The 112678-nt window shown below is 73.0% G+C and carries 103 protein-coding genes, 3 tRNA genes, 1 pseudogene and 1 riboswitch (2 of these 108 only partly in view); of the genes and pseudogenes, 39 read left to right on the top strand and 68 right to left on the bottom strand.

All coding sequences use genetic code 11. The annotated features are described in order from the left end of the window. Positions 1–137: the 5' end (the start) of an alpha/beta fold hydrolase gene (locus ACWCYY_RS25230; protein WP_449797320.1), read on the bottom strand. 784 nt of this gene lie to the left of the window's left edge; the window shows 137 of its 921 coding nt (coding positions 1–137); its start codon is at positions 135–137; its stop codon lies off the left edge, out of view. 2 nt (positions 138–139) lie between these two features. Then, positions 140–949, bottom strand: coding sequence for a DUF998 domain-containing protein (locus tag ACWCYY_RS25225; protein WP_449797319.1), 810 nt, complete (start codon positions 947–949; stop codon positions 140–142). An 80-nt stretch (positions 950–1029) separates the two neighbouring features. Between ACWCYY_RS25225 and ACWCYY_RS25220 the strand changes: the two genes are divergently transcribed. From ACWCYY_RS25220 to ACWCYY_RS25205, 4 genes are all read left to right on the top strand, one after another. Beyond that, positions 1030–1103 (top strand) — tRNA-Lys (locus ACWCYY_RS25220). A gap of 218 nt (positions 1104–1321) precedes the next feature. Continuing rightward, complete coding sequence (locus ACWCYY_RS25215; protein WP_449797318.1) at positions 1322–3649, top strand: transglycosylase domain-containing protein; 2328 nt, start codon at positions 1322–1324, stop codon at positions 3647–3649. A 222-nt stretch (positions 3650–3871) separates the two neighbouring features. After that, positions 3872–4861: an EamA family transporter gene (locus ACWCYY_RS25210; RefSeq protein ID WP_449797333.1), complete on the top strand. Its 990-nt coding sequence runs from the start codon at positions 3872–3874 to the stop codon at positions 4859–4861. A 161-nt stretch (positions 4862–5022) separates the two neighbouring features. Next, on the top strand, positions 5023–5670 hold the full coding sequence (locus tag ACWCYY_RS25205) for a DNA alkylation repair protein (protein ID WP_449797332.1): 648 nt from the start codon (positions 5023–5025) through the stop codon (positions 5668–5670). 112 nt (positions 5671–5782) lie between these two features. Here the strand turns inward: ACWCYY_RS25205 and lepB are convergent, their stop codons facing one another. Next, positions 5783–6499 (bottom strand): signal peptidase I, encoded by a 717-nt coding sequence (gene lepB, locus ACWCYY_RS25200; RefSeq protein ID WP_345287831.1) that lies wholly within the window; start codon positions 6497–6499, stop codon positions 5783–5785. A gap of 317 nt (positions 6500–6816) precedes the next feature. Continuing rightward, the gene (locus tag ACWCYY_RS25195) at positions 6817–7221 is read right to left on the bottom strand and encodes a chorismate mutase (RefSeq protein WP_345287829.1); all 405 of its coding nucleotides are present in this window, start codon (positions 7219–7221) and stop codon (positions 6817–6819) included. Positions 7222–7434: 213 nt separating this feature from the next. Between ACWCYY_RS25195 and ACWCYY_RS25190 the strand changes: the two genes are divergently transcribed. Together ACWCYY_RS25190 and ACWCYY_RS25185 are read left to right on the top strand one after the other, a co-directional pair. After that, complete coding sequence (locus ACWCYY_RS25190) at positions 7435–7860, top strand: OsmC family protein (protein ID WP_449797317.1); 426 nt, start codon at positions 7435–7437, stop codon at positions 7858–7860. Positions 7861–8306: 446 nt separating this feature from the next. Continuing rightward, positions 8307–10316, top strand: coding sequence for a putative bifunctional diguanylate cyclase/phosphodiesterase (locus ACWCYY_RS25185; protein WP_449797316.1), 2010 nt, complete (start codon positions 8307–8309; stop codon positions 10314–10316). A 117-nt stretch (positions 10317–10433) separates the two neighbouring features. Here the strand turns inward: ACWCYY_RS25185 and ACWCYY_RS25180 are convergent, their stop codons facing one another. Next, positions 10434–11549 carry an LLM class flavin-dependent oxidoreductase gene (locus ACWCYY_RS25180; RefSeq protein ID WP_449797315.1) on the bottom strand — a complete coding sequence of 372 codons (1116 nt, stop codon included), beginning with the start codon at positions 11547–11549 and terminating at the stop codon, positions 10434–10436. 650 nt (positions 11550–12199) lie between these two features. Here ACWCYY_RS25180 and ACWCYY_RS25175 point away from each other — a divergent pair. Further along, a complete protein-coding gene (locus ACWCYY_RS25175) occupies positions 12200–12799 on the top strand; it encodes a DedA family protein (RefSeq protein WP_345287822.1) in 600 nt (199 codons plus the stop codon). 263 nt (positions 12800–13062) lie between these two features. Further along, a complete protein-coding gene (locus ACWCYY_RS25170) occupies positions 13063–14337 on the top strand; it encodes a polysaccharide deacetylase family protein (protein WP_345287820.1) in 1275 nt (424 codons plus the stop codon). Positions 14338–14447: 110 nt separating this feature from the next. On the opposite strand, the gene ACWCYY_RS25165 is transcribed toward ACWCYY_RS25170, so the two are convergent. The 6 genes from ACWCYY_RS25165 to ACWCYY_RS25140 form a co-directional block, all read right to left on the bottom strand. Beyond that, positions 14448–15488 (bottom strand): alpha/beta fold hydrolase, encoded by a 1041-nt coding sequence (locus ACWCYY_RS25165; protein WP_449797314.1) that lies wholly within the window; start codon positions 15486–15488, stop codon positions 14448–14450. Next, on the bottom strand, positions 15485–16639 hold the full coding sequence (locus ACWCYY_RS25160) for a branched-chain amino acid ABC transporter permease (RefSeq protein ID WP_380149642.1): 1155 nt from the start codon (positions 16637–16639) through the stop codon (positions 15485–15487). Before ACWCYY_RS25160 ends, ACWCYY_RS25165 begins: the two co-directional genes overlap by 4 nt. A gap of 74 nt (positions 16640–16713) precedes the next feature. Beyond that, entirely contained in the window at positions 16714–17595 is an 882-nt protein-coding gene (locus ACWCYY_RS25155) for a branched-chain amino acid ABC transporter permease (protein ID WP_345287816.1), read from the bottom strand. Further along, positions 17595–18410, bottom strand: coding sequence for an ABC transporter ATP-binding protein (locus ACWCYY_RS25150; protein WP_449797313.1), 816 nt, complete (start codon positions 18408–18410; stop codon positions 17595–17597). The genes ACWCYY_RS25155 and ACWCYY_RS25150 overlap by 1 nt, the downstream gene beginning before the upstream one ends. A gap of 161 nt (positions 18411–18571) precedes the next feature. Continuing rightward, complete coding sequence (locus ACWCYY_RS25145) at positions 18572–19348, bottom strand: ABC transporter ATP-binding protein (RefSeq protein ID WP_345287839.1); 777 nt, start codon at positions 19346–19348, stop codon at positions 18572–18574. A 101-nt stretch (positions 19349–19449) separates the two neighbouring features. Further along, positions 19450–20763 carry a substrate-binding domain-containing protein gene (locus tag ACWCYY_RS25140; protein ID WP_449797312.1) on the bottom strand — a complete coding sequence of 438 codons (1314 nt, stop codon included), beginning with the start codon at positions 20761–20763 and terminating at the stop codon, positions 19450–19452. Between the two features lie 384 nt (positions 20764–21147). Here ACWCYY_RS25140 and ACWCYY_RS25135 point away from each other — a divergent pair, with 384 nt between their 5' ends. Then, positions 21148–21918, top strand: coding sequence for a CoA transferase subunit A (locus tag ACWCYY_RS25135; RefSeq protein WP_380149616.1), 771 nt, complete (start codon positions 21148–21150; stop codon positions 21916–21918). Between the two features lie 3 nt (positions 21919–21921). Then, positions 21922–22677 carry a 3-oxoacid CoA-transferase subunit B gene (locus ACWCYY_RS25130; RefSeq protein WP_449797311.1) on the top strand — a complete coding sequence of 252 codons (756 nt, stop codon included), beginning with the start codon at positions 21922–21924 and terminating at the stop codon, positions 22675–22677. A 23-nt stretch (positions 22678–22700) separates the two neighbouring features. Here ACWCYY_RS25130 and ACWCYY_RS25125 read toward each other — a convergent pair whose 3' ends face one another. Next, positions 22701–23582 (bottom strand): glycoside hydrolase family 6 protein, encoded by an 882-nt coding sequence (locus ACWCYY_RS25125; protein WP_449797310.1) that lies wholly within the window; start codon positions 23580–23582, stop codon positions 22701–22703. 467 nt (positions 23583–24049) lie between these two features. After that, positions 24050–24763, bottom strand: a complete 714-nt coding sequence (locus ACWCYY_RS25120; RefSeq protein ID WP_345287808.1) for a uracil-DNA glycosylase — start codon at positions 24761–24763, stop codon at positions 24050–24052. 336 nt (positions 24764–25099) lie between these two features. Between ACWCYY_RS25120 and ACWCYY_RS25115 the strand changes: the two genes are divergently transcribed. The 5 genes from ACWCYY_RS25115 (at position 25100) to ACWCYY_RS25095 (ending at position 29725) form a co-directional block, all read left to right on the top strand. Next, entirely contained in the window at positions 25100–25879 is a 780-nt protein-coding gene (locus ACWCYY_RS25115) for an HAD-IIA family hydrolase (protein WP_380149618.1), read from the top strand. Positions 25880–26274: 395 nt separating this feature from the next. Continuing rightward, entirely contained in the window at positions 26275–27222 is a 948-nt protein-coding gene (locus ACWCYY_RS25110; RefSeq protein ID WP_345287806.1) for a lytic polysaccharide monooxygenase auxiliary activity family 9 protein, read from the top strand. Positions 27223–27376: 154 nt separating this feature from the next. Further along, entirely contained in the window at positions 27377–28459 is a 1083-nt protein-coding gene (locus tag ACWCYY_RS25105; RefSeq protein ID WP_449797309.1) for a Gfo/Idh/MocA family protein, read from the top strand. Between the two features lie 82 nt (positions 28460–28541). Next, positions 28542–28835, top strand: a complete 294-nt coding sequence (locus tag ACWCYY_RS25100; protein WP_380149620.1) for a DUF6412 domain-containing protein — start codon at positions 28542–28544, stop codon at positions 28833–28835. Positions 28836–28990: 155 nt separating this feature from the next. Further along, positions 28991–29725, top strand: a complete 735-nt coding sequence (locus tag ACWCYY_RS25095) for a YidC/Oxa1 family membrane protein insertase (RefSeq protein WP_449797308.1) — start codon at positions 28991–28993, stop codon at positions 29723–29725. A 4-nt stretch (positions 29726–29729) separates the two neighbouring features. Here ACWCYY_RS25095 and ACWCYY_RS25090 read toward each other — a convergent pair whose 3' ends face one another. The 9 genes from ACWCYY_RS25090 to ACWCYY_RS25050 all read right to left on the bottom strand — a co-directional run bounded on the left by ACWCYY_RS25090 (position 29730) and on the right by ACWCYY_RS25050 (position 39778). Beyond that, the gene (locus ACWCYY_RS25090; protein WP_449797307.1) at positions 29730–30779 is read right to left on the bottom strand and encodes an adenosine deaminase; all 1050 of its coding nucleotides are present in this window, start codon (positions 30777–30779) and stop codon (positions 29730–29732) included. Between the two features lie 76 nt (positions 30780–30855). Next, a complete protein-coding gene (locus ACWCYY_RS25085) occupies positions 30856–32145 on the bottom strand; it encodes a DUF445 domain-containing protein (RefSeq protein WP_345290449.1) in 1290 nt (429 codons plus the stop codon). 83 nt (positions 32146–32228) lie between these two features. After that, positions 32229–33593, bottom strand: a complete 1365-nt coding sequence (locus ACWCYY_RS25080; protein ID WP_449797306.1) for a nucleotide sugar dehydrogenase — start codon at positions 33591–33593, stop codon at positions 32229–32231. Positions 33594–33610: 17 nt separating this feature from the next. Then, positions 33611–34735: a glycosyltransferase family 2 protein gene (locus tag ACWCYY_RS25075; RefSeq protein WP_449797305.1), complete on the bottom strand. Its 1125-nt coding sequence runs from the start codon at positions 34733–34735 to the stop codon at positions 33611–33613. A gap of 21 nt (positions 34736–34756) precedes the next feature. Next, positions 34757–35755 (bottom strand): Gfo/Idh/MocA family protein, encoded by a 999-nt coding sequence (locus tag ACWCYY_RS25070; RefSeq protein ID WP_345290446.1) that lies wholly within the window; start codon positions 35753–35755, stop codon positions 34757–34759. A 49-nt stretch (positions 35756–35804) separates the two neighbouring features. Further along, positions 35805–36989: a DegT/DnrJ/EryC1/StrS family aminotransferase gene (locus ACWCYY_RS25065; protein WP_449797304.1), complete on the bottom strand. Its 1185-nt coding sequence runs from the start codon at positions 36987–36989 to the stop codon at positions 35805–35807. A gap of 114 nt (positions 36990–37103) precedes the next feature. Then, positions 37104–38063, bottom strand: coding sequence for an ABC transporter ATP-binding protein (locus ACWCYY_RS25060; RefSeq protein ID WP_345290444.1), 960 nt, complete (start codon positions 38061–38063; stop codon positions 37104–37106). 28 nt (positions 38064–38091) lie between these two features. Next, positions 38092–38856 carry an ABC transporter permease gene (locus tag ACWCYY_RS25055; protein WP_380149643.1) on the bottom strand — a complete coding sequence of 255 codons (765 nt, stop codon included), beginning with the start codon at positions 38854–38856 and terminating at the stop codon, positions 38092–38094. Between the two features lie 73 nt (positions 38857–38929). Continuing rightward, the gene (locus ACWCYY_RS25050) at positions 38930–39778 is read right to left on the bottom strand and encodes an ABC transporter permease (RefSeq protein WP_345290442.1); all 849 of its coding nucleotides are present in this window, start codon (positions 39776–39778) and stop codon (positions 38930–38932) included. A gap of 336 nt (positions 39779–40114) precedes the next feature. On the opposite strand from ACWCYY_RS25050, the gene ACWCYY_RS25045 reads away from it, so the two are divergent. Then, the gene (locus ACWCYY_RS25045; protein WP_449797303.1) at positions 40115–42538 is read left to right on the top strand and encodes a transglycosylase domain-containing protein; all 2424 of its coding nucleotides are present in this window, start codon (positions 40115–40117) and stop codon (positions 42536–42538) included. Here ACWCYY_RS25045 and ACWCYY_RS25040 read toward each other — a convergent pair. Together ACWCYY_RS25040 and ACWCYY_RS25035 are read right to left on the bottom strand one after the other, a co-directional pair. Continuing rightward, complete coding sequence (locus ACWCYY_RS25040) at positions 42529–42831, bottom strand: GroES family chaperonin (RefSeq protein WP_345290461.1); 303 nt, start codon at positions 42829–42831, stop codon at positions 42529–42531. The two genes, ACWCYY_RS25045 and ACWCYY_RS25040, sit on opposite strands and share 10 nt — an antisense overlap. A gap of 176 nt (positions 42832–43007) precedes the next feature. Beyond that, on the bottom strand, positions 43008–43355 hold the full coding sequence (locus ACWCYY_RS25035) for a DUF3618 domain-containing protein (protein ID WP_345290440.1): 348 nt from the start codon (positions 43353–43355) through the stop codon (positions 43008–43010). A gap of 144 nt (positions 43356–43499) precedes the next feature. Between ACWCYY_RS25035 and bcp the strand changes: the two genes are divergently transcribed. Next, positions 43500–43976 (top strand): thioredoxin-dependent thiol peroxidase, encoded by a 477-nt coding sequence (gene bcp / locus ACWCYY_RS25030; RefSeq protein WP_345290439.1) that lies wholly within the window; start codon positions 43500–43502, stop codon positions 43974–43976. Between the two features lie 88 nt (positions 43977–44064). Here bcp and ACWCYY_RS25025 read toward each other — a convergent pair whose 3' ends face one another. After that, positions 44065–46434, bottom strand: coding sequence for a chitinase C-terminal domain-containing protein (locus ACWCYY_RS25025; RefSeq protein WP_449797331.1), 2370 nt, complete (start codon positions 46432–46434; stop codon positions 44065–44067). A gap of 498 nt (positions 46435–46932) precedes the next feature. Here ACWCYY_RS25025 and ACWCYY_RS25020 point away from each other — a divergent pair. After that, positions 46933–47015 (top strand) — tRNA-Leu (locus tag ACWCYY_RS25020). Positions 47016–47102: 87 nt separating this feature from the next. On the opposite strand, the gene rdgB is transcribed toward ACWCYY_RS25020, so the two are convergent. The 4 genes from rdgB to ACWCYY_RS25000 all read right to left on the bottom strand — a co-directional run bounded on the left by rdgB (position 47103) and on the right by ACWCYY_RS25000 (position 49332). Continuing rightward, positions 47103–47711: an RdgB/HAM1 family non-canonical purine NTP pyrophosphatase gene (gene rdgB / locus ACWCYY_RS25015; RefSeq protein ID WP_345290438.1), complete on the bottom strand. Its 609-nt coding sequence runs from the start codon at positions 47709–47711 to the stop codon at positions 47103–47105. A 60-nt stretch (positions 47712–47771) separates the two neighbouring features. Beyond that, the gene (locus ACWCYY_RS25010) at positions 47772–48158 is read right to left on the bottom strand and encodes a hypothetical protein (RefSeq protein ID WP_345290437.1); all 387 of its coding nucleotides are present in this window, start codon (positions 48156–48158) and stop codon (positions 47772–47774) included. A gap of 94 nt (positions 48159–48252) precedes the next feature. Next, positions 48253–48987, bottom strand: coding sequence for a ribonuclease PH (rph, locus tag ACWCYY_RS25005; RefSeq protein ID WP_345290436.1), 735 nt, complete (start codon positions 48985–48987; stop codon positions 48253–48255). A 111-nt stretch (positions 48988–49098) separates the two neighbouring features. After that, the gene (locus ACWCYY_RS25000) at positions 49099–49332 is read right to left on the bottom strand and encodes a PTS glucose/sucrose transporter subunit IIB (protein ID WP_345290435.1); all 234 of its coding nucleotides are present in this window, start codon (positions 49330–49332) and stop codon (positions 49099–49101) included. A gap of 343 nt (positions 49333–49675) precedes the next feature. On the opposite strand from ACWCYY_RS25000, the gene ACWCYY_RS24995 reads away from it, so the two are divergent. The 5 genes from ACWCYY_RS24995 (at position 49676) to ACWCYY_RS24975 (ending at position 56424) form a co-directional block, all read left to right on the top strand. After that, the gene (locus ACWCYY_RS24995; protein WP_380149621.1) at positions 49676–50965 is read left to right on the top strand and encodes a PTS transporter subunit EIIC; all 1290 of its coding nucleotides are present in this window, start codon (positions 49676–49678) and stop codon (positions 50963–50965) included. Between the two features lie 242 nt (positions 50966–51207). Continuing rightward, positions 51208–52446, top strand: a complete 1239-nt coding sequence (locus ACWCYY_RS24990) for a PTS transporter subunit EIIC (RefSeq protein WP_380149622.1) — start codon at positions 51208–51210, stop codon at positions 52444–52446. Between the two features lie 288 nt (positions 52447–52734). Next, on the top strand, positions 52735–53985 hold the full coding sequence (locus ACWCYY_RS24985; protein ID WP_345290434.1) for a PTS transporter subunit EIIC: 1251 nt from the start codon (positions 52735–52737) through the stop codon (positions 53983–53985). 238 nt (positions 53986–54223) lie between these two features. Continuing rightward, complete coding sequence (locus ACWCYY_RS24980; protein ID WP_449797302.1) at positions 54224–55153, top strand: LLM class flavin-dependent oxidoreductase; 930 nt, start codon at positions 54224–54226, stop codon at positions 55151–55153. Further along, positions 55150–56424: an LLM class flavin-dependent oxidoreductase gene (locus tag ACWCYY_RS24975; protein ID WP_449797301.1), complete on the top strand. Its 1275-nt coding sequence runs from the start codon at positions 55150–55152 to the stop codon at positions 56422–56424. The genes ACWCYY_RS24980 and ACWCYY_RS24975 overlap by 4 nt, the downstream gene beginning before the upstream one ends. Positions 56425–56447: 23 nt before the next feature. Here ACWCYY_RS24975 and ACWCYY_RS24970 read toward each other — a convergent pair whose 3' ends face one another. Both ACWCYY_RS24970 and ACWCYY_RS24965 read right to left on the bottom strand, forming a co-directional pair. Continuing rightward, a complete protein-coding gene (locus tag ACWCYY_RS24970; RefSeq protein ID WP_345290431.1) occupies positions 56448–57194 on the bottom strand; it encodes an MBL fold metallo-hydrolase in 747 nt (248 codons plus the stop codon). 168 nt (positions 57195–57362) lie between these two features. Continuing rightward, positions 57363–57557 carry a helix-turn-helix transcriptional regulator gene (locus tag ACWCYY_RS24965; protein ID WP_345290430.1) on the bottom strand — a complete coding sequence of 65 codons (195 nt, stop codon included), beginning with the start codon at positions 57555–57557 and terminating at the stop codon, positions 57363–57365. A 169-nt stretch (positions 57558–57726) separates the two neighbouring features. Here ACWCYY_RS24965 and ACWCYY_RS24960 point away from each other — a divergent pair, with 169 nt between their 5' ends. Next, on the top strand, positions 57727–58164 hold the full coding sequence (locus tag ACWCYY_RS24960) for a type II toxin-antitoxin system PemK/MazF family toxin (RefSeq protein ID WP_345290429.1): 438 nt from the start codon (positions 57727–57729) through the stop codon (positions 58162–58164). A gap of 63 nt (positions 58165–58227) precedes the next feature. Here the strand turns inward: ACWCYY_RS24960 and ACWCYY_RS24955 are convergent, their stop codons facing one another. From ACWCYY_RS24955 to clpS, 7 genes are all read right to left on the bottom strand, one after another. Continuing rightward, positions 58228–59196, bottom strand: coding sequence for a PLP-dependent cysteine synthase family protein (locus ACWCYY_RS24955; protein WP_345290428.1), 969 nt, complete (start codon positions 59194–59196; stop codon positions 58228–58230). Positions 59197–59364: 168 nt separating this feature from the next. Further along, positions 59365–59637: a MoaD/ThiS family protein gene (locus ACWCYY_RS24950; protein WP_345290427.1), complete on the bottom strand. Its 273-nt coding sequence runs from the start codon at positions 59635–59637 to the stop codon at positions 59365–59367. Between the two features lie 92 nt (positions 59638–59729). After that, the gene (locus ACWCYY_RS24945; protein WP_345290426.1) at positions 59730–59846 is read right to left on the bottom strand and encodes a putative leader peptide; all 117 of its coding nucleotides are present in this window, start codon (positions 59844–59846) and stop codon (positions 59730–59732) included. A gap of 136 nt (positions 59847–59982) precedes the next feature. Next, positions 59983–60408: a M67 family metallopeptidase gene (locus ACWCYY_RS24940; protein WP_345290425.1), complete on the bottom strand. Its 426-nt coding sequence runs from the start codon at positions 60406–60408 to the stop codon at positions 59983–59985. 44 nt (positions 60409–60452) lie between these two features. Further along, complete coding sequence (locus ACWCYY_RS24935; protein WP_345290424.1) at positions 60453–61895, bottom strand: amino acid permease; 1443 nt, start codon at positions 61893–61895, stop codon at positions 60453–60455. Between the two features lie 183 nt (positions 61896–62078). After that, positions 62079–62654, bottom strand: coding sequence for a DUF2017 domain-containing protein (locus ACWCYY_RS24930; protein ID WP_345290423.1), 576 nt, complete (start codon positions 62652–62654; stop codon positions 62079–62081). A gap of 62 nt (positions 62655–62716) precedes the next feature. Beyond that, a complete protein-coding gene (gene clpS / locus ACWCYY_RS24925; RefSeq protein ID WP_345290422.1) occupies positions 62717–63010 on the bottom strand; it encodes an ATP-dependent Clp protease adapter ClpS in 294 nt (97 codons plus the stop codon). Between the two features lie 129 nt (positions 63011–63139). Between clpS and ACWCYY_RS24920 the strand changes: the two genes are divergently transcribed. Together ACWCYY_RS24920 and ACWCYY_RS24915 are read left to right on the top strand one after the other, a co-directional pair. Continuing rightward, a complete protein-coding gene (locus ACWCYY_RS24920) occupies positions 63140–64456 on the top strand; it encodes a nicotinate phosphoribosyltransferase (RefSeq protein WP_345290421.1) in 1317 nt (438 codons plus the stop codon). 101 nt (positions 64457–64557) lie between these two features. Beyond that, positions 64558–65148: an isochorismatase family protein gene (locus ACWCYY_RS24915; protein ID WP_449797300.1), complete on the top strand. Its 591-nt coding sequence runs from the start codon at positions 64558–64560 to the stop codon at positions 65146–65148. A 181-nt stretch (positions 65149–65329) separates the two neighbouring features. Here the strand turns inward: ACWCYY_RS24915 and ACWCYY_RS24910 are convergent, their stop codons facing one another. Beyond that, a complete protein-coding gene (locus ACWCYY_RS24910; RefSeq protein ID WP_449797299.1) occupies positions 65330–66355 on the bottom strand; it encodes a hypothetical protein in 1026 nt (341 codons plus the stop codon). A gap of 318 nt (positions 66356–66673) precedes the next feature. Here ACWCYY_RS24910 and ACWCYY_RS24905 point away from each other — a divergent pair, with 318 nt between their 5' ends. The 3 genes from ACWCYY_RS24905 to ACWCYY_RS24895 all read left to right on the top strand — a co-directional run bounded on the left by ACWCYY_RS24905 (position 66674) and on the right by ACWCYY_RS24895 (position 69429). Further along, the gene (locus tag ACWCYY_RS24905) at positions 66674–67105 is read left to right on the top strand and encodes a hypothetical protein (RefSeq protein WP_345290418.1); all 432 of its coding nucleotides are present in this window, start codon (positions 66674–66676) and stop codon (positions 67103–67105) included. Between the two features lie 570 nt (positions 67106–67675). Then, positions 67676–68083 carry a hypothetical protein gene (locus tag ACWCYY_RS24900; protein ID WP_345290417.1) on the top strand — a complete coding sequence of 136 codons (408 nt, stop codon included), beginning with the start codon at positions 67676–67678 and terminating at the stop codon, positions 68081–68083. Between the two features lie 227 nt (positions 68084–68310). Beyond that, positions 68311–69429 (top strand): DUF2332 domain-containing protein, encoded by a 1119-nt coding sequence (locus tag ACWCYY_RS24895; RefSeq protein ID WP_449797298.1) that lies wholly within the window; start codon positions 68311–68313, stop codon positions 69427–69429. A 63-nt stretch (positions 69430–69492) separates the two neighbouring features. Here ACWCYY_RS24895 and ACWCYY_RS24890 read toward each other — a convergent pair whose 3' ends face one another. Then, entirely contained in the window at positions 69493–70032 is a 540-nt protein-coding gene (locus ACWCYY_RS24890; RefSeq protein WP_380149623.1) for a DinB family protein, read from the bottom strand. 98 nt (positions 70033–70130) lie between these two features. After that, on the bottom strand, positions 70131–70622 hold the full coding sequence (locus ACWCYY_RS24885) for a GNAT family N-acetyltransferase (RefSeq protein WP_345290414.1): 492 nt from the start codon (positions 70620–70622) through the stop codon (positions 70131–70133). A gap of 120 nt (positions 70623–70742) precedes the next feature. On the opposite strand from ACWCYY_RS24885, the gene ACWCYY_RS24880 reads away from it, so the two are divergent. Further along, complete coding sequence (locus ACWCYY_RS24880; RefSeq protein ID WP_345290413.1) at positions 70743–71324, top strand: GNAT family N-acetyltransferase; 582 nt, start codon at positions 70743–70745, stop codon at positions 71322–71324. Here the strand turns inward: ACWCYY_RS24880 and ACWCYY_RS24875 are convergent. From ACWCYY_RS24875 to ACWCYY_RS24855, 5 genes are all read right to left on the bottom strand, one after another. Further along, positions 71315–71554 (bottom strand): hypothetical protein, encoded by a 240-nt coding sequence (locus ACWCYY_RS24875; RefSeq protein ID WP_449797297.1) that lies wholly within the window; start codon positions 71552–71554, stop codon positions 71315–71317. The genes ACWCYY_RS24880 and ACWCYY_RS24875 overlap by 10 nt on opposite strands. A gap of 102 nt (positions 71555–71656) precedes the next feature. Next, positions 71657–73042 (bottom strand): S8 family serine peptidase, encoded by a 1386-nt coding sequence (locus tag ACWCYY_RS24870; RefSeq protein WP_449797296.1) that lies wholly within the window; start codon positions 73040–73042, stop codon positions 71657–71659. A 43-nt stretch (positions 73043–73085) separates the two neighbouring features. Further along, on the bottom strand, positions 73086–74462 hold the full coding sequence (locus ACWCYY_RS24865) for a PPE domain-containing protein (RefSeq protein ID WP_449797295.1): 1377 nt from the start codon (positions 74460–74462) through the stop codon (positions 73086–73088). A 52-nt stretch (positions 74463–74514) separates the two neighbouring features. Beyond that, entirely contained in the window at positions 74515–74982 is a 468-nt protein-coding gene (locus ACWCYY_RS24860; protein ID WP_449797294.1) for a hypothetical protein, read from the bottom strand. A gap of 168 nt (positions 74983–75150) precedes the next feature. Next, positions 75151–75870 carry an endonuclease V gene (locus ACWCYY_RS24855; RefSeq protein ID WP_449797293.1) on the bottom strand — a complete coding sequence of 240 codons (720 nt, stop codon included), beginning with the start codon at positions 75868–75870 and terminating at the stop codon, positions 75151–75153. Between the two features lie 184 nt (positions 75871–76054). Here ACWCYY_RS24855 and ACWCYY_RS24850 point away from each other — a divergent pair, with 184 nt between their 5' ends. Further along, positions 76055–76300, top strand: coding sequence for a hypothetical protein (locus tag ACWCYY_RS24850; protein WP_345290407.1), 246 nt, complete (start codon positions 76055–76057; stop codon positions 76298–76300). A gap of 105 nt (positions 76301–76405) precedes the next feature. Here the strand turns inward: ACWCYY_RS24850 and ACWCYY_RS24845 are convergent, their stop codons facing one another. Together ACWCYY_RS24845 and ACWCYY_RS24840 are read right to left on the bottom strand one after the other, a co-directional pair. Then, positions 76406–77140 carry an RDD family protein gene (locus ACWCYY_RS24845; RefSeq protein WP_449797292.1) on the bottom strand — a complete coding sequence of 245 codons (735 nt, stop codon included), beginning with the start codon at positions 77138–77140 and terminating at the stop codon, positions 76406–76408. A gap of 76 nt (positions 77141–77216) precedes the next feature. After that, positions 77217–78602, bottom strand: a complete 1386-nt coding sequence (locus ACWCYY_RS24840) for an RDD family protein (RefSeq protein ID WP_449797291.1) — start codon at positions 78600–78602, stop codon at positions 77217–77219. Positions 78603–78829: 227 nt separating this feature from the next. Here ACWCYY_RS24840 and ACWCYY_RS24835 point away from each other — a divergent pair, with 227 nt between their 5' ends. Further along, the gene (locus tag ACWCYY_RS24835; RefSeq protein ID WP_345290404.1) at positions 78830–79246 is read left to right on the top strand and encodes an SsgA family sporulation/cell division regulator; all 417 of its coding nucleotides are present in this window, start codon (positions 78830–78832) and stop codon (positions 79244–79246) included. A 223-nt stretch (positions 79247–79469) separates the two neighbouring features. Here the strand turns inward: ACWCYY_RS24835 and ACWCYY_RS24830 are convergent, their stop codons facing one another. The 3 genes from ACWCYY_RS24830 to ACWCYY_RS24820 all read right to left on the bottom strand — a co-directional run bounded on the left by ACWCYY_RS24830 (position 79470) and on the right by ACWCYY_RS24820 (position 83499). Beyond that, positions 79470–80840: a glycosyltransferase 87 family protein gene (locus ACWCYY_RS24830; RefSeq protein ID WP_449797290.1), complete on the bottom strand. Its 1371-nt coding sequence runs from the start codon at positions 80838–80840 to the stop codon at positions 79470–79472. A 199-nt stretch (positions 80841–81039) separates the two neighbouring features. Beyond that, positions 81040–82587 (bottom strand): cellulose binding domain-containing protein, encoded by a 1548-nt coding sequence (locus tag ACWCYY_RS24825; RefSeq protein ID WP_449797289.1) that lies wholly within the window; start codon positions 82585–82587, stop codon positions 81040–81042. Positions 82588–82944: 357 nt separating this feature from the next. Beyond that, on the bottom strand, positions 82945–83499 hold the full coding sequence (locus ACWCYY_RS24820) for a hypothetical protein (RefSeq protein WP_345290401.1): 555 nt from the start codon (positions 83497–83499) through the stop codon (positions 82945–82947). 168 nt (positions 83500–83667) lie between these two features. Between ACWCYY_RS24820 and ACWCYY_RS24815 the strand changes: the two genes are divergently transcribed. Both ACWCYY_RS24815 and ACWCYY_RS24810 read left to right on the top strand, forming a co-directional pair. After that, complete coding sequence (locus ACWCYY_RS24815; protein WP_345290400.1) at positions 83668–84381, top strand: response regulator transcription factor; 714 nt, start codon at positions 83668–83670, stop codon at positions 84379–84381. Positions 84382–84416: 35 nt separating this feature from the next. Next, a complete protein-coding gene (locus ACWCYY_RS24810; RefSeq protein ID WP_449797330.1) occupies positions 84417–85793 on the top strand; it encodes an ATP-binding protein in 1377 nt (458 codons plus the stop codon). A 180-nt stretch (positions 85794–85973) separates the two neighbouring features. Here ACWCYY_RS24810 and ACWCYY_RS24805 read toward each other — a convergent pair whose 3' ends face one another. Continuing rightward, entirely contained in the window at positions 85974–86507 is a 534-nt protein-coding gene (locus tag ACWCYY_RS24805; RefSeq protein ID WP_449797288.1) for a VOC family protein, read from the bottom strand. 226 nt (positions 86508–86733) lie between these two features. Between ACWCYY_RS24805 and ACWCYY_RS24800 the strand changes: the two genes are divergently transcribed. Next, positions 86734–87288, top strand: coding sequence for an Lrp/AsnC family transcriptional regulator (locus ACWCYY_RS24800; RefSeq protein WP_449797287.1), 555 nt, complete (start codon positions 86734–86736; stop codon positions 87286–87288). Then, positions 87266–88144, top strand: a complete 879-nt coding sequence (locus tag ACWCYY_RS24795) for a helix-turn-helix domain-containing protein (protein WP_449797286.1) — start codon at positions 87266–87268, stop codon at positions 88142–88144. The genes ACWCYY_RS24800 and ACWCYY_RS24795 overlap by 23 nt, the downstream gene beginning before the upstream one ends. Positions 88145–88214: 70 nt before the next feature. Here ACWCYY_RS24795 and ACWCYY_RS24790 read toward each other — a convergent pair whose 3' ends face one another. The 3 genes from ACWCYY_RS24790 to ACWCYY_RS24780 all read right to left on the bottom strand — a co-directional run bounded on the left by ACWCYY_RS24790 (position 88215) and on the right by ACWCYY_RS24780 (position 92035). Continuing rightward, the gene (locus tag ACWCYY_RS24790) at positions 88215–88994 is read right to left on the bottom strand and encodes a S16 family serine protease (protein WP_345290457.1); all 780 of its coding nucleotides are present in this window, start codon (positions 88992–88994) and stop codon (positions 88215–88217) included. A gap of 190 nt (positions 88995–89184) precedes the next feature. Beyond that, the gene (locus ACWCYY_RS24785; RefSeq protein ID WP_345290396.1) at positions 89185–89835 is read right to left on the bottom strand and encodes an IclR family transcriptional regulator; all 651 of its coding nucleotides are present in this window, start codon (positions 89833–89835) and stop codon (positions 89185–89187) included. A gap of 379 nt (positions 89836–90214) precedes the next feature. After that, positions 90215–92035: a DEAD/DEAH box helicase gene (locus ACWCYY_RS24780; RefSeq protein ID WP_345290456.1), complete on the bottom strand. Its 1821-nt coding sequence runs from the start codon at positions 92033–92035 to the stop codon at positions 90215–90217. 342 nt (positions 92036–92377) lie between these two features. Here ACWCYY_RS24780 and ACWCYY_RS24775 point away from each other — a divergent pair, with 342 nt between their 5' ends. Further along, positions 92378–92803 (top strand): SsgA family sporulation/cell division regulator, encoded by a 426-nt coding sequence (locus tag ACWCYY_RS24775; protein ID WP_449797285.1) that lies wholly within the window; start codon positions 92378–92380, stop codon positions 92801–92803. Positions 92804–92815: 12 nt separating this feature from the next. Here ACWCYY_RS24775 and ACWCYY_RS24770 read toward each other — a convergent pair whose 3' ends face one another. From ACWCYY_RS24770 to ACWCYY_RS24755, 4 genes are all read right to left on the bottom strand, one after another. Beyond that, complete coding sequence (locus tag ACWCYY_RS24770; protein WP_449797284.1) at positions 92816–95344, bottom strand: bifunctional lysylphosphatidylglycerol flippase/synthetase MprF; 2529 nt, start codon at positions 95342–95344, stop codon at positions 92816–92818. Further along, positions 95341–96651, bottom strand: coding sequence for an alpha/beta hydrolase (locus tag ACWCYY_RS24765; protein WP_449797283.1), 1311 nt, complete (start codon positions 96649–96651; stop codon positions 95341–95343). The genes ACWCYY_RS24770 and ACWCYY_RS24765 overlap by 4 nt, the downstream gene beginning before the upstream one ends. Positions 96652–96706: 55 nt before the next feature. Next, positions 96707–97348 carry a class F sortase gene (locus ACWCYY_RS24760; protein WP_345290392.1) on the bottom strand — a complete coding sequence of 214 codons (642 nt, stop codon included), beginning with the start codon at positions 97346–97348 and terminating at the stop codon, positions 96707–96709. A 311-nt stretch (positions 97349–97659) separates the two neighbouring features. Next, on the bottom strand, positions 97660–100152 hold the full coding sequence (locus ACWCYY_RS24755; RefSeq protein ID WP_449797282.1) for a phosphatidylglycerol lysyltransferase domain-containing protein: 2493 nt from the start codon (positions 100150–100152) through the stop codon (positions 97660–97662). 256 nt (positions 100153–100408) lie between these two features. On the opposite strand from ACWCYY_RS24755, the gene ACWCYY_RS24750 reads away from it, so the two are divergent. Then, positions 100409–101653: a polysaccharide deacetylase family protein gene (locus ACWCYY_RS24750; RefSeq protein WP_345290390.1), complete on the top strand. Its 1245-nt coding sequence runs from the start codon at positions 100409–100411 to the stop codon at positions 101651–101653. Here the strand turns inward: ACWCYY_RS24750 and ACWCYY_RS24745 are convergent. Continuing rightward, the gene (locus ACWCYY_RS24745) at positions 101650–103149 is read right to left on the bottom strand and encodes an MFS transporter (RefSeq protein ID WP_449797281.1); all 1500 of its coding nucleotides are present in this window, start codon (positions 103147–103149) and stop codon (positions 101650–101652) included. The genes ACWCYY_RS24750 and ACWCYY_RS24745 overlap by 4 nt on opposite strands. A 101-nt stretch (positions 103150–103250) precedes the next feature. Next, entirely contained in the window at positions 103251–103565 is a 315-nt protein-coding gene (locus tag ACWCYY_RS24740; protein ID WP_345290388.1) for a DMT family transporter, read from the bottom strand. A 35-nt stretch (positions 103566–103600) separates the two neighbouring features. Beyond that, a riboswitch (guanidine-III (ykkC-III) riboswitch) is annotated at positions 103601–103662 on the bottom strand. Between the two features lie 270 nt (positions 103663–103932). On the opposite strand from ACWCYY_RS24740, the gene ACWCYY_RS24735 reads away from it, so the two are divergent. Then, positions 103933–104004 (top strand) — tRNA-Cys (locus ACWCYY_RS24735). A gap of 176 nt (positions 104005–104180) precedes the next feature. Here the strand turns inward: ACWCYY_RS24735 and ACWCYY_RS24730 are convergent. The 7 genes and pseudogenes from ACWCYY_RS24730 to ACWCYY_RS24700 form a co-directional block, all read right to left on the bottom strand. Further along, complete coding sequence (locus ACWCYY_RS24730; protein WP_449797280.1) at positions 104181–105662, bottom strand: PPE domain-containing protein; 1482 nt, start codon at positions 105660–105662, stop codon at positions 104181–104183. Between the two features lies 1 nt (position 105663). Then, positions 105664–105990, bottom strand: a complete 327-nt coding sequence (locus ACWCYY_RS24725; protein WP_449797279.1) for a hypothetical protein — start codon at positions 105988–105990, stop codon at positions 105664–105666. Positions 105991–106129: 139 nt separating this feature from the next. Continuing rightward, a complete protein-coding gene (gene mycP, locus ACWCYY_RS24720; RefSeq protein WP_449797278.1) occupies positions 106130–107464 on the bottom strand; it encodes a type VII secretion-associated serine protease mycosin in 1335 nt (444 codons plus the stop codon). A 182-nt stretch (positions 107465–107646) separates the two neighbouring features. Continuing rightward, positions 107647–108246, bottom strand: coding sequence for a DUF3558 family protein (locus ACWCYY_RS24715; RefSeq protein WP_449797277.1), 600 nt, complete (start codon positions 108244–108246; stop codon positions 107647–107649). Between the two features lie 117 nt (positions 108247–108363). Continuing rightward, positions 108364–110691, bottom strand: coding sequence for a xanthine dehydrogenase family protein molybdopterin-binding subunit (locus ACWCYY_RS24710; RefSeq protein ID WP_449797276.1), 2328 nt, complete (start codon positions 110689–110691; stop codon positions 108364–108366). A 685-nt stretch (positions 110692–111376) separates the two neighbouring features. Continuing rightward, positions 111377–111845 (bottom strand): annotated as a pseudogene (locus ACWCYY_RS24705) ((2Fe-2S)-binding protein); the annotation flags it as partial. Between the two features lie 116 nt (positions 111846–111961). Beyond that, positions 111962–112678, bottom strand: partial view of an FAD binding domain-containing protein gene (locus ACWCYY_RS24700; protein WP_449797329.1) — the 3' portion only. Its footprint extends 144 nt past the window's final position; 717 of the gene's 861 nt are visible here — the last part of the coding sequence; its start codon lies off the right edge, out of view; its stop codon occupies positions 111962–111964.

Here is a 112678-nt window from a genome sequence, read left to right as displayed (position 1 = left end):
AGGCCTCCGCTCAGCACCGCCAACGGCCCACTCCCGGAGACCCGGACGTGCACGGCCCGGCCGTCCACCCGGACGAACCGCGCCTCCCCCTCTTGCCGCTCTCGCTCCCGCTCCCTCTCCCGCCCCTGACCGGTCACGGCTACCGCCCCTCCACCTTCTTCTCCTCGACCTTCTCCGCCGTCTCCACGTTCTCCACCGACTCCACTCTCTCCGGCGTCTCCGTCTCCTTCTCCAGGCGCGGGTCGGCCCGGCCGGGCGAGCGACCGGGCGAGCGGCCGACGCTCACCGCGAGCACCGCCAGCCAGACCGCGATCAGCAGGATCTGCGAACGCTGGCCCGCCCCCGGGGTCCAGGTGCCGCGGCCGGCCTCGAAGGCCGCGATCGCGGTCAGGCTCCAGGTGGTGGCGAGCAGCTCGGCCACCACCAGCCACGGCCCGTACCGGGCCAGCGGCCGCCACCAGCCGTACCGGCGGGCCGCCACGGTGAGCAGCACCACCGCACCGATGGCCCCGACCATCGCCAGGCTGCTGCTGATCGCGTGCGCGGTGTGGGTGGCCGGCACCAGACCGGCGGTCTCGCGGGCCGCGCACTCGGGGTCGGCGGTCGGGGTGCAGCTCAGCGGGAGCCGCGAGTCCACCGCCGTGGCCAGGCCGAACAGGGCCAGCGCCGCCCAACCGGCCACCGACCAGGGCCGCCGCTCCAGGCACCGCAGCGCCGTCCCGGCCCCGGCCAGCACGGCGAGCCCGGCGACCAGGTCGGTGGCGCGGAAGAGGCCGCCCAGCGGCTGGTCCTCGGCGGCGAGCTCGCTGACGTAGGTCTGCACGGGATCGAGCCCGGTGCTCAGGACCACCTCCAGCACCCAGGCGGTGTAGGCGAGGGCGCTGAACAGGAGGAGGCCTCGGACCACACGGACGGCGCGGTCGGAGCGGGCGGCTGCGCTGCTGGACATCTGGTCAGCCTAGGGCCGGGCCCCGGCGAAACCGATTCGGTGGTTCCGGGTCGACCGTGTAATGTTCTCTTCGTCAGCAGGCGCCGCTAGCTCAGTTGGTTAGAGCAGCTGACTCTTAATCAGCGGGTCCGGGGTTCGAGTCCCTGGCGGCGCACAGACAGCCGGAAGGCCCTTCATCTTCGGATGGAGGGCCTTCCGGCGTTTCCGGGTTCACCCCTCCGCGTGACCAAGTGGCCTATATCACCTGATCGTTGAGCAACCAACACAGATAAGCCCGTTCTCATCAAAATCGGGACAAAGGTCCCTAACGGGAGCCCCGTGCCCCGGGGCAGGCTGGCACGGTTCTCCGTCCGCCCAGGAAAGGCCCTTCCGTTGCCCCGCCCCGCCCCGAACGGCCGTCCGCGCCCGCAGCAGACCGGCAAGCGACGGCCCCGCCGGACCGGGTGGCGCCGGCTCGTCCCCACCTGGCGCTTCACGCTCTTCACCACCCTCGGCCTCGGCGTGCTCGGCGTCGGCCTGTTCGCGCTCGGCCTGGCCCTGGTCCAGGTGCCCGACGCGCACGCCCAGGCGACCCGTCAGAGCAACACCTGGCTCTACTCGGACGGCTCCCTGCTGACCCGGACCGGCGAGACCAACCGGCAGAGCGTCCCGCTGGACAGGATCTCCGAGGCCGCCCGCAACGCGGCGATGGCCGCCGAGGACCGGAGCTTCTACCACGAGGGCGCGGTCAACCCGAAGGGCATGCTCCGGGCCGCGGTGAACACCGTGACCGGCGGCTCCACCCAGGGCGGCTCGACCATCACCCAGCAGTACGTCAAGAACGCCTACCTGAACCAGAAGCAGACCGTCTCGCGGAAGGTGAAGGAGCTCTTCATAGCGGTCAAGGTGGACGCCACCGAGACCAAGGACGACGTGCTCGCCGCCTACCTGAACACCTCGTACTACGGCCGGGGCGCCTACGGCATCCAGGCCGCCGCCCAGGCGTACTTCGGCGTCGACGCCTCCGAGCTGAACGCCGCCCAGGGCGCCTACCTGGCCGCCCTGCTGAACGCCCCGAGCGCCTACGACGTGGCCACCGCCACCGAGAACGGCAAGAAGCGGGCCACCGACCGGTGGAACTACGTGCTGGACGCGATGGTCCAGGAGAAGTGGCTCTCCGCCGAGGACCGGGCCGCGACCGCCTTCCCCGAGGTCCAGACCCCCAAGAGCGCCCCCGGTCTCTCCGGCCAGGCCGGCTACCTGGTGAACGCCGCCACCGAGTACCTCACCTCCCACAACGTGGTCACCGACGCCCAGTTGGCCCAGGGCGGCTACACGATCAAACTGAGCATCGACCCGAAGAAGCAGCAGGCGCTCCAGGACTCCGTCCAGCAGCAGCTGACCGACAGGCTCAAGCCGGACTCCCGCAAGGTCGACGCCGCAGCCCAGGCCGGGGCCGTCTCGGTCGACCCGAAGACCGGTGCCGTGGTCGCCCTCTACGGCGGCACCGACGCCACCAAGCACTGGGTGGACAACGCCACCCGGCAGGACTACCAGGCGGGTTCGACCTTCAAGGCCATCGCGCTCGCCGCCGCGCTGGAGAACCGCGCGTCCACCCAGTCCGGACGGACCATCACCCCCGGCACGGTCTACGACGGCACCAGCCGGCGCCCGGTGGTCGGCGGCAAGGGCGCCCCGTACGCGGCGCCGAACGAGGGCGACCGCAGCTACGGCCAGATCACCCTCCAGCAGGCCACCGACTGGTCGGTCAACTCCGCCTTCACCCAACTCGCCCAGGACACCGGCCTGGAGAAGGTCCGCGAGACGGCCGTGGCACTCGGCCTCCCGGCCGACACCCCCGACCTCGCCGCCGTCCCGTCGATCCCGCTCGGCACCTCGACGCCCAGCGTGATGGACATGGCCGGGGTCTACGCCGCCCTGGACAACGGCGGTCGGCAGATCTCCCCCTGGCTGGTGCAGTCCCTCGACCACGGGGGCGAGGGGATCGGCCTGCCCGAGCACAAGACCAACCAGGCCGTCAGCGAGCGGACCGCCCAGCAGGTCACCTCGATGCTCCGGGGCGTGGTGAGCGACCCGGGCGGCACCGGGTACCGGGCCAAGGAGCTCGGCCGACCGGCTGCGGGCAAGACCGGGACCACCGACGACCACCGTTCGATCTGGTTCGCCGGGTACACCCCCGAACTGGTCACCGTGGTCGGCATGTTCGGACAGGACCCGACCACCGGCAAGCAGGTCTCGCTGAGCGGCACCGGTGGCGTGGCCGGCGCGGCGGGCGGCGGGTTCCCGGCGCAGATCTGGACCTCCTACATGAAGTCGGCGCTGGCCGGTCAGCCCGTCTCCTCCTTCTCCGACTCCGCCGTGGACGACTCCTCCTCCTACGGCTCGGGCGCCGGGACGGCGTCCCCGACCCCGTCGGCCACCCCGGACGGCACCGGCTCGACGCCGTCCGACACCCGGTCGACTCCGTCCACCCCGTCCAGCCCGTCCTCCTCGGCCACCTCCCGGCGGCCCGACCCGACGCCGACCCAGGACCCCACCTCCTCCTCCCCGACACCCACCCCGAAGCCCACACCCACCCCCACGCCGAAGCCGACGCCCACCCCGACGCCGAAGCCGACGCCCACCCCCAAGCCCACGCTGAGCGACGGGGCGGTGGAGGAGGCCGGTGCGGGCACCCGCTCCGGGACCGGGCAGGGGTAACCCCTCCCCGGGGGCTCCTCCCTGGGGGCTCCTTCTTGAGTGGGTCGTCCCGGGCTGGGACTTACCCGGGAAGCCCCTCCCCGCGCTGAGCAGGGATTCCACTCGGCGGACGGTCCTGCCGGCCACGATCGGCGGCAGGACCGTCCGGCGTGGACAGCCCTTACCGAAGTGGTGCCCGACTGACAGAATGCGTCGGTGCACAGCTCATCGCCCCAGCCCTCCATCCCTCAGGCTCCCCTCCGCCGGCCCCGGCGCGCTTCGGCCCGGTCTCTCGGGCTCTCCCTCGCCCTCGTCTCCGCCGTCGCCTTCGGCGGCTCCGGCACGGCGGCCAAGCCGCTGATCGAGGCCGGGCTCTCACCGCTGCACGTGGTCTGGCTCCGGGTCACCGGTGCCGCCGTCGTGCTGCTCCCGCTCGCGTACCGGCACCGCGACGCCTTCCGCCGCCGCCCGAAGCTGCTGATCGGCTTCGGGCTGCTCGCGGTGGCCGGTGTGCAGGCCTGCTACTTCGCCTCGATATCCCGGATACCCGTCGGCGTGGCGCTGCTGATCGAGTACCTGGGGCCGCTGCTGCTGCTCGGCTACGTGAAGTTCGTCCAGCGCAAGCCGGTCTCCCGCGCCGCGACCATCGGCGCCGGGGTCGCCGTGACCGGCCTGGCCTGCGTGGTCGAGTTCTGGCACGGCCTGGCCTTCGACACCCTCGGCGTGCTCTTCGGGCTCGGCGCGGCCTGCTGCCAGGTGGGCTACTTCGTCCTGGCCGACGCCGCCAAGCAGGGCAAGGAGCAGGTGGACCCGATGGCGGTGAGCGCGTTCGGCCTGCTGGTCGGCGCCGTCGCGCTGACCGTCTTCACCCGGCCCTGGACGGCGGACTGGAGCCTGCTCGGCGGAGACGTCACCATGAACGGCCACGTGCTGCCGGCCCTCCTCCCGGCCGCCTGGATGGTGCTGGTGGCCACCGTGCTCGCGTACCTCACCGGTGTGGTCTCCGTGCAGTACCTCTCCCCGCCGGTGGCAGGGGTGGTGGCCAACCTGGAGGCGGTGGTGGCCACCGTCACCGCCTGGTTCCTGCTGGGCGAGACGCTCGGCCCGGCACAGCTGGCCGGCGGCCTGCTGGTGCTGGCCGGCGCCTTCGCGGCACAGACCAGCCGCCCCGCCGAAGCGGCCGTGCCGGAGCCCGCCCCGGTGGAACGGCGCCGTAGGCTGACGTCGCGGTGACCCGGCCTGACGGCCCGTGACAGGAGACTCGGATGACCGGAACGGCGGATGGCAGGGCGGCGGCCGACGGGGCGGCTCCGGTCGGGCCGACTGAGCTCGCGGCAGCTGAGCTCGGGGCAGCTGAGGTCGGGGCAGACCTCGACGGGGCGGTGGCCCGGGTCATGGCGGAGCTGGCCGACCTCGAGGATCCGAAGGCACGTCAGGTCAACGAGCGCCACGGTGACGACCACGGCGTGAACCTGGGCAAGCTGCGTGCCATCGCCAAGCGGCTGAAGACGCAGCAGGAACTCGCCGTCCGGCTGTGGGCCACGGGCGACGGCGCCGCCCGGCTGCTGGCGCTGCTGATCTGCCGTCCGAAGGCCTTCGGACGGGAGCAGCTCGACCTGATGCTGCGTGAGGCACGGACGCCGAAGGTCCAGGACTGGCTGATCGGCAACGTGGTGAAGAAGAGCCCGTACGCCGAGGAGCTGCGGGTGTCCTGGTCGGCCGACCCGGACCCGGTCGTCGCCTCCGCCGGATGGGAGCTGACCGCCGACCGGGTCGCGCGGAGTCCCGAGGGCCTCGACCTGGCCGGTCTGCTCGACGTCATCGAGGCCCGGATGAAGGACGCGCCGGACCGCCTGCAATGGGCGATGAACCACTGCCTGGCCCGGATCGGGATCGAGCATCCCGAGCACCGCGAGCGCGCGGTCGGGATCGGCGAGCGCCTGGAGGTGCTCAAGGACTACCCGACCTCCCCCGGCTGCACCTCTCCGTTCGCCCCGGTCTGGATCGCCGAGATGGTGCGGCGGCAGTCCGACCAGGGCTGACGCGCCGTCGGCCCGCCGCGCACCCACCGGGCGCACCCGCCGGCACCTGCCGGCCCCCGCTGGCACCTGCTGGCACCTGCTGGCAGGCGCCCCTGCCCGTTTTTGGCGGCCGTTACCTGCCCGCCCAGCCGAACCAGTCCACGTGGCCGAGCGGCCAGACCACGGCCGTGGCCGGACCGACCACGTTGCCGACCGGCACCGCGCCGCCGTCCGGGCCTCCCTGGTGGTAGCGGGAGTCCGCGGAGTCGCTGCGGTGGTCGCCCTCGACCCAGACGTAGCCCTTCGGGACCGTGATCGGACCGAAGTTCATCCCGGCGCAGGAGTCGTCCCCGGGATAGAGGTACGGCTCGGAGACCCGCTTGCCGTTGACGGTGAGGGTGGTGCCGTTGCAGGCGACGGTCTCGCCGCCGGTCGCGATCACCCGCTTGACCAGGTAGTTGTCGTCCTTCGGCGGCAGCAGACCGACGAAGCTCAGCACGCCGCCTACCGCGCCGGAGAAGGTGCCACCGCTCGCCACCGGCTTGGGCAGCCAGCCGCCCGGGTCCTTGAAGACCACCGGCTCGCCCGCCTTCGGCTCCCAGCCCAGGAGCGGGGCCAGCTTGTTGACCGCCACCCGGTCACCGACCCGCAGGGTGTTCTCCATCGAACCGGAAGGGATCGAGAACACCTGGAACAGGCAGGTCTTGATGCCCAGGGCGATGACCAGCCCGAGCACGATCATCGCCGGGAACTCCGCCCACCACGGCAGCCGCCGTCGGCCGCGGAACCGGCCGGGCCGGTCGGACTTCTCCGACTGCTCGGGGTCGCCCGGTGGGATGGAGTCGGTCACCGGGCCGGGCGCCATTGCCGGGCCGGGTTGAGGAATCGTCACTGATCAGGCCGCCTGCGGAGGGAGAGCGAAAGTGATGCGGGCAGGCGACGGGTGCTGACTGCTGGCCATCGTCGGTCTGCCTTTCCGGAGGGTCCGGGGAGAACAGCACGCTAACGCCGCACCTGAACTGTCGCGAAATCAGACATTTAGCCGCCGTTGACGGCAAATCCTCCCAGGACTCCCCTACGGAGACGGGCCGAGGGCGGGCACGGTTCCGTACCGGCGGCCGGGCCGACCGCCCGTCCTGGGCAACTCCCGGACGGCGTCCGGGCCGGTCAGCGGGCCTGCGGCTCCCCGGCGATGGCCTCGTGGTGGCGGATCACCTCGGCGATGATGAAGTTCAGGAACTTCTCGGCGAAGACCGGGTCGAGGTGGGCGCTCTCGGCGAGTTCGCGCAGCCGGGTGATCTGGGCCCGCTCCCGGGCCGGGTCGGCGGGGGGCAGCCGGTGCTCGGCCTTCAGCTTGCCGACCCGCTGGGTGGCCTTGAAGCGCTCGGCCAGCATGTGGACAACTGCGGCGTCGATGTTGTCGATGCTCTCGCGCAGGGCGACCAGCTCGGCGCGGACCGCCTCGGAGACCTCACCGTTGCCGTCCGCCGCCGCGCCGGTGGCGGCCGTGGAACCGGCGGCAGCCGCGGAACCTGCGGGAACTGCGGCGGAGTTCAGGGGAAGGTCCGTCATCGGGGTTGCTCTCCGGGGTCGGCTGGCTGGGCCTTGCAATCTAACAGGGAGAGCGCCGCCGGGGCCCGGCCGTTCGACCGGACGTCCGGCATCCGGACACACCCGGGCCGGGTCCGCCGCTTTGCCGGACCGGCGCCCGGGCGCGCCGTAGGCTGGGCGCGCACCGACCGGAACTGACGGACCACCAGTCCCACAGCACATGGAGGACCTGACATGGCAACCACCCGCACCGCGCGCACCGCCTGGGAAGGCAACCTGGTCGACGGCAAGGGCGAGACCACCTTCGCCTCCTCCGGCATCGGCACCTACCCCGTCTCCTGGCCGTCCCGCGCGGAGGAGGCGAACGGCAAGACCAGCCCCGAGGAACTCATCGCCGCCGCCCACTCCGCCTGCTTCTCGATGGCCCTCTCGCACGGCCTGACCGGCGCCGGCACCCCGCCCACCAAGCTCGACACCCAGGCGGACGTCACCTTCCAGCCGGGCACCGGCATCACCGGCATCCACCTGACCGTGGTCGGCGAGGTGCCCGGGCTCGACGAGGCCGGCTTCGTGAAGGCCGCCGAGGACGCCAAGGCCAACTGCCCGGTGAGCCAGGCCCTGACCGGCACCACCATCACCCTGACCGCGAGCGTCGTCTGAGCGCGGGCGTCGTCTGAGCGCGGGCGTCGTCTGAGCGCGGGCGTCGTCTGAGCGCGGGATCGCCTGGCACGACGGGGTCGCCTCAACGCGGGATCCGTGCTGCCCCGTGACGGGTCCCGCCCTGGGCCCCGGTCCCGTTCGGGGCTTCCAGCCGTCCGACCTCCGCCTGCCGCTTCGCACACCGACCACCTGCCGGGTCGTCAACTGGTAGCGCGCTACGGCGCACGCGCCCCCGGAGTGCACCTCACGGTGCGTTCCGGGGGCGCCGTCGTCCACCAGCTCTCTCGTCCCGAAACCCCGGCGAATCACCCTCGCGGCGGTCGTCATCGCAACTTCGCGCGTCCTATGATCACGGCAGTGCCGCGCTCCCGGCCCGATGCTCTCCACCCAGCGTCGACCGAGGCGCCGGCCGTGCGATCAGCGTCAGCAGCGGACGGGAGCATGCCGTGCCGGGTCGGAACGAGGGGGCCGACCGCCGTTGTCCGGTCTGCTCCACGCCCCTGAGCCGTGAGGGCCGGCACCCCGGCGCACTGCTCGACGCCCTCCAGGCCAGCGAGTCCCGTTTCAGGGCCGCCTTCGCCGACGCCGGGATCGGGATGGCCCTGGTCGGCCCGGACGACCTGATCATCGAGGCCAACCCGGCCTTCGCCGCCATGATCGGGTACGAGGCGCCCGAGCTGGTGGACACGCACATCCACCAGATCATCGACCCCGAGGACACCCCGCGCCGTCTCTACCTGGAGCTGGTCCGGGGCGAGCGCGACCGGCTCCGGGTGGAGAAGCAGCTCAAGCACCGCGACGGCCGGGTGGTCTGGAGCAACGTCACCATCTCGCTGATCCGCAACGGCTCCGGCGAACCGCTGTACACCCTGGCCATGGTCGAGGACGTCACCGAGCAGCGGCTCCTCGGCGACCAGCTCGCCTACCAAGCCCTGCACGACCCGCTGACCAGGCTGCCGAACCGGGCCCTGTTCTTCGAGCGGCTGAACGCGGCCTTCGACTCGGCGGCAGCCGCCGTCGCACCCGCTGCCGTGACCGGGGCAGTGCCCGTGACCGGCGCCGTGCCCGTGACCAGCGCCGTGTCAGTGACGAGCGCCGTGTCCGGGGCCGGGGTCGGCGCTGCGGGAGCGGCCGTGGCGGCGGAGGTCGCTGGAGCGGCCGTGGCGGCAGGGCCTGCGGGAGCTGTCGGCGGCGGGCCGGGGCGGCGGGTCGGCCTCTGCTACGTCGACCTGGACGGCTTCGCCGCGATCAACGAGACGCTCGGCCACCACATCGGGGACGAGCTCCTGGTTGCGGTGGCCGCCCGGCTGGAACGCGGCTTCGCCCGGGGCGAGGGGCGGCTGGTGGCCCGGCTCGGCGGCGACGAGTTCGCCGTCCTGGTCTGCGACAGCGCAGGGAGCGAGCAGCTCACCGCACTCGCAGCGGACCTGATCAAGACGCTGGAGGAGCCCTTCGACGTGGCGGGCCAGCAGTTGGCGGTGACCGCGAGCGTCGGCGTGGTGGAGCGTCAGGTCCGCGAGACCACCCCGACCGACCTGCTGAAGGACGCCGACGCGACGCTGTACTGGTCGAAGTCGGACGGCCGGGCCCGCTGGACGCTCTACGACCCGGCCCGGGGCGCCTACCAACTGAGCCGGCAGCGGCTAGCCACCGCGCTGCGGCCGGCGCTGGAGCGGGGCGAGTTCGCCGTCGAGTACCAGCCGCTGGTCGGGCTGGCCGACGGGACGGTGCACGGCGCCGAGGCCTTGGTCCGCTGGCGCCACCCCCGGTACGGCACCATCTCCCCGGACCGCTTCATCCCGCTGGCCGAGGAGTCCGGCGCGATCGTGCCGCTCGGGAAGTGGGTGCTGGAGGAGTCGTGCCGCCAGGCCAAGCGCTGGCTCACCGAGTTCCCCGACACCGAGACCTTCGTCAGCGTCAATCTGGCGGCCCGTCAGATCTGGGACTCGGACGTGGTGGCCGACGTCGCCAAGGCGCTGGAGACCACCGGCCTGCCGGCCCGCCTGCTCCAGCTGGAGATCACCGAGAGCGCGGTGCTGGGCCCCGGCGGCCGCCCGGTCCAGGCCCTCCAGGCACTCGCCGACATGGGCGTGCGGATCGCGATCGACGACTTCGGCACCGGCTACTCCAACCTCGCCTACCTCTCCCGACTGCCGGTGCACGTCCTCAAGCTGGACGGCAGCTTCATCGCGGGCTTCCGTGAGCCGGGCCCGGGCGGCCGCCCGGACAACCGCTCCCGCCGCACCGACGCGGACGAGCAGATCGTCGGGGCGATGGTGCAGCTGGCCCACGCCCTCGGCCTCACCGTGACCGCCGAGGGCATCGAGAACGCCTCCCAGGCCGAGCGCCTACGCATCACCGGGTGCGACACCGCCCAGGGCTGGTACTTCGCCCGCCCCGGCGAGGCCGAGCGGGTCGCCGCCATACTGCGCGAGGACCGTGCCCGCACCGCCTGACGCCGAGCCTGCCCGTGCCCGCACCTGCCCGCCCGGACCACCGGGTGGACCTCGACGAACCCCCTTGCCAGCGGTCCATCCGACCTGAGCATCCGTCAGCCGGCCAACGGTCAGCCGTCAGCCGGTGAGCCCGTACGCCTCGGCGATGAGCCGGTAGGAGTTGAGCCGGTTCTCGTGGCCGTGGATGTGGGAGGTCACCATCAGCTCGTCGGCACCGGTCCGCTTGCGCAGTTGTTCCAGACCGTCGGCGACCTCGCCCGGCCCGCCGACGACCAGGTTGGCGAGCCAGCCGTCCAGGAAGTCCTCCTCGGCCGCGGAGTAGGGGTACGCCTCGGCCTCCTCCGGGGAGGGGATCAGGCCGGGGGTTCCCTTGCGGAGCCGGAGCATGGCCAGCCCGGAGGAGCGGGCCAGCCGCAGGGCCTGGCCGGGCTCCTCCGCCGCCACCGCGTTGACCCCGATCAGCGCGTAGGGCTCGTCGAGCACCGACGACGGACGGAAGGAGCTGCGGTAGAGGTCGAGCGCGGGCACCGTGTTGGCCGCGCTGAAGTGGTGGGCGAAGGCGAACGGGAGGCCGAGGCGGCCGGCCAGTTGGGCGCTGAATCCGGAGGAACCGAGCAGCCAGACCGGCGGGCGGGCGTCGCCGCGCGGGACGGCGGTGAGCCTGGCGTAGGGGTGGCCGGTGGGGAAGTCGCCGTCCAGGAAGTGCGTCAACTCGGAGAGCTGGTGCGGGAAGTCGTCCGGGCCCTCCTCGGTGCCGCGCCGCAGCGCCCTGGCGGTGGCCATGTCGGTGCCCGGGGCCCGACCGAGGCCGAGGTCGATCCGGCCCGGGTGGAGCGCCTCCAGCATGCCGAACTGCTCGGCGACGGAGAGCGGGGCGTGGTTCGGCAGCATCACCCCTCCGGAGCCGAGGCGGAGGGTGGTGGTGTGCGCCCCGAGGTGGGCGAGCAGGACGGCGGGGGTGGAGCTGGCGACTCCGGGCATTCCGTGGTGCTCGGCCACCCAGAAGCGGTGGTAGCCCAGCCGCTCCGCCTGCTGGGCCAGCGCGGTGGTGGTGGCGAGGGCCTGGCCCGGGGAGTATCCGCTGCCGATGGTGGCCAGGTCGAGGACGGAGAGCGGGGCCGGGGCACTGCCCCGCGCGATCCCGCGGACGGGATCGGCGGCGGTGTCGACAACGGGCCCGGTGGCCGTTGCGCTGTCCGACGGGTCGGTCCGCTGCTCGTCCTCGAAGGTCATGCCGGTCTCCTCGTGCTGACGTCCTGGTGCTCCTGGCACCGCCGTGGTTCGGGCTCAGACAACCGGCCTCGAGCTCAGTCTGTTCCCTCTCGCGGTTCGATGTGACGGACCGGGCGGAACGTGCCTGGTGAGCCCACGGACTGCGGCGGGCGAGCTGACACAGTCCAGCTGCTCCGTGCGCCGACGAACCGGTGCGGGAAAGGCCTTCCGCGATCGCCCGCGAGCCGCTGATCCGGCGGGGACCGTTCCGCCTTGGCGGCTTGCCGCCACCGCCGGAAGTCGCCAGGCGCAGGACTCGCGCCGCACCGGGCGAATGCGGCAGGCTACCGATCAGTGACGGAGGGGAATCACCCACCGCACCCCACCTGCAAGGTCGGCGGACTGGACCAGTCCCGCTGGACCCCCGCGAGCCCCTGGAGCGGCACCCCGCCTCAGGGGCTTGCGCCATTCCGGGCGCGCCCCACCCACTGGCACAACGTCAGGTCGGCCGCAGCCCCGTCCGGGCCGGAACGCACCTCGCGGCGACTCCGGGGGCGACCCTGTGGCACGTGACACAAGGGGGTGCTTCAGGACATGAAACGTCTACCCGCTAGCGTTGACTCCGTAGCCACCTGGACGCCCCTCCAGGCGACTGGACAGGGAGCTTCGCCTTGGATGCCGCAGCGGTAGTAGGACCGGTATGGATCTGCGCACTCGCGCTCTTCGCCGTACTCGGTGACGCCTTCCTCCCCTTCATCCCCAGCGGCACGCTGGTGATCCTCGCGGTGCTCAACACCTCGGAGATGGACGGTGCCCCGCTGTTGCTGGCGGCCGGTGTGGCCATCGCCTCCTTCCTCGGCGACCTGGTGCTGCTCAATCTGGCCCGTCGCGGATCGCCCGCCGTGCAGCGCCGTCTCGACCACCGGCCCGAACTGGCCGCCAGCGTCGCGCGGCTGCAGCAGTACCTGACCGGTCAGACCGGCCGGACCGCGGCGCTCCTGGTGATCGTCGCCCGCTTCGTCCCCGCCGGGCGGACCATCCTCGACCTGGCGGTGGGTCACTCCGCCGACTCCAGTCGCCGGTTCCTGCGCCTCTCCGCACTGGCGGCCCTGGTCTGGGCCAGCTACATCGTCAGCCTGGGCTGGCTGAACAGCCACTGGTTCAACACCGACTGGCTGAGCCTGGCGGTCTCCTGCTTCGCGGCCACCGCGATAAGCACCACCGTCGCCCGCCTCGTCCGCCGCCGCCGGCGCGAGCTCGCACTCACCTGACCCGGCCGCGCGGCCCCCGCCAGACGCGTCAACGCACCGAGCCCGTCCGCACCGACCCTTTTGGCGCGGCACCGATCTGACGCTCTGTCCCAAGACTGCAACAAAGCTCCCGCCCCGGAGCCCGACGCCCCTTGTACTGCGTGATGAGCAGCACAAGGGGCGTTGCAATACCCACCCCACCTCGTGACATGCTGGCGCAGATATATCCATCAATATCCGATTTTTCCTGTCGGACGGTCGGATGCACTACGGCTGGGGAGACCATGGGCAGCATCTCGCGCAGGACCGTGCTCAGTGCCACCGCCGCAACCGCCGCGCTCGGCGCGGTGGCAGCTTGCGGCAGCAGCGGCGGGAGCAGCTCGGGCGGCACCGGTGGGAGCGGCAGTGCGAGCCCGGACGGCGGCTCCTCGAGCGGCACTTCGGCCAAGCCCACCGTCAAGGGCACCCCGATCGGGGACGGTTCCAACGTGGACACGGGCGCCCAGCCCAACCAGCCGAAGCCGGAGAAGCTCAAGCCCGGTGAGCAGCCTCCGCAGTTCGTGGTCTTCTCCTGGGACGGCGCGGGCGGCACCGAGGACGGCCAGTTCCCGCGCTTCCTGAAGCTGGCCGAGCAGTACAAGGCCACCATGACCTTCTTCCTCTCCGGGATCTACGCCCTCCCGAAGGAGAAGGCGAACCTCTACCACCCGCCGAAGCACTCCGTCGGTGCCTCCGACATCCCCTTCCTCTCCGACGGCGCGGTGAAGAGCACCCTCAAGCTCATCAGCCAGGCGTGGACCGCCGGCCACGAGATCGGCACCCACTTCAACGGGCACTTCTGCTCCACCCGCTCGGACGGCAACGGTGTCAACAAGTGGACCCCCGAGGACTGGCAGAGCGAGATCGACCAGGCGATCTCCTTCGTGACCCAGTGGCGCACCAACACCGGCTTCACGGACGTCGATCCGCTCCCCTTCGACTACCGGAAGGAGCTGATCGGGGCCCGGACCCCGTGCTTGGAGGGGCAGAAGGCGCTGCTGCCCACCGCGGTCAAGATGGGCTGGAAGTACGACGCCAGTTCACCGGGCGGGCTGCAGATCTGGCCGCAGAAGGTGCAGGACGGCAAGATCTGGGACTTCCCGCTGCAGTCCGTCCCCTTCCCCGGGCACGGGTTCCAGGTGCTCTCGATGGACTACAACATCCTCGCCAACCAGTCCGGCGGCAGCACCAAGGGCGACCCCTCGAAGTACGGCGAGTGGCGGACCCAGGCCAGGGACGCCTACCTGGCCGGGTTCGACCGGGCCTACAACGGCAATCGGGCACCGCTCTTCATCGGGAACCACTTCGAGCAGTGGAACGGGGGCATCTACATGGACGCGGTGGAGGAGACCATGAAGACGATCGCGGGCAAGCCCGGCGTCCGACTGGTGTCGTTCCGTCAGTTGGTCGACTGGCTGGAGGTGCAGGACCAGTCCACGCTGCGGAAGCTGCGCACCCTGGGGGTCGGCAAGGCGCCCGACGGCGGCTGGGGGGCCTTCCTCGGGACCCCCTCGTCCTGACCGGCCGGGCCGGCCGCTGGTCCTGTCCGGCTGGTCCCGAGCGACGCGTGCCCTGGCCGGTGCGGTACCGACGTCGTCCGCGACGGCGCCGGTACCGCACCGACGCACCGTCAGCCCGCTACCAGGCTGCGGACGATCCGGGCGGCACCGTCCGGGCCGCCGATGATCGTGTAGTGGTTGGTGTCCGGGACGGCCGTCGCGGTGACCCGCTCACGGTCCAAGCCCGCGTGCTCGATCCGGGCTGCGTCGTACAGGCCCTGCGGCTCGTTCATCAGGCCGCGCTCCGCCCAGAGCAGTTCGGCCCGGCAGGTCAGCCGGTGGATCGCGGTGGCCGCGTCCTTGTCCAGCAGGACCTCCCGCCCGTCCTGGTGGACGGCCTCCGGTACACAGGAGGAGCGCAGTTCGGGCTCCTCGCCGACCAGGTCGCGCTGGGTGTACTCGTCCAGCGCCGCACGCCACTCCCCGGCGAAGGCGGGGTGCCGCTGCCAGAACGCCCGGTACGCGTCCCGGCTCTCGAAGGTCATGTCCAGCCGCGCCAGAGCCGGACCGAGTACGGCGGCCAGGGCGTCGTCCTCGCTCACCCCGGGCGGCAGCGGGAAGCTGACCGCCCCGTCCACCAGCACCAGGGAGTCCACCAGTTCGGGGTGGCGGACCGCGGCCAGGGCGCTGGCCCAGGCGCCCATCGAGTGGCCCACCAACCGCACCCGGCCGAGCCCGAGGACGCCGGCCAGCACGGCCAGGTCGTCGGCGTGCCTGGCCAGGCCGTACGGCCCGGCGACCGTGCGGCTGCCGGCCCGGCCCCGCAGATCGGGTGCCACCAGGGTGGCCCGGCCCGCGAGTTGGCGTGCCACCTCGCTCCAGGCGAGGGCGTTGGCCGTGATTCCGTGCACCGCCAGCACGGTCGGAGCGTCGGGTCCTGCGGCCGGGTCGGTGGCCGGCCAGCGGAGGAGCGTCAGTTCACCGCCCGGCACGGGGACGGTCAGCTCCTCGGGTGCGAGGTCCGCCGACTCTCGCCGCCCCGCGAGGTCCTGGTGGAGGGCCGGCTCGTCTGCGGCCGCACCGGTCCGGCCGAGGCCCCGGGCGGGCCCGTCCGGGCCGTCGGAGCCTGCCTGGACGGCCGGTCGGGCGCGGTCGGTGGGATCGGAGCTCATGCGGGGTCACCTTCCGGGGAGCGGGCCGGGGTGGTGGCCCCGACCTCGATGGAGCCCGCACGGGGAGTGTCCCGCCGGGAGGTCCCGGCGCGGGCGGTGCGGATCCGGGCGGGCAGCCTGGCGAGGCCGCCGGGCAGCAGGTAGACCACGGCGACGAACAGGGCACCGAGCAGGAAGAGCGGTTGCGAGAGCGGCACCCGGAGCACCGCCGGAAGGTCGGCGATGGCGGAGGAGTTGGCCAGGTCGCCGAGACGGTGCCCCGCCCAGGTGTAGAGGACGCCACCGAGCAGCGGGCCCCATCGGCTGCCGGATCCGCCGAGCACCACCATGACCAGCAGGGCGAGCGTGGCGTCGGAGCTGGCGGCCTGCGGGGTGGCCCCTCCGGTGAGCAGCAGGTAGACCACTCCGCCCAGCCCCGCCAGGCCGCCGGCGATGACGAAGGCGACCAGCTTGAAGCCGTAGGGTCGCAGGCCGAGCACCTCGACCCGGCGTTCGTTCTCCTTGATGCCCTCCCAGACCCGTCCGGTCGGGGAGTTGACGGTCCAGTGCACCACCGCGAGCGTGAGCACCAGGTACCCGAGGGCTATCCAGTAGAGGTTGGCGGTGTTCTCGATCCCGACCAGGGCGTCAGGGAGGAGCTCGACCGGGGCGGCCCGGCCCTCCTCTCCTCCGGTGACCCCGCCGGGGTTGCGCTGGACCAGGATCGAGCCGGCCTGGGCGAACGCGAGGGTCACCATCGAGAAGCCGATGCCGGTCACCCGGAGGCTGACCGAGCCGAGCAGCAGCGCCAGGCTGACGCTGCACCCGACACCGAACAGCGCGGCGGCGGCGAAGGGGAGTTGGAGCTCCAGCATGCCGAGGTCGGTCCCGTACAGACCGGCGGCGAAGTAGAGGGCGTGGCCGAAGGAGAGCAGACCGGTGCGGCCGAGCAGGAGGTCGTAGCCGGTGGCCAGGGCCCCGTAGACCAGGCACAGGGCTATCAGTTGAAGACTTCCGGGGCTGCCGAGCGGGCCGTCGAGGAGCCCCGGAACGGGAAGCACACTGTATGGGGCGACAAGGAACAGGATCAGCGGAGCGATCGGCCACCAGCGTAGGGCGCGTCTCCCCGGAGCTGTCGAGGCCTTGCGGATTGATTCACCTGTTCGAGGGATGGTGCGATCCGCGGCACCGGGAGCAGACTTGGCGTCAGCGGTACCACTGGTGCTCGTGGTTGAGGTGTTCGTGCTCACGCGAGCCTCCCGGTGAGTCCGCGCGGCCGGACGAGGAGCAGGACGGCCAGTAGGACGACGACCGAGAGGTCGCCGAGTCCGGCGGCACCGAGCCCGGCGGACGCAGCGTAGTTGGCGAACTGCTGGACGAGACCGACCGCGACGGAGGCCAGTGCCGCTCCGGTGACGGAGCCCATGCCGCCCATCACCACCACGACGAAGGCGAAGACGAGCAGGCTGGTCCCCTGGCCGGGGTGGACGGAGCCGAAGTAGAGGCCGCTGAGCGCGCCGCCCAGGGCGGCGGCCGCTCCTCCGATGGCGAAGACCAGGGTGAACGCCCTGCGGACGTCGATTCCGAGGGCCGTGACCATCGCACGGTCCTCCACCCCGGCTCGGACCACCAGCCCGTACCTGGTGCGGCCGAGGAAGAGGCGCAGTGCCACCAGGACCAGGACGGCCGCCGCGAGCAGGACGAAGCGATTGACCGGGACGATCGCACCGAACAGCCCCACCGTGCCCGAGAGCGCGGCGGGTTGGGGGAAGGGCCGGGCGTCTGCACCCCAGATGCCCATCAGCAGTGCGGGCACCGCAAGGCCCACGCCGACAGTGGCCAGGATCTGGTCCCGCGGCCGGCTGTAGAGAGGACGGATCAACAGCAGCTCCAGCAGCACGGCCGCGACCGTGCCGACCACCGTGCCGAAGACCACCGCCAACCAGAAGCTCATCCCGCCCTCGGTGCCGGCCCACCAGGTGGCGTACGCACCGACCGAGAGCAGCGCCCCGTGGGCGAAGTTGAGCACGTCCATCAGCCCGAAGATCAGTGAGAGACCGGAGGCCACCAGGAAGTACAGCGCACCCAGCCCCAGGCCGGTGCAGGTGAGGAGGACGACGGTGTCCATCAGGGAGCCACCTCCGTGGTGACAGGAGCAGGAGCGGGGGCCGCCGCCGAGGCCGGCGGCGGGGCCACCTCGGAGGATGACCGACCGGGCGTCGGGGAGGGAGCCGACGGCGCGGGCGCCGAGGAGGGAGCGGTCCGGGCGGGTGTCGGGCGGCCGACTCCGAGCAGTCGTCGGGCGGCCTCCTCGTCGGCCAACAGCTCGGCGGTGGAGCCCTGGTGGGCGGTGCGTCCGTCGGCCAGCACCGCACAGGTGCCGGCCAGGCGGCGGACCAGGGCGAGGTTCTGTTCGACCAGCAGGACGGGCACGGTCGCGGCGGCCCGCTCCAGCACCTCCGCCACCTCAGCCACGATCTTCGGCGCCAGGCCCTTGGTGGGCTCGTCGGCGATGATCAACCGGTTGCCGTTCAGCAGGGTCCGCCCGATCGCCACCATCTGCTGCTGGCCGCCGGACAACGTCCCGGCCAACTGCCCGGCCCGTCGCTTCAGTTCAGGAAAGAGCTCGTGGACCAGGTCGTACGCCGGGGCACCGTCCCGCTCGGCCAGCCGAAGGTTCTCGGCGACGGTCAGCCCCGCGAAGACGCCCCGGTCCTCGGGCGCGTAGCCGATTCCCTGACGGACCACCAGATGGGTCGGCAGCCTGACGAGTTCGGTCCCGGCGAACAGCAGGCTCCCGGCCCGGGGCACCAGCCCCATGACCGCCTTGACTGTAGTGGTCTTCCCGGCACCGTTGCGCCCGAGCAGTGCGGTGACGCCGGTGGGTGCCACATCGAAGTCCACCCCGTGCAGGATGTGAAGACCGTCGATCACCACGCGCAAGTCCCGGACTGTCAGCAGCGGCTCGACAGTGGCAACTCCCTCGGACGGAGAGACCGGGGAGGAGGACGAGAAGGGGTGGCGCACAGAGGAAGGAACGGAAGAAGGACCGGAAGAAGGAGCGGCGGAAGGAGCACCCGTGGCGGCGGGGCCGTGGGAGTCGGTCACAGCCCCTCCCCCAGGTAGGCCTGCTGCACGGTGGCGTCGGCCATCACCGCCGCAGGCGTGTCGAGTGCGAGCAGCGTGCCGTGGTGCATCACGGCCAGCCGGTCGGCCAGGCCGAGCAGGACGTCCATGTGGTGCTCCACCATCAGTACGGTGCGGCCGAGGTCCCGGTGCACCGAGCGGATCAGCGCGGTCAGGGCAGGAACCTCCTCCGCGCTGACGCCGGCCATCGGCTCGTCCAGCAGGATTAGCCGAGGGTCGGAGACCAGCAGCACCGCCAGTTCGAGCTTGCGCTTCTCGCCGTGCGAGAGGGCTCCGGCCAAGGCGTCGGCGCGGTGGGCGAGTTCGGTCCGTTCGAGGGTCTCGGCGACTTGGGTGGCGTACCGCCCGGCCCGCCGCCAGATCCGGTACGAGGCCCCCGGCCCGGCCGCCGCCTGGGCCGCGAGCCGGACATGGTCCGCCACTGTCATCCCGGTCCACAACGAGGAGGTCTGGAAGGTCCGGCCGAGGCCCCGACGGGCCCTGCCGTGCACCGACTCGGTGGTGATGTCCGCACCGTCGAGCTCGATCGAGCCGTGGGTCGCCGGGTAGATGCCGGAGATCAGGTTGAAGAGGGAGGTCTTGCCGGCTCCGTTCGGTCCGATGAAGGCGATGAACTCGCCCTCCCGCACGTCGAACGAGACGTCCTCGACGATCGGCACCCCGCGCACCGACCAGCCGACGCCGCGCAGTCGCAGCACCTTCCCCGGCAGCTCCAGCTGGTCCTCGCCCAACAGGTTCCCGTCCGGACGCTCGCCGTCCGACTGTCCCGTGCCCGGTCCTCCCGCCGTGCTCACCGCCTCGGCGGCGGTCACGGCCACGCGTTCCGCCACCGGGATCAGCCCGCGATCTTGGCGGCCGGAGGCGCCACCTGGTCGGCTCCGACGGACTTCTCCACCGAGGGCTTGGCGGAGGCACCGACGCCGGTCAGCTTCACCTGGAACATCGGCTGGAGCAGCGCGTGGTCCTCGGCCCGGACGGTCAGCCGGCCCTTCACTCCGTCGAAGCTCCACCCCTCCAACGCCTTCACCAGCGCGTCGGTGTCATCAGCCGAGCCCTTGTTGGCCTCGATCGCGTGCACCACCATCTGGGCCGCCGTGAAGCCGTCGGGGGTGAAGATGTCGGGCTTGGCACCGGCCTTGGTGACGGCGGCGCTCATCGCCTTCTCGACCTCGGTGCCGGCCGCACCGTCGAAGTAGTGGTTCAGGAAGGAGATCTTCTCGGCCGCCGGGCCGAAGAGCGGGTAGGAGGCCGCCAGGTCGAGTCCGGTGACCACCTTGGTCGAGGTGAAGACGTCCTGCTGGTTGAGGGAGGTCCAGAGTGCGGCGGCGGTCTCTCCCGCCCAGGCCACGAACAGCAGGTCGGGCTTGGTCGACTTGGCCTGGGTCGCGAAGGGGGTGAGGTCGGTGGCACTCGGCGGGGCGAGCACCGCCTCCACGCCGGCGCCCTGCTCCCCGAGCACCGCCTTCACCGCCGCCACGTTGGCCTGGCCGAAGGCGTTGTCCTGGGCCAGCACCGCGACCTTCTTGCCCTTGGCGTCACCGATGAAGGAGGCCGCGGTCCGGATGTCCTGGTACGACTGACGACCGGAACGGAAGGTGTACTTGTTCAGCCCGGTGACCTTGTCGGCGGCGGCCGGGCCGCTGATGAAGAGCACCTTGTTCTGCGCAGCGATCGGCCCGACCTGGAGCGCGACGCCCGACGCGGTCGAGCCGGCCAGGATCTTGTGACCCTTGCCGATCAGGTCCTTGGCCGCCGAGACCGCCTTGGCCGGGTCGCCCGCGTCGTCCTGCTCGGCCAGCTCGACCGGGTGCCCGTCCACCGCGCCCGTGCCCTTGGTCGCGTAGTCCAGACCGGCCTTGAAGCCCTCCAGGTACTGCTTGCCGTAGGCCGCCAGCGGCCCGGTCTTGGAGTACACCAGGCCGACCTTGACCGGGCTCTTGGCCGCCCCGGCCCCGCCGTCGGCCGAGGTGGTCCCGGCCGTCCCGGCCTTGGCGCAGCCCACGGCACACGTCACGAGCAACCCGCAGGCCGCGACGAGGGCCAGCCCCCGCCGCCGCGTCCGGCCGCCGTCCCCCACGGAGGCGGCCGGGCTACCCGCCTGACGATCCGTCCGGACTGCGGCTCTGGTGCTGAGGGTGGTCTTGCGCATGGTGTCCGACTCCTGACGGCTGGGGCTACGGCGGTGGGGGTGGGGCTGTGGACCCGAGGGCTGCGGCTGTGCGGCTCGGGGTGCGACCGACCGTCCCGAAGCGCCCGCGAGGGGCGGCTGTCGGTGCGACAACGGTGGTGGTGGATTCCGGAACCGTAGGTGCGCCACCTGCCCGGCGACATGTGACGGGACGACGCAGCAGCCCCTGGGATTGTGTGACGGCCCGCCATATCGCACCCCTCGGGCGCGGACGCGCCTCGGCGGATGTGCCGCACACCCATGGCGTCCACCCGTCCCATGGCCCCGGCCGCCATGGAAAGCCGCGCGGCCGCGCAGTGAAGGTGGGAGCGCAGCAGGCTCCCAACCCCTCATGAGGTGACTACCTTGGACAAGGTTCTGGACTCCCCGGCCCTCGCGGTCGAGGACATCCCCGACGGCGCCGCCCTGGCCGTCGGAGGCTTCGGCCTCTGCGGCATCCCCAGCACCCTGATCGGCGCGCTGGCCGAGGCCGGCACGACGGGGCTCCGGGTGGTCTCCAACAACTGCGGCGTGGACGACTGGGGCCTCGGCCTCCTGCTGCGCGCCGGTCGGATCGCACGGATGACCTCCTCCTACGTCGGGGAGAACAAGGAGTTCGCCCGCCAGTACCTCGCCGGAGAGTTGGAGGTGGAGCTCACGCCGCAGGGCACCCTGGCCGAACGTCTGCGGGCCGGTGGAGCGGGCATCCCCGCCTTCTTCACCCCGGCCGGGATCGGCACCCAGGTCGAGGAGGGCGGGCTGCCCTGGCGGTACGCCCCCGACGGGGGCGTGGCCGTGGCCTCACCGCCCAAGGAGACGAGGGAGTTCGGCGGCCGCCGTTACCTGCTGGAGGAAGCCATCACCACCGACTTCGCGCTGGTCCGCGCCGAGGTCGCGGACCGCCACGGCAACTGCGTCTTCCACGCCACCGCGCGCAACTTCAACCCGCTCTGCGCGGGCGCCGGCCGGATCACCCTGGTCGAGGCCGACCGGATCGTCGAGCCCGGTGCCATCCCGCCGGACGCCGTCCACCTGCCGGGCATCTACGTCGACCGGGTGGTCGCCGCGGACCCGGACGACCGCCGGATCGAGCGCCGCACCGTCCGTACCGTCCGCACCGACTTCCAGGGGCACTGAACCATGACCACCACCGACCCGCTGGCCACCACCGACGCACGGACCGCCGCCACAGACGCCCGGCCCGACACCGGCACAGGGGCCGACACCATCACGCCGACCGGGACCGCCTCACCGACCACGACCGGCGGCAGCGCCGACCCCCGTCACTTGTTGGCCGCCCGCGCCGCGCGGGAGTTGAGCGACGGTCAGTACGTGAACCTGGGCATCGGACTCCCCACCCTGATCCCCGATCACCTCCCGCCCGGCGTGCACGTGGTGCTGCACTCCGAGAACGGCATCCTCGGCGTCGGCCCGTACCCGGTCGCCGGCGAAGAGCACCCCGACGTGATCAACGCCGGCAAGGAGACCGTCACCGTCGCCGACGGTGCCGCCTACTTCGAGTCCGCCGTCTCCTTCGGCATGATCCGAGCGGGCCGGATCGACGTCTCGGTGCTCGGCGCGATGCAGGTCTCGGCCTCGGGCGACCTGGCCAACTGGATGATCCCCGGCAAGATGGTCAAGGGCATGGGCGGCGCGATGGACCTGGTGCACGGCGCCCGCCGAGTCGTCGTCGTGATGGAGCACACGGCCAAGGACGGCTCACCGAAGATCGTCGACGAGCTGTCACTTCCCGCCACCGGACGGCGAGTCGTGCACCGCATCGTCACCGACCTGGCCGTCATCGACGTCACCCCGGAGGGCCTGCGGCTGGTCGAGGTCGCCCCCGGCCACACCTTCGAGGAGGTCCAGGCCGCGACCGGCCCCCGTCTGCTCTGACTTCCAGGAGCGGGCCACGCGTGTCAGGCCGCCCTGGCCAGTCCCAGTGCGTAGGAGATCCAGAACTCCCCCGCCGCGGGCTCGCCCCGGCCGCAGTCGCCGTCGGACTCTCCCGGGATCTTCACCCAGAGCAGTGCGTCCAGCCCCTCCCGGCCGGTCCGGGTGGTGGGTTCCTGCCCGAGGGCCCGCCCCTGCGGGTTGCACCAACTCCCGCCACCGGGCGAGCCCTTGCCGTTCCGGCTGGTGTCGATCACGAAGCGCTTGCCGCCGAGCGCCGCCGACACCTCCCGCCCGTAGGCGTAACTCTCCTCAGTGGAGTAGAAGTTGGAGACGTTGAGGGCGAAGCCGTCCGCCGCACCGATGCCCGCGCGCTCCAGCGCGCGGGCCAGGGCGGACCGGTCCTGCACCCAACCCGCGTTACCGGCGTCGAGGTAGACCCGTACCTTCGGATGCTTCTTCAACTCGGCCACCGCGTAAGCCAGCAGGCCGAAGCGCTCGGCGTCCACCCCGGCGCAGCCGTCCACCGCGTGGGCGACCGCGTCCGGCTCCAACACCACCCAGGCCGGCCGGTCGGCCAGCCCGGCGGCGACCCGGTCGATCCACGCCCGGTACGCCGCACCGTCGGCGGCCCCACCCGCCGAGTACAGGCCGCAGTCCCGGTTCGGGATGCCGTAGGCGACCAGCAGCGGCAGCCGCCCCTCCAGCGCAGCGCGCCGGCTCTGCACCTCGGCCAGCTGCCCGGCGTCGGCACCGGTGAGCCAGAGCGCCGCCGAGCTCCGGGCGATCCGGCTCAGCGCTGCCGCTTCGGCCCCCGACGCCTTCCCGGCCGCGCGCTGGGCGGAGCCGAACGGAGAGACGTAGAACCCCCCGGCGGCGATCGCGTCCCCCGTCGGGGCCGGCGTCACGCCCCCCGAATCGGCGGCGGAGATGCTCGGAATCGTCGGATCACCACTCGGGCCACCACCCGAACCACTCGCAGTACTCAGAGCACTCAGAGCACTCGGAGCACTCGGACCGCCCGAACCACCCGGCCCATCCGGAGCGCCCGAGGGCCGGGCCGTCACCGCCGCCCCCGAAGCCGTGGTCCCACCGTTCCCTGACGGTCCGGCAGCTCCGCAGCCCGTCAGGACCAGCAAGGCCCCCGCCACCCCGAACCAGCGCCGCAGCACCCGCCCCGCCTCCCTGCCCCGCCTCGCCCCACCCAGCCCGAACCCGTGATCGGTTCCGCCCGCCAGCCTCGCACAGCAGGGCCGCACCGACCACGGGCGTCCGTCTGGGGAGACCCAGCGCTCAGGTCCCGAGGCCGGGCCCCGAGACCGGGCCCTGAGGCCCGGACCAGGAGTCAGACCAGGCGTCAGGCCAGGAGCCGGACTCAGGCCTCCAGGTCCGCGAGCTTCGGCAGCTGCCAGTCGATCGGCTCGCCGCCGAACTCGACCAGGGCCTCGTTGATCTGCGAGAAGGGCCGGCTGCCGTGGAACAGCTTCGCCGACAGCGGCGACGGGTGGGCGCCCTGCACCACCACGTGGCGGGTGGTGTCGATCAGCGGCAGCTTCTTCTTGGCGTAGTTGCCCCAGAGCACGAAGACGCAGGGCTCCTCGCGGGCGCTGACCGCCGAGATCACCGCGTCGGTGAACTTCTCCCAGCCCTTGCCCTTGTGGGAGTTGGCCTCGTGCGCACGCACGGTGAGCACCGCGTTGAGCAGCAGGACGCCCTGCTCGGCCCACTTCATCAGGTAGCCGTGGTCCGGCGCGGGGACGCCGAGGTCGGCGTCCAGCTCCTTGTAGATGTTCCGCAGCGACGGCGGGATCTTGATCCCGGGCTGCACCGAGAAGCTCATCCCGTGCGCCTGGTTGTCGTCGTGGTACGGGTCCTGCCCGAGCACCAGCACCCGGACCTTGTCGTACGGGGTCGCCGCCAGCGCCGCGAACTCCTGCCCGCTGGGCGGGAAGACCTGGTGCTCGGCCCGCTGCTCCGCCACGAAGTCCGTCAGCTGGGCGAAGTACGGCTTCGCCAACTCCCCGGCCAGCGCCGCCCGCCAGGACTCCGGCACCTCGAACGCGGCCACGGTCTCCACCAACTCCGTCACGACCCACTGCCTTTCACGACAAACCCGTCTCCAACACCCCGAACGCTACACACCCCCGCCGACACCCCCGAACCGATCGTCGGGCCGTTCACCGAACCGTGAACCGGACCGTTCGCCGAACCGGGGACCGGTCCACTCGCCGGCTCGACCGCCTGGCCCCTCCCGGCCCGCAGCCGCCCGCCCCCACCCCGTCCTCCGCGACCGCTCCCCACCTGCCCCTACGGCCCCGGGCCGACTAGGCTTGCCGGCGTTGGGGCAGTCAGTACCGCCCGGCCGGCCACAGGCGTCCGGTCCGTGCGCTTCCGGACCATCGCAAGACCTTAGGGAGACACCTACGTGGCAGAACGCAAGGCCATCGAGACCTGGCTCACCGACATGGACGGAGTCCTCATCCACGAGGGCGTGCCGATCCCCGGGGCGGACGCCTTCATCAAGCGGCTGCGGGAGTCCGGGAAGCCGTTCCTGGTCCTGACGAACAACTCGATCTACACCCAGCGGGACCTGCACGCCCGGCTGGCCCGGATGGGCCTCGACGTTCCCGCCGAGCACATCTGGACCTCGGCGCTGGCCACCGCCAAGTTCCTGGACGACCAGCGTCCGAACGGCACCGCCTACGTCATCGGCGAGGCCGGCCTGACGACGGCGATGCACGACGTGGGCTACGTCCTCACCGACACCGACCCCGACTTCGTGGTCCTCGGCGAGACCCGGACCTACTCCTTCGAGGCCATGACCAAGGCCGTCCGCCTGATCAACGACGGCGCCCGGTTCATCGCCACCAACCCGGACGAGACCGGTCCCTCCGCCGAGGGCGCCCTCCCCGCCACGGGTGCGGTCGCGGCCCTCATCACCAAGGCCACCGGCGTCGAGCCGTACTTCGTCGGCAAGCCCAACCCGCTGATGATGCGGGCCGGCCTGAACGCGATCGGCGCCCACTCCGAGAACAGCGCGATGATCGGCGACCGGATGGACACCGACATCGTCTCGGGCATGGAGGCCGGCATGTCGACCTTCCTGGTCCTCACCGGCCTGACCCAGGCCCACGAGGTGGAGCGCTTCCCGTACCGCCCGACCCGGGTGGCCGACTCGATCGCCGACCTGGTCGACCTGATCTGAGCCCCACCGGGGGTCCCGCCCACCCGGGCCGGACCCCCGGTCCAGGCCCCGGTCCAGGCCACCGGTTCAGACCCCGGCATCGGCCGCCCCGGGCCACCGGCTTCAGCCGGTCCAGACCTCTGGCACCATCCGGTCCAGACCTTCGACCTCGACCGGTCCAGACCACTCACCCGGCGCCGATCCCGCCCACCGGACGGCCCGCTCCGCCCTCGGAGCACGTCCTGATGCCGACCTCAAGGGAGCCTTAAGGGCTTCCTAATAATCTGAAGGCCCGTCAACTCCCGGACGCCCCATGGCTACGGTCTCCACAGCGACCCCACATCGCCGACCGCGGCGGCCCCACACCGCCGCACCCGGTGACCCCCACCGCTGATTGCTGAACGGAGCACCCACCCATGTCATTCCGCCGCACCGCAGCCGTGTTCACCCTGGCCGGCACCGCGCTCGCGTCCACCGTACTCGGCACCGGCGCCGCCTCCGCGCACGGGTCCCTGCAGAACCCGCTCAGCCGGGTCTACGGCTGCTACCTGGAGGGCCCGGAGCAGCCCAAGTCGGCCGCCTGCAAGGCCGCCATCGCGTTCGGCGGCACCCAGGCCATGTACGACTGGAACGGCGTGCGGATCGGCGACGCGGCCGGCCGCCACCGCCAGCTGATCCCGGACGGCCGTCTGTGCAGCGCCGGCGCCAACGAGTTCGTCGGCCTCGACCTCCCCCGCAACGACTGGCCGGCCACCAACCTCACCGCCGGTGCCAAGACCAACTTCAAGTTCCGCGCCACCGCGCCGCACCGCGGCACCTTCCAGCTCTTCATGACCAACAGCACCTACAACCCCAACGTGGCGCTGAGCTGGTCGAACCTGGACACCACCCCGTTCGCGAGCATCACCGACCCCCAGGTGGTGGACGGCTACTACACCTTCCCGGTGACCATCCCGACCGGGAAGACGGGCCGTCAGATGGTCTACGCGATCTGGCAGCGCTCGGACAGCCCGGAGGCCTTCTACACCTGCTCGGACGTCACCTTCGACGGCACCGGCAAGGCCCCCGCCGCCGCCCCGGCGGTCGCCCCGGCCGCGGACGCCGCCGCCCACCACGACCACAACGCCGTCCCGGCTGCGGCCCCCGCCGCCGGAGCCCCGGCCGCCGCCCCCGCCGGTGCCCCGGCCGAGGCCCCCGTGATCGCCAACAACACCGGCACCGCGCCCCGGACCCAGCTGGCCGAGACCGGCACCGACCGCTCCACCGGCCTGATGACCGCCGTCGGCACCTCCTTCCTGCTGGCCGGCGGCACCGTCGCCTTCCTGCACCGCCGCCGTCGCGCCACCGTCGAGTCGAGCCGCTGAGCCCGGACGGCCCAGGCCCGGACGACCCAGGCCCGGACGACCTACGCCCGGACGACCTACGCCCGGACGGCCCAGGTGCCGGGTGGCCCCGCCGCATCGCGGCGCGGCCGCCCGGCGCCGCTGCCCCGCACCGCCGCCGTGGTTGGGTAGGGGGATGAGCAGCACTCCCCCTACCCCCTTCCGCGTCGGCCTGATCGGCTACGGCCTGGCCGGCTCCGCCTTCCACGCCCCGCTGATCGCCACCACCCCGGGTCTGCGGCTGGACGCGGTGGTCACCGCCAACCCCGACCGCCGTGCCCAGCTGGTGCAGCAGCACCCGGGCGCCCGCCCCCTCGACACCCCCGAGCAACTCCTCGCCGAGGCCGCCGACGGGCGGATCGACCTGGTCGTGATCGCCTCCCCGAACCGCACCCACGTGCCGCTGGCCCGGGCCGCGATCGCCGCCGGCGTGCCCACCGTGGTGGACAAGCCGCTGGCCGCCACCGCCGCCGAGGCGGCCGAGCTCTGCGCGCTCGCCGAACGGCGCGGCGTGCTGCTCTCGGTCTTCCAGAACCGCCGCTGGGACGGCGACTTCCTGACCGCCCGTCACCTCGTGGAGTCCGGCGCGCTCGGCCGGGTGCACCGCTTCGAGTCCCGCTTCGAGCGCTTCCGCCCCAAGCCCAAGCCGGGCTGGCGTGAACTGGCCGACCCGGCCGAGGTCGGCGGCACCCTGTACGACCTGGGGAGCCACCTGGTGGACCAGGCGCTCACCCTGTTCGGCCCGGTGGACACGGTCTACGCCGAGGTCGAGACCCTCCGGGACGGCGCCGTGGTGGACGACGACGCCTTCCTCGCCCTGAGCCACGCCTCCGGCGTCCGCTCCCACCTGTGGACCAGCGCACTCAGCCCGCTCGGCGGCCCGCGCCTGCGGGTGCTCGGCGACTCGGCCGGCTACGTCAAGTACGGCATGGACCCGCAGGAGGCCGAGCTGCGCACCGGCCACCGGCCCGCTCCCGGCACCCCCTGGGGGACCGAGAGCCCGGCCGCCTACGGCGTGCTCGGCACCGACGAGTCCTCCCTCCCCGCGCCGACCGCCCCCGGCGACTACCCGGCCTACTACGCGGGCATCGCCGCCGCCCTCGCCGACGGCACCCCGCCGCCGGTCGACCCCAGGGACGCCGTCGCCACCCTCACCGTCCTGGAGGCGGCCCGCACCTCCTCCGCCACCGGCACCACCGTCCGCCTCGACGGGAAGTGACGGGCCCCCTGCCCCGCGCCCGACGACGCCCGTAGGATGATCTGACCGAACGCGCGCCAACCAGCCCGAGGGGGTCCGGCCGATGACACTGCTCGCCGTACTGCTCGGCCTGGTGCGCCTGCTGACGGGCGATCAGCTGATGTCCTCCGGCGGCCTCGGCGCCGTCGCGGCGGCCGCCACCCTGGTCCTGCTGGCCGGGGTGGCCGCCACCGCGCTGGCCACCGCCCGTCTCCTCGGGGCACGGGCCCCGAGCGCGGTCCGCGACCGCGCCCTGCGCCGACGCGCCTACCGCTCGGCCTTCCTGCCCCAGCGTGATCCGGACGCCCGCGGCCGTCGCCGCCCCAGGGCACCGGGCGCGGCCCCGACGGCCGCCTGAGCACGCGTCACCCGGCAGTCCCGCACCCCCGGAACCCCAGCTCACCGGCCGTCCTCCGCCGACCTCTCACCCCCGCGCGCGCCCGTGTGCCCGCGTGCCCAAGCACGCCACGCACCGCCGCGCGCCCCCAGAGACCCCGGAGGGCTCACCCCGCCATGTCCGTCTTCACCCTGCTCGACCCCGCCGTCGGCCTGGCCCACGACGCCGTCGCGGCGCTCGCCGCGCACCTGCCGACCGCCCTCGCCGTCGTCCTGTTCACCGCCGCCGTCCGACTGCTGCTCCACCCGCTGGCCCGCGCCGCCGCCAGGGGCGAACGGGTCCGGGCCCGACTGGCGCCCCGGCTGGCCGAGTTGGGCCGCACGCACAAGGAGCGGCCGGAGAGGCTGCGCGAGGCGACCGCGGAGCTGTACCGGACGGAGGGAGCGTCGCCGTTCGCCGGCTGCCTGCCGATGCTTGCCCAGCTCCCCTTCTTCACCGTGATGTACCGGCTCTTCACCACGCCGAACGACCTGCTCGGCGCGACGCTGTTCGGCGTCCCGCTCGGCCTGCACCCGAGCTCCGCCCACTCCGGGCCCGAACTCGCCCTCTTCGCCGCCGTGTTCGCCGCCCTCGCGGCCCTCGGCTGGCTGGGCTTCCGCCGCGCCCGCCGGACCATGGCCGCCCAGCCGACCCCGCCCGCACCGGGCACCGGGATCGCGCCGTACCTCTCCTACGGCACCGCACTGTTCGCCCTGGTGCTCCCGCTCGCCGGGGCGCTCTACCTGCTCACCACCACCACCTGGACCCTCGCCGAACGCGCCTGGCTGCACCGCGGCACCGACCCCACGGCGGAGGCCGGTGCCACGGTGGCGCGGACGGTGGCGCGGAAGAGGGGGAAGGCCGTGTCCTGAGGCCTCAGCCCCGGTCCCACCCGGCGAGGTAGCGGTCGATCTCACCGATCAGCCGGGCCTTGCCGGGTGCGTCCAGGAAGCTCGCCTCGACCGCGTTGCGGGCCAGCCCGGCCACGCCCGTCTCGTCCAGGCCGAGCAGCCGGGCGGCGACCTGGTACTCGGTGTTCAGGTCGGTGCCGAACATCGGCGGGTCGTCGCTGTTGACCGTCACCAGCAGCCCGGCGTCCACCATCTGACGGATCGGGTGGTCCTCCATCCGATCCACCGCCCGGGTGGCGATGTTGGACGTCGGGCAGACCTCCAGCGGGATGCGGTGCTCGCCGAGGAAGTCCAGCAGGGCCGGGTCCTTGACCGCCTGGGTGCCGTGGCCGATCCGCTCGGCGCCCAGCACCCGGATCGCGTCCCAGACCGTCTCCGGCCCGGTGGTCTCGCCCGCGTGCGGGACGCTGCGCAGGCCGGCCGCCCGGGCCCGGTCGAAGTAGGGCTTGAACTGCGGCCGCGGCACGCCGATCTCCGGGCCGCCGAGGCCGAAGCTGACCAGGCCCTCGGGGGCCAGGTCGACGGCCAGCCGGGCGGTCTCCTCGGCGGCGGCCAGACCGGCCTCGCCGGGGATGTCGAAGCACCAGCGGAGCACCACGCCGAGGTCCTTCTCGGCGGACTTACGGGCGTCCTCGATGGCCTCCATGAAGGCCACGTCCGGGATGCCCCGGCTGACCGAGGAGTAGGGGGTGACGGTCAGCTCGGCGTAGCGGATGTTCTGCCGGGCCATGTCCTCGGCCACGCCGTAGGTGAGGGCGCGGACGTCCTCGGCGTCGCGGATCAGGTCGACCACGCTCAGGTAGACCTCGATGAAGTGCGCGAAGTCGGTGAAGGTGAAGTACTCGGCCAGGGCGGCCGGGTCCAGCGGCACCTTGGTCCGGCCCTCGTGACGGGCCGCCAGCTCGGCCACCACCCGGGGCGAGGCGGAGCCGACGTGGTGGACGTGCAGCTCGGCCTTGGGCATCCCCGCGATGAACGCCCCGATGTCCCGCTTGCCCTCAGCGCTCTCGACCACTGCGTTCTCCTCACCTCGTGCACCGTTGCAGTCGCTGCATGCTAACTCCGCCGTGCCCGATGCGTCGGACACGCCGTCAGCCCCCGAGCGCCACCGCCACGGTGTGGATGAGCAACCCGGCCAGCGCGCCGACCACGGTGCCGTTGATCCGGATGAACTGGAGGTCCCGGCCGACGTTGGCCTCGATCTTCCGGGAGGCGTCGTCGGCGTCCCAGCCGGCCACGGTGTCGGAGATCAGCGCGGTGATCTCGGCCCGGTAGGTCTGCACGACGTACCCGGCGGCGTCCTGCAGCCAGCCGTCCGCCTTGGCCTGGAGCCGCCGGTCGGTGGCCAGCCGGCTCCCGAACGCGCGCAGGCCGTCGCGGATGCGGCGCCGCAGCTCGCTCTGCTCGTCCTCGGCGGCGGTCAGCACCAGGGTGCGGACGGCCGCCCAGGAGGAGGCGATCAGGTCCTGCACCTCCGGGCGGGCGAGCAGCTCGTCCTTGGCCCGCTCCACCCGGGCGATGGTGGCCGGGTCCTGCTGGAGCTCGACGGCGAAGTCGGCGAGGAAGTCGTCGACCGCGCCCCGGGCCGGATGGTGCGGGTCGTCCCGGATGTCGGTGACGAAGCGCATCAGCTCCTTGTAGACCCGCTCGCCGACCTGGTGGTCGATGAACTTCGGGGTCCAGCCCGGGGTCTTCTGGGTGATCCGCCCCACCACGTCCTGGTGGTGCCGCGTCAGCCAGTCGTGCACCCGGACGGCGACCAGGTCCACCACCCCGTGGTGACCACCGTCGGCGGCCACCTTGCCGAGCAGCCGGCCGGCCGGTTCGGCCACCGAGGTGGCGGCCGCCCGGCGGGTGACCGCCTCGGCCACCACGGCCTGCACGTCGTCGTCGTTGAGCACCGCGAGCACCCCGCGCAGCGCGGCGGCGGCCTCGCTGGTGACCCGCTCGGCGCTGCCCGGCGCGGCCAGCCACTCGCCGAGCCTCCGGGCGATGCCCATCCGGCCGAGCCGCTCGCGGACCACCGGCGCGGAGAGGAAGTTGTCTCCGACGAAGTCGCCGAGCGACTTGCCGAAGGCGTCCTTCTTGGTCGGGATGATCGCGGTGTGCGGGATCGGCAGCCCGAACGGGCGCCGGAACAGCGCGGTGACGGCGAACCAGTCCGCCAGCGCACCCACCATCCCGGCCTCGGCGGCGGCCGCCACGTACCCGGCCCAGGCGCCCGCCCCGGCGGCGTCGGCCCAGGTGGCCAGGCCGAAGACCACCGTGGCCACCCCGAGCAGCCCGGTGGCGAACAGCTTCATCCGCCGGACGCCCCGGCGCTTCTCCTCGTCGGCGGCGGTGAACCGGACCCCGGTCCCGGCCGTCTGATCGGCACTCACCCCGCCAGTCTGCCCCGGACTCCGGCCGGAGACGGCCGGGGCGCGGTGGAGTTCAGGGGCAGTTCCGGGTCACCCCGAGGAGTTCAGCACGACGGGCCGGCCCCGCCGCCGAGCACGATCCGGTGCACTCCGGCCCAGCGCGCCGGATCGGTGACCCGCCGCCCGTCCAGCAGCACCCGCACCCCGGGCAGCTGCTCGGCCCCCAGCGTCCGGTACTCGGCGTGGTCGGTCTGCACGATCGCCGCGCTCACCGGCTCGCCCCGGTGCGGCGGCAGCCCGAGCGCGGTCAGCTCCTCGGCCCCGTACAGCGGGTCGGCGACGTACGGCCGGGCCCCGGCCGCCCAGAGGGCGTCCACCAGCGGGAAGACGCCGGAGCAGGCGGTCTCCTTCACCCCGCCCCGGTAGGCCGCGCCGAGCACCAGCACCGGACGGTCCGTCAGGTCGAGCACGGCGGCCAGCCGGTCCACCGCGTGGCCTGGCATGGCGAGGTTGGCCTCCCGGGCGGCGCGGACCACGGTCGCGGAGGGGTCGCCCCAGAGGTAGAGCCGGGGGTAGACCGGGATGCAGTGGCCGCCGACCGCCACGCCGGGACGGTGCAGGTGGCTGTAGGGCTGGGAGTTGCAGGCCTCGGCCACCTCGGCGAAGTCCACCCCGATCCGGTCGGCGTAGCGGGCGAACTGGTTGGCCAGCCCGATGTTGACGTCCCGGTAGGTGGTCTCGGCCAGCTTGGCGAACTCGGCCGCCTCGGCGGACGCCAGCGCCCACACGCCGTTCGGCCGGGGCAGCTCGGGCCGGTGGTCGAAGTCCAGCACCGCGGTGTAGAACTCCACGCCCTGCCGGGTGGAGCGCTCGTCGATGCCGCCGACCAGCTTGGGGTAGCGGCGCAGATCGGCGAAGACGCTGCCCGAGGAGACCCGTTCGGGGCTGAACACCAGCCCGAAGTCCGCTCCGGGGCGCAGCCCGGAGCGGGCCGCCAGCCGCTCGGCCACCCGGCCCCGGACGGTGCCCACCGGGAGGGTGGTCTCGTACGAGACCAACGCCCCGCGCCGCAGCCCGGCCGCCACGGCGTCGGTGGCCGCGTCCAGCAGGGCGAAGTCCGGGCTGTGGTCGGGAGCGGTGAGCAGCGGCACCGCGACCACCACCACCGAGGCCCCGGCCACGGCGGCCGCCGTGTCGCCCCCGGCGGTCAGCCGGCCCTCCGCGACGGCCCGCTTCAGCCGGTCCGCCAGCTCGGGCTCGCCGGGGAACGGGGGCTCGCCGTCGTTCACCTGACGGACCACCAGCGGCGCGACGTCCGCCCCGAGCACCCGCCACCCGCTCCCGGCGCACTGCACCGCGAGCGGCAGCCCGATCTTGCCCAGCCCGACCACGCAGACCGTACGGTCCACCGCCGCACCCGTCACCGCACCCACCGCCGCGTCCGCCACCGCCGCCGACGTGCCGTCCATCTCCGCCACCACTCCCGTCAGCCCCCGCTCACCTTGGTGGTGAACCGCCGCCACCCGGCCCGGCGCCGCAACTCCCGCCGGGCCCGCTCCGGCACCACGTCCCGCCAGAGCTGCCGCGGCACCGCCAGCCGCTCCCCCGGCCCCCCGCCGGCCCCGGCCTCGTCCTCGACCAGCCCGCGCACCGCCCGCCAGCGGCCCTCGGCCGCCAGCTCCAGCCGCAGCCGCTCGGCGGTCCCCAGCTCGGGGAGCACCGAGCAGTGCTCCCGCACCAGTCGCCCGACGCCATCCACCAGCCGCCGCTGCTCGCCCGGCGCCAGGTCGAGCAGGCTGGCCCGGAGCAGCTGCGGCACGTCCCAGCCGAAGTGACGGAGGTTCAGCGCCCGGCGCTCGGGGCTGCCCGGTGCGGTGAACTGCTCGACCACGGCGGTGATCGCCTCCAGGCCGCGCAGCCGGTTGAGCAGGCCGGAGCGGACGGTGACGTTGCCGCGGTCGGCCCGGAGCACCGCGTGGTAGCAGTCGTAGTCGGCCAGCACCGAGACCGGGCCCTCGGCCCGCAGCAGGGCCTGCAGGGTGAAGGGCTGGTCGGAGTAGACCGGCAGGTCCTCCCGGCGGCGGACGCCGTGCCGCACCAGCGGCTCCCGGCGGAACAGCTTGGTGTCGGAGAGCGCCCAGGCCAGCGCCGAGTCGGCGAAGGTGACCGACGGCTCGGTCCGGTCGAAGACGCCCTGCGGGACGTGCCGTCCGCCCTCACCCACCATCCGGCCGAGCACCACGTCCGAGCCGTACCGGTCGGCCATCGCGACCATCAGCTCCAGCGCGCGCGGGCCGAGCCAGTCGTCCGCGCCCAGGTAGAACACGTACCGGCCGCGGGCCAGGTCGGTGGCGCGGTTGCTGGGGGCGGCGGGGCCGCCCGAGTTGGGCTGGTGGACCACCCGGAACAGGCCGGGGTGCGCGGCGGCGAAGCGGTCCAGCTCGGCCCCGCTGCCGTCGGTGGAACCGTCGTCCACGGCGACCACCTCCAGGCGTCCGGGGCCCAGGGTCTGCCGCACCAGGGAGCTCAGACAGACCGTCAGGTACGGCATGGTGTCGTAGACCGCGACCACCACGGTGACGTCGGGCACCCGCCCCTCACCGGCACTCATCCGGCCACCTCCAACCGGCGCTCATCCGGCCACCTCCAGGGGTACGGGCCGCCCGGCGGCGGCCAGGACGGACTCGGCGACCGTGACGGTGCGCAGGCCCTCGGCCAGCGGGACGATGGTGGCCGGGCGCCCGGCCACCGCCTCCCGGAACTGCTCGTGCTCGCTGAGCAGCGGCTCCCGCTTGGGGAAGGCGTACCGGACCACGTCGCCCTCGGTCACCCCGCGGAAGGCCCGGACCAGCTCCCACTCGGTGGCCACCGCGCCGTTGGCGTGCAGGGTGAGGTCACCGGTCAGGGTGTCGGCGACCAGGCAGCCGCGCTCCCCGGTGACCGCGACCTGGCGCTCCTTCTGCGGGCTGAGCCAGTTCACCAGGTGGCTGACCATGGTGCCGTCGGCGAGGGTGCCCACCACCGCGACCATGTCCTCGTGCGGACGGCCGCTCTTGCGCACCGTCCTGGCCGCCACCGAGGCGTAGGCCTGGCCGGTGATCCAGCCGGTCAGGTCGATGTCGTGGGTGGCCAGGTCCTGCACCACCCCGACGTCGGCGATCCGCTGCGGGAAGGGGCCCTGACGGCGGGTCGACACCTGGTAGACCTCGCCCAGCTCGCCCGCCGCGAGCCGGGTGCGCAGCTGCTGGAGCGCCGGGTTGTACCGCTCCACCTGGCCCACCCCGGCGACCAGCCCGTCGAAGGCGGCCACCAGGCGGCCGGCCGCCCGGGAGTCCGGGGCCAGCGGCTTCTCGATCAGCGCGGGCACGCCCGCCTCCGCGAGCCGGAGTCCGACGGCCTCGTGCTCGGCGGTGGGGCAGGCCACCACCGCGTAGTCGATGCCGAGGGCGAGCAGCCGTTCGAGCTTGCGCAGCACCGGCACCCCGCACGGGCCCGCTCCCCCCAACGGGTCCACCACACCGGCCAGTTCGACACCGGGGAGACCGCCGAGCACCCGGGCGTGGTTGCGCCCCATCGCCCCGAAGCCGATCAGCCCGGCCCGCAGCGGGGCACCGCTGCGCTGCCGCCCCACGGAACGGGTCCGCTGCTCGGCCCTGACCAGTCCGGGCCGGCTCCCGCTCTCAGGCGACCGCACTCGACACCGCCCCGTCCCCACGACGTACGGCCGGGTCGGCCCGGTCGACCGGTCCGACCGCGCCCAGGGCGCCGCGGACCGCCTCCGCCACCCGCGCCACCTCCCGCTCCGTCAGCGAGGGGTGCACCGGGAGCGAGAGCACCTCGGCCGCCGCCAGGTCCGTCTCCGGCAGCTCCCACCGGCCCCGGAAGGGCGGCAGCCGGTGGATCGGCACCGGGTAGTACACCTCGCTGCCCACCCCCGCCGCCGCCAACTCGCCGCGCAGCCGGTCCCGTCGGGCGCCGAGGACGCGCACGGTGTACTGGTGGTAGACGTGTCGGGCCCCGGCCGCCACCGCCGGGGTGACCAGCCCGGCCGCGCCGAGGCCGGCCAACTCGCGGTCCAGCAGGGCCGCATGGGCGCGTCGCCGCTCGTTGGCGGCCGGCAGCCGCCGCAGCTGGACCCGGCCGACGGCCGCGGAGACGTCCGTCATCCGCAGGTTGGCCCCGACGATCTCGTTCCGGTAGCGCTGCTCCATGCCCTGGTTGCGCAGCAGCCGCAGCTTCCGGGCCACCGCCGGGTCGGCCACCGTCACCATGCCGCCCTCCAGGGCGTGCATGTTCTTGGTCGGGTAGAAGCTGAAGCAGCCGGCCGCCCCGAAGGCGCCGGCCGCGGTGGCGCCCAGGGCTGCGCCGTGCGCCTGGCAGGCGTCCTCCACCACGGCCAGTCCGTGCCGCTCCGCCAGCCTCCCCAGCCCGCCCATGGCGGCGGGGTGCCCGTACAGATGGACGGGGAGCAGCGCTGCCGTACGGGGGCCGACGGCGGCGGCCGCGGCGGCCGGGTCCAGGCCGAAGCTCCCGGGCTCGATGTCGGCGAAGACCGGCTCGGCCCCGGCCAGCCGGACGGCGTTGGCGGTGGCGGCGAAGGAGAACGAGGGCACCACCACCTCGTCGCCCGGCCCGATGCCGAGGGCCAGCAGGGCCAGGTGGAGGGCGGAGGTGCCCGAGTTGACGGCCACGCACTCCCGGCCGTCCACCAGCTCGGCGAACTCCCGCTCGAAGGCCGCGACTTCGGGCCCCTGGACCACCGAGCCGGAGCGCAGCACGCGCACCGCCGCCGCGATCTCCTCGTCCCCGATCACCGGCCGCGCCACCGGCACCGGCCCCTCCGTGCTGCCGGTCTGCCCCGCCATCCCCGCCCAACTCCTCGTGCCCGTGCGGTACTCCGGGATGTCAACGAGCAGCGACACCCCGGAGTCACGGAATCCACCCTCACGAGTGAACGCACCGCACACCTGATCACCGGGTCAGCCGATCGCCACCTCGGCGTACATCCGCGCGATCACGTCCTCGATGGCCGGCTCGCGCACCGAGAGGTCGACCAGCGGGTACCGCTCCGCGACCGCCGCCACCAGCGGGGCGGCGCTCTGCTCGGCCGGGAAGGCCAGCCACTGCCGCGGCCCCTCGACCTTCACCACCCGGGCTCCGGGCACCGCGATCTCCGGCCCCTCCTCGGCCAGGTCGACCACCAGGGTGCGCTCGCTCTCCGCCGCCGCGTGCAGCCCGTCCAGGCCGCCGTCGTAGACCACCCGCCCGTGGTCGATCACCATCACCCGGCCGCACAGCTGCTCGATGTCGGTCAGGTCGTGGGTGGTGAGCAGGACCGTGGTGCCCCGGTCCCGGTTGACCTCGCGCAGGAACTCCCGGACCCGGGCCTTGCTCACCACGTCCAGCCCGATGGTGGGCTCGTCCAGGTAGAGCACCTGCGGGTCGTGCAGCAGGGCCGCCGCCAGGTCGCCTCGCATCCGCTGGCCGAGCGAGAGCTGGCGCACCGGGGTGTCCAACAGGCTTCCCAGGTCCAGCAGTTCGACGCAGCGACCGAGGTTCTCCCGGTACCGGGCGTCGGGGATGCGGTAGATCCGCCGGGCCAGCTCGTAGGAGTCGCGCAGCGGCAGGTCCCACCAGAGGGTGGTGCGCTGGCCGAACACCACCCCGATCCGGCGGGCCAGCTGCACCCGCTCCCGGGCGGGCTCGACCCCGGCCACCCGCAGCCGGCCGGCCGTGGGCACCAGGATGCCGGTGAGCATCTTGATGGTGGTGGACTTCCCGGCGCCGTTCGGCCCGATGTAGCCGACGCACTCGCCGGCCTCCACCCGGAAGCTCAGCCCGTCCACCGCGCGGACCGTCCGCTTCTCCCGGCGGAACCGGCCGGCCTTCGCCCGCACGGTGAACTCCCGGCTGACGTCGTCGAGTTCGATCAGAGACATGTGTCCGTACCTCCGTACGCGAGAGTGGTCAGTTGCCGGTGCCGCGGTAGGCCCGCAGCCCGGCCCGCCAGGCCAGCCCGGCGGCCAGCACGCAGAGCAGGGCGGCCACCGGCGAGGCGAAGCGGAAGGCCTCGGGCAGGCCGAGCGGGTCCGGCTTGCCCAGGACGTGCAGCGCGGGCAGCCAGTTGACGAAGGCCAGCGGCAGGCCGAAGACGGTGCCCGCCACCACCTCCTTGGCGAAGACGGTCGGCGGGTACTGCAGCAGGGTGCCGCCGCCGTAGGTGAAGGCGTTCTGGAACTCGCCGGCCTCGCCCCACCAGAACTGCACGGTGGCGAAGCCGATGAAGACGGTGCAGAAGATGACGCTGCCGCAGACGAGCATCACCGCGAGCAGCAGTACCTTGTCCGCCGTCCACCGCACGTCCAGCCGCCCGATCGCCCAGCCCAGCACCGCGGCGGCCTGGATCGGACGGCCGACCCGGCGCAGGGTGAAGCGCTCGGCGCAGAGCTGGGCCAGCACGGCGGCGGGCCTGATCAGCATGGTGTCCAGGGTGCCGGTGCGGATCCGGTCGCCGAGCGCGTCCACGCAGCCGACCAGCAGGTTGGCCGTGCCCAGGGCGAAGCCGGAGGTGCCGTACAGGAAGGCGAGTTCGGCCAGCGACCAGCCGCCGAGCTGCTCGGTGTGCTGGAACATCAGCAGGATCACCACGAAGTCCAGCGCGGTGATCACGGTGCTGGCCACCAGCATCATGGTGAAGGAGGCCCGGTAGGCCATGCTGGCCCGGTTCCACATGGCGGCCACCAGCCACCAGGAGCGCAGCGCCCAGGCGGCCTTGGCGGCGAAGCCCTGGCGGGGGAGCAGGAGTTCAGCCACCCTGGACCACCACCTTGCGGGTGGCCAGCAGCTGGACACCCCTGCCGAGGGCCAGCAGGCCGACGGCCCAGGCGAGCTGGAAGGCCAGGCCGGTGAACAGGGCGGCGCCGGTGCGCCGTTCCAGGATGACGTCGGTGGGGATCTGCACCATGCCGGACCAGGGCAGCACGGTCGCCAGGGTGCCCAGCCAGCCGGGGTAGACCACCACCGGGAGCAGCGCGCCGGAGAAGAACATCGCGACCACCACCATCACCGAGCGGATGCCCTCCGAGTCGTGCAGCCAGAAGCCGGTGAGCGCGACCAGGAAGCGCAGCCCGAAGCTGACCACCACCGCGAGCAGCACCGAGAGCAGGAAGGCGGCCCAGACCAGCGGGCTGACGGGGAGGGCGAAGCCGAAGGCCAGCGCGCCGATCGCGGTGGGCGCCAGGCCCCGGCCGAGCAGCTGGAAACCGGCCCGGCCGAGGTCGGTCGCCAGCCACCAGCCCATGAAGTCCACCGGCCGGTAGAGGTCGACCGCGATGTCGCCGGTGCGGAAGCGCTGCTGGACGTCGTCCTGGAAGCCGCCGCCCCAGACCGCGACGGTCATCAGCAGCGACTGGCTGACCCAGATGTAGGCGACGGCCCGGTCGGCGTCGTAGCCGCCGAGCCCGGGGCGGGCCTGCCAGAGGGCCAGGAAGGTGTAGGCGAGGACGAAGCCGAAGACGGTGTTGGTGAAGACCCCGGCCAGGGTGGCCGCCCGGTAGGTCGAGTAGCGGCGGAACGCCCCGGCCGCCACCCCGAGGTAGAGCCGGGCGGTGCCCGACCGATCCGGAGGGCGGAGCCGCTGTGCGAGCAGCATCATGTGTCTCCTTGTCGACTTTTCCGTCCGCACGAGGGCGCGCGGAGGCATGGCGAAGTGCGCGGCAGGAACGCACCCGGGGGCAGACCGGAGCGGCTCCGACCGACTGGCCCCCGGGGGTGCCGGGAGTCGCGGGCGGAGCTGGCGGTCTGTGCTGGGACCTGCTGCGCTATGGGGTTGTCACCTTTCAACGTACCGCCGACGCCCGCACCGCGCAGCCGATTTACCGCCGGACCGCCACGCCGCCCACCGCTCCACCCGTCGCTCCGCTCGCCCCGCCCCTTCCCGCCCGCCCCGTCAAACCACCTGATTCAGCGTCAAATCGCCCATACTTCCCCCATGGACCAGCAGCCGGAGCGCCGAGACGCCGACGGACCGGCCCCCGACAGCCTGGAGTCGGAGGACCGGGCCGAGGGCTCCCGGCGTGACCGCCGTCGCGCCCGGCGCACGGCCCGCAGGACGCGCCGCCGGGCCCTGCCCTGGTGGCGTCGGCTGGTGCCCACCTGGCGGATGGTGGTCGCCACCCTGCTCACCCTGCTGCTGCTCGGCCTGGCCGGCTTCGTGACGCTCTACCTGATCGTCCCCGTCCCGGACCCGAACACCCGGGCGGTGGCCCAGAGCAACGTCTACTTCTACGCCGACGGCACCACCGAACTGGCCCGCACCGGCTCGGTGAACCGCCAGGACGTGCCGATCCGTCAGATCCCGCTGGACACCCAGCACGCGGTGGTCTCCGCCGAGGACCGCAGCTTCTACCGGAACAAGGGCGTCGACCTGCGCGGGATGGCGCGGGCGGCGTGGAACACCGCCACCGGCAAGGGCACCCAGGGCGGCTCCACCATCACCCAGCAGTACGTCAAGAACTACTACCTGACCCAGGACCAGACCCTCTCCCGCAAGGTCAGGGAGCTCTTCATCGCGCTCAAGGTCGACCAGCGGCAGAGCAAGGACGAGATCCTCCAGGGCTACCTCAACACCAGCTACTTCGGCCGCAACGCCTACGGCATCCAGACCGCCGCCAAGGCCTACTACGGGGTGGACGTCTCCCGGCTGAGCGTCGGTCAGGGCGCCTACCTGGCCGCCCTGTTGCAGGCCCCCAGCGCCTACGACGTGAAGACCGCCACCCCGGTCAACCGCGACCGCGCCCTGGCCCGGTGGAACTACGTGCTGGACGGCATGGTCTCGCTCGGCTTCCTGGACGCCGCCGCCCGGGCCGCCACCGCCTTCCCCGAACCGCTGGACCCGCAGCCGGTCACCGGCCTCGGTGGCCAGGCCGGGTACCTGGTGGAGATCGCCGACTCCTACCTCACCGGCAACGACGTGCTGGACGCCGCCACCCTCAAGGCCGGCGGCTGGCGGATCACCACCACCTTCGACAAGGCCCGGCAGGACGCCTTCGTCCAGGCGGTGAAGGACGAGCTGACCAGCGAGCTGGACCCGGCCGCGCGCCCCGGCACCGACACCGACGTCCGGGTCGCCGGGGCCTCGGTGGAGCCGGCCACCGGGAAGCTGGTGGCCGCGTACGGCGGGCCGGACTACGCCAAACAGCAGTACAACGACGCGCTCCGGCAGGACAACCAGGTCGGCTCCACCTTCAAGCCCTTCGACCTGGCGGCCGGGCTGGAGGGCGGCCGCACCCAGGACGGGCGGCCGATCACCACCCAGGCCCTCTACGACGGCTCCACCCGCCGACCGGTGGTCGGCGGCCCGACCGCCTACGCCCCGCCCAACGAGGACGACGTCGACTACGGCTCGATCACCCTGCGGTACGCCATGGTGAAGTCGGTGAACTCGGTCTACGCCCAGGAGGGCGTGGACGCCGGGCTGGCGAAGGTCCGGGACACCGCCGTCCGGCTCGGACTGCCCGCGGCCACCCCCGGCATGGACCCGGCCAACTCCTCGATGACGCTGGGCACCGCCACCCCGAGCGCGGTGGACCTGGCCGCCGCCTACGCCGCGCTCGCCAACCACGGCCAGGCGTACGCCCCGTGGGCGGTGCTGAAGCTGGAGCGCTCCAGCGGCTACACCGACCTGCCCGAACTCCCCGCCCACACCGCACGGGAGGCGGTCGGCCGGGGCACCGCCGACGCCGTCACCGACGTGCTCCAGGACGTCGTCGCCCCCGGCGGCACCGGCGCCCGGGCCCTCGGGCTGCGCCGCCCGGCGGCCGGCAAGACCGGCACCACCGACAGCAACCGGTCCGCCTGGTTCGCCGGGTACACGCCCGAACTGGCCACCGTGGTCGGCCTGTTCAGGGAGAACCCGGACACCCACGCCAAGGAGTCGCTGGCCGGCACGGCCGGCTACAGCCGGATCAACGGCGGGGCCTTCCCCACCCAGATCTGGACCGCCTACATGACCGGGGCGCTGCGCGGCTCCCCCGTGCGGCAGTTCGACCTCCAGCCCAGCCGGGGCAACGCGCAGCCGTCCGAACCGGCCTCGCCGACGGCCTCCGCGACGGCCTCGGCCACCGCCCCGCCCACCATCTCGCCGACGGCCTCCACGACGGCCCCGAGCCGGACCCCGGTGGCCCCGCTCTCCCCCTCGTCCCCAATCTCGCCGCTCTCGCCGCTCTCCCCGTCCCGGCGCCCGGACCGCTCCCCCACCGGCACGCCGTCCGGCAGCGGCTCCGCCACGGCGACCGGCCCGGCAGCGCCGCCCAGCCGGCTCCCCGCGCAGGGCACCAGCCGGGCACCGGGCCCGGCGGACCAGGAGGCCGCCGCGGCCCGCGCTCCCGAGTCCCCGTCAGGCCCTCAGAGGTAGAGCCCGGTCGAGCCCTCCGCGTCACCGAAACGGACGGCCGCCACCGCGTGCAGGTCGCGCTCGCGCAGCAGCACGTAGGTGGCGCCGCCCACCTCCACCTCCAGCTTGTCCTCCGGGTCGTACAGCACCCGGTCGCCCGGCTCCACCGAGCGCACGCTCTGGCCGACCGCGGCCGCCTCCGCCCAGGTGCAGCGCTTGGACAGCTCGGCGGTGGCCGGGATGAGGATGCCGCCGGTGGAGCGGCGCTCCCCCTCGCTGCCCTCGGTCTTCACCAGCACCCGGTCGTGCAGCATCTTGATCGGCAGCTTCTCGCCCAGACGCTCGTGCCTGGTCTGTTCCCGCTGCTCGTTCAGCTCTTCGTTCACGCCCCCGACGGTACCCGGACACCCGCGCCGGCGTGACGCCGGACCGGCACACGGAGACGGGGCCGGGCCCGATCGGCCCGACCCCGTCCGCCTGCTCCGCGTACTCAGTCGCGTCCGCGACCCCGCCGCCGCACCGCGGCGACCAGCAGCACCACGCCGACGCCGACCAGCGCCGCCGGGACGATCCGGTCCGGGCGCGGCTGTCCCTTCTCGTCGGTGAACCGCGCCTTGAGCTGCTCCACCGCACCACTGGCGGCCACGTACGCCCGGCCGGCCTTCTCCTCGACCGCGCCCGCCACCTTGGCCTTGGTCTGGGCGGCGATGGTGCTCGGGTGCACCCGGACCGCCAGCTCGTCCAGGGTCGCCGCGAGCTGGGTGCGGGTGCGCGCGATGTCCGCCTCGATCTGTGCGGTGGACCGCCCCGCGTTCTGCTGTGCTCCGGCCTTGCCCACTCGGGCCACCCCTTCTCACTCGGTCTTGCGCTACGTCAGGTGTCAGTCTGTCAGCTCCCCGCCCGGGCCGCGCAGTGCCACCCACCAACGGAGGTAGGTTGGCCGAGGCACGACCCACGAGCGAGCACGAGGAGAAGCCCCACCATGAGCGAGCGCCTTCAGGCCGGCGACACCGCCCCCGCCTTCACCCTGCCGGACGCCGACGGCAACCAGGTCTCCCTCGCCGACCACCTCGGCCGCAAGGTGATCGTCTACTTCTACCCGGCCGCCCTCACCCCCGGCTGCACCAAGCAGGCCTGCGACTTCACCGACAACCTGGAGGTCTTCGCCGGCTCCGGCTACGACGTGATCGGCATCTCCCCGGACAAGCCGGCCAAGCTCGGCAAGTTCCGCGAGGCCGAGAACCTCAAGGTCACCCTGCTCGCCGACGAGGACCACGCCGTCCTGGAGGCCTACGCCGCCTACGGCGAGAAGGTCAACTACGGCCGCACCTACCAGGGCGTCATCCGGTCCACCGTGATCGTCGACGAGGAGGGCAAGGTCGAGCGCGCCCTCTACAACGTCAAGGCCACCGGCCACGTCGCCAAGCTGCTGCGCGACCTGAAGATCGAGACCGCCTGACCGTCCGTCAGGAACGCGAAGGAGCGGTGGCGGTGCACCCCCCGACCGGGTGCACCGCCACCGCCGTCTGTTACCTCAGCGCCTCAGTTCAGCAGGGGCCGAGGTCGGTCCACACGCCCCACTGACCGGTGGTCGAGGGGTCCTCGTTGGTCGTCCACCACTTGTTCTGGTAGTTGCGACCCTTCCAGGACACCTTGGTGGTGGTGGCGTACACGGCGCCGGCGCTCCAGCTCGGCGCGGTGCAGGTGCCGCCGGTCTGGCTGGCCGAGGGGCTGGCCGAGGCCGACGGGGAGGCCGAGGCGCTCGGGCTGGCCGAGGCCGACGGCGAGGCCGACGCGCTCGGGGAGGCCGAGGCGGACGGCGAGGCCGAGGTGCTCGGCGAGGGCGAGGTGGTCGCGCCGCCGCTGCCGCGGGTCAGGTCCACGGCCAGGCCGTAGAGGGTGCCGCCGACGTTCACGGTCCAGTTGCCGGGGGTCGAGACCGGCAGGTAGTAGGTGAAGTCCATGGTGAGCGAGGCACCCGGGGCCAGCGACTGCCAGGACGGCAGCTTGACCGAGGCCCGGTTGTAGATGCCCTTCAGGCCGCCGACGTTGTTGCCGGTGTGGTCCTGACGGATCGTGGTGAGGCCGAAGCCCGAGGAGTCCTTGGCGTTGCCCGGGGCCGAGCTCGAGTAGTCGAACTGGAACTCGGTACCGCCCGGCAGGGTCACCGTGGAGTTGTTGGTGATCTGCAGCTTCGGGCTGATCGGGTAGTTCGAGTCGCCCAGCGCGAAGTTGTTGAACTGGATGTCGATCGGCAGGGTCTGCTTCGGCAGCGCGATGGTGGAGCGGGTCGCGCCGTAGCCGGAGGCGGCCTTGAACTTGTCGTACATCAGCGAGGTCAGGGTCGAGCCCGGGACGTACTGGTTCTTCGCGGCGTCCCACTTGTAGTCGCCCGCGAGCTCCCAGATCATCGCGCCGCCGATGCCGTTGTTCACGACGTAGTCGGCCTTGGCGCCGACCGACTGCTCGTCCTCGGTGGAGAGGAAGACCTTCTTCTGCGCGTTCCACAGCCACGGCGCGACCAGGGTCGAGTCGTAGTTGCGGGTGTAGGTGCCCTGGAGCGCGGTGTCGGTCAGGCCGTACTTGGAGAGGTAGTCGGGCAGGATGCCCTTCTCCAGGTTCTTGGCGTGCCACATCGGGTTGGAGCCCGCCGGGGACTCGACCCCGTTGGTGTCCTTGTCGTTCCAGAGGTTGTCGATGCCGACCGCGCCGTCACCACAGGTGGTCAGGCCGGAGCCCGCCGGGCAGGTGTTGGTCGAGGCGGTGCCCCAGAGGCCGTTGGTGCCGCCGGTGACGTTCTTGAAGCCGCGGGTGTAGTACGGGAGGCCGACGTTGATCCGGCCGGCCGTCATCGCACCGCGGAAGTAGTGGTACGCCCAGTCGGTGTTGAGGTAGCCGATGCCGCCGTACTGCGAGGTGCCGTACACGTTGGCGGCGGCCAGCTCGGCGTCCTTGCCGTCGTCGAACAGCGAGGCGTTCGGGCCGACGTACTTGTTCCAGGCGCCGTGCAGGTCGTACGACATGATGTTGACGTAGTCCAGGTACTTCGCCATCTGGTACGTCTCCATGCCGCGGAGCAGGTACCCGGAGGACGGAGCGGCGACGGTCAGCATGTAGTGCTTGCCGTCGGCGGCGCCGGCCCGGTCCAGCTTCTCGCGCATGGTCTTCAGCAGGGCGTCGAAGGCCTTGACCAGCGAGCCGCGCTTGGCGTTCGCGGTGGTCCAGTCGAGCGGGTTGCCCGCGTCCTTCATCGAGGTGGCGTACTCGTAGTCGATGTCGACGCCGTTGAAGCCGTACTTCTTGATGAAGTCGACCGAGGAGTCCGCGAAGGTGTTGATGCCGGCCTGGTTGACCGAGCCGTCCGCGTTGACCGTGGTCGAGTAGAAGCCGCCCGAGTTGACGCGCTTGCCGTCGGCACCGAAGTAGCCGCCGGTCTCGGCCCAACCACCCACCGAGATCAGGGTCTTGACGTTCGGGTACTGCTTCTTGTACTTGGTCAGCAGGTTGAAGTGACCCTTGTACGGAAGCGTCGGGTCCATCTCCGCGCCGGCCACGCCGGGGAAGGTGATGCCGGTCGCCTCGTTGGTCGGGGTGTCGTCACCGACCGAGAGCTTGTTGCTGCCGTCGATGTGGCCGAAGGCGTAGTTGATGTGGGTGACCTTGTCCCACGGGACGTTGTTCACCAGGTAGGCGGGCGTGCCGTCCTTGCCGGTGCGCCAGCCGGTGAAGTAGCCGATGATGCGGCGCTGGTGGTCCGCGCCCATCTTCTCGCGGCCCTCGGTGTCGTAGACGCTGCAGTACGGGACGTCCACGCCGGGCGTGGTGTACATCCCGTCGGGGCGACAGGACTGGTTGTCGACGGCGGCGGCGGCCTGCGAGGGCGCGGTGCCGAGCGTGGCGACGAGCAGACCGGCCATGGCGGCGGCGGCAGAGGTGGCGAAGGCCACGCGCTTGCCGGACGTCCGACGGCCCGCAGCGGTGGGACGCTGCTCCGTCGTGGATCGGATCAACACTCGTTCCTCCAGGGGGAGAGTGCCGGCGCGCGCTGTGGGAACGCACGCTGTGGGGGAATTGCCGAGAAGCTATGTGGTCTGAACCACACAGGTCAATAGGTCTGTACCAATCGACGAAGAACCGAGACCTGAACCGTCAGGTGATCCTCATCACCCGTTCATCTTCCGTATGCGCGCGGCCCCTTGGCCCCAGTGGTGCTTCGCATCCGGTGGCGTTCCGGGCCCGCCGCGCCACCGCTGCGGCATCGAGACGATCACGGTGACCCGGCCGGGCCCCGGGGTGCCGCCGTGGCCGGATCCGGCAGCGCCGACGGGCCGCCCCGGCGCACGCCCGGCGGGTACCGGCCGTAAGGCGGGTGCCGGGCGGCCGACCGGCCAAGTAGCATGGCGACGAAGCACCCTGCGGCCTTGGCGGAACGGCAGACGCGCTGGCTTTAGGTGCCCGTGAGGGAGACCTCGTGAGGGTTCGAATCCCTCAGGCCGCACAACGGGGAAGGCCCCCGCCTCCGAACCACTCGGAGGCGGGGGCCTTCTCACGTCGCGTCAGAGGGCGGCGCGGGCCTGACGGCGCTTCAGCCGAGCAGCTCCCGGACCACCGGCGCGAGCCCGCGGAAGGCCTGGCCCCGGTGGCTGATGGCGTTCTTCTCGTCCGGGGTGAGCTCGGCGCAGGTCCGGGTCTCGCCCAGCGGCTGGAGCACCGGGTCGTAGCCGAAGCCGCCGCTGCCGGCCGGCTCGGTGCGCAGCGTGCCGAGCAGCCGGCCCTCCACCACCCGCTCGGTGCCGTCCGGCAGGGCCAGCGCCGCCGCGCAGGCGAAGTGCGCGCCGCGGTGCGGCTCGGCGATGTCGGAGAGCTGGGCCAGCAGCAGGTCGAGGTTGGCCCGGTCGTCGCCGTGCTTCCCGGCCCAGCGGGCCGAGAAGATCCCGGGCGCGCCGTTCAGCACGTCCACGCAGAGCCCGGAGTCGTCGGCGACGGCGGGCAGGCCGGTGGCGCGCGCCAGCGCGTGCGCCTTCAGCAGGGCGTTCTCCGCGAAGGTCACGCCGGTCTCCCGGACGTCCGGGACCTCCGGGTAGGCGTCGGCCCCGACCAGCTCCACGTCGAGGCCGGCCGCACCGAGGATGTCGCGCAGCTCGGTCACCTTGTGCCGGTTCCGGGTGGCGAGGACGAGTCGTCGGGTAGTCATGCGGCCAGCCTAGGGTCTGGGAGGGACCCCGGGGCCCGCCGACCCGTCCTCGACGGAGCGTCAGCCGGTGCAGACCTTGGTGAGGTTGGCGGCGGCGTCGCCGAGCGGCTTGAGGTCGGGGACCTGCTTGCCGTTCGCCGCCTGCTGGAGCTTCTCGACCTGGGTCTGGAGGTCGGTGACCGCCTTGGCCACGTCGGTGTCGCTGGAGTTGCGGCCCAGCTGGTCCAGGTCGGTCTTGAGCTTCTGCAGCGCCTGGCCGGCCGCCTGCGGGTCGTTCTGGGCGTTCCCGAAGGCGCTGCTCACGTTGGCGATGTCGGTGCTGACGGTCACCGCGGTGTTGCCGCAGTCCAGCGCCTTCTGCGCGGCCGAGCAGCCCACCGCGAGCGGCAGCAGCAGGGCGAGCGCGGCGACGGACAGGACGGTGGAGCGGTGGGTGCTGAACGGCATCGGGTCCTCCGGTCGGGTGGGCGGGCACCGGGGAGGACGAGTGACGGCCCTCCCCGGTTCCCGGACCGGTCCGCTCCGCGGGTCCGACGCACGGTCAGGCCTGGAGCGACTCCAGCGCCTTCTTCTGGACCTCGTCCAGCTCGGCGCAGCCCAGGGTGCCCAGGTCGAGCAGCTGGTCCAGCAGCGCGCGGTCGAAGGGCGCGCCCTCGGCGGTGCCCTGGACCTCGACGAAGCGGCCGTCGGAGGTGCAGACGATGTTCATGTCGGTCTCGGCCCGGACGTCCTCCTCGTAGCGGAGGTCGAGCATCGGGACGCCGTCGATGATGCCGACGCTGACGGCGCTGACGCCGCCGGTGATCGGCTGGCCCTTGGCGCGCAGCAGCTTCTTCTCGCGGGCCCAGGAGACGGCGTCCACCAGGGCGACGTAGGCCCCGGTGATGGCGGCGGTGCGGGTGCCGCCGTCGGCCTGGAGCACGTCGCAGTCGAGCACGATGGTGTTCTCGGCCAGCGCGCGGTGGTCGATCACGGCGCGCAGCGAACGGCCGATCAGCCGGCTGATCTCGTGGGTGCGGCCGCCGATCTTGCCGCGGACCGACTCGCGGTCGCCGCGGGTGTTGGTGGCCCGGGGCAGCATGGCGTACTCGGCGGTGACCCAGCCCTCGCCGCTGCCCTTGCGCCAGCGCGGCACGCCCTCGGTGACGCTGGCGGTGCAGAGCACCTTGGTGTCCCCGTAGGAGACCAGGACGGAGCCTTCGGCGTGCTTGCTCCATCCGCGTTCGATGGTGACCGGGCGGAGCTGATCGGGCGTGCGGCCGTCGATGCGAGACATGGTCCCGAGCCTATCCGCTGCGGGCGCCCCACCCGGAAACGCTGAGGCCCGTCGACCCCCTGACGGGGTGACGGGCCGGAGCGGTGATCGGAGACCTGAGGGGGTCTCAGCTCACATCATGTCCTCGATGTCGGCGGCGATCGGGTCGGCGTCGGTGCCGATGACGACCTGGATCGCGGTGCCCATCTTGACGACGCCGTGGGCGCCGGCTGCCTTCAGCGCGGCCTCGTCGACCAGGGAGGAGTCCTTGACCTCGGTGCGGAGGCGGGTGATGCAGCCCTCGACCTCTTCGATGTTGTCGATCCCGCCGAGACCGGCGACGATCTTCTCAGCCTTGCTGGCCATGTCCTTCTCCCTCTGTCTCGGCCCCCGGCGGCTGTGCCCGGAGCCGTACCGCTCGGTGCTGGTGGCAGTGGCCGGAAAGTGACGCGGGCTCAGATGCCGCGCCCATGACGGCACCCGGACAGCATCGCCCGATTCCGACCGACTTGTCACGTTAGTCCACTTTTGGCCGAGCACGACGCGCGCGCCGCCGATGATCACCCGAGGATGACGATCAGTGGGAACTCGGACCCGTCGGACCCGCAGTGCCAGAAGTGGTCTACACCAATATTAGGTGCACTTCGGACAACGCGCCGACGCCCTCCGGTGTTCCTGCCCGGACCGGTTCGGCACTCGGAGGACGATGATGAGTTCGGCAGGCGCGGCAGTTCCGCAGAGACAGTGGTGGCACGGCCTGTACGGCGGCCTCCAGAAGATGGGCCGCAGCCTCCAGCTCCCGGTGGCCGTGCTCCCCGCCGCCGGCCTGCTCAACCGGATCGGCCAGCCCGACGTGTTCGGCGCCGACGGCCTCGGCTGGGACAACGTGGCCAAGGTCTTCGCGTCCGCCGGCGGCGCGCTGCTCAGCTCCACCCTCGGCCTGCCGCTGCTGTTCTGCATCGGCGTGGCGATCGGCATGGCGAAGAAGGCCGACGGTTCCACCGCGCTGGCCGCGGTGGTCGGCTTCCTGGTCTACTTCAACGTCCTCGCTGCCTTCCCCGAGGACTGCACCGGCGCGGCCAAGCTGGTCGGCAACCAGTGCGTGGACTACGCCGCCCAGAAGTCGTCCAACGCGGTCTACCAGAACCCCGGCGTGCTGGGCGGCATCGCGATCGGGCTGATGTCGGCCTGGCTCTGGGTCCGCTACCACCGGGTCAAGCTGGTCGACTGGCTCGGCTTCTTCAACGGCCGCCGCCTGGTCCCGATGATCACCGCCGTGATGGGCCTGGCCTTCGCCTGCCTCTGCCTCTGGGTCTGGCCGCCGATCGGCGACGCGCTCAACTCCTTCTCCGAGTGGCTCTCCGACCTGGACGCGGTGGGCTCCGGCATCTTCGGCCTCGCCAACCGCGCCCTGCTGCTGATCGGCATGCACCAGCTGCTGAACACCTTCCTCTGGTTCCAGTTCGGCTCCTTCACCAAGCCGGACGGCACCGTGGTGAACGGCGACATCAACCGCTTCCTGGCGGGCGACCCGACGGCCGGTCAGTTCACCTCCGGCTTCTTCCCGATCATGATGTTCGCCCTCCCGGCAGCCGCCCTGGCCATCGCGCACTGCGCCAAGCCGCACCGCCGCAAGGAGATCACCGGCCTGATGCTCTCGGTCGGCCTGACCTCCTTCGTCACCGGCGTCACCGAGCCGCTGGAGTACTCCTTCGCCTACATCGCCCCGGCGCTGTACGCGCTGCACGCGATCCTCACCGGCGTCTCGATGGCGGTCACCTGGGGCCTCGGCGTGCACGACGGCTTCTCCTTCTCGGCCGGCCTGATCGACTACGTCATCAACTGGAGCCTGGCCACCAAGCCCTGGATGATCATCCCGATCGGGCTCTGCTTCGCGGTGGTCTACTACGTGGTCTTCCGCTTCGTCATCATCAAGTTCGACCTCAAGACCCCCGGGCGCGAGGACGAGGACGAGGTCGAGGACGTCACCAAGGCCTGACCCTCCGTCAATCCGCCCGAAAGGCCCTCGGACCCACCGGTCCGGGGGCCTTTCGGCATGCCGGAGAAGGGACCAAGTGCCCTGGCGGAATTCACGCCGGAATTGGCAAAACCAGAAGTGTCGCAGTTATTTCCTCCGGACTTAAACGGCGTGTTAGAAAAGTTTTCGCACCCCACTGGTGTAGACCAATTGGCCGATCACCGATCGGTGCGCAACGCCGCCCACCGCCCGAAGGACAGCCCATGAGCACGACCGCCGCCGCACCGGCGAAGAGGCCCGGAGCCGGCCTCCTGCAAGGTCTCCAGAAGATCGGACGCAGCCTCCAGCTCCCGGTCGCCGTACTGCCGGCCGCCGGCATCCTGCTCCGCCTCGGCCAGGACGACGTCTTCGGCAAGGACGGCCTCGGCTGGGGCAAGGTGGCCACGGTCTTCGCGACCGCGGGCGACGCCGTCTTCGCCAACCTGCCGCTGCTGTTCTGCGTCGGCGTGGCGATCGGCTACGCCAAGAAGGCGGACGGCTCCACCGCTCTCGCCGCCCTGGTCGGCTACCTGGTGTTCCACAACGTCCTGACGGCCTTTCCGATGGCCGGCACCGTCACCGAGGCACTGCCCAAGGGATCACCACAGAACCCCGGGGTGTTCGGCGGCATCGTGATCGGCCTGCTGAGCGCGATCCTGTGGCAGAAGTACCACCGCACCAAGCTGGTCGACTGGCTCGGCTTCTTCAACGGCCGCCGCCTGGTCCCGATCATCATGGCCTTCGTCGGCACCCTGGTCGGCGTGGTGGTCGGACTGGCCTGGGGCCCGATCGGCACCGGCCTGACCAACGCGAGCGACTGGCTGGTCGGCCTCGGCTCGGCGGGCGCCGGAATCTACGGCGTGGCCAACCGGATGCTGATCCCGATCGGCATGCACCAGTTCCTCAACACCTTCTTCCAGCAGCAGGTGGGCAGCTTCACCGACGCCTCCGGCCACACCTGGGTCGGCGACATCCCGCGCTTCTTCCACGGTGACCCGACGGCGGGTCAGTTCATGTCCGGCTTCTTCCCGATCATGATGTTCGGCCTCCCGGCCGCCGCCATCGCCATCGCGCACTGCGCCCGTCCGGAACGCCGCAAGGCCGTGATGGGGATGATGGTCTCGGTCGCGCTGACCAGCTTCATCACCGGCGTCACCGAGCCGATCGAGTTCTCCTTCATGTTCATCGCCCCGGTGCTGTACGTGATCCACGCACTGCTCACCGGCCTCTCGATGGCACTCACCTGGGCGCTCGGGGTGCACGACGGCTTCAGCTTCTCGGCCGGCCTGATCGACTACGCGCTGAACTGGAACCTCGCCACCAAGCCCTGGATGATCATCCCGATCGGACTCTGCTTCGCGGCGCTCTACTACGGACTCTTCCGCTTCGCGATCACCAAGTTCAACCTCACCACCCCGGGCCGCGAGCCCGAGGACGAAATCGAGGACATCACCAAGGACTGACACCCCCTCAGCCCGCGGCCCGCTCCCGGTGGAACCCCCACCCGGAGCGGGCCTTTTTGTTGCGCAACTCGCCAAAATCGCGATTACGGCGGGTAACCATGATCACCAATCCAAAAGAAGGTTTCGATTTCATAGCGCTTCCCACCTGCGCGGCACCCGGGGGTACCGAGGCTCCTCCGCCCGTGCTAGAAAACTGGTCTACACCACTAGTGGTGTAGACCAGTTCGCGGTTCGGCCCCCGATGCACCGCCCCCGACCGACCCGCCCTGACGTTGAGGAACCACCCCCATGACCACGACAGCAACGGCGCCGTCCCCGGCCAAGAAGGCCGGGCAGAGCCTGCTCCAGGGCCTGCAGAAGATCGGCCGCAGCCTCCAGCTCCCGATCGCCGTCCTCCCGGCCGCGGGTCTGCTGCTCCGCCTCGGCCAGGACGACGTGTTCGGCAAGGACGGCCTCGGCTGGGGCAAGGTCGCCGCCGTCTTCCTGACCGCCGGTGACGCCGTCTTCGCCAACCTGCCGCTGCTCTTCGCGGTGGGCATCGCGATCGGCTTCGCGAAGAAGGCCGACGGCTCCACCGCGCTCGCCGCGCTGGTCGGCTTCCTGGTCTACAAGAACGTGCTCACCGCGTTCCCGATCACCGAGGGCCACATCGCCGACGGCAAGTGGGTCGCCCCCACCTACCAGAACCCGGGCGTGCTCGGCGGCATCGTGATCGGCCTGCTGAGCGCGATCCTGTGGCAGAAGTACCACCGCACCAAGCTGGTCGACTGGCTCGGCTTCTTCAACGGCCGCCGCCTGGTCCCGATCATCATGGCCTTCGTCGGCACCGCCGTCGGCGTGTTCTTCGCGCTCTGCTGGGGCCCGATCGGCGACGCGATCGCCAGCCTGAACGACACCCTGATCGGTGCGGGCGCGCTCGGCGCCGGCGCCTTCGGTCTGATCAACCGCGGTCTGCTGCCGGTCGGCATGCACCAGTTCGTCAACTCGTACGCCTGGTTCCAGACCGGTGACTACACCAAGGCCGACGGCACCGTCGTGCACGGTGACATCACCCGCTTCTTCGCCGGCGACCCGACGGCCGGTCAGTTCACCTCCGGCTTCTTCCCCATCATGATGTTCGCGCTGCCCGCCGCCGCGCTGGCCATCGCGCACGCCGCCAAGCCCGAGCGCCGCGCCGCCGTGATGGGCATGATGATGTCGCTCGCGCTGACCTCCTTCGTCACCGGTGTGACCGAGCCGATCGAGTTCGCCTTCGTCTTCATCGCCCCCGCGCTGTACGTGATCCACGCCGTGCTGACCGCCGTCTCGATGGCCGTCACCTGGGCGCTCGGCGTGAAGGTCGGCTTCACCTTCTCCGCCGGTCTGATCGACTTCGGCCTGGCCTACTCCAAGGCCAGCTCGCCGCTGCTGATCATCCCGATCGGCCTGGTCTTCGCGGCCCTCTACTACGTCCTGTTCCGCTGGGCGATCGTGAAGTTCGACCTCAAGACCCCCGGTCGCGAGGACGACGCCGAGATCGAGGACATCACCAAGGCCTGATCCGGCCCCCGCTCCACCCCACCGACCCCGACCGGCAACTGCCGGTCGGGGTCGGTGCGTTGTGGACGGAGGTTGACGGGCCGCCAGGACCGCTGGTCCACTGGGGGCATGCGCGCCTCGTGCTTCCTGGTGACCCGCGACCACATCGACTTCGGTCGCGTGTGGTCGGCGGCGTGTCGTCGCTGCGGTTGATCCCAGCCCAGACACGACACCACCTCCGGAAGGCCGAGGCCCCGCCGTGCCCCACTCCCTGCTGCTCTCCTCCGGTCTGGACGGCCCCGGGCCGCTGACCGCCGCGCACTACACCGAACTCGCCCTGCTCGCCGAGCGCGGCGGGCTGGACTTCGTCACCCTGGACGACTCGCTCGCCCCCGGCTCCAACCTGCTGGACGCCCTCGCGGTGTTCGCCCGGGTCGCCCCCGCCACCTCGCGGATCGGGCTCGTCCCGACCGTCACCACCACCCACACCGAGCCCTTCCACACCTCGCTCGCGGTGAACACCCTGGACTGGGTGAGCGAGGGCCGGGCCGGCTGGCTGGTCGACGTCTCGGCCACCGAGGAGGAGGCCAGGGCCTTCGGCCGCCGGGCGGTGCTGCCCGTCGAGGAGCTCTGGCAGGAGGCCGCCGACGCCGTCGAGGTGGCCGCCCGGCTCTGGGACAGCTGGGAGGACGACGCGGAGATCCGCGACCTGGCCACCGGCCGCTTCGTCGACCGGGAGAAGCTGCACTACGCGGACTTCGAGGGCCGGTGGTTCTCGGTCAAGGGCCCCTCGATCACCCCGCGCCCGCCGCAGGGCCGCCCGGTGGTGGCGGTCCGGCTCGACCACCAGGAGACCGGCGCCCGACGGGAGTTGGCGCTCCACCAGGCCGACCTGGTGCTGCTGGACGCGCCCTCCCCGCAGACCGCCGCCACCGCCCGGGCCGCGCTGCGCACCGCCGCCGGGCGCGACCTGCTGGTGCTGGCCCGGGTCTCCCCCGGCGTCCGCCCGGCCGACTGGGCCGGCGCGGTGGACGGCCTCCACCTGGTGCCGCGTCATCTGCCCGCCGACCTGCGGGAGTTCATCGACGCCACGGCGGCCGGCAGCGGCCGCGGCGGGACCCTGCGGGACCGGCTCGGCCTGGCCCGTCCGGTCTCCCGTTACGCCGCCACCGCGGGGGTGGCCCGATGAGTGCGCGCCAGAAGAAGCAGGTGCACCTCGCCGCGCACTTCCCCGGCGTCAACAACACCACCGTCTGGGCCGATCCGGCCTCCCGGAGCCAGATCGAGTTCAGCTCCTTCCGTGAGCTGGCCCGCACCGCCGAGCGCGGCCTGTTCGACTTCTTCTTCCTCGCCGAGGGCCTGCGGCTGCGCGAGGTGAACGGCCGCATCCACGACCTGGACGTGCTCGGCCGCCCCGAGTCGATCACCGTGCTGAACGCGCTGGCCGCCGTCACCACCCACCTCGGTCTGGCCGCCACGGTCAGCGCCACCTTCAACGAGCCGTACGAACTCGCCCGCCGGCTGGCCTCCCTGGACTTCCTCTCGGACGGCCGGGCGGCCTGGAACGTGGTCACCTCCAACGACGCCTTCACCGGCGCGAACTTCCGCCGGGGCGGCTACCTGGACCACTCCGACCGGTACCGCCGGGCCGAGGAGTTCGTCCAGCTGGCCTCGGAGTTCTGGGCCTCGGACGGCAGGGTGGTGCTCCACTCCGGGCCGCAGTTCACCGTCGAGGGCGCAGGGCCGCTGCCGCCCTCGCCGCAGGGACGGCCGGTGATCATCCAGGCCGGGGACTCGGACGAGGGGCGGGAGTTCGCCGCCGCCCACGCCGACGTGGTGTTCAGCCGGCACTCCACCCCGGAGGCCGGCCGGGCCTTCCACGCCGACGTGAAGCGGCGGCTGGCGGCGTACGGGAGGCGGCCGGAGCAGCTGAAGATCATGCCGGGGGTGACCTTCGTGCTCGGCTCCACCGAGGCGGAGGCCGCCGAGCGCTCGGCGCTGATCCGCCGTCAGCAGGTCGGCCCGCGCACCGCGCTGGCCCACCTGGAGCAGATCTGGGGCCTCGACCTCTCCGACCACGATCCGGACGGCCCGCTCCCGGCCGCCGACCCGGTGGTCGGCTCCGCCCTGGTCCAGGGCCGCACCCGGCTCGGCGACCCCCTCGAACTCGCGGCCCGTTACCGGAAGCTGGCCACCGAGAAGGGGCTCAGCTCGCGCGAGGTGGTGATCGAGCTGAGCGGCCGCCACTCCTTCGTCGGCACGCCCGAGTCGGTGGCCGCCGCCCTGGACGAGCACGTCCAGCGCGACGCGGCGGACGGCTTCATCCTGATCCCGCACCTGACGCCGGGCGGGCTGGACGACTTCGTCGAGCACGTGGTGCCGCTGCTCCAGCGGCGCGGCGTGCACCGCACCGAGTATCCGGTGGGGACGCTGCGGGAGCGGCTGACCGGCAGCCCCTGACCCCCGCCGGGCGCCCGGCGCCGTCAGAGCTGGTAGACGGCGCCGGGGCGGGCCACCTCGACCGGTCCGGCGAAGGCGGCCTGGGCGTCCCGGCGGTTGACCTCGGGGTCGGTCCACGGCGGGATGTGGGTGAGCACCAGCCGGCCGACCCCGGCGGCGGCCGCGTGCTGCCCGGCCTCGCGGCCGTTCAGGTGGACCGCCGCGAAGGTCTCCTTGCCGTCCGTGTAGGCCGCCTCGCAGAGGAACAGCTCGGTGCCCCGGGCGAGTTCGACCAGCTCCGGGCACTCGCCGGTGTCCCCGGAGTAGACCAGGCTGCGGCCCTCGTGCTCGATCCGGAAGGCGAAGGCCTCCACCGGGTGGTTCACCCGGGCCACCGTGATCCGCAGCGGGCCGAGCTCGAAGCTGCCCTCGGCGAGCGTGTGGAAGTCGAACACCTCGGTCATGCCCGGCTGTTCGGGCATGTCGTAGGCGCGCGCCAGCCGCTCGGCGGTGCCGGTCGGGCCGTACACCGGCACCGGGTCCGGGCAGCCCTCCATGCGGTAGTTGCGGGCCACCCAGTAGGCGCAGAGGTCGATGCAGTGATCGGCGTGCAGGTGGCTGAGCAGGATGGCGTCGATCTCGTAGAGCCCGGCGTACTTCTGCAGCGCGCCGAGCGCGCCGTTGCCGAGGTCCAGCAGGACCCGGTAGCCGTCGGCCTCGACCAGGTAACTGGAGCAGGGGGACTCGGCCGAGGGGAAGCTCCCCGAGCACCCCACCACGGTCAGTTTCATGCCGAGCCCCTCCACCCCGTCTGGTCATGGTCCGAGCCCCGGACGCCCACCGACTGGCGGTGGCCGGGCTGCCTGACGAGAGTAAGGGCCGGACGTCACTTTGCCCCCGTCCCCGTGCCGTGCTGTGGCTGATGTCACCAGAACGGGCCGCCGACGGCGGACGGGGCGTCACCGGTTCCCCGGGCGGTTGCGGGCCCAGGCCCGGATGGTCTCCGCGAACCAGCGCGGGTGGCCGCTGCCGTCCACCACGTCCGGGTCGGGCAGCAGGCCGTGGCGGCGGTAGTTGCGGACCGTGTCGGGCTGGACGTTGATGTGCCGGGCGATCTCCGAGTAGGACCACAACTCGCGGCTGCAAAAGGACATCTGGGCCACCTTCAGGTGCGGCTGATCTTCCGTGGTCAGCTTTTCCGGCCCAACGAGGATCTTTAGTGCGGAACGGACTCCGTGGCCGTTCCGTGACGAATCGGCAGCGCCGAACGGATAAATCCCCGACTGTCACGACGCTCCGGGCCCTCCGGGGTACGGTCTCCGGATGGACAAGGTGCTGATCACACTGCTGGTGGTGGCCGCGCTCGCGGTCGTGCTGTGGCTGCTGCGCAGGCGCGCCACCCCGGCGCCCGCACCCCGCCGCACGCCCTCCGGCCCGGTCCGCACCACCGGCCGCCCGGCACCGCAGGAGATCTGGTGGGCCGAGGTCCCGTTCGAGGACGGGCCCGGGGCCAAGGACCGCCCCTGCCTGGTGCTCGGCGTGAACCGCCGCACCGCCACGGTCGTGAAGATCACCAGCAAGCACCACGCCGGCCGCCCCGGTGTGCTCCCGCTGCCGCCCGGCTCGGTCGGCGACCGCCAGGGCCGGGCCAGCTGGCTGGAGACCGACGAGCTCCGCGAGGTGCCGGTGGCCGCCTTCCGCCGCAGGGTCGGCAAGGTCGACGGACAGACCTGGTCCCGGGTGCAGCGCGCCCTGCGCTAGAACCGCGGAAGGCGCACTCCCCCGCTGGGGAGTGCGCCTTCCGGCGGTGCGTCCGACCGGGCGTCAGGCCCAGAGCTGGCCCTGCAGGGCCTCGACCGCGGCCTCGGTGGTCTCGGCGGTGTAGATGCCGGTGGAGAGGTACTTCCAGCCGCCGTCGGCGACCACGAACACCACGTCCGCCCGCTCGCCGGCCTGGGCGGCCTTGCGGCCGACGCCGATCGCGGCGTGCAGGATGGCGCCGGTGGAGACGCCGGCGAAGATGCCCTCCTGCTGGAGCAGCTCCCGGGTGCGGCGCACCGCGTCCTCGGAGGTCACCGAGTACCGGGTGGTGAGCACCTCGGCGTCGTACAGCTCCGGGACGAAGCCCTCGTCCAGGTTGCGCAGCCCGTAGACCAGGTCGTCGTAGCGCGGCTCGGCCGCCACCACCTGGACGCCGGGGACCTTCTCGCGCAGGTACCGGCCGACGCCCATCAGGGTGCCGGTGGTGCCCAGGCCCGCCACGAAGTGGGTGACGGTCGGCAGGTCGGCGAGGATCTCCGGGCCGGTGCCGGCGTAGTGCGCACCGGCGTTGTCCGGGTTGCCGTACTGGTAGAGCATCACCCAGTCGGGGTGCTCGGCGGCGATCTCCTTGGCGATCCGGACGGCGGTGTTGGAGCCGCCGGCCGCCGGGGAGGCGATGATCTCCGCGCCCCACATCCGGAGCAGCTCGCGGCGCTCCTCGCTGGTGTTCTCCGGCATCACGCAGACCATCCGGTAGCCCTTGAGCTTGGCCGCCATGGCGAGCGAGATGCCGGTGTTGCCGCTGGTGGGCTCCAGGATGGTGCAGCCGGGGGTGAGCAGCCCCGCGGCCTCGGCCCGCTCGATCATGTGCAGGGCCGGCCGGTCCTTGATCGATCCGGTCGGGTTGCGGTCCTCCAGCTTGGCCCAGAGGGTCACCTGCCCCTCCCCGTTGCCGGGCACGGCGGCGGAGATGCGGGGCAGGCGGACCAACGGGGTGTTGCCGACGGCTTCGAGCGGGCTGTCGTACTTCATCAGATCCGGGGCCTCCGGCGATCGGGGGGTGGAGCAAGGAGCGGGGCTGGGGTGCGTGCCTCGGCGGTGCCGACGAGGGAGTCCATGCGGAGCATCGGCGACCGAGGAGAAGCCGGCGAGGTGCGTGCCCCGGGCCCGCGACGCCGCCCCCCGATCGCCGGAGGCCCCTCAGCCACCGGCCACGGCGGGGAGGATGGTGACGCTGTCGCCGTCGTTCAGGCCGGTCTCGATGCCGTCCAGGAAGCGGACGTCCTCGTCGTTCAGGTAGACGTTCACGAAGCGGCGCAGCTCGCCGTTGTCCAGCAGGCGGGCGGCGATGCCCGGGTGGCGGACGTCCAGGTCGGCGAAGAGCTCGCCGAGGCTGGCACCGGCACCCTCGACGGACTTGGCGCCGTCGGTGTAGGTGCGGAGGATGGTCGGGATGCGGACCTCGATGGCCATGACTGCGCTCCTGTGGAGGTGGGTTCGGGGTGGGCCGCAGGGGCGCGGCAGGGCGGTGCGATCCCCGTACGGGGCAAGGCGGTTGGCCGGGCTCAGCGAGCGGCGGCGGGGCCGGGACAGATCGCGCTGGCGAGCCGGCACAGGTCGACGTGCAGGCGCGCGACAAGGCGGGTGCCCTGGGCCTGGTTGCTCACATCGACGGAACGCATGGGCTCATCGTATAGATTCCCCGCCCCGCTCCGACATCCACGTCTCGCCATCCGGATGAATGTGTGTCACATCCCGGGACGCGCCGAGGGCCCGCCGCTCCACCGGGGGGTGGTGCGGCGGGCCCTTCGGCCCTGCTCAGTAGGCCTCGACGAGCTCCACGGGCTCCTCGGTGATGACCCCGTCGACGATCCGGAAGGAACGGAACTGGAACGGGTCGCCCGGCTCGGTGCCCTCGGCGGTGGAGACCAGCACGTAGTGGGCGTTCGGCTCGGAGGCGTAGCTCACGTCGGTGCGGGAGGGGTAGGCCTCGGTGGCGGTGTGGGAGTGGTAGACCACCACCGGCTCCTCGTCCCGGTCGTCCATCTCCCGGTAGAGCTTGAGCAGGTCGCCGGAGTCGAACTCGTAGAAGGTGGGCGAGCGGGCGGCGTTGAGCATCGGGACGAACCGCTCCGGGCGGTCGGTGCCGGCCGGGCCGGCGACCACGCCGCACGCCTCGTCCGGGTGGTCCGCGCGGGAGTGGGCGACGATCGCGTCGTGCAGCTCTCGGGTGATGGTCAGCATCCGGTCAGGATAGCCACGGCCCCCGCCCGCGCCCGCCGTCCGTCTCAGTCGCCGGACCTCGCGTGGACGTGGTCGTGGTCGTGCCCGGTGGTGGCCCCGGGGTTGCGCCGCTTGAGGGCCTGGTAGCCGAGGACCAGCAGGAGGGCCCAGACCGGGAAGACGTAGAGCGAGATGCGGCTGTCCTCGTCGATCGCGATGAGCACCACGACCAGCACCAGGAAGGCCAGCGAGGCCCAGCTGGCGATCACCCCGCCGGGCGCCTTGAAGGTGGGCGGCGGCAGGTGGCCGGCCTTCCAGGCGGCGCGGTAGCGGATCTGGCAGATCAGGATCATCGCCCAGGTCCAGAGGCCGCAGACGGTGGCGACGGAGGTGATGTACTCGAAGGCCTTGGCCGGGGCCAGGTAGTTGAGCACCACGCCGAGGCCCATCAGCAGGCAGGAGACGGTGATCGCCAGCGCCGGGGTCTTGCGGGCGTTGAGGTCGGTGAGCTTCCCGGGGGCCTGGCCGCGCAGCGCCAGGTCGCGCAGCATCCGGCCGGTGGAGTACATCCCGGAGTTGCAGGAGGAGAGCGCGGCGGTGAGCACCACGAAGTTCACGATGCCGGCCGCGGCGGGGATGCCCATCTTCTCGAAGGCGGCCACGAACGGGCTGACCCCGGGGGCGAATTCGCGCCACGGCACCACGGCCAGGATGACCACCAGGGCGCCGACGTAGAACAGCGCGATCCGCCACGGCAGGGTGTTGATCGCGCGCGGCAGGGTCTTCGCCGGGTCCTCGCTCTCGCCGGCCGTGACGCCGACCAGCTCGACGCCGAGGTAGGCGAACATGACGATCTGCAGGGTCATCACCGTCGAGCCGATGCCCTTGGGGAAGAAGCCGCCGTCCGACCAGAGGTTGGAGATGGCCGCGGTGTCGCCGGCGTCGCTGAAGCCGAGGGTGAGCACCCCGATGCCGATCAGGATCATGCCGATGATCGCGGTCACCTTGATCATCGAGAACCAGAACTCGATCTCGCCGAAGAGCTTCACCGAGATCAGGTTGGCGCCGTAGAGGATGACCAGGAAGACCAGGGCGGAGATCCACTGGGGGATGGACGGCGCCCAGAACTTCACGTAGACGGCGGCGGCGGTGGTCTCGGCCATGCCGGTGACCACCCAGAACAGCCAGTACGTCCAGCCGGTCACGTAGCCCGCGAACGGGCCGAGGAACTCACGGGCGTACTCGGCGAAACTGCCGGAGACCGGACGGTACGTCAGCAGCTCCCCCAGCGCCCGCATGATCGCGAAGATCACCAGGCCGGCCACCGCGTAGCTGAGGATCAGGCTCGGCCCGGCCTTGGAGATGGCGGTGCCCGCGCCCAGGAACAGCCCGGTGCCGATCGCCCCGCCGATCGCGATCATCTGGATCTGACGGCTGCCCAGACCCCGCTCGTAGCCCTCCTCGTCGGGGACCGGATCCGTCACCTCGTCGTACTGCTGCTGGGCCATGGGCCACCGTCCTTGCTCGTGGGGAGTGGCAGTCGTACCACGGCACGCCCGGATACCGGTGCGTATCTGAGCGATATTTGAGCATGGAGCGTCCCTGTTCGGTGGGATCTGCCCGGAATGCCGGGAGCCCCGTCCCAACACCTGGGACGGGGCTCCGGCGCGGCGCGTCGGGCAGGTCGACCGCTAGCCCGCCATCGCCTCCAGCAGCGACTCCTGGAGCATGCCGAACCAGAGGTAGGCCATCACCAGCGGCTTGCGCGGGTCCTCGTCGTCCAGCTCGTAGAGGCCCTCGTCGTCGTCCTCGCTGACCTCCAGCCGGGTGCCGAGGGTGAGCCGCAGGTCGTTGAGGCCGCCGAGCCAGTGCCGGCACTCCTCGGCATCGGCCTTGAGCACGCCGCCGACGCCGCCCAGGCCGTCCAGCGAGCGGATCACCGCGAGCGCGTCGTCCCGCTTGCGGGCCCGCAGGTCCAGCTCGGTGTAGCGGCGGAACTCCCCGGCGGCGGCCACCTCCTCCGGGCCCGACGGGCCGTCAGGACCGCCATAGGCGTCGGGGAAGAGCCGGGCCAGCGCCGGGTCGGCGGGCGGGCTGGAGGGGCCCTCGGCGAACAGTGCGGCCAGCGGGTCGTCGCTCTCCCCGCCCGGGCCGGGGCCGATCAGCTCCAGCATCTGCACCTCGAAGGAGCGCAGGATGGACGCCTCGACCTCCTCCAGCGCGATCGCCGCACCGCCGTCACCGGCACTCTCGAACAGCCCAGCCATGATTCCTCGTCAGCCCGTCTACGTCGTGGGGTGGTTGATGGTCCGTCGGGCCCTCGGCCCGCTCAGTCGTGCTGGAGGGTGGCCCACAGGCCGTAGCCGTGCATCGCCTGGCAGTCCCGCTCCATCTCCTCGCGGGTGCCGCTGGAGACCACCGCCCGGCCCTTCTGGTGCACCTCCATCATCAGCGTCCTGGCCTTCTCCTTCGGGTAGCCGAAGTAGGCCTGGAACACGTACTGGACGTAACTCATCAGGTTGACCGGGTCGTTGTGGACGATGGTGACCCAGGGGGTGTCCGGCTCCAGTGCCGGAATGCCTTCGACCTCCGGGCGCTCGATCTCCACGGGCGCGACACTCACGGCTGACACTCCTCGTCGGGGCTCGGTTCTCCACTGCTCATGCTTCCATCCGGGGGACCCGCGAGCGAATCCGGTCCCACTCGAACGAGAAATCGTCAAAGTGACGCTAAGTCCGCTAGCATCGTTCCCATGGACGCCACCACCGCGCGCCACTCCACGGCGCTGCTCACCGACCGGTACGAACTGACCATGCTGCAGGCAGCCCTGCGCAGCGGCGCCGCCCACCGGCGCTCGGTCTTCGAGGTGTTCACCCGCCGGCTCCCCGACGGCCGCCGCTACGGCGTGCTGGCCGGGGTCGGCCGGGTGTTGGACGCGGTCGAGGACTTCCGCTTCACCACCCCGCAGCTGGACTGGCTCTCGGACCAGGGCGTGGTGGACGAGCGGACCCTGCGCTTCCTCGCCGACTACCGCTTCACCGGCGACATCCACGGCTACCCCGAGGGCGAGGTCTACTTCCCCGGCTCCCCCGTGATGACCGTCGAGGGCAGCTTCGCCGAGGCGGTGATCCTGGAGACCCTGATCCTGTCGATCCTCAACTTCGACTCGGCCGTGGCCGCCGCCGCCTCCCGGATGACCAGCGCCGCGGGCGACCGCCCCTGCATCGAGATGGGCGCCCGCCGGGCCCACGAGCGGGCCGCCGTGGCCGCCGCCCGGGCCGCCTACGTCGCCGGGTTCAAGGCCACCTCCGACCTGGAGGCCGGCTTCACCTACGGCATCCCGACCACCGGCACCGCCGCGCACGCCTTCACCCTGCTGCACGACAGCGAGCGGGACGCCTTCACCGCGCAGATCGACTCGATGGGCCGGGGCACCACCCTGCTGGTCGACACCTACGACCTCAAGGAGGCGGTCCGCACCGCCGTGGAGGTCGCCGGTCCCGAGCTCGGCGCCGTCCGGATCGACTCCGGCGACCTCACCCTGCTGGCCCACCGGGTCCGCCGCCAACTGGACGAGCTCGGCGCCACCGCCACCCGGATCATCGTCACCTCCGACCTGGACGAGTACGCGATCGCCGCGCTGGCCGCCGCCCCGGTGGACGGCTACGGGGTCGGCACCAGCCTGGTCACCGGCAGTGGCCACCCGACCTGCGCGATGGTCTACAAGCTGGTCGCCAGGGCGGCCGGCCCCGAGGGCCCGCTGGTCTCGGTGGCCAAGCGCTCGGCCGGCGCCAAGTCCAGTGTCGGCGGCCGGAAGTGGGCCGCCCGGCGGCCCGACGCGGAGGGCGTCGCGGAGGCCGAGGTGACCGGCACCGGGGCCGTCCCGGACGCGCTGGAGCCGCATCTGCTCCAGGTCCCGCTCGTCAAGGCCGGCGAGGTGGTCGGCCGCGAGCCGCTGGCCGCCGCGCGCGAACGCCACGTACGGGCGCGGGCCGGCCTGCCGCTCTCCGCCACCCAGCTCTCGCGCGGCGAGCCGGTGCTGCCCACCGAGCTGCTGCTCGGCCGCTGAGCCGGCGGCCGTTCCCCTTTCGCCTACGCGCGTCACTCCCTACAGTGGCGAACGTCCGGGCCCACCACACCGCCCCCGTCGGGGGAGAAGGAAGCAACGCCATGCAGCGGGCACTGATCGTCGTGGACGTGCAGAACGACTTCTGCGAGGGCGGCAGCCTGGCCGTCGCCGGCGGCGCCGAGGTGGCCGCCGCGATCACCGACCTGATCGCCGGTTCCACCCCCGGCTACGCGCACATCTGCGCCACCCGGGACCACCACATCGACCCGGGCGCGCACTTCTCCGCCGAGCCGGACTACCGGGACTCCTGGCCGGTGCACTGCCTGGCCGGCACGGAGGGCGTGGGCTTCCACCCCAACCTGTCGCCGGTGGTGCTCTCCGGCGCGATCGAGGCGGTCTTCGACAAGGGCGCGTACTCGGCCGCCTACAGCGGCTTCGAGGGCGCGGACGAGAACGGCGCGGGGCTGGCCGAGTGGCTGCGCGAGCGCGGGGTGACGGAGGTGGACGTGGTCGGGATCGCCACCGACCACTGCGTCCGGGCGACCGCCCTGGACGCGCACCGGGCGGGCTTCACCACCCGGGTACTGCTCGATCTGACGGCCGGGGTCTCGGGCCCCACCACCGAGGCCGCACTGGCCGAACTCACCGCTGCGGGCGTGGAGTTGACCGGAGCACCGATCGTCCGTTCCTGACGTCCGGCGCGGCGCGGGGCGGCAGCCCCGGAGCGGGGCCGGAGGGTCGAGGAGCGGCGGGTGCGGCGCGACTGGTGCGGCTGGTGCGGCGGAGGTGGTGCGCCTGGCGGGCCCGCCTCCGCAGGCCGGTCACCACGGTTCGGTCGTCGCAGGGCGCCGCAGGGGGCGCCACACGTCCCGTTCAGGTGACCACCAGCTCGACCACGTCCTCGCCACCGGCCAGGAAGGCCTCGCGCAACTCGCCGCCCACCACGTCGGGTTCGGCCTCCAGGCGGTCGGTGGAGACGTAGACCACCCGGACCCCGAGGTACTCCATCCGATGCTGCCCGCCCCGGACCCAGGCCGCCTCGCCCTCGCTGACGCAGCGCAGCTCCGAGTCCACCTCCACCGCGACCGCCGCTCCCGGCCAGTACAGGTCCGGCACGGCCACGAAGGTGCCGCCCTTCATCCGGAGCTCGGGCCCGGCCGACGGCACCGGCAGCAGCCACTCGTCCACCAGCTCGTTCAGCCGCTCCAGCGCCGACTCCCGCCCGGCGGCCAGGAGTTCGTCCACCGCGGCCCGCACCCGGGGCTCGGTGAGCAGCCCGGCCTCGGCCAGCTCGGCCAGCAAGTCCCGCACCGTGCAACCGGTCTCGCCGCGGGAGACGGACTCGCGCAGCACCGCCCGCAGCTGCGCCGGGTGCACCTCCCCCGTGTCGAACGCGGCCGAGTCGGTCCACTCCCGCAGCGTGTCGGCGACCGCCCGGGCGACCGGGGCGCAGGCCAGGCCGTGCACCGAGCGGGCCTCCAACTCCCTCTCCGTACGCCGGATCCGGACCTCACCCGCGTCCTTGAGGCGACGCTGACGGGGCACCAGCACCTCCACCCCGGTGACGGCGGGCAGCCGGGGCGCGGAGGCGAAGCCGTACAGCGCCAGCGCGGCCGCACCGGTGATCACAGCACCCTCGCGGCGGCCCTCCTCGCGGCCGTCCTGGGCGGCGTACAGCAGTGCGGCCCACATCCGCTGCTCCGGGGTCGGCTCGCCGCCCTGGAGCAGGTAGACCTTGGGCAGCAGCCGCTGCCAGGGGCCGCCCCGGCGGCAGCGCTCGCTGACCAGCCGGGTGGGCACGCCGCGGGACCGGAGCTGGTTCGCGGTGATCACGTTCTGCTGGCGGCGGGCCAGCTCCTCGAGGGAGGGCGAGGGCGAAGGAATCTGGTAGCTGCTCATGCCGCCTACCCTCCCCAAGACCCCCCGCTCCGCATCCACGACCTGACGCACCGTTACCCAACCGTCGCGAAACCGGGACTAGCCCGCACTAAAGTCCCCATACCCTCACCCATTCGGCCCAAAGGACGTTCATCGGACTGCCGGTATCGACCGCAGTTGGCCTGTACCATCCGCATTTCGCACACCGTTTCGGCCATCGGCGCGACGCCCCGGCACCCGCCGCGACCTGCGGTGCCTGACCGAGAGTGACGAGCGCCATACGCATCCCCGCCGCTCGGGGGTCACACCGCCCGCGCAGGATTGCCTAACATCACACTCATGCCACGTGACGAAACCGCCTCCCTGCGCGCTGCCCAGCTGCGCCTAGGCCGACTGCCCGGCTACGTCCGACAGCCGGACCTGGCCCGCCGCAGCGGCGAGGAGGGCCACTTGTACAAGAAGGGGTGGGAGGTCCGCTTCACCGCGCGGACCGAGGAGGAGATAGCGGAGATCCGCGACCTGGTGGTCGCGGCCGGCTTCGCCCCTGCGCGACCGTTCTTCAAGGGCAACCAGCTGATCCAGCCGGTGTACGGCATCGCCGCCGTGCACGCCTACCTGGCCGCACGGGAGGCGCTCGAAGCAGCCGGCGTCCCCGAGCAGCAGAACCGCCGCGCCGCCGCTCCCTCCGCCGCAGCCGCCGCAGCAACGGCCGCCACAGCCGCTGCCAAGCGGGCCCGCCGCAAACCCGACGAACCCAACCGCACCTGCTGAACCCCTCCCTCGGGGTCCGGCCCCCGCCCGGATCGGCACCGCACCCCGACCGGCCCCGGGCCCGGGCCCTCACGGCTGCCGCCCGTGCGGCCGGACCGGCGCCGCCGAGCAGCGCGACCGGTCCGGGGCGCGCTGCCACCGGCACGCGCGCGCCCACCACGCACGTCGGCACCACCTCCGGGCCCCCGCACTGCTCCACGTGCCCTCATGCGGCCCCGCACCGGCACCCGCAGCGCCCCGCTCCGAGCCCCCGAGACCGCCGCGCGGCCCCCTCTGCGGCCCCCTGCGGCCCCTGTGCGGCCCCTGCGCCCCTCGTACGGCCCAGTGCGACCGGCCTACGGCCGAGGTCCCCGGCGCGGCGGCGCCGGCGCCCCTGCCGGCCGGCCCGCCGGCGCACCGATCGCCGCCCGCACCAAGGGAACTGACACCCCGTCACACAACGGCTCAATCGCATCCCTCGCACGGGTATCTGATGGGACTTGTCACACAGAGCAGTCATCCGAGGCCCTAGAGTGAAGGACGGCCACCCCGTCGCCGAACCCGTCGTCGCACCCGGATCGAGAGGCTGATGTGACCAACCGTCATGACCCGGTCTCCTCGGTGGAGTTCGCCGCCTTCCGGGAGCTGCACCATCCGCGGTACCTGAGCTACGCCCGGGTCTGGTTCCGGGACGCCGCGCAGGCCGCCGCAGTGGTCGAGGAGGCCTTCGGCGCCCTCGCCGCCGCCTGGCCCGAACTGCTCGGCAGCCCCAACCCGACCGCCGACGCCTGGCGCATCCTGCGCGCCACCGTGGCCGAACGCGGCGACGAGGCCCGGGTGCCACCGCAGCGGCCGACCGCGACGCCGGACGAGGATCTCGCCATCCTCCACTACGTGGTCGGCCTGGCCACCCCGGAGATCGCCGACGTGGTCGGCGCCGACCACGCCAACGTGGCCAGCCAGCTCCGCCACGCCCTGCGCGCGGCCGCCGACTGGTGACCGGGCCCGCGCGGCACCGGGGGCGCGTGCGGCACGGAACTCGGCACGGTGTGCGGTGCGTGCGGTGAAGTGCGTGCGGTGGGGTGCGTGCGGTGGGGTGCGTGCGGCTCGGTGATCACGATCACCCCGGCGGGTCCTTCTCAGGCCGGGCTTCGCGGGCGAATGATGTGGAGGGCCGCCCGACTGACGGGTGGTCAGCCCCACCGCAGAGCTCCAGGGAGGCGCCAGTGTCCCTCGCCCGAACCGCCGCGATGTTCGACCGGCAGGCCGACGCCTGCGACGAACTCGGCTCGCCGCTGTACGCCTTCCTGATCCGCCGGGCCGCGCGGGACCTGCTGGAGAACGGCCCGTGCGCGGCTGCGGTCAGCGGTCACGAGGACGCCCCCGGACCCGACGCCATCGCACTCCGACTGATGGGCGGGGTGCACGCCCTGGTGCTCAGCGGACGGGCCCCCGCCCTCGCCGCCCACTACCCGAGCGCCGGCGGAAGCTGTCCGTCCCCCGTCCCGGAAGCCGTCTGGGAGGACTTCCGGGCCACCGTGGCGGACCACCCCGACTGGCTGAAGGACTGGCTGACCAGGCCCCCGCAGACCAACGAGACCGGCCGGGCCAACCTGCTGATCGCCGGCGTCCTGCACGCCCTCGACGGCGCCGACCTGCCGGTCCGGCTGTTCGAACTCGGTTCCAGCGCCGGGCTCAACCTGCTCGCCGACCACTTCCGCTGCGCCTGGTCCACTCCTTCCGGTCCCGAGGCCGGAGCGACTGCCGCTTCCGCGACCGGAGCCTTCGGCCCCGCCGACTCCCCCGTCCTGCTGGCCGACGCCTGGCGGGGCACCCCGCCGTCCCCGCTCGGCGCGGCGGCGGAACTCCCGCCGCTGCGCTTCGCCGAACGGCGCGGCTGCGACCTCGACCCCATCGACCCGCGTTCCCCCGAGGGCGCCCTCGCGCTGCGCTCCTACGTCTGGGCCGACCAGCCCGAGCGGGCCGCCCGGCTCACCGGAGCCCTCCAGCTGGCGGAACGGCTGCCCACCACCGTCGAGCCCGTGGGTGCGGCCGAGTTCCTCCGCGGGGTCTCGCTCGCGGAGGGCGCCCTCACCGTCGTCTGGCACTCGGTGATGCGCCAGTACGTCCCGGCCGCCGAATGGGCGCTGGTGGAGGCCGAGTTGGACCGCCTGGCGGCCGAGTCCACCCCTGCGGCCCCGTTCGCCCACGTCTCCTTCGAGCCGCGCCGCACCCCGGACTGGCGCGAGCACCGCTTCCTGCTCACCGTCCGCACCGGGCCGGCCGCCGAGTCCGTGCTCGCCGAGGCGGTCCCGCACGGCCTTCCGGCCTGGCCCCTCGCCTGACGGGCCGGTTCGGCTGCGGGGTTGCGGGGCTGCGACCGGCGGACCGGCTGAGCGGCGGACCGGTCAGATCGTGGGGCGTCCCTCGGTGACGTCGTACAGGTGGTGCACCGGGTCGTGGATCAGGTACCGGGCGAAGGAGGCCACCGTGAAACGGGCACCGTCGCTGCGACGCCCCGGCCGCTGCCACTGCCCGCCCTCGACCCGGTCGAAGGCGGCGGCCAACTCCTCGGCCGCCTCGGCGAGTTCGGCTGAGACCCGGGCCGGGTCCTGCTCGCCGTAGCGCTCGGCGACGGCGGTCTCGTCCTGGTCCCAGTTGGCGAACAGCGGGTCCTGCTCGTCCAGCATCAGCCCCAGCCGGACACGGAACAGCCGGAACACGTCCCGCACGTGGCAGGCGTACTCCAGGTCCGACCAGACCTCCGGTACGGGACGGCTCCGCAGCGCCGCCTCCGGCCGCTCCGCGAGCAGCGCCACCCAGGCGGCGGCGTTGGCCCGGACCAGGTCGGCGACCCGCTCGGCGTCCACCTCCGGGGTGTCGAAGCCGCAGTCGGGGCAGGCGCGTTCCAGGACCCAGGTCCAGTCCTTGGTGTCAGGCGTGATCATGGCTCCAGCATGGCGCGGACCGCCCGGGCCCGGCCAGTGGCCACGACGCCAGCACCCGCCAAGATCCTGCCAACGCCGCCAACGGCCCCCAACGCCGGTCAGACGAGCGGACGGTACATCACCAGCAGGTCCACATAACCGAGCTCGGCGTGCCGGAAGCCCTCCGGGACGGTGCCGATCACCGCGAAGCCGAGCGACTTCCACAGCTCCACCGCCCGGGTGTTGGTGGCCACCACGGCGTTGTACTGCATCGCCCGGTACCCGTCCGCCCCGGCCTGCTCGATCACGTGCTCCGCCAGCGCCCGTCCGACGCCCTTGCCGGCATGCTCCGGGGCGACCATGAAACCGGCATTGGCGATGTGCGAGCCGGGGCCCATCTGGTTGGGGTGCGTCTCGGCGCTGCCGAGCACGGTGCCGTCCCCGTCCACCGCGACCACCGTCCGGCCAGGGGCCCGCTTCATCCAGATCGCCCGGGCGTCCTCCTCGCCGATGTCCCGCGGCCAGGTGAAGGTGTCGCCCGCCGCCACGATCCGGTGCAGGAACCGCCAGATGGCCGGCCAGTCCGCGGCCGTCGCCTCACGAATGATCATCCCGCCAGTCTGCCCCGGCCGTTCGGACCCGACCACCGGTTTTCCTCCTGGCACCGGCCTCCGACGGCGCGCGGACGGAATCCCGTGGCGGGGCCCGGCCCCGCTGACTACAACTGAGAGGTGATCAACGACGAGGCCCTCCGCCACAAGCCCACCCTCACCGGCGAACGCGTCCGCCTGGTGCCGCTCTCCCCCGCCCACGCCGACGACGCCTGGCGCACCTTCCAGGACCCGGAACTGCTCCGGCTCACCGGCACCACCAAGCAGTTCACCCGCGCCGAGATCGACGACTGGTGCGCCACCCGCGCCGACCAGCCCGACCGCCTCGACCTGGCCGTCGAAGACCTCCGCACCGGCGCCTACCTCGGCGAACTCGCCCTCAACGAACTCGACCGCCCCACCGAATCCGCCTCCTACCGGATCGCCCTCGACCCCGCCGTCGCCGGCCGCGGCCTCGGCACCGAAGCCACCCGGCTCCTGCTCTCCCACGCCTTCGACGCCATCGGCCTGCACCGCGTCCACCTGGAGGTCTTCTCCTACAACCCCCGCGCCCGGGCCGCCTACCTCAAGGCCGGCTTCCTCCCCGAAGGCCGCCTCCGCGACGCCCACGTCTGGGACGGCACCCGCCACGACATCCTGCTGATGGCCGCCCTCGCCCCCGAATGGCGGGCGGCCACCACCCCCTCCGCCGCTCAGCCCTGACGGACGGTACAGCTGGCATCCACCGAAGTCGCCGGCAGCCCCACGATCCCCTGCGCCCAGCCCAACAGGTCCGAACAGACCTTCGCCTCCTCGGCGTTGGCCGGGCCGTGGTTCTCCGACGCGGACGCGGCGGCGGCACCCCCGAAGGTGGCGGCCGCCAGGCCAGCGGCGAGCAGCACGGCGGGGAGCCGGCGGCGCGAGGCGGGGGCGGAGGAGGAACTGGTGAACACCCGGAACATGGAACGGCCCTTCGGTCTACTGACGACTTGACTGGTCATCAGTACCCGAAGGGCCGTTCGCCGTGCTCGGATTGTGCGCCGTTCGTGGGCGTGTCAGCGGTACGGGTTGCCGCCGCCGCCCTGCTGCGGCGGGGGCGGGGGCGGGTAGCCCTGGCCCGGCTGCGGCGGCTGCGGATACTGCTGGTACTGCTGCTGCGGCGGGTACTGCTGCGGATACTGCTGCCCACCCCCGTACGGAGGCTGCGGCGGTTGCCCCCCACCGCCGCCACCACCACGACGGCGAGCCAGCACGATCACCCCACCGACCACCACCACGGCCAACACCCCGACGACCCCCCACACGAACACCGGGATCCCACCGTCGTCCTTCTTCTCCCCCACCGGAGCCGCCGTCTGGCCCTCCTTCGCCCCACCGGTGGCGGGCGCGGAGGCGGGTGACGACGCCTGAGGGCCGCCCTGCGATTCCACGCGTGAGAGCAGCGGGTTGTCGCGCGGGCCGTTGTCGACCTCCGGATTCGCTGCGAGGGCCTTGGAAGGCGAGGCGACCCCGTACCCGAAGTTCTCGTTGGGGATCTTCTGCCCCTGGCTCGCCACTGCCGACTTGGTCATGCGGTTGATGACCTGCCCCGCCGACAGTTGCGGGTACTTCGACCGCACCAGAGCAGCGATGGCCGACACGTAGGCGGTGGCTGCGGAGGTACCGGTGCCGTTGCCGTAGCTGGTGGTCGACTTGCTGGTGGCGCTGTAGACCTCCACCCCCGGAGCAACCAGGGTGAGTTCGGGCCCCCGGTTCGACTTGTTCCAGACCGTCCCCTGACGATCGACCGCCCCGACTGCCACAACTCCCGGGAAGGCTGCCGGGTAGGAGACCGGGGCGTCCTGCCCTCCGAGGTTGCCGGAACCACTGACCAGCACGACGTCCTTGCTGACCGCGTAGTTGACAGCAGCCCTGGCCTCGGCGTTCAACCGCAACCCGCCCAGCGTGATGGACATGTTGACGACCTTGGCGCCGTGGTCCACCGCATAGCGGAGGGCTTCGGCGAAGCGTGCCTCTCCGCCAGAGGGCATCGCACCGGCCTCGTCCAGAGCGATCCTGACAGGCAGGATCTTGGCCTTCGGCGCGAGGCCGATGATGCCCGCCGCGTCACCATGGCCGTGTGCCGCGATCAAGCTCGCGATGCTGGTGCCGTGGCCGAGCTTGTCCACCCTCCCGTCCGACTGCTCGCCCGAGAAGTCGGCTCCGGGCAGCACCTGACCGGTGAGGTCCTGATGATCGCCCAGGACCCCGGTGTCGATCACGGCGACCGTCACATCGGCGCCTTCGGAAATCGGCCAGACCTCGGTGGCCGCCTTGTACCGGTCGATCGCCCACTGCGCCTCGCGAATGGTGTCCGCGGCAGCCGGTCCGGTGCCCATGCTCCACATCAAGGACCCGACGGCCAACAGCGCCGTACCACGTCCCAGTCGGCTGATCTTCAAGCCGTGTCACTCCTGTCCTCGAGGACCGCCACCCGACGGAGGCTCAGTCCACCACGTTCGGGTTGGCCGGGCGCCCGGTCGCCCAGGTCTCCTCGTCCTCGACCAGGTAGTCCGGTCGCTTGCCCTCCTGCTTCTCCTTCTTCTTCGCCGCCTGGTTCGCCCCCGGGAATCCGCCCTGACCGCCGGCGCCCTGAGCAGACTGACCACGCGCTCGTCCGAGTCCCGAACCGCCCTCTGTGAAAGCTCCCTTGCTCCCCTGACCGGGCGCGGCCCCGCCCACCACGCCACCGGAACGGCCGACCTGCCGCGACCCACCGCCGACAGCACCGCCGCCGACCGAGCCTCCTGCGGCCCCGCCCGACATCCCACCAGCGCCGAACGCGCCACCACGGGCCCCGCCGAGCCCACGGCCACCGTCGCCCGAGAACGTTCCCCGGGCTCCGATGCCGCTGCCGCCGGCGGTTGCCCTGATGCCGCCGTTGGAAGCAGAACCACCAACGGTGATGCCACCCTGCCCGCCGGCAGCACCGCCTGACAGGCCGCCAGTACCTCCACCGTGACCGCCTGCGACGGGGCCACCAGGCCCGCCCGTTCCGGGCCGGTTGATCACACCTGTGCCGTCAAGGCCCGTTCCGGGACTGGTGATCACCGGAGAAGCCGGCTTCGGGGCAGGGTTGGCCGTACCGCCCTTGATACCCGGATCCGTCGGCCCGGGGGTGATGACCTTCGGGGACTTCGGAGCGCCCCCGACAGGTCCTCCGCTGCTCCGGACGCCAGTGGTGGAGGAGCTCCCGTACTCCTTGCCGGCCCGGGCGCCCATGCCACCGCCCAGGAGCAGCGCGCTGATCGCGGCAGAGCCCATGGAGTCGCCCGGCGACGGGACGTCCACGATGTCCTCGATCGGCGACCGTACGATCGGCGGCTTCATGTAGGAGGTGGCGGCGCGATAACGGGTCGCCAGGAGGTTCATGACGGCCACTGCTTGAGTCTTCTTCTCATCGCTGATCGCCGTCTTGGTGTCCTCGTCCTCGTTGCCGACCGCGGATGACGCGGTGTCACCGATCGCGTCGGCCGCCTTGGACCAGAAGCTGGGCTCCTCGGGCATGGTCCGCTTGGCCTCGTCGATCGCGCTGGACATCATCTCGAGCGTGATCGCAGCGTCGTTCGCGTACGCGGCGGCGGTGTTGATGCTCTCCGCGAGTCGGGTCATCTTGGCGTGGAACGCGTCGCTGGTGTCACCCTCCCAGGACGTGGTGGCATCGCCTGCGGAGGTCGCCAGCGATTGCTGGATCTGCTTCAGGGTGTCCGTTGCCCGGCGCCAGGGATCGGCAGCGGACATGACGCCACCGGAATCCATCGACCCCACCATCCGGCGAAGATCGGCGTGGCTGTAGTCGTTGAAGTTCGTGTGCTGGTTCATGGGCCCTACCCTCCAGTCCGGTGCCGCGCGGCGATCTTGAGTGCCGACCCGCTCACCAGGTCGCCTGAGGGTCCGCGGCAGTCACCGGCGCAGTGCCGGGAACCGGGGCCTTCGGGGTCGGGACCGCACTCGGGCGCTGAGGCGCGTTGTACGCGACGGGCGTTGCCGTGGGTCCACCGCTGACCGACCAACCGTCGGAGTTGAGCTTGAGACCTCGGACGGTCTCGGCCTCCTGCTCCTCGTAGTTGGCCGCGGTGAGGTCCGCCTTGCGCTGTGCCTGGTCCACCGCGTCCTGAAGAGCGTTCATGACGTCCCGCAGCCCGTCCCGCATGTTCTCGTACTGATCGTGCAGCGCCTGCGCCTCGGCGAAGCTCCCGAAGGCGCTCCGCGCCACGCCGGTCTGGCCGTGGGTGCGGGTGCCGTCCGCTCGTGATTGGAACTCGTCCAGTAGGCCGCGTACCTGGGTAGCGAAGGCCCGCAGGCTGTCCACTTCGACGCGGTAGCCCTTGCCCGTACTCACGACTGTCCTCCCCCGTGGAGCCAGTGCTGGGACTGGTTTGTGTGACTCGATGTCAGGTGTTTCGTAGGCGACGGGTCCGTGGCGACCGCCCCCTCAACCCTCATGTCTAACACATGGGATGCCCGGGTCGGAGGGTGACGTGACGCACCGTCGGGGATTGGGACGGAATCAGTACACGGGGCGGGCGAGGGCGGTGGAGAGGGCACGGCGGCAGAGGGAGTCGGCGCGGCGGGTCGTTTCGGGGAGGCGGTAGGTGGGGGTGAGGCGGAGGACGGTGGCGAGGGATTCGGGGAGGCCGATGCGGTGGCCGGTGGAGACGAAGACGGGTTTGACGTCGGGGCGGGTGCGGAGGGCGGCGCCGACCTGTTCGCCGGTGGTGGGGTCGAGGAGGGGGGTGGTGGCGCCTCGGGTGGGGGCGGGTGGGGTGTGGGTGAAGGTGAAGGGGGTCTTGGCGACGCCGAGGGTGGGGAGGTCGGTGAGGAGGCCGAGGTGGGTGGCGAGGCCGAGGCGGCGGGGGTGGGCGAGGCCGTAGCCGTCGCAGACGACGAGGTCGGGGCGGGTGCGGAGGGAGGCCAGGGCGTCGAGGACGGTGGGGAGTTCGCGGAAGGCGAGCAGGCCGGGGACGTAGGGGAAGGAGATCCGGCCGGCGGCGGTGGTCTCCTCGACCACGGTGAGGGTGGGGAGGGAGAGCAGGACGGCGGCGGCGACCACCAGGTCGCGTTCGTCGTCGTAGGCGACGTCCACGCCGGCGACCAGGGCGTCGGGGGCCGGTTCGGGGCCGGTCGGGTCGATCAGCGGGCGCAGTCGCAGCTGTTCCGCGACGGCCTCCTCCTCGGTGCGCGGCCAGCCCTCGGGGGTGGTGGACGGGTGGGACGAGGACGGTGGCACGGGCACGGTTCCCCCGGGGTGTTCGAGCGGTCGGGTGCCACCGTATCCAGCCTGCGGGGCCCGGAGGGAAGGGGACGGGAAAGGTACTTGTCCGGGACCGGGGGTGGGTAGACCTTGGACAGGTAAGGCAAGGCTTCCCCCGCTCCGCACCCTCCCCTCCCCCGTACGCGAAGGACGGTCCGTCATGTCTCGTCCCACCCTGGCTCACCTCAGCACCGGCGTCCTGACCGTGGTGGTCGCGGCCGCCGTCCTGCTCGCTGTCTCCGGGTCGAGGGGGGTGTTCGAGATCGCGGTGCTGGTCGGGTTCGCCGTCGCGCTCGGCACCCTGACGACCGCTCTGCTGGTGACCGGGGCCGATCGGCGGCGCCGGATCGCGTCCGTCGGGGCGCCGCAGAGCGCGCCGGCCCGGGAGTACGCCGCCCACCGCTGATCCGGGCCGGACGTACGGACGCCCCGTACGGCAGGGCCGCGGGAGCGGCGGCCGTACGGGGCGGGTCCGAGCGCGCGGGCCCGCGCGCGCGGGTCCGAGGGTGCGTCAGGCGGTGCTGACCACCACGGTCTTGGCCGCCTTGTCGTGGATCGCCTGGCGGTAGGGCTTGTCGAAGACGCCGAACAGGCCGTCGACCACCCACCACAGCTGGCCGCAGCAGATCAGTGCGGGGGCGGCGAAGGTGGCCGCCCGGCTCCAGGCCGCGGCGGTGGTCGGGGGGCTGCCGTCGACGAGCATCGCGACCCGGACCTTGGTCACCTTCTTGCCGACGGTCTGGCCGTCCCGGCTGAGCATGACGCCCTCGTAGATCAGGTAGAGGACGTAGGTGACCCAGAAGGTGCTGAGCCAGCCGTTGCGCGAGCCGAGGTCGGCGAACGGGGCGGCGATCACCACGGCCACCACCTGGACGATCAGGTAGTCGATCACCCGCGCACCGATCCGGGCGCCCCAGCCGCCGAGCGGCGGCATCCCGGGCACCGGGCCGGCGCCCACGCCGTACTGACCACCGTAGGGGGCCTGACCGTACGGGGACTGGCCGTACGGGTCCTGGCCGTAGCCGGGCGGCGGCGGGGGCGGCGCCGCCCCGTAGGGCGAACCGTGGGCGCCGGGCGCCCCGTTGTGCGGGCTGCCGCTGCCGTAGGGGTCGGCCGGGGGCGGCGGGCTGCCGTACGGGTCGGCCGGCGCACCGGACGGCGTACCGGACGGCGGGGGTTGCTTGTCGAAGGAGGGCCGGTCGCCCCCCTCCGGTTCGGATCCTGACGAGGGGTCATGGGTGCTCATGACCCGAGTAGAACACCCTGATTACGGCAGTGTTGGGATATTTGGTCCGTTTTGCCTACCTGACGAGTGGTCAGGGTCAGGACCGGACCACCCGGGTACCGGCCGCCCGGTCCTGCCAGGCCCGTCGGCCCTTCCGGTCCAGGACCGGGGCCAGCAGGCCGAACACCGAGAGCAGCGCCGCCTGCCGCACCACCCAGCGCAGTGCCGAACGGCCGAAGGAGGGCGCGACACCGGGACGTTCCGCGTCGACCACCCTGATCCCGGCCAGCCGCTTGCCGAAGGTCTGGCCGGTGCGGGCCACCGGGAGCACCTCGTAGAGCAGTGCGGCCAGCAGCACCACGCCCAGCAGCACCCCGGCCCGGCCGAGCACGGTGCCGTCGACCAGCCAGACCTGCACCTGGGCACCGCTGTTGGCCCGGCTGGCCTGCGCGGCCTCGCCGAGCTTCTGGTCCAGGTGGACGGAGATCGAGCGGACCATCGGCACCCCGGCCGCCACGGCCACCAGCACGAGCACCAGGCCGTCGACCAGACGGGCCGTCAGGCGGCGGCCGAGACCGGCCGGGACGGGCACGGCGGGCCTGCGGGCGGCTGCCGGGCCCCGGCGGCGCGCGGCGGCAGCGGCGGGCGAGGGGCCGGAGGTGGACCCGGACGTGGATCCGGAGGCGGACCCGGAGGCGGACGTGACCGGCTTCCGCCGGGCGGCGGGGACGGCGCCCCCCGCCTTCGGGGTGACGGGCTCCGCGACCGCCGTCCGCTCGGGCCGCGACCCCGTTCCCGGGGCCACGGGCTCCGGCGCGGGAGCCGACACGGGCACGGGCGCGGGCACAGGTGCGGGCACGGGCACAGGTGCGGGCACGGGCGCGGGTGCCACGACGGTGGCGGACGCGGTCGGCACCGGTTCGGGGGTGGTGACCGCCGGGGCGCCCCAGGAGATCCGCTCGGCCGGCCGCGACTGGGTGGCCTTCCATCCGGCCGCCACCGGAGCCGGGGCGGGAGCGGGGTTCGCGGCCACTGCCGGAGACGGGGTCGGGGGGAGCGGCCGGACCGGCGGTGCGACGGCCTCGGCGGCGAACGGCGCCATCACGAAGGACGCGCCGCCCGAGGTCTCGTCGAAGAACACCGGGCCGGTCTCGTCCGCCCGCACCGGCGGAGCGCCCCCCGCGAAGGCGCCGCCGAAACCGGGAGCCGGGGCGGGAGAGGGAGAGGGCGAGGGCAGGACCGGTGGCGGCGGGGCGGCGGCGGCCAGGTTGGCGGGCCGCTGGGCGACGCCGCGGGGCGGCGCCAGGTGTTCGCCGGCCACCGGGGCCGGACGGCTGGTGCCGGGCACCCAGGAGGCACCGCCCCAGTAGCGGACGAAGCCGGGGACGGAGGGGTCCGGGTAGTAGCCCGGCAGCGGGGCGGGCGCGGCTGCGGCCAGCGCCCCCGGTTCGCCCTGGTGAGTTGCGAAGGGGCGTTCCGTCATGGGGTCTTCTCTCCTGGCAGCACCGTGGGGCGACGCACCGTCACCAGCCGGTCGCGGTCGGACAGTCGTCGAGCAGTCACAAAGGGTAGTGCCTCGGCGCCGTCGCGGCGGGCAGTTGGTGAATCCCGGAACGTGCGCCGAATGTGTGTAAGACCTTCGCCGCGCCCCGCTCTCCTCCGGTGGAGGGGTTCGAGAGCGGACCCCGCGGACACCGAGAGGAACCCGTCATGGAACGGTCCACGAGCGTGGTCGAGCACGAGCTCGAACTGAACCTGGTGCTCTCCCCCGAGCGCAGCGTCCCCGTCCCGGCCCGGCTGTCGTACGGCAGCCACGACCCGTACGCCGTCCACATCACCTTCCACCTGGACACCGGCACGCCGGTGACCTGGGTGTTCGCCCGGGAGCTGCTGGTGGAGGGCACGTTCAGGCCGTGTGGGCAGGGGGACGTGAGGATCTGGCCGACCCGCTCCGGGCGGCGCAGCGTGCTCTGCATGGCGCTCAGCTCCCCGGCCGGGGACGCGCTGCTGGAGGCGCCGCTGCCGGCCGTCGCGGCCTGGCTGGAGCGCGCCCACCGGCTGGTGCCGCCGGGCGCGGAGCTGGCGGCACTGGACCTGGACCACTCGCTGGCCGAGCTGCTCGCGTGACGCCGCCGGACGGCGGAGGACCCCCGCTCGGCGGAGGCGGGAGCCCGAGCAGGAGCAGGAGCGGAGCTGGAAGCAGAAACGGGCGCGGGCACGGGCGCGCGTCCGGTGGTGCGGCGTGGGCCTTCGTGGTCCACGCCGGGGAGCATGCGGCCGGGCGTGGGGGCCGGCCGACGCTCCGTCAGCGGAGCGCGCCGCCCCCACCCCCGGATGAGGGAGCGTCAGCTCACCGTCGCGGTGCGCCGGCCCCTTCGGGTGCCCTGCGCTGGGTCGGCAGGCTGACCAGCGGCGCCCCGGCGAAGCGGCGCCGGGAGCGGACCCGGAGTGCGGCGGTCAGCAGGAAGCAGAGGCCGACCAGCGGGTAGACCGCTGCCGGGAGCTGGGCGATCGGCGACAGGTGCAGGTCGAGGTCGCCCTTGTGCGGGACGAGCCACATGCCGAAGGACACGAAGGCGAGCAGGGTGGCGCCGAAGATCGGCCGCCACCGCAGCCGCCGGACCAGGGCCGGGCGGGAGCGCTCGTGCGCGGCCTCGGCGGCCAGCAGCACCAGCACCGGGACGCACCAGACCCAGTGGTGGGTCCAGCTGATCGGCGAGATCAGCACGGCCGTGACGGCGGCGCAGCAGACGCCCCAGGCCTCGGCCCGGGGGGCCCAGCGCGCGCTGCGGTAGGCCCAGGACGCGGTGGCCAGACCCGCCACCGCGACCACGGCCCCGGCCAGGGTGGCCACGGTGCCCGGTTCGGCGGTGTGCAGCAGGCGGGCGACGGCGCCGCGCACGGACTGGTTGTCGACGATCTCGGTCTTGCCGACCCGGGAGGAGTCGTAGAGGTACTTGGTCCAGAAGCCCCAGGTGGCGTCCGGCAGCACCAGGGCGCCGATCAGGAAGGTGCCGAGGAAGGTGAAGCCCGCCACGAAGGCGGCCCTGATCCGGCCGGTGATCAGCAGGTAGACCGCGAACAGGCCGGGGGTGAGCTTGATCCCGGCGGCGATGCCGATGGCCAGGCCCTTGGAGCGGTGGCCGTCGGGCCGGGTGAGGTCCCAGAGGATCAGGCAGGCCAGGGCCAGGTTGATCTGGCCGTACCGCAGGGTGGTGAAGACCGGCTCCAGCCAGACGCCGAGCCCGGCCACCAGCACCACGCCGACCGGGCGCAGCTCCTTGCGCGGCCAGCCGACCAGCTTGAAGGAGAGGTGGGCCAACAGGCCGAGCAGCGCGACGTTCCCGAGGGTGATCGCCACCCGGAGGAACGGGACGCCGAACCAGGTGGTCGGCACGAAGAGCATCGCGGCGAACGGCGGGTAGGTGGCCGGCAGGTTCCACTCCGTCACCCGCAGGGCGTAGAGGTCGGTGCCGTTGGCCACGGCGGCTCCCTCGGCCCGGTAGACGATCATGTCCACCATCGAGGTGCCGACGAAGTGCCGCAGCACCGCGTAGACCAGCAGGGAGAGGACGGCGACCACCGAAGCGGTCACCATGAGCCGCCTGGGTGCTTCCTTGACCGCCTCCCGGACGGCCTGCGGGGTGGCCCGGAGGGTACGGGCGGGTGACGGGGAAGGCGCCCGTTCCGGGGCCTCGCGCTGTTCCTGCGCCGTTGTCACGTTCCGCTCCGTCCGCCGGTCGACCAGCTTGCGACCTTACCCGACGGTCCGCGGCCACGGCCCGGCGAGCGGCCGGGCAGACGTTGGGCAGGCGGTCGGGCAAGCGGCCCGGCGAGCGGCCGGGGCCGTCGAGCACGGCCGGGGGCTCCTGACCCCCCGTGAGGTCAGGAGCCCCCGGCCGCTCGGGACGGAGGGAGCGTCAGCCGGTGTAGGCGCCGAGGGCCCGGGTGAAGTCCAGCGGCTGCTGGGCGATGCTGCTGCAGGTCGCGTCGGCGGCCGGCTTCGGGCCGCCCGGGCAGGCCTTGTCGCGGGTGCCGGACCACATCGAGAGCCAGGCCAGGTGCTTGCCCTTGGCGAACGCGGCCAGCTCGGTGGCGTCGGCCACGGTGAAGACCTCAGTGGAGACGTCGTTCACACCGATCATCGGGGTGACCGCGACCTTGGACCAGGCCGCCGCGTCGGACAGGCCGAGCACCGACTTCAGCTGGGCCTGGGTCGCGGTGGCGGCGTCGATCGCGTACTTGCCCATCCGGCCCTGCGGGTTCGGGGCCGCGCCGGCGCCGTAGTCCATCGCCATCACGTTCACCGCGCCGATCGCCACCCCGGCGGCCTTGGCGTTGGCGACCAGGTTCACGCCGTCCTGGGTGAGACCGCTGGGCAGCACCGGGAGGGTGAAGGAGACGTCCAGCGGGCGGCCCTTGGCGGCGGCGTTCTTCTGGAGCTGGGCGATGGCCTGGGCACGGCGGGTGTTGGCCGCGGTGTCACCGAGCGCACCGCCCTCCACGTCGAAGTCGACCTTGGTGAGGGCGTAGGCGTCCACGGTCTTCTGGTAGGCGGCGGTGAGGTCCGCCACCGAGGTGCAGGCGGTGGCGAGCTCGCTGCCGTTGGCGCCGCCGAAGGAGGCCCGGACGTCGCCGCCGATCGCGCGCAGCGCACCGATCTGGGCCGCCACCGGGTCAGCGGCGAGGTCACTGACGCCGCCCCACTTGGGGGTGCAGCCGCCGCCGGAGACGACGAAGGCGAGGTTGAAGTTCTTCACGCCGCCGGCCTTGGCGGTGGCCACCAGGTCGAACGGGGGCCAGAGGGAGGTGTCCACGTACGGGGCGAAGTGAGCCGTCGTCACCGGCGGGGCGGTGGTGCCGGTCGGGGACGGGGTCTGACTGGGCGTCACGGTCGGGGTCGGCTTGACCGTGGCCGTCGCGGACGCGGACGCGGAGGCAGAGGCGGACGCGGACGGAGAGGTGGAGGCGGTCGGCGTGGTGCTCGGGCGGCCGGAGGGGGTGGGCGGCGGGGTGCTGCCGCCCTTGCACGGGGAGTCGTTGACGGTGCAGTTGGCCGGCTCGGCCTGGGCCGCGCCGCTGCCCTGGACCACGAAGCCGACCTCGACGGTCTTCCCCGGCTCGATCCGCTTGTTCCAGGACTGGGCCTTCACGGTGACGTGCCGGCCGGTGGCGCTGAAGGTGGCGTTCCACAGCGAGTCGATCCGGGCCCCGTCGGGGAGGTCGAAGCCGAGCGTCCAGTCGTCGATCGCCGCACTGCCCGGGTTGGTCACCAGGTACTGGCCGGTGTAACCGGACTCCCAGGTGCTGGTCCGGCTGTAGACGGCGCCGAGGCTGGCCGCGCCGGCCGAGGTGGCGAAGGTGACGGCGGCTCCGGCGGCGAGCACGGTGGCCAGGGCGGCCGCGAAGGCCACCGGCCCCTTGCGGCTGCGGCGGCGGTGTCCCGAACGGCGGGTGGGCTGGCTCATCTGCTCGCTACCTCCGGCGTCACCGGAAGCCCCACGCCTCCGGACCCGCCAGACGCTAGCCCGGCCGGACCGGCCGGAAGCCGTCCCTCAGCCAGCCGAACACCTCCCTTACGGCGCCGTTAAGGAAGAGCGGTGGGGGCGCGGCGAAAGTGGTCACCCCGGGGGCGCGAGGAACTGCGCGCGGGGGAACGGCACCACGTGCAACTGGCTCGCCTGCCCCGACCTGGCACTGGTCCGCCTTCCGACTCGCGCAGTTCCTCGCGCCCCCGGGATCACCACCTGCGTTCCCCGCGCCCCTGGTGCAATCACCCCGGCCGACGCCACGCGCCGAACCGTGCACGCGCCCCCGGCAGGGGGTCAGCGGACGACGGTCTGGACGTCCGGGTGGTGGCCGTTCCAGGTGGCGAAGACGGAGTTGGTGGCGCCGTCCTTGGTGAAGTCGACGCGGAGCCACTTGTCGCCCTGCCAGATCTGCATCTGCCAGTCCTGGTCCGGTGTGGCCGAGACCAGTTCGGCGGTGGTGGGCTGCATGTCGAGCGCGACCCGGCCGCCGGGGACGCGGTAGCTCTTGACCGAGGAGACCGCGGCCGCGCTGCCGGGGGCCGACGCGGCGGCGCTGCCGGGGGCGGCGGGCTTCTTCGCCGGGGTGCGGCCGGGGGCCGGGCTGGTGGGGGCGAGCGGGGTGGCGGAGGGGGTCGGCGAGGCGCTCGGGGACGGTTCGACGGCGGTGGGCGGGGCGGGGGTTGACGGTGCGTCGGACGAGGGGTGGGCGGCCGAGGTGGGGAGCTGGAGGGCGGAGGGCTGTTCGAAGGCCGTCTCGGCCAGCACCGCGTGCACGCCGAACCAGGACAGCGCCACCGCCGCCCCGGTGGCAGCCGTCCAGGCGCCGAGTTGTACGAGTCCGTTCCGCATCGCGTCCACATCCTGCCGTACCGCCGCGACCGGCTGGCGTGCAGGTCAGGGAATCGGCAGGGAAGTTGCACAAATGACACCGAGGTGGCAGGGAGCGGCCGTCCGGCACTCCTGCCAGACCGACCGAGGTACAGACCACTGCTCCGGGATGGACTAGCCTGCGGCCCCATGGCAACAGTGCTCGTGGTCGAGGACGACCCCTTCGTACGCTCCGCCCTGATCCGGCACCTGGCCGATTCCGGCCACGCGGTCAGGAGCGTCGGCACCGCGCTGGAGGCGCTCCGCGAGGTGGCCCAGGTCGGGTGCGACCTGGTGATCCTGGACCTCGGTCTGCCGGACCTGGACGGCTCCGAGGCGCTGAAGATGATCAGAGGGCTGACCGACGTCCCGGTGATCATCTCCACCGCCCGGGACGACGAGGCGGAGATCGTCCGGCTGCTCAACGACGGCGCCGACGACTACCTGGTGAAACCTTTCTCCGTCGAGCACCTGACGGCCCGGATGGCGGCGGTGCTGCGCCGCTTCGGCGGTGGCAGCGCCCCGGCCGGGCGGGTGCTGCGGGTCGGCGGACTGGCGATCGACGTGCAGCGCCGGGAGGCCCTGCTGGACGCCCGGCCGCTGGACCTGACCCGGCGTGAGTTCGACCTGCTGGCCTTCCTGGCGGCCAGGCCCGGGGTGGTGGTGCCGCGCAAGGAGATCCTGGCCGAGGTCTGGCGCCAGACCTACGGCGGGGACCAGACCATCGACGTGCACCTGTCCTGGCTGCGCCGCAAGCTCGGCGAGACCGCCTCCAAGCCGCGCTACCTGCACACGGTGCGCGGCGTCGGGGTCCGCCTGGAGGCGCCCGCCGCTCCGGCGCCGGACGGCGGGGAAGCGACGTGAGGCGGCGCGACCGGGTCGGCGGGGGCGGCCACTCGCTGCGCTGGGCACTCGTCAGGGCAGCGGTGGCCGGGACCACCATGGTCGCGCTGGCCTTCCTGATTCCGCTGGGCCTGATGGTCCAGCAGACCGCGCGGGACCGCGCCTTCGCCGCCGCCGAGCGGCAGGCCGCCGCGCTCGGCCCGGCCCTGGCCATCACCACCGAACAGGACGCCATCGCAAGGGCGTTGGCCTCCACCGACTCGGCCACCCAGGAGCGGGTCGCGGTGCACCTGCCGGTCACCGGGTTCGGCCCGGGCACGGTGGTCGGCCACAGCCGGGCCGCGCAGTCCTCGGTGGCGGAGGCGGCCGGCCAGGGCCGCTCCGGGCAGGGCCGGTCCTTCGTGGCCGCGGCTCCGGGCGGCTTCGTGCTGCTCAAGTCGGTGGCGGTGAGCGGCAGTCGGGTCGCGGTGGTCGAGGTGTTCGTGGCCGAGGAGGAGCTCGGGCACGGGGTGGTCACCGCCTGGCTGGTGCTCTCGGGGGTGGCGGTCGGCCTGGTGGCGATCTCGGTGCTGGTGGCGGACCGGATGGGCTCCCGGATCGTCGGCTCCTCCCGTCGGCTGGCGGCCGCCGCCCGTTCGCTCGGGAGCGGCAACCTGGCGGTCCGGGTGCCGGTGGACGGCCGGGAGTCCGAAGGCCTGCCGAACGAGCTCCGGGAGGCGGCACACGCGTTCAACGCGATGGCCGACCGGGTGGTCCATCTGCTCGCCGCCGAAAGGGAGTTGGCGGCCGACCTGTCGCACCGGCTGCGCACCCCGCTGACCGTGCTCCGGCTGAACACCGCGTCGCTGGGCAGCGGCGACGCGGCGGACGCGGCCCGGCACGCGGTGGCCCAGCTGGAGCGCGAGGTGGACCAGATCATCCGGGCCGCCCGGCGCTCCCCCGAGGACGTGCCGCAGGTGGCGATCGGCTGCGACGCGGCCGAGGTGATCCGCGAGCGGGTCGGCTTCTGGTCCGCGCTGGCCGAGGACGAGGGGCGCCGCTGGCAGCTGGCCGGGGCGGAGGGCGCCGCACCGGTGCCGGTGCAGCGCGGCGACCTGGCGGCGGCGGTGGACGCCCTGCTCGGCAACGTCTTCCGGCACACCCCGATGGGCACCGCCTTCTCGGTGGACGTGCTGGTCACCGAGGGCTCGGTGATCGTGCTGGTCGGCGACGCGGGGGCCGGCTTCGCCGACCCGGAGGCGGCGCTGCGCCGCGGCGAGGGGCAGGGCGGCGAGGGCTCGACCGGGCTCGGACTGGACATCGTCCGCAAGCTGGCCGAGACCACCGGGGGCGATCTGGCGCTGGGCCGCTCGGCCGGCCTCGGCGGAGCCGAACTGCGCCTGCGCCTGGAGACCAGGCCGACCGTCCCCCGCCCGGCGCGCCGCCGCCGCTGAGCCGGCCTCCGGCCAGGGGCGCGGGGAACTGCGCGCGGCGGAAGCAGGACACCCGTGTGCCGGGTACGGGCACCCACTTGCAGGTGGTTCTCCGTACCCGGCACACGGGTCGGTGCCTTCCGATTCGCGCAGTTCCTCGCGCCCCTGGCTGCGCTCCGGGCGGCCTGGGCGGCGCGTCGGCTAGTGCTGCAGCAGGTGCGGCGGGGCGGGGCGGTAGCCCGGCAGGTACGGGCCCGGGTAGGCGGTGCGGTCGGCGAGCAGGTGGCGGGCCGGGCCGGGGGTGCCGAGCACGGCGAGGACGGCGGTGCCGTAGCGGTCGCCGAGTTCGAACGGCTCGGTGACCGAGCGGGCGCCCCGGTCCACCGCGTAGTCGTACGCGGCGTAGGCGTCCGGCACTTCGATCACCAGGTCCAGCAGCGAGTCCCCGTGCCGCTCGACGTGCTCGGCGATCCGCCGGGCGTGTGAACTCCCCGGTGCCAGCGCGGAGCTGACGACCAGCCGGGTAGGTCCGGACTCCAGGACGTAGGAGAGCACCGAGGGGCAGCCGGTGGCCGGACCGGCCCACGCGGTGCAGCGCATGGCGAGCGAGACGGCGTAGTGGCGGGCGACGAGGCGGGCGTCCCGGACGGCGTAGACGGCGTCGGTGCGCAGCGCCGCGAGCGGCCCGGGCCCGTCCGGGTGGAGGACGTGCGGTGCGGTGGAGACGTCGGTCAACGAGTACCTCCCCGGTGGGCCGGTCCGAGCCCCGCGGCCCGGTGTGGGGGCCCGTTCCGCGGGGCGGTGCAGGGAGCGTCCCGTCCGTGGCGGCGTTACGCAACCGGTGCTCCCGGTCCTGGGCAAGCTGCCGCCCCGGGCCGGAGAATGGCGGTCACCGCTGGACAGTTTGCCCACCCCCACGGGCACCGCCCCACCACCCCCACCCACGGACGGAGCAGCAGCCGTGCAGACGCCGAACGACGCCATCGACCAGCTCGACGGCAAGCTGATCAGGCTCCTCAGCGAGGAGCCGAGGATCGGGGTGCTGGAGTGCTCCCGCCGCCTCCAGGTGGCCCGCGGCACCGTGCAGGCCCGGCTCGACCGCCTGCAGTCCCGGGGCGTGATCGGCGGCTTCGGCCCGCAGGTGGACCCGGCGGCGATCGGCTACCCGGTGACGGCCTTCGCCACCCTGGAGATCTCCCAGGGCCAGGGGGTGGACGTGCGGGCGCACCTGACCTCGGTCCCGGAGGTGCTGGAGCTGCACACCATCACCGGACAGGGCGACATGCTGGTGCGGATCGTGGCCCGCTCGAACGCCGACCTCCAACGGGTGATCGACCGGGTGGTGGGCTTCGACGGGATCGTCCGGGCCTCCACCGCGATCGCGCTGGAGAATCCCGTACCGTTCCGGGTGCTGCCGCTGGTCGACCAGGCGGCACGCGAACAGACCGCCCGCGAGCAGGCCGCCCGGGACCAGGCGAGTCAAGATCGACTCCATGACACCCGCACCGGCGCCTGAGCGCCGCAACCCTGACCTTCCGTCACCTGATCTGCCGTCACCTGACGCCCCGTCATTCGACCGCCCGCCGCCCGGCCGCCCGTCGCCGGAGCGCCCGTCGCCGGAGCGCCAACCGCCGCCGACCCTGATCGCCTCCGCGCAGCGGGCGCTGCGCCTGCTGGAGGCGGTGGCCCGCTACCCGCGCGGCGCCACCGCCAAGCAGCTGGCCCGGGACACCGGGCTGGCCCTCGGCACCGCGTACCACCTGCTCCGCACGCTGGTGCACGACCGCTACCTGGAGCGCCTGGAGGGCCGGTACCTGACCGGTCCCGCGGTGGCCGGGCTCTGCCGGGAGGAGGGCCCGGCGGCCGGGCGACGGCGCCTGGAGCGGATGCTGCGCCGCCTGAGCGACGAACTGGGCGCGGCCGTCTACCTCTCCCGCCACCTGCGCGGCGAGGTGGTGCTGGTCGCCTCGCACGCCGCGCCCGGGGCGCCGACGGTGGACCTCTCCGGGTTCCGGGCGGGCGCGCACGCCACCTCGGCGGGCAAGACGCTGCTGGCGCTGATGTCGGCCGAGGAGCGGCGGGCCCACCTGGCCCGGTACCCGATGGTGCCGTTCACCCCGTACACGCTGCGCGACCCGTCCCGGCTGCCGCTGCTGCCCCGGCAGGGTCCGCAGCGGGCGGCGCCGATCACGCAGTACCAGGAGTTCGCCCTGGGGGCGGCCGGGGCGGCGGTGCCGATCGTGATGGGCAGCGGGCTGGCCGCCTTCTCCGTCACCCTGCCGATGGCCCAGGCGCACCGTTTACCGCAGATCGCGGCCCAGCTGCGGTCCCGCCTGACGGACGACCTCGCGGCGGCGGCCTTCGGACTCTGACGCCCCCCGGGGAGACCTCCCCGGGAGCCGCCCTCCACCACACCACGGGGCGGACCCACGGGTGCCCGCGTCAGCAGGCGGGCACCGCACCGCCCTCGTTCAGCGCGGTGAGCGCGGCGACGGATCCGGCCAGGGTCTCCACCGGCACCAGCCGCAGCCCGGCCGGCAGGTTCACCTTGGCCTCGGAGCACTCGCTCCTGGGGACCAGGAAGACGGTCGCCCCGTCCCGGGCCGCGGCCTGGGTCTTCAGCGGCACCCCGCCGACCGCGCCGACGTTGCCCTGATCGTCGATGGTCCCGGTGCCGGCGACCACGCGGCCCCCGGTCAGGTCACCGCCCTTGCCGTCACCGGCCAGCTTGTCCACGATGCCGAGCGCGATCAGCTGCCCGGCGCTCGGCCCGCCGACCGCGCCCAGGTCGACCTTCACCTTGACCTGGGCCGGCGAGAGCTTGAGGTAGTTCAGGGCGGCGGTGGTGGCGCTGTCCTGGGAGTCCGTCATCTGTTCGGCCGTCACCTGCTCGGCCTTCTCCGGGTCCGTGTCCGGGTAGACGGCCTCGGAGGGCAGCACGGCCTCGTCCGGGTCGAGCCAGGCGCTCAGCGCCTCGGCCAGGCTGAGCCGCTCGCCGGGGTTGGTGGCCGAGATGGTCACCATCCGCAGCTGCCCGCTGGTGGTCCGCACCGGCGCCCCGGTGACGGTCAGCACCGGCCGGTCCTGGTAGGAGCCGAGCACGTCCGCGGTGTCGCCGGGCATGGTGAGCGTGTAGGGCAGCGGCACGAAGGCGGCCGTCCCGAACAGCGCCGCGACCAGCACCCCGCACAGGGTCAGCGCACGGGCCCGCGGCCCGGGCAGCCGGCGGGCGCGGGGGGCCGGGGACGGGTTCTGGTCGGGCACACCGAGATCGGACACACCGTGATCGTACGGGGTCGCCTCCGCCGCCGGGCCCACCGCCGGGCGTTCGGCGGCGGGGTGTCAGGGCGGCACGTGCGGTGGCGGGGCGTCAGGGCGGCGCGAGCGGCGGCGGGCCGTCGGCGCAGGGCGCTCAGCGCAGCGCGTCGGCCACCTCGGTGGCGGCCTCCACCACCCGCGGGCCGACCCGCTCGGGCACCAGGCCGTTGAGCATCACCACGCCGACGCTGCCCTCGATGCCGCTGAGGCCGATCAGCGCGGCGGCGGCGCCGCTGGCGCCGGACTGCTCCTCGGCGCGGGTGATCACGAAGCCCTGGTCGGGGCGGCGCTGGCCGGGGAAGTTGCGGGCCTCCAGGATGGCGCGGCCGGCCGCGCTCTCGTCCAGCGGGTGGCGCAGGCCGGTGCGGTAGGCGACGTGGAAGTCGGTCCAGCTGGGCTCGACCACGGCGACCGCGAGCGCCTCCGCGCCGTCCACCAGGGTCAGGTGGGCGGTGGCGCCGAGGTCCTCGGCCAGGCTGCGCAGCGCGGGCAGCGCGGCCTCGCGCAGCAGCGGGTGGACCCGGTGCGCGAGCCGGAGCACGCCGAGGCCGACCCGTGCCCGGCCGCCGATGTCGCGACGGACCAGTCCGTGCTGCTCCAGGGTGGCCAGCAGGCGGTAGACGACGGTCCGGTTGACGGCCAACCGTGCCGCCAACTCGGTCACGGTCAGGCCGCGTTCGGAGTCGGCGAGCAGCTTGAGGACCCGGACACCACGGTCCAGGGTCTGGGAGGTCTCGGCAGTCACGACGCGCATTCCTTTCTGCGGCGGTCACCTGGCTCCGGGCAGGGGGAACCGGAGCCGGAGACCGGGGTGTCGCGCGCAGGTGGGGGTTTTCCGCGCTGAGGCGGTGCGTCGGCTCCTTCGACGAACGCACAGCCTTGCGGTGCGCCCGTCCCGACCGCGGGTGGTCGTTCGAGAGAGCGTGGGGAGAAAGTAGTGAACGGAGACCGCACAGCGGAAGGCCTTGTCCAAAATTCGGTCAACATCCGTTATCGAACGCGCGCCAAAAGCGGACATCAAGCCCATTTCCCAAGGGCAAATCAGTCGTGCGTTCGAAGGAATTCCGGAGTCCGGACACGGGCGGTGTGAACGGACGGTGTGAACGGACTCCGGACGGGGGCCGTCAGTTGGCCCACTCCTTGACCTTGGCGATCCGGGCCTTCAGCTGGTTGGCGGTGGCCTGGGCGGTGAGCGGACCGCCGCACTGGCGGCGCAGCTCGTTGTGGATGGTGCCGTGCGGCTGGTTGGTCCGGTGGTGCCAGGCGGCCACCAGGCCGTTCAGCTCCTTGCGCAGGTCGCGCAGCTCCTGATGGGTCACCACCGGACGCTGCTCGGCCGGGAGTTCGAGCAGGTCGGCCTCCTCGGCCGGCTTGCCCTTGGAGCGCTGGATCTGCCGGGTCTGGCGCTTCTGCAGCAGCATCTGCACCTGGTCCGGCTCCAGCAGGCCCGGGATGCCGAGGTAGTCCTCCTCCTCCTCGCTGCCCGGGTGCGCCTGCATCCCGAACTCCATGGAGTTGTAGAGCACCCGGTCGAAGACCGCGTCCGAGCCGATCGCCTCGTAGCTGAACTCGTCGCCGCCCGCGCCGTCCGGGCCGTCGTCGGCCCGCTCGGCCTCGGCGAGCAGCCGGTCCTCCTCGTCGAAGAGGCCCTCGCCCTCCTTCTTCGGACGGTCCAGCACGTGGTCGCGCTGGAGCTCCATCTCGTTGGCGAAGCCGAGCAGGGTGGGCACGGTGGGGAGGAAGACCGAGGCGGTCTCGCCGCGCTTGCGGGCGCGCACGAAGCGGCCGACGGCCTGGGCGAAGAACAGCGGGGTGGAGATCGAGGTGGCGTACACCCCCACGCAGAGCCGGGGCACGTCGACGCCCTCGGACACCATCCGGACCGCGACCATCCAGCGCGAGGTGCCGGCCGCGTAGTCGGAGATCCGCTGGGAGGCCTCGGTCTCGTCCGAGAGCACCAGGGTGACCTTCTCCCCGCTGATCTCGCGCAGGATCTTTGCGTAGGCCCGGGCCACGTTCTGGTCGGTGGCGATCACCAGGCCGCCGGCGTCCGGGATGGCCTTGCGGACCTCGCTGAGGCGCTTGTCGGCGGCCTGCAGCACGCTCGGGATCCACTCGCCCTGCGGGGCCAGCGCGGTCCGCCAGGCCTGGGCGATCAGGTCCTTGGTCATCGGCTCGCCGAGCCGCGCCTCCAGCTCGTCGCCGGACTTGGTCCGCCAGCGCATGTTGCCGCTGTAGGACAGGAAGATCACCGGGCGGACGACGTGGTCGGCCAGCGCGTGCCCGTAGCCGTAGGTGTAGTCGGCCACCGACTTGCGCAGGCCGTCGGTGTCCACGCCGTACTGGACGAAGGGGATCGGGTTGGTGTCGGAGCGGAACGGCGTCCCGGTCAGCGCGAGGCGCCGGGTGGCCGGTTCGAAGGCCTCGAAGCAGGCCTCGCCCCAGGACTTGGAGTCACCGGCGTGGTGGATCTCGTCCATGATGACCAGGGTCTTGCGGGCCTCGGTCCGGTTGCGGTGCAGCATCGGGTTGACGCCCACGCCCGCGTAGGTGACCACGATGCCGTGGTACTCCTTCGACAGCGGGCCGGAGGAGTACGCCGGGTCGAGCTTGATCCCTATCCGCCCGGCCGCCTCCGCCCACTGCTTCTTCAGGTGCTCGGTCGGCGCGACCACGGTGATCTGCTGCACCAGGTGGTTGTGCAGCAGGTACGAGGCCAGGGTCAGGGCGAAGGTGGTCTTGCCGGCGCCGGGGGTGGCGACCGCGAGGAAGTCCCGCGGCTGGTTCTCGACGTACTTGTCCAGCGCACCCTGCTGCCAGGCCCGGAGCTTGCCCGCGGTGCCGTAGGCGGCACGGCTGGGGAAGGCCGGGGACAGGTGGTGCGAGCCCGCGTGGGCGGCCTTCGCCGCGGTGTGCGGCTGGGCGTCCGAGAAGAGCGGGGTCATGGCGGAGCTGGCGGCAGTACTCACGGTCTCCGAGGGGGGATCGTCGCAGGTCAGGGCCGTTGTGGCAGGCCCGATCCACGGTGGGACGGCGGTCGGACAACCCGCCTAGCCTACCGGGGCCCGGCCGGGAGGGCGGCCCGACACGGGCGCCGCGCGGGTGCCCCCGGGGCCCTGGTCAGCGGCTTCCGCGGGCCCCTTCCGGGGCCTCCCGGGGAGCCCCGCCCTGTGACGCGGATCACCCGTTTCCCCCACCCGAGTCGCGTAAGCCCCGGGCGCCCCACCCGTCTCACCGGTGTGGCCCCGAACGAACGGGTCCGCACGCACCGCCACCGGGAGGCACCCATGTCCGTCGTCGAGCAGGTCGTCCAGGCCCACCTCATCGTCAGCGCGCACCGCTCGGCCCCGCTCCGGGTCACCCTGCGCTACCGGGCCTGCGACCCGCTGGCCGTGCGGATGGGCTTCCCCGCCGAGTTCGCCCTGGACGGCGAGCCCGTCCCGGACGGCGTCCCGGAGATCACCTGGGTGTTCGCCCGGGAGCTGCTCGCGGGCGGGGTGGACCTGCCCTGCGGCCAGGGCGACGTGCACGTCCGCCCCTCCTCCCCCCGGCACACCCTGGTGGAGCTGCGCTCCCCCGAGGGCACCGCGCTGGTCCGCTTCCCCGCCCCGGAGCTGCGCCGCTTCCTGTGGCGCAGCCACGCCCTGGTGGCGGCCGGCCAGGAGCACCTCCACCTGGACGCCGACCGGGCGCTGGCCGAGCTGCTCCGGTGATCCGGCGGGGCCTCAGGAGGAGAGCTTGCGCATCAGGCGCACCCCCTGAGCGGGCGTCAGGTGCGGCAGGTACGCCTTGCCGATCGCCCGGCTGATGCTGGCCAGCGCCGCCGGGTCGGGGTACACCATGTACATCGGGCGGTACTCGGGCTGGAACTTCGCCTTGAAGGCCAGCAGCGAGCGGAAGCCGTACACCGGCTCCATCGACCGGCCCAGCCAGTCCATCAGCCGGTCCAGCGCCGTCGGCTGCCCGCCCCGCTCGACCCGGGCCAGCGGGGCGCCGGACAGGCTGAGCCACTCGGCGCCCTCCTCCTTGAAGCCCAGCGCGGCCGAGGCGATCAGGAACTCCATCACGCCCCGGAAGCCCTCCGAGCGGCGGCGCATGAAGTCCAGCGTCCAGCCGACCGGCACGCCGTCCCGGTACACCGGCATCCAGCTGGTGAGCCCGTGCACGGTGCGGTCCCCGTCCACCGCGACCAGGATCCGCACCGCCGGGTCGGCCAGCTCGTCCAGCCCGCCGAGGGTGAAGCCCATCTCGGGCAGGCCCTTGTCCGAGACCCACTCCTCGGAGATCGAGCGGATCTGGTCCTTCACCGCGATCGGGGCGTCCGCCCAGCTCCACCACTCGGCGGTGATGCCCTGTTTGGCGGCCTTGTTCAGCGAGGTCCTGATGTCCTGCCACTTCTTGCCGGTGAAGGCCAGGTCGGGCAGCGGCACCACGGTGTCCTCGGCCACCTGGAGCGAGCGCCAGCCGAGCCGCTCGGCCTCCTGCTGGACCTGCGGGGTGACGCTGTAGAAGCACGGGGTCCAGCCGCGCTCGTCGCAGTACCGGGCGAATCCGGCCACCGCCCGCTCCCGGGCCGCCGGCTCCCCGAACGGGTCGCCCGTGGTCAGCGCCACGGTGGCCAGCACCCGGTACGCCACCGCCGCCTCGCCCCGCTCGTCGAACCAGTAGTGGTTGCCGTCCCAGGTGGTGATGAAGGACAGCGTCGAACCGCCGTACCCGGTCAGCAGCTCCCGGGCCCGGGCCGCGTCCTCGGCGTCCACGTGCACCACCGGGCGGCGGAAGGCCAGCAGCAGCGCCGTCAGCGCCACCGCCCAGAACAGCACCCCGCACCAGATCTGGGTGGCCTGCGCCGTCCCGCCCGCCGCGATCGGGTAGTCCGGCACCAGCGCGTTGTAGGCCGGCGGCAGCAGCTCCGAGGGCAGGCCGGCCACCAGCTGCCCGAAGGTGGCGTCCGGCTCGTACTGGTCCCGCACCAGCCAGCCGATCCCGACGTACGCACCGCAGCTGAGCAGCAGCGTCGCGCCGACCACCGCCCCCAGCCGGCGCACCACCCGGCCCGGCAGCAGCTGGTCGAAGCGCTGACGGGTGATCAGCAGCAGTACCAGGACCAGCACCGGGAGCAGCATCGCCTCGCCCATCAGCTGGATCAGGAAGCCCGCGCCGCCGGTCCGCGCGAACTCGTCGTAGTTGTCCACCAGCAGCCAGACCAGCAGGCCGGCCCAGGCCAGCTCGGTCACCACCGTCAGCCACCAGGCCAGCCGCAGTCCCCGGCGCAGCCCCTCCGCCAGCACCAGCAGCAGGGCCGGGACCAGGGCCGCCATCAGGCGCCCGGGCGAGTCGAAGAACCGCAGCGTGGAGTGCGCGGCGGCGCAGGCCCGGGCCGACTCGTCACAGGCGTCGGCCACCTCCTCGGCCGAGGGCACGTGCGAGAAGTAGAGCTCGCTCATGGTGTTGAACGGCCCGATCGCGTCCTTGTACAGCGAGGCCACCAGCGGGCCGACCGCGGTGGCCACCAGGCAGAGCGCGACCAGGACCCGGGCCTCGGTGTGCGAGACCCCGCGCGGGCGGGCCGGGCCCCGGTGGAACAGCAGCGCCCCCAGCAGCAGACCGACCAGCACCGCCGCCACCCGGCGCACGCCCTCCAGGTGCCCGATGTAGAGCATGGTGACCACCGGCATCAGCACCACCAGCAGCCGCAGCCGGCGCCGCCAGAGCGCGGTCAGCCGGTAGCTGAGCACCGCCGCCAGGCCGAGCAGCCCGGGCGCCGGGCCGACCGCGATCTGGTCCTGGACCGCCTGCGTCCAGTTCAGGTCCGCCGCCACCCCGAGCCGCACCAGGGCCACCCCGAGCAGCGAGCCCAGCACCTGGCAGACCGTCAGCGCCAGTGCGCTGCGCGCCGCGCCGAGGCGCTGCTCCGCGACCGGGCCGACCAGCAGCAGGACGAGGGTGGTCACCACGTACGCGCCGATGCCCGGCATCCACAGCAGCGAGCTCAGCGGGGTCCACCAGCGCCCGGCCTCCAGGGTCGGCAGGCCGACCCCGACCCGCTCCAGCAGCGGCTGGTCCGGCCCGGCGCCGAGGCTGCCGGTGGCCGCACCGACCACCCACAGCGCGATGAACAGCACCAGGGTCAGCGGGGCGGTGCGCACCCGGGCCGCCAGCACGGCCGCCATCCGCAGCCGGCGGTGCCGCTCGGGGGCCGGGGTGGTGGGCGCCCCGGCGGCGGGCGGGGGATCGGTGGTCGCATCGGTCATCGGATCAGTCCCGTCGTCCGGGCCAGCCAGGTCAGGTTGTCGCCGAGCCCGGCTCGGAAGGTGTTCCAGTCGTGGCCGCCCGGGACGGTCTGGAAGTGCGCCCGCATCCCGGCCGCGACCGCCGCCTGGTACACCACCTTCTGCTGCGGCCCGTACTCCCCGTCGCCCTCGCCGACCACGAAGGCGGCGTCGGTGTCGGGGAAGCGCTGACGGGCCATCACGTGCAGCGGGTCGACCGCGTCGAAGGCCGCCTCGTCACCGCCGAAGGCCTCCTCCACGGTCTTGTCGTGGCTGCCCAGGGTCGGCTCCTGCTGGCCCGAGATGTCCAGGAAGGAGCCGTAGACCTGGGGTGCGTTGACCGCCAGCTGGAGCGCGCAGGTGCCGCCCAGCGAGAGCCCGCCGATCGAGGTGGCGGTGCGGCCGGTGGCGGTCTGCAGGTGCGCGTGGATCCAGTCCGGGACGTCCTCGGCGAGGTAGGTCTGGGACTGGGCGATCCGGGAGTTCATGCAGAGCGTGTTGGCCCACTGGGAGCCGATCTGGTCCACCACCACCACGATCGGGGCCAGACCCTGGTGCGCGGCGGCGAAGGTGTCCATCTGCTCGGGCAGCTGACCGGAGTTCACCCAGTCCCCCGGCGAACCGGGCTGACCGGCCATCAGCACCAGCACCGGCAGCAGCGGCCGCGGGTCGGCCTGGTAGGCGGGCGGCAGGTAGACGTACGCGTCCCGGCCCTTGAAGCCGGACTTGGTGCCGGGCACCGGCGCGGTGGAGACGGTGCCCTTGGCCGGCAGCCCGGCCGGGGCGTGCCAGACCTCGGAGAGCACCTTGCCCGGTGGCACCTGCACGGTCCGGACCCTGCCGGTGGTCAGTGCGTCGGTCTTGCCGATCCACGGCGCCAGCAGCACCCGCAGGGTCGGGTACTGGTCGAACTCCCGGTTGATCTGCGAGGAGGACATCAGCACCACCAGGGCCGCGGCCAGCGCGGCCACCGCCCGTCCGCGCCAGCGCAACGGCGGCATCCGGAACAGGGCCAGGCAGACGCCCAGGATCCCCACCCCGGTCCAGACCAGCGTCGGCCGCGGCAGGCCGTCCGGCAGCGGCTGCCACCAGTCGTCCACCACGTACTTCAGCAGCACCGTCAGGGCGGCGGCGGTCACCACCGCGCACGGGAAGCGCCGGGTCCACCAGCCGCGGCCCCGCGACACCGCCAGTCCGAGCAGCGCGGCGCACCCCGCCACCAGCACCAGGTAGGGGATCACCCCCGTGGTCAGGCTCCAGTCCAGCGGGTTCCAGGCCGCGATCGTCATGCCGCTCTTCTCCTCCGTCCTTCCGTCCCTCGGTGGCCCGCCGGCTGACGCGCGGTCAGGCGGCGGCTCCGCGCGCGCTGCGCACCAGGTGGGCGAAGACCACCACGTTGGCCTCCCAGCCGCGGGCCGCCGAGTAGTCGCCCCCGCAGGTGATCAGGCGCAGCTGGGAGTCCCTGCCCTGGCCGTACACCCGGGTGTCCGGGAAGTCCCGCTTCGCGAAGCTCTCCACCGCGTCCACCACGAACCAGCCGGTGCCGCGGTCCTCGCCGTCCACCGCGACCTGGTCGCCCTTGTGCAACGAGCCGAGCCGGTAGAAGACCGCCGGGCCCTCCGCAGTGTCGACGTGCCCGGCCACGATGGCGGTTCCGCGCTGACCTGGGGTGATTCCCTCGCGGTACCAGCCCGCGAGGTTCCGTTCCTTCTCCGCCGGGGGCTCCAGCCTTCCGCCGCCGTCCAGTCCCAGCCCGGTCACCGGGGCGTCCACGCCGATCGCCGGGATCCTGATCCGGGTCGGCACCGCGCGCTCCCTCGGCGGCACCAGCAGCGCGGCCGAGGTCGCCCCGTCCATCGCCTGCGCCGCCCCCGGAGCCGGCGGCAGCACGATCCCCCCGCCGCCCAGCAGCCACGCCCCCACCACCAGCGCACCCCCGGCCGCCACCGCCCCGGGCCACGGTCCCGACACCAGCTGGCGCGCCACCCGCACTCCCTCGCTCCGCCCGACTCACGACCCCGCCAGTCAACCGGCCATCCGCCCCGCCCACCCGCTGTGAGCTACTGAACGGGTGACCACGCGACGCTCCGCAGGGGGCTGCGCCTCCCAGGGGCGCAGGTGGTTGCGCCCCGCAGGGGCGCGAGGAACTGCGCGCAGGGGAACGGCAGCACCTGCAACTGGCTGACGGTGATTCAGTTGCAGGTGAGCCGCCTTCCGACCCGCGCAGTTCCTCGCGCCCCCGGCATCACCACGTACGTTCCGCGCGCCCCGGGGTCACGTTCCGCGCGCCTCTGGCGTCACGTTCTGCCGCGTCCACCGGCCCGGGCGCCCCGGAGGCGACGGCGGGTCAGCAGGCCCTCCCCGGCCAGGCCGGCGGCCAGGATCGCGGGGAGTTCGGAGGACTTCTCGTACAGCAGGAAGCGCGCCCGCCGGGCGGGCCGGAAGCGCGCGGCGGCCCGGTGCCGCTCGTCCAGGCGCCACCAGCGGCCGAGCAGGCGGAGCACCGCCAACCGGGCCCCCGGGGCCATGGTGAAGTTCAGCGAGAGCCGCCGCAGGCCGAACTCACCGGCCCGCAGCAGCACTTCGGTGAGCAGGTGGGAGACCAGCCCGTCGTCCGACTCGCGGTCGCGGCGGATCAGGTCCAGCGCCAGCCCGTCCGTGCCCCAGGGCACCAGGCTGACCAGCGCGCAGACCCGCCCCCGCTCGTCCAGCGCCTGGGCCAGCAGGCAGTCCCCGTCCGCCGGGTCGCCGAACCGCCCGAGGGTCAGCACGAAGTCCCGGACGTCCCGGCCGTGCCGCCAGGCGTCGGCCAGCCGCACCAGTTCGGCCACCTCCTCCTCGGGGACGTCCCGGTGACGCCGGATCACCGCCCGGTACCCGGCGGCGGTGACCCGGGCCCGGACCGCCCGCAGCTCGGGCCCGGGCGCGAAGCCGGCCGCCGTGACCACGCCCTCGTCGCCGTACTCCAGGGCCCGCAGCCCCTCCGCCCGGTACGCCTCGCTCCCCCGCCCGCCCGGCCCGATCACGGCGGGCACCCAGCCGGCCTCCCGGACCCGTTCACGCCAGGCCGACACCGCCCCGCCCCAGGCCCCGGGGTCGCCGACCGGATCCCCGGCGGCGAAGGAGACCCCGTTGAGCACCCGGTGGACCACCGCGGCCCGCCCGTCCGGCGCCCAGCAGACGGCGCGGTCCCGACGGAGCGCCAGGTAGCCGAGCGGGTCCCGCTCCCCGTACCGGGCCAGCAGGGCGCGCAGCCGCTCCTCGTCCGGCGGCTCCAGCCGCTCGGTGCCGCGCGGGGAGCGGAACAGCATCCGCACCGCGAACAGCAGCACACCGGCGCCGAGCACGTTGAGCAGCAGGTCCAGCCAGCCGGGCACGGTCAGGTCGGTGTACTCGACCAGCCCGGCCATGGTGACCAGCCGCAGCGCGACGTACTGGGCGCAGTCGCCCCAGCCGGGGTGCTCGCCCTCGTCCGCCAGTCGCAGCAGCACCGTGCCCAGGCCCGTCATCAGGGCGCCGCCGCCGAGCAGCACGGTGAGCCCGGCGGCCAGGTTGCCCCGTTCGCCCCGGGCCCGGAAGGCCGGGCGGGCGGCCAGCAGGGCGAGCAGCAGGGCGGTGGTGAGACCGGCCGAGACCCAGTTGAAGGGGTGGGCGCGGTCCTCCGGCAGCGCGGCCAGGGCCAGCGCGCAGAGGGCCGCGTACCCGGCCACCACCACGGTGGTGACCAGCCAGGCGGCCCGCTTGCGGCGGCGGACCATCACCGCGAGCAGGCCGGCGAAGAGCGCGGCGGTGAAGCCGGCGGTCAGCAGCACCGGGGTGAAGTACTCACCGCTGTTGGCCCGCTGGACCCGGTCCCGGAACGGGGCGATCAGGCCGGCCACCAGGTTCAGCAGGGTGGCCACCCGCAGGTACCACTCGACGGCGGTCGCGCAGCGCCGCCGCCAGCGGGGCAGCGGCCGGGACACCGGCTCACGGGCCGTCACCTCCGCTGCGGGGGACGGCGGTCCGGGGGCGGGCGCGGGCACAGCTGCGACCTCCGCCGCCGCCGGGCTGGGGTCCGGGGCGCCCGCCAGCACGTCGTAGAAGGAGGTCTTGGCCGCCACCACCCGGCGGTGGAAGCGCTCCTCCCGCCGCTCCGCCCGGGCCAGCCGCCGCGGCCTGGCGTGGTAGCGCCAGCGTGCCCACGGGCTGGCCGGGCGGGCCAGCCGGAGCATCCCGACCACCGCCAGCGGCGGCACCATCACCCCGATCAGGCCGGTCCAGATCTTCCCCTTGAACAGGCAGACCAGCACCGGCACCAGCAGCAGCCCGGCCACCCCGACCTGACCGACGGTCAGCTTCCCGGAGAAGCCGCCGAGCGGCAGCTCGCCGAGCAGCAGCAGCCCGATCAGCGAGACCACCAGGATCACCGCGTCCACCGAGGCCCGGCCCTGCTCGCTCCAGTACACGTCCTGGAGGTGGAGGACCAGCGCGAACTCGTCGAGCACCAGTCCGCAGCCGATCCCGAAGCCGACCGCGAGCACGTTCCACAGCTGACCGCCGTCGCCGCGGACCGCGAAGGCGCCGACCCCGCAGACCACCATCAGGCCCTGGCCGAAGACCACGTGGTGGATGTGCAGGCCGCCGGGCGTGACGTTGCCGGGCCACCAGCTGGTGCCCCGGCGGATCATGCGGACGCTGAACCGGATGAACAGGAACGAGCCGATCAGACCGAGCAGCAGCAGGAAGAGCGGCTCCCGGCCGGTGTCGACGATCCGCTCCCGGTAGGCGTCGAGCAGCGACTGCCACATCGGCTGCTGCTCCTCCCTCCGGCCGGGCGGGTCACCCCCATCTGACGGCCGGGCAGCGGGGCGCGCCACCCGGGTACTCCGCGCGGGTGAGCACGCTGTGCACGCCCGCAGGATCACCCGCAGCGCCCGCCCCGCCTTCCCCGTTTCGCGCCGGTCCGCATGGGAAGCTTTGGCCCGATCACCGACATCCATGCACTTATCGGACAAACAGCCCACGCTGCTCCTGCTCCGACGAGCCACCGGAACGGACGTGCCCATGGACGCAATCTCCCGCCGCAGCCTGCTGGCCGCCGGAGCAGCCACCGCCGCCACCCTGGCGGCCGGCTGCGGCAGCGGCATCACCAACGAGGGCGAACAGGCCGCCCCACCCGCCAACGCGCCCGCCGGCCCCGGCGAACAGGCCGCCCCCGCCAAACCCCCCGCCGTCTCGATCGGCGACGGCTCCACCTCGGACACCGGCCCCCAGCCCAACCAGCCCACCCCCGAGAAGCTCAAGCCCGGCGAGCGCCCCCCGCAGTTCGTGGTCTTCTCCTGGGACGGCGCCGGCGAGCTGGACAACCGCCTCTTCACCCGCTTCCGTGCCCTCGCCAAGGAGCACAAGGCCTCGATGACCTTCTTCCTCTCCGGCATCTACCTGCTGCCCGAGGGCAAGAAGGACCTCTACCACCCGCCCCAGCACCGGGTCGGCGCCAGCGACATCGGCTACCTGTCGGACCAGCACATCCACGACACCATCGAGCAGTTGGGCGCCGCCTGGCTGGAGGGCCACGAGATCGGCACCCACTTCAACGGCCACTTCTGCGGCTCCAACGGCGGCGGCCGCTGGTCCCCCGAGGAGTGGGACAGCGAGATCCAGCAGGCGATGGACTTCGTGATGAACTGGAAGACCAACACCGGCTTCACCGACCTGCCCGCGCTGCCCTTCGACTACCGCAAGGAGCTGATCGGCGCCCGCACCCCCTGCCTGGAGGGCCAGCGCGGCCTGCTGCCCACCGCCGTCAAGCGGAACTGGAAGTACGACTCCAGCGGCCCCGGCGGCACCCAGGTCTGGCCGCAGAAGTTCCAGGGCGGCGCGCTGTGGGACATGCCGCTGCAGTCCGTCCCCTTCCCCGGGCACAGCTTCCAGGTGCTCTCGATGGACTACAACATCATGTACAACCAGTCCGGCAACAACACCAAGGGCAACCCGGGCTCGTACGACGCCTGGCGCACCCAGGCCACCGGCTCCCTGCTGGCCGGCTTCGAACGCGCCTACACCAGCAACCGGGCCCCGCTCTACATCGGCAACCACTTCGAGCAGTGGAACGGCGGCATCTACATGGACGCCGTCGAACAGACCATCAGGACCATCGCCGCCAAGCCCGAGGTCCGGATGGTGTCGTTCCGTCAGCTGGTGGAGTGGCTGGAGGTCCAGGACCCCGCCGTGCTGCGCAAGCTCCAGACCCTCACCCCCGGCCAGGCCCCCACCGGCGGCTGGGAGACCTTCCTCGGCACCCCCTAACGCGCCGTCAGCTCTCCGGCCGGCCGCGCCGCCCGGTCCTCAGCCGGTTGGTCCTCGGTCGGCCGGTCCGCGGTCGGCCGGACCCGGCCGGAGAGCAGGGCGCCGACCAGCGCCACGCCCGTCATCACCAGGAAGATCGCCGTGAACGGGGCCACCGGCACCGAGGCCGCCCCTTCCGCCGCCGCCAACGAACCGCCGCCCAGGCCCGCGAACAGGACTCCGGCCAGGCCGATCAGCAGCACGTTGCCCAGCGCGTCGCTGAGCTGGAGCGAGGAGGAGTTCACCCCGGCCTCCTCCGGCGCCGAGAGCTTCATCATCAGCACGCTGATGCTGGCCACCGCCAGCCCCATCCCGACCCCGCCGACCGCCCAGGCCGCGGCCGCCACCCAGACCGGCACCGCCGGTACGAGCACCAGCGCCGCCCCCGCGATCGACACCGCCGTCAGCAGGAACCCGGCCCGGATCATCGCCTCCCGGTGCGCCTGCGCCGCCGGCAGCCCCTGCAGGAAGGAGCCCAGCGCCCAGGAGAGCCCGCCGCTGGTCAGGGTCAGCCCGGCCATCGTCGGCGACAGCCCGCGCTGGGTCACCATCATCAGCGGGATGAAGGCCTCGGCGGCGAAGAACGCCCCCGCCGCGATCCCGCGCAGCAGGATCACCGTCGGCAGCCCCCGGGCCGCCCGCAGCGCCCCCGCCGGCAGCAGCCGCACCACCGCCGGCCCCAGCAGGGCCACGCCCGCCGCGGCAGGCAGCAGCCCGAGCAGGTCGAGCCGCTGGCCCGCGTACTGGAGCAGCCCCGCACCGAGCGCTGCCATCGCCGCCCGCAGCGTCCTGGCCCGGTCGAACTCCTTGGCCTCGGCGGGCGGTTGGGCCCGCTCGGAGCGCCGCAGCGCCGGGCCCATCACCGCCAGCGGCAACAGGATCAGCACCGGCACCGCCAGGAACACCCAGCGCCAGCCCAGGTGCTCGGTCACCGCCCCCGAGACCACCGGCCCGACGATCGAGGGCAGCACCCAGGCCGCCGAGAAGGCCGCGAACACCGACGGCCGCAGCCGCTCCGGGAACGCCCGCCCCACCACCACGTAGAGCGCCACGATCACCAGCCCGCCGCCGAGCCCCTGCACCGCCCGGCCCGCCACGAACATCCACATGTTCACGGCCGCCCCGGCCAGCACCAGCCCCGCCCCGAACACCGCGATCCCCGCGAACAGCGGCCCGATCGGCCCCCGCCGGTCCGCCCACTGCCCGGATATCACCAGCGCGAACAGCGTCGAGGTGAAGTACCCCGAGAACGCGAAGGCGTACAGCCCCAGCCCGTGCAGGTGCTCCGCCGCCACCGGCATCGCGGTGTTCACCGCCGTCGCCTCGAAGGCCAGCAGCAGCACCACCGAGACGATCCCCAGCGTCAACGCCCGGTACGGGCCACTGAGCACACCGCCCTCTCCCTCGGAGGGCGGTTCGTGCACGGTCTGGGTGGCGCTGCCGGCTGCTGTGGTCATGCCCGACATCGTAAGTGCCGTCCGTCGAAATGACCCCTGACCTGCAGGCCCGTTCTCGCTACCCCGCAGGTCCTAGGCCCGGCCGGCCCTCCCGGTCGCGGTCAGTGCAGCACCTTCAGCCCCACCACACCGCCGAGGATCAGCACCAGACAGGTCACCCGGGCCGCCGTCACCGCGTCCCCCATCACGGCCATCCCGTACAGCGCCGTCCCGATCGCCCCGATCCCGACCCAGACCGCGTAGCCCGTCCCCAACGGGATGCTCTTCATCGCGTACGCCAGCCCGCCCATGCTCAGCAGCAGGGCCACCCCGAACACCACGCTCGGCACCAGCCGGGAGAACCCCTTCGACGCCTCCAGGGCCACCGCCCACACCGTCTCCAGCACACCGGCAACGATCAACACGACCCAAGCCATGACGGGCACTCCTCGCAGTAGGTCTCGACTTCACTACTGCGCCGTCTTGTCGTTCCGGGTACGACGCGCCTCGTCCGGGGTGATCACTCACCTGCCCCGAGGCTAGCACGCGGCCGCGTTCCGACCCTCCGGGCCGCGACACACGGAATTCACGTTCGGGGATTGACGCGGGCTCGGTTTATCCGCCACCATGAATTCACACAGCGCCCCCGGGGATTCCGGGGCCGGACGACAGGAGCAGGCCATGAGCAGGAAGACGGTGGCGATCGCAGCGCCCCGCACCTGTGCCGCTCCCTGTTGTCGCTCCTGTCGCTGACCTCTCTCCCCCTTGCCGGCAGCCGTCGCTGACCTGCCGTCACCCCTTCTTGGCCGTGTGCCCGAGTGGTTGAGGGAACCGCCTGCAAAGCGGTGTACACGGGTTCGATTCCCGTCATGGCCTCCGAATGCCGAATTCACCCTCCCGATGCGGGAGGGTGAATTCGGCATGCCCTTTTCCGCGTTTCCGCTTTTCCGTGTTCCCGCGTACCGCATTTCCGGCAACCCCGAAAACGCCGGGGCCCGGCCGCAGGATCTCCCCTGCGGCCGGGCCCCGGTCGTCGTTCGGCGTACCGCCGGTCAGTCGATCACCGGCGGGTTGGCCTTCCCGCCGGTACGCCAGGTGTCCTCGTCCTCGACCAGGTAGTCCGGACGGTTGCCGTTCTTGTCCTTCTTCTTGCCGCCGGCAGCACCCATCCCGGGCATGCCACCCGCACCGGCCGCGCCACCGCGCCCCTGACCGCCCTGGCCGAGGCCCGAACCGCCCTGGGTGAACGAACGCCCACTGGCCCCGCCGGCCTTGGCACCGCCGACCGTCCCGCCCTCCTTGCGGACCAGACTCGGCTTGCCGCCACCGGCCTTGCCACCGGCGCCACCACCGGCACCGGCCCCCGGCATGCCACCCATCCCGGGCTGACCCGTACGGCCCGAACCAGCACCACCGGCCCCGGCACCCGCACCGGCCCCGGAACCGCCGCGGCCCGCACCACCGGCACCGGCCCCGGCGCCACCACGGCCCGCACCACCGGCGATCCCACGACCACCACCGGCACCACCGCCACCGACGCCACGGCCACCGCCGCCACCACCGATACCCGGCAGCCCCATCGGCGGCAGCCCACCGCCACCACCGCCGCCACCACCACCGAGCCCCGGCCCCGTCGGCACCGTCGGCACGTTGTGCCCCGGCGCCGGCAAGGTCGACACCGGCGGAACCACACTGTCCAGCCGCGGCCCACCCGGCAACGGGTGCACCGGCGTCGGCACACGACCATCCGGCACCCCGGGCCCGGTCGGGCCCGTCGGGAGGGTCGGCGAGTGCGGCCCGTCCGGCTTTGGCATGCCAGGCGTGCCGCCGGGCGGCGTCCAACCGGGCTTGTCGTTGCCGCCCGGGTTGTTCGGGGTGGGCGGGGCGATGTGCGGCTGCGGCTTCACCGGCGGAGGCGTGAGCTTCTCGCTCGGCTCCGACGGGAAGGGCTTGCGCGGGTCGTCGCGATCGTCGTAGGGCGGCGCGCCCAGGAAGGTGACCGCGTCCTGGTACTGAGGTGCCAGGTGCTCCATCACCACGATCGCGCGCTGATGGGCGATCTCGGTAGCCGACAGCTCGTCGTAGTTCTTGTTGACCGCAGCGGCACGGTCCATTCCGCCCGCAAGGTCTGCCTTGAACTGGGCGTCGGACCGCTGACCGAGGTCACCGACCAACTTGATGCCGCTCTCGAGGCGGCTGGGGACCTCGATGTCGCCCATGACGGACTTGCTCTGCTCCAGCACTTTGCCGGCAAAGTCCATCGCGGTGGAGGTACGGACGGCGTAGCTCGCGGTGTTGGTCAGACTCTGCTGGATACGGGTGGCGGCCTGGGTGAACCCCTCGGCCGCCTTCCCCTCCCAACTCTGCCGAGCGTGCTCCACAGCCTTCTGCAAGTCGTCGGCAGCGGCCCGGAGTTCGGCGTCGACGTTCTTCCAGTGGTCGGCGACCTCCTTGAGGCGTCCCGGATTGGAGCCGCTGAGCATCCTCTGGAGCGGGATCAGCGCGTGGCCCTCGAAGTACGAACGGCTTCCCATCTCAGACCACCTTCTGGGAGTCCATAACGGACTTCTGGTCGTACTCGGTGCCGCGGTAGTTGTCGTTCACCGTCTGGGTCTTGTCGCCGAACTCGTTGATCAGCGTGTTGAGGTCAGCGATCGTCTTCGCAAGGAAGTTCTGCATGCCGTCGTGCGCAGTGGCGAGCGCCTGGGCCTCCTTGAAACCCTCTCCACCGAAGTCGGTCGTTCCGACCACGGTGTTGTACTTGCTGCTGTTGGCGGTCTGGCCGAGGTTCTGTTGGAGCGCGCGCAGTCGCCTGACGACCGCCTCCAACTCATCGGTGTTGACCCGGTATCCGTTCGACATCCGGCTCCTCCCCCTGGAGTGTCTGCTTCCCCGTCTGACTGGTACGGGCGCTGCTGACGCCCGGCCGACCGGTTGTTGTCACGCGGTCAGGACGTTCGATCGTATCGCTTGCGCGGAGGCGTCTGACACACCCTCAGCGTCACTGGTTACCACCGGATCCATAAGGATTCTGGTACGGCGGCTGCTGCGGCGGCTGGTTGCCGTACTGGGGGTACCCAGGGGGCGGAGGCTGCTGGCCGTAAGGCTGGTTCGGATACGGCTGTTGAGCCTGCGGCGGGCCGTAGGGCGGCTGGCTGGGCTGCGGGGTGAACTGCGGCGTGGCCACGGTCCGGCGGCGCTTGACGAGCAGCACCATCACCAGGACGAAGACCAGCAGCAGACCGAGGAGTACGGCACCGCCGATGGCCACGCCCTTGCCCAGGAAGGAGAAACCCTCCGATTCCTTCACCTCGGGCGCCGCATCCCCGGTACCGGTTCCACCGAGCGTCCCTGCCCCTGCGGTCGGAGCTGCCGTGCCTGGCCTACTGCCCGTACCAGTGGATGCCTTGGCCGCGAGCGGCCCCTGGGCCGGGCCGGCGGGGATGTCCTGGGTCAGCGCCTCATAGGGGCGGATGAGGCCATAGCCGTACCGCTGGTCGGGAACAGTCACCCCGGCGGGCGCCTTCGCCGACTTCACCAGGCGGTTGGCGATCTGCCCCGCCGTCAGATTCGGGAACTTCGCGCGCAGTAGTGCGGCCGTTCCGGAGACGTACGCGGTCGCGGAGGATGTACCACCCCCCATGCAGTACTTACCACCTGAGCAGTCACCCGCCGACACGATCTCATCGCCCGGAGCCACAACCAGGACCTCCGGCCCGTAGTTGGACTTCGCCCAGATCTTGCCGTTCTTGCCAGTGCCGCCCACTGCCATGACGCCAGGGGTCCTTGCGGGGCTCTCGACCGGCGTCACCCCACTGTTGCCGGAGGCAGCGACGATCAGCACGTCCTTCGACAGGGCGTAGTCGACGGCCTCCTGCTCGGGGGCCGAGGTCGGAGTCGCGCCGCCCTGCGAGATGTTGATGACCTTCGCACCGTGATCGACTGCCCAGCGGATACCCTCTGGAACGCCGTTCAGGTTATCCGCGGTGTTCTTGAAGATCGGGAGGATCTTGGCTCCAGGAGCAACCCCGAGCATGCCCTCCCCGTTGCCGTGGCCCTTCGCAGCGATGATCGCGGCCATCGAGGTGCCGTGACCGTCACCGGTCGGAACGATCTCCCGCCCCTTGCCACCCGGATCGAACCCAGGCAGCACCTGACCGACGAGGTCCGGGTGGTTGGGGTCAAGGCCGGAGTCGATGACCGCGACGATGACGCCGTCCCCCTTGGTGACGGACCACGCCTTCTGGAGGTCGAGCTGCTGGATCGGCCACTGTGCGTCCCGCACTTGGTCGGCCGAAGCGAGTGGGGCTGTCGTCACCAGCAGACCGGCCGTCACAGTCGCGGCACCGAGTGTTCGCCAAGTCCTATCGAGCGTCATCCCTACCCCGCACCCCGTCAGTTGGACACCACCACCGCACCGTCAGGGCACGGACCGCTCGATCGTATCGCCCGGCCGACCGACCTGGGCAGGCCCCCACGCAGCTGCACAGCTTCCGCACGAACGGCAACAGCAGCCGGTCAGGACGCCGCCGGAATCTTGTCGAAGACCATCTGCGTCACGCTCCGGGCGACTCCGCAGAGGTCCGGGTTGGGGCCATTGGCGCCCTTGGAGTAGTCGACGATCACGACCCGCACCGCGTTGTCGCCGAACTCGTTGATGCTGTTCAACTGCACGACGACGTAGCACTGGTTACGCCCGTCCTTGTCCTTGCCCACCTTCTGGGAAGCCCGGTTGCCACCGATACGGAGCTTGGTACCGTCGCCGCCCTGGTCCTGGATGCCCTGCTCGTAGCGGATCGCCACGATGTCCACCGCGAGCTGGGTCTTCTTCGTGGAGACCACGCAGTAGCTGCCGCCGCCTTCCAGCGTGCCCTCCATCTCGTCGTTCGTAGCACGGCTGATGTCCGAGGCGTTGAAGAGGGTGCAGATCTCCACCGTCCTGGTCTTCTTCTGCTGGGTCACCGGCGGGCCGTTCCCCGGGTCGGGCGTCTCGTCCACCACCGGCGGCTTCACGGCCACCTCGGAGGAGGCCGATTCCTTCCCGTTCAGCATCGAACAGCCCGTCAGGGCCAGCGACAGGGCGGCAACAGCCGCGAGGGCGGCGGTGGGTCGGCGCATGGGTTCGGTCCTCGTTCCGTTCGGTCCGGCGGGCGCGGGGCGCGCGCGAACCACGGAGCCCCCCGGCCGGTACTGACTGACTGTCTACGGGACGTCACCCTAGCGGGCGCGGTTGCGTCAGGCGGTGATGGCGTCCTCGGGGAGGATGGGGAGGCGGGCGACGGGGAGGCCGGTGGCGGCGCGGACGGCTGCGGCGACGGCGGCGGGGGCGGCGACGGCGGGGACGGCGCTGATGGCCTTGGCGCCGAAGGTGGCGACCACGTCGCGCTCCTCGAGGAGGGCGGCGATGCGGACCTCGGGGGTGTCGAGGGCGGTGGGGAGGCGGTAGCCGGTGAGGGAGGGGTTGAGGAGGCGGCCGCCCTCGGTGCGCAGGTCCTCCAGCAGGGCCAGGCCGACGCCCTGGGCGACGCCCGCCTCGATGCGCTCCTCGATCTGACGCGGGTTCAGGGCCCGGCCGACGTCCTGGGCGACGGTCACGTCGACCACCCGCACCGCGCCGAGCTCGATGTCCACGTCCACGACGGCCCGCATCGCGCAGAAGGCGATGGAGACGAAGGCGTCGCCCTGCCCGTTCTCGTCCAGCGGCTCGGTGGGGTGCGGGCGGCACTGGGCGGTGGCCCAGAGCTCCTTGCCCTCCAGGGCTTCGGTGACCGGCATGCCGAGCACGCCGTCGTAGGAGGAGATCTTGCCGTCGGCGATGGTGAGGAGCTCCACCGACATGCCGAAGTTGGCGGCGATCGGCTGGAGCAGCTGGTGACGGACCATCACCGCGGCCCGCTCCACCGCACCGCCGCTGACCCAGGTGTGCCGCCCGCGCGCCGACGGGCCGGCCACCGACTGGTCGCTGTCGACCGGCGCGATGTAGACCTCGGAAACGCCGAGCACCGACTGGACGATCTGCCGGGCGAGGGTGGCGAAGCCCTGGCCGACGTCGACGGCGGCGCAGATGACGGTGGCGTGGTCGCCGCTGACCCGGACCGTGGCGGTGGAGACCTCGTCCTCGCCCTCGGCGCCGAGCATGTGGACCATGCCGAGGGCGTAGCCGATGCCGCGCCGGACGGCGGCCGGGTCGCCGGCGCCGCCCGGGCCGCCGGGGAGCAGCCACTCGCTGTCGGGGTCGTCGACCGGCAGTGCGGGCAGCGGGGCGGTGGAGACGGCGTCGAGCAGGGCGGCCACCGGGGCGGGGCAGGTGACGGCCTGTCCGGTGGGCAGCGGGTCGCCGGTGGTCATCGCGTTGCGCCGCCGGATCTCCACGGGGTCGACGCCGACGAGGGCCGCGAGCCGGTCGAGCTGGGACTCGTAGGCGAAGCAGGTCTGCAGGGCGCCCTCGCCGCGCATCCGGCCCGCGGGCGGGTTGTTGGTGCGCACGGCCCAGGCGTCGACGAAGACGTTGGGGCAGGTGTAGGGGCCGACCGAGAAGGCGGTGGCGGCGGCCAGCGCCTCGGCCGAGACCTCGGCGTAGGCGCCGCCGTCCAGCAGGATCTGCGCCTCGACCTTGACCAACCGGCCCTCGGCGTCGGCGTGGTGGCGGTAGCGCAGCAGGGCGGGGTGCCGGCTGGTGTGGCTGTGGAAGGACTCCTCGCGGGTGAGGGTCATCTTCACCGGGCGGCCGGTGCGCAGCGCGAGCAGGGCCAGCACGACCTGGAAGGAGAGGTCCTCGCGGTCGGCGGTGGCGCCGGGCACGCCGGTGGCGACCAGGCGGACCCGGTCGGGCTCCAGGCCGAGGCAGGCGGCGGTGCGGTCGCGGTCGCCGTGCGGGTCGGTGGAGGAGAGGTGGAGTTCGACGCCGCCGTCGGGGCGGGGCACGGCCAGGCCTGCCTCGGCGCCGATCGGGGCCGGGTCCTGGCGGCCGACCTGGTAGAGGCCCTCGACCACGACCTCGCCGACCGCCTCCGGGTCGCCGGTGCGCAGCGGGAGGTGGCGGAACAGGTTGCCGTCGGGGTGCAGCGGCGGGCAGGTGAAGGACTGCTCGGGGTCGGTGACGGGCTCCAGGAGCTCGTACTCGACCACGATCGAGGCGGCGGCCAGCCGGGCGGTGTCGGGGTGGTCGGCGGCGACGGCGGCCACGGGTTCGCCGTGGTGGCGGACCAGGCCGTCGGCGAGCACCGGGCGGTCGGCGACGCCCCGGCGGTCGGTCAGGCCCTCGACGGCGGCGGCCGGCAGGTCGGCGGCGGTCACCACGGCGTGCACGCCGGGGACGGCCAGGGCGGCGCTGGTGTCGACCGAGACGATCCGGGCGTGCGGGTGCGGCGAGCGCAGCACGGCGCCCCAGAGCAGGCCCTCGGCCCAGAGGTCGGAGGCGTAGGGGTAGATGCCGAGCGCCTTGGGCAGCGCGTCGCTGCGCCGGGCGGAGGTGCCGAGGCCGAACGGCTCCGCGCCGTCGGGGAGTTCGGCCTCCGCGGCGGTGGGCGCCGCCGGGGCGGTGAGGTCGGTGGGCGAGCTCATGCGCGATCGTCCTCGGGGTGCCGGATGCCGTGCGGCGGGGTGCTGCCGTCGTGGGCCTGGGCCTGGGCGGCGGCCGGGTCGTAACCGGTCTGGTAGCCGCCCTCGAAGGCCTGGTAGGTCTGCTCGTAACCGCCCTCGTAGACCGTGCCGTGATCGAGGCCGTGGTCCGGGCCCGGGCCGAAGCCCGGGGCGGGCGCCGGGCCCGGGGCGTAGCCGGGGTCGTACGCGGTGCCGTGCGCCGGGGTCGGCACGTACGGGGTGCCGTGCGCGGGGGTGCCGGTGGCGGCCGGGCCGTCGTAGGCGGTGCCGTGCGCGGGGGTGGCCTCGCCCTGCACCGGCTCGTAGACGGCGTCGTGGCCCGGGTCGTACGGGGCCGGGTCGAAGCCGGCTCCGTAGGAGGCGCCGGCCGGGAAGCCCGGCTCGTAGACGCCGGTCTGATGGGTGGTCAGGCCGTACTCGGTGAGGGCCGGCTCGGCCTCGACCCAGGCGTCGGAGTCGGCGTAGAGCGGGAGTTCACCGACCGGGGGCAGGTCCGCGACGGCCGCGGCCACCGCGGCGGCGCCGCCCTCGGCAGCAGCCCCGGCGACGTCGGCGGTCCCGGCGTCGGCGGTCCCGGCAGCGGTCCCGGCGGCCGACGCCCCCGTCGCGGCCGCCTCGGCGGCGGCCAGCGCCTCCTCCTCGGCCAGCCCGCGCGCCTCCGCCACGGTCTGTACGGCGGCCAGCACGCCCTGGTAGCCGGTGCAGCGGCAGAGGTTGCCGCAGAGCGCCTGCCGCGCCTCGACCTCGCTGGGCCGGTGGTTGCGCTGGAGCAGGTCGTGCACGGCCATCGCCATGCCGGGGGTGCAGTAGCCGCACTGCACCGCGCCCGAGTCGGCCAGCGCCTGCTGCACGTCGCTGGCGGAGCCGTCCGCGCTCAGTCCTTCGACGGTGGCGATCTCGCTCTCCGAGGCGAGCGCCGCGGGCACCAGGCAGCCGGCCACCAACTGGCCGTCCACCTGCACCGAGCAGGCCCCGCACTCGCCCTGCTCGCAGCCGTCCTTGGCCCCGGCCAGGCCGAGCCGCTCGCGCAGCACGTAGAGCAGGCTCTCGCCGATCCAGGCGTCGGCCACGGGCCGGTCGAAGCCGTTGACCCGCAGCGTGTACGAGGCGGTCGGGCGCAGGTCACCGCCGAGCGGGCCGCCGGCCGCGTCTCCGACCGCATCTCCGCCGAGCGCACCGCCGGCCGCCGCACCGCCGACCGCGGCGCCGAGGCCGTCGCTCACCAGATCCGTCACTTCAGTGCCCTTCCCAGCGCCCGTCGGGCCAGCACGGATACCGTACGCCGCAGCCGGGCGGCGGCGGCCGGGGCCCCCTCCCCCTCCAGCGCCCCGTCGGGGACGCAGGCGGCGGCCACGTACTCGCCGAAGGCGGCCGCGGCGGCCGGGTCGATGGCGTCGGCGGCCTGGTCGCCGCGGGCGTCCCAGTCGATGCAGCCGGCCACCCAGGCCTCGGCCTCCAGCGGGCGCAGCGGTACGGGGGCGACGGCGCCGACGGCGCAGCGGACGGCCCGGCGGGCCGGGTCGAGCACCAGGGCGACGGAGGCGCTGGCGCGGGACGGGCCGCTGCGGCCGGTGGCCTTGAGGAAGACCTGGGGGGCGTGCAGCAGCGGGACGCGCACCCAGGTGAGCAGCTCGCCCGGGCGGACCGGGTCCAGGCCGGTGAGCAGGTGGCTGACGGGCACCTCGCGGCTGCCGCCGGGGCGGGCCAGGGTGACGGCGGCCTCCAGCGCGGCGAGCACCGGCAGGGTGTCGCCGCCGGGGGCGGCGGTGGCGACGTTGCCGCCCAGGGTGCCGACGTTGCGGATCTGCGGGGGCCCGGCGGTGCGGGCCGCGTCGGCCAGCGCGGGAATCAGCGCGGCGAAGTCGGGCCGGTCCATCCGGGCGAAGGTGAGGCCCGCGCCCAGGACGGCGGTGCCGCCGTCCTCGTAGCGCCAGCCCCGGAGTTCGGT

The sequence above is a fragment of the Kitasatospora sp. NPDC001664 genome (genome assembly GCF_053596675.1).
The sequence above is the reverse complement of the archived record's forward strand: the minus strand, read 5'-3'. Positions and strand labels throughout refer to the sequence as shown.

Excerpts from the sequence above, each read along its gene's own strand:
- ACWCYY_RS25225 (WP_449797319.1), bottom strand. The coding sequence starts at position 949 with ATGTCCAGCAGCGCAGCCGCCCGCTCCGACCGCGCCGTCCGTGTGGTC.
- ACWCYY_RS25205 (WP_449797332.1), top strand. The coding sequence starts at position 5,023 with ATGGCGGAGCTGGCCGACCTCGAGGATCCGAAGGCACGTCAGGTCAAC.
- ACWCYY_RS25195 (WP_345287829.1), bottom strand. The coding sequence starts at position 7,221 with ATGACGGACCTTCCCCTGAACTCCGCCGCAGTTCCCGCAGGTTCCGCG.
- ACWCYY_RS25190 (WP_449797317.1), top strand. The coding sequence starts at position 7,435 with ATGGCAACCACCCGCACCGCGCGCACCGCCTGGGAAGGCAACCTGGTC.
- ACWCYY_RS25180 (WP_449797315.1), bottom strand. The coding sequence starts at position 11,549 with ATGACCTTCGAGGACGAGCAGCGGACCGACCCGTCGGACAGCGCAACG.
- ACWCYY_RS25170 (WP_345287820.1), top strand. The coding sequence starts at position 13,063 with ATGGGCAGCATCTCGCGCAGGACCGTGCTCAGTGCCACCGCCGCAACC.
- ACWCYY_RS25165 (WP_449797314.1), bottom strand. The coding sequence starts at position 15,488 with ATGAGCTCCGATCCCACCGACCGCGCCCGACCGGCCGTCCAGGCAGGC.
- ACWCYY_RS25155 (WP_345287816.1), bottom strand. The coding sequence starts at position 17,595 with ATGGACACCGTCGTCCTCCTCACCTGCACCGGCCTGGGGCTGGGTGCG.
- ACWCYY_RS25140 (WP_449797312.1), bottom strand. The coding sequence starts at position 20,763 with ATGCGCAAGACCACCCTCAGCACCAGAGCCGCAGTCCGGACGGATCGT.
- ACWCYY_RS25130 (WP_449797311.1), top strand. The coding sequence starts at position 21,922 with ATGACCACCACCGACCCGCTGGCCACCACCGACGCACGGACCGCCGCC.
- ACWCYY_RS25110 (WP_345287806.1), top strand. The coding sequence starts at position 26,275 with ATGTCATTCCGCCGCACCGCAGCCGTGTTCACCCTGGCCGGCACCGCG.
- ACWCYY_RS25105 (WP_449797309.1), top strand. The coding sequence starts at position 27,377 with ATGAGCAGCACTCCCCCTACCCCCTTCCGCGTCGGCCTGATCGGCTAC.
- ACWCYY_RS25100 (WP_380149620.1), top strand. The coding sequence starts at position 28,542 with ATGACACTGCTCGCCGTACTGCTCGGCCTGGTGCGCCTGCTGACGGGC.
- ACWCYY_RS25095 (WP_449797308.1), top strand. The coding sequence starts at position 28,991 with ATGTCCGTCTTCACCCTGCTCGACCCCGCCGTCGGCCTGGCCCACGAC.
- ACWCYY_RS25080 (WP_449797306.1), bottom strand. The coding sequence starts at position 33,593 with ATGGACGGCACGTCGGCGGCGGTGGCGGACGCGGCGGTGGGTGCGGTG.
- ACWCYY_RS25075 (WP_449797305.1), bottom strand. The coding sequence starts at position 34,735 with ATGAGTGCCGGTGAGGGGCGGGTGCCCGACGTCACCGTGGTGGTCGCG.
- ACWCYY_RS25065 (WP_449797304.1), bottom strand. The coding sequence starts at position 36,989 with ATGGCGGGGCAGACCGGCAGCACGGAGGGGCCGGTGCCGGTGGCGCGG.
- ACWCYY_RS25060 (WP_345290444.1), bottom strand. The coding sequence starts at position 38,063 with ATGTCTCTGATCGAACTCGACGACGTCAGCCGGGAGTTCACCGTGCGG.
- ACWCYY_RS25055 (WP_380149643.1), bottom strand. The coding sequence starts at position 38,856 with ATGTGGAACCGGGCCAGCATGGCCTACCGGGCCTCCTTCACCATGATG.
- ACWCYY_RS25050 (WP_345290442.1), bottom strand. The coding sequence starts at position 39,778 with ATGATGCTGCTCGCACAGCGGCTCCGCCCTCCGGATCGGTCGGGCACC.
- ACWCYY_RS25045 (WP_449797303.1), top strand. The coding sequence starts at position 40,115 with ATGGACCAGCAGCCGGAGCGCCGAGACGCCGACGGACCGGCCCCCGAC.
- ACWCYY_RS25040 (WP_345290461.1), bottom strand. The coding sequence starts at position 42,831 with ATGCTGCACGACCGGGTGCTGGTGAAGACCGAGGGCAGCGAGGGGGAG.
- bcp (WP_345290439.1), top strand. The coding sequence starts at position 43,500 with ATGAGCGAGCGCCTTCAGGCCGGCGACACCGCCCCCGCCTTCACCCTG.
- ACWCYY_RS25025 (WP_449797331.1), bottom strand. The coding sequence starts at position 46,434 with ATGGCCGGTCTGCTCGTCGCCACGCTCGGCACCGCGCCCTCGCAGGCC.
- rdgB (WP_345290438.1), bottom strand. The coding sequence starts at position 47,711 with ATGACTACCCGACGACTCGTCCTCGCCACCCGGAACCGGCACAAGGTG.
- ACWCYY_RS25010 (WP_345290437.1), bottom strand. The coding sequence starts at position 48,158 with ATGCCGTTCAGCACCCACCGCTCCACCGTCCTGTCCGTCGCCGCGCTC.
- rph (WP_345290436.1), bottom strand. The coding sequence starts at position 48,987 with ATGTCTCGCATCGACGGCCGCACGCCCGATCAGCTCCGCCCGGTCACC.
- ACWCYY_RS25000 (WP_345290435.1), bottom strand. The coding sequence starts at position 49,332 with ATGGCCAGCAAGGCTGAGAAGATCGTCGCCGGTCTCGGCGGGATCGAC.
- ACWCYY_RS24995 (WP_380149621.1), top strand. The coding sequence starts at position 49,676 with ATGAGTTCGGCAGGCGCGGCAGTTCCGCAGAGACAGTGGTGGCACGGC.
- ACWCYY_RS24990 (WP_380149622.1), top strand. The coding sequence starts at position 51,208 with ATGAGCACGACCGCCGCCGCACCGGCGAAGAGGCCCGGAGCCGGCCTC.
- ACWCYY_RS24985 (WP_345290434.1), top strand. The coding sequence starts at position 52,735 with ATGACCACGACAGCAACGGCGCCGTCCCCGGCCAAGAAGGCCGGGCAG.
- ACWCYY_RS24975 (WP_449797301.1), top strand. The coding sequence starts at position 55,150 with ATGAGTGCGCGCCAGAAGAAGCAGGTGCACCTCGCCGCGCACTTCCCC.
- ACWCYY_RS24970 (WP_345290431.1), bottom strand. The coding sequence starts at position 57,194 with ATGAAACTGACCGTGGTGGGGTGCTCGGGGAGCTTCCCCTCGGCCGAG.
- ACWCYY_RS24965 (WP_345290430.1), bottom strand. The coding sequence starts at position 57,557 with ATGTCCTTTTGCAGCCGCGAGTTGTGGTCCTACTCGGAGATCGCCCGG.
- ACWCYY_RS24960 (WP_345290429.1), top strand. The coding sequence starts at position 57,727 with ATGGACAAGGTGCTGATCACACTGCTGGTGGTGGCCGCGCTCGCGGTC.
- ACWCYY_RS24955 (WP_345290428.1), bottom strand. The coding sequence starts at position 59,196 with ATGAAGTACGACAGCCCGCTCGAAGCCGTCGGCAACACCCCGTTGGTC.
- ACWCYY_RS24950 (WP_345290427.1), bottom strand. The coding sequence starts at position 59,637 with ATGGCCATCGAGGTCCGCATCCCGACCATCCTCCGCACCTACACCGAC.
- ACWCYY_RS24945 (WP_345290426.1), bottom strand. The coding sequence starts at position 59,846 with ATGCGTTCCGTCGATGTGAGCAACCAGGCCCAGGGCACCCGCCTTGTC.
- ACWCYY_RS24940 (WP_345290425.1), bottom strand. The coding sequence starts at position 60,408 with ATGCTGACCATCACCCGAGAGCTGCACGACGCGATCGTCGCCCACTCC.
- ACWCYY_RS24935 (WP_345290424.1), bottom strand. The coding sequence starts at position 61,895 with ATGGCCCAGCAGCAGTACGACGAGGTGACGGATCCGGTCCCCGACGAG.
- ACWCYY_RS24930 (WP_345290423.1), bottom strand. The coding sequence starts at position 62,654 with ATGGCTGGGCTGTTCGAGAGTGCCGGTGACGGCGGTGCGGCGATCGCG.
- ACWCYY_RS24920 (WP_345290421.1), top strand. The coding sequence starts at position 63,140 with ATGGACGCCACCACCGCGCGCCACTCCACGGCGCTGCTCACCGACCGG.
- ACWCYY_RS24915 (WP_449797300.1), top strand. The coding sequence starts at position 64,558 with ATGCAGCGGGCACTGATCGTCGTGGACGTGCAGAACGACTTCTGCGAG.
- ACWCYY_RS24910 (WP_449797299.1), bottom strand. The coding sequence starts at position 66,355 with ATGAGCAGCTACCAGATTCCTTCGCCCTCGCCCTCCCTCGAGGAGCTG.
- ACWCYY_RS24905 (WP_345290418.1), top strand. The coding sequence starts at position 66,674 with ATGCCACGTGACGAAACCGCCTCCCTGCGCGCTGCCCAGCTGCGCCTA.
- ACWCYY_RS24890 (WP_380149623.1), bottom strand. The coding sequence starts at position 70,032 with ATGATCACGCCTGACACCAAGGACTGGACCTGGGTCCTGGAACGCGCC.
- ACWCYY_RS24885 (WP_345290414.1), bottom strand. The coding sequence starts at position 70,622 with ATGATCATTCGTGAGGCGACGGCCGCGGACTGGCCGGCCATCTGGCGG.
- ACWCYY_RS24865 (WP_449797295.1), bottom strand. The coding sequence starts at position 74,462 with ATGAACCAGCACACGAACTTCAACGACTACAGCCACGCCGATCTTCGC.
- ACWCYY_RS24850 (WP_345290407.1), top strand. The coding sequence starts at position 76,055 with ATGTCTCGTCCCACCCTGGCTCACCTCAGCACCGGCGTCCTGACCGTG.
- ACWCYY_RS24845 (WP_449797292.1), bottom strand. The coding sequence starts at position 77,140 with ATGAGCACCCATGACCCCTCGTCAGGATCCGAACCGGAGGGGGGCGAC.
- ACWCYY_RS24840 (WP_449797291.1), bottom strand. The coding sequence starts at position 78,602 with ATGACGGAACGCCCCTTCGCAACTCACCAGGGCGAACCGGGGGCGCTG.
- ACWCYY_RS24835 (WP_345290404.1), top strand. The coding sequence starts at position 78,830 with ATGGAACGGTCCACGAGCGTGGTCGAGCACGAGCTCGAACTGAACCTG.
- ACWCYY_RS24825 (WP_449797289.1), bottom strand. The coding sequence starts at position 82,587 with ATGAGCCAGCCCACCCGCCGTTCGGGACACCGCCGCCGCAGCCGCAAG.
- ACWCYY_RS24820 (WP_345290401.1), bottom strand. The coding sequence starts at position 83,499 with ATGCGGAACGGACTCGTACAACTCGGCGCCTGGACGGCTGCCACCGGG.
- ACWCYY_RS24815 (WP_345290400.1), top strand. The coding sequence starts at position 83,668 with ATGGCAACAGTGCTCGTGGTCGAGGACGACCCCTTCGTACGCTCCGCC.
- ACWCYY_RS24795 (WP_449797286.1), top strand. The coding sequence starts at position 87,266 with ATGACACCCGCACCGGCGCCTGAGCGCCGCAACCCTGACCTTCCGTCA.
- ACWCYY_RS24780 (WP_345290456.1), bottom strand. The coding sequence starts at position 92,035 with ATGACCCCGCTCTTCTCGGACGCCCAGCCGCACACCGCGGCGAAGGCC.
- ACWCYY_RS24775 (WP_449797285.1), top strand. The coding sequence starts at position 92,378 with ATGTCCGTCGTCGAGCAGGTCGTCCAGGCCCACCTCATCGTCAGCGCG.
- ACWCYY_RS24770 (WP_449797284.1), bottom strand. The coding sequence starts at position 95,344 with ATGACCGATGCGACCACCGATCCCCCGCCCGCCGCCGGGGCGCCCACC.
- ACWCYY_RS24765 (WP_449797283.1), bottom strand. The coding sequence starts at position 96,651 with ATGACGATCGCGGCCTGGAACCCGCTGGACTGGAGCCTGACCACGGGG.
- ACWCYY_RS24755 (WP_449797282.1), bottom strand. The coding sequence starts at position 100,152 with ATGTGGCAGTCGCTGCTCGACGCCTACCGGGAGCGGATCGTCGACACC.
- ACWCYY_RS24750 (WP_345290390.1), top strand. The coding sequence starts at position 100,409 with ATGGACGCAATCTCCCGCCGCAGCCTGCTGGCCGCCGGAGCAGCCACC.
- ACWCYY_RS24745 (WP_449797281.1), bottom strand. The coding sequence starts at position 103,149 with ATGACCACAGCAGCCGGCAGCGCCACCCAGACCGTGCACGAACCGCCC.
- ACWCYY_RS24740 (WP_345290388.1), bottom strand. The coding sequence starts at position 103,565 with ATGGCTTGGGTCGTGTTGATCGTTGCCGGTGTGCTGGAGACGGTGTGG.
- ACWCYY_RS24730 (WP_449797280.1), bottom strand. The coding sequence starts at position 105,662 with ATGGGAAGCCGTTCGTACTTCGAGGGCCACGCGCTGATCCCGCTCCAG.
- ACWCYY_RS24725 (WP_449797279.1), bottom strand. The coding sequence starts at position 105,990 with ATGTCGAACGGATACCGGGTCAACACCGATGAGTTGGAGGCGGTCGTC.
- ACWCYY_RS24715 (WP_449797277.1), bottom strand. The coding sequence starts at position 108,246 with ATGCGCCGACCCACCGCCGCCCTCGCGGCTGTTGCCGCCCTGTCGCTG.
- ACWCYY_RS24710 (WP_449797276.1), bottom strand. The coding sequence starts at position 110,691 with ATGAGCTCGCCCACCGACCTCACCGCCCCGGCGGCGCCCACCGCCGCG.